Annotated in this window: 93 protein-coding genes, 5 tRNA genes, 3 rRNA genes, 2 pseudogenes and 1 riboswitch (2 of these 104 cut by a window edge); of the genes and pseudogenes, 41 read left to right on the forward strand and 62 right to left on the reverse strand. The window is 58.1% G+C overall.

Translation table 11 applies throughout. The features are described from left to right. The 6 genes from MTP37_RS12210 to MTP37_RS12230 form a co-directional block, all read left to right on the forward strand. Positions 1–137, forward strand: partial view of a hypothetical protein gene (locus MTP37_RS12210; RefSeq protein WP_249237507.1) — the 3' portion only. It extends 256 nt beyond the left edge of the window; the window shows 137 of its 393 coding nt (coding positions 257–393); its start codon lies beyond the left edge, outside the window; it ends in the stop codon at positions 135–137. Continuing rightward, positions 137–250: a CD1375 family protein gene (locus tag MTP37_RS13145; protein WP_256469107.1), complete on the forward strand. Its 114-nt coding sequence runs from the start codon at positions 137–139 to the stop codon at positions 248–250. Before MTP37_RS12210 ends, MTP37_RS13145 begins: the two co-directional genes overlap by 1 nt. After that, positions 243–653, forward strand: a complete 411-nt coding sequence (locus tag MTP37_RS12215; protein WP_249237508.1) for a YcbK family protein — start codon at positions 243–245, stop codon at positions 651–653. The genes MTP37_RS13145 and MTP37_RS12215 overlap by 8 nt, the downstream gene beginning before the upstream one ends. 13 nt (positions 654–666) lie before the next feature. Then, positions 667–894 carry a hypothetical protein gene (locus MTP37_RS12220; RefSeq protein ID WP_249237509.1) on the forward strand — a complete coding sequence of 76 codons (228 nt, stop codon included), beginning with the start codon at positions 667–669 and terminating at the stop codon, positions 892–894. Between the two features lies 1 nt (position 895). Further along, positions 896–1,147, forward strand: coding sequence for a phage holin (locus tag MTP37_RS12225; protein ID WP_249237510.1), 252 nt, complete (start codon positions 896–898; stop codon positions 1,145–1,147). A 495-nt stretch (positions 1,148–1,642) separates the two neighbouring features. After that, on the forward strand, positions 1,643–5,809 hold the full coding sequence (locus tag MTP37_RS12230) for a hypothetical protein (RefSeq protein WP_249237511.1): 4,167 nt from the start codon (positions 1,643–1,645) through the stop codon (positions 5,807–5,809). Positions 5,810–6,726: 917 nt separating this feature from the next. On the opposite strand, the gene rpsI is transcribed toward MTP37_RS12230, so the two are convergent. Together rpsI and rplM are read right to left on the reverse strand one after the other, a co-directional pair. Then, complete coding sequence (rpsI, locus tag MTP37_RS12235) at positions 6,727–7,125, reverse strand: 30S ribosomal protein S9 (protein WP_249237512.1); 399 nt, start codon at positions 7,123–7,125, stop codon at positions 6,727–6,729. A gap of 17 nt (positions 7,126–7,142) precedes the next feature. Continuing rightward, the gene (gene rplM, locus MTP37_RS12240; RefSeq protein ID WP_005938158.1) at positions 7,143–7,571 is read right to left on the reverse strand and encodes a 50S ribosomal protein L13; all 429 of its coding nucleotides are present in this window, start codon (positions 7,569–7,571) and stop codon (positions 7,143–7,145) included. 311 nt (positions 7,572–7,882) lie between these two features. Here rplM and MTP37_RS12245 point away from each other — a divergent pair, with 311 nt between their 5' ends. Genes MTP37_RS12245 through lepA form a run of 4 tightly spaced genes read left to right on the forward strand, consistent with a single transcriptional unit; the run spans position 7,883 to position 12,299 of the window. Next, positions 7,883–8,452: a hypothetical protein gene (locus MTP37_RS12245; protein ID WP_249237513.1), complete on the forward strand. Its 570-nt coding sequence runs from the start codon at positions 7,883–7,885 to the stop codon at positions 8,450–8,452. Continuing rightward, a complete protein-coding gene (locus MTP37_RS12250) occupies positions 8,449–9,228 on the forward strand; it encodes a tRNA 2-thiocytidine biosynthesis TtcA family protein (protein ID WP_249237514.1) in 780 nt (259 codons plus the stop codon). Before MTP37_RS12245 ends, MTP37_RS12250 begins: the two co-directional genes overlap by 4 nt. Positions 9,229–9,231: 3 nt before the next feature. After that, a complete protein-coding gene (alr, locus tag MTP37_RS12255) occupies positions 9,232–10,434 on the forward strand; it encodes an alanine racemase (RefSeq protein ID WP_249237515.1) in 1,203 nt (400 codons plus the stop codon). A 53-nt stretch (positions 10,435–10,487) separates the two neighbouring features. Continuing rightward, positions 10,488–12,299: a translation elongation factor 4 gene (lepA, locus tag MTP37_RS12260; RefSeq protein WP_097774375.1), complete on the forward strand. Its 1,812-nt coding sequence runs from the start codon at positions 10,488–10,490 to the stop codon at positions 12,297–12,299. A 194-nt stretch (positions 12,300–12,493) separates the two neighbouring features. Here the strand turns inward: lepA and rrf are convergent. The 5 genes from rrf to MTP37_RS12285 form a co-directional block, all read right to left on the reverse strand. Next, positions 12,494–12,610: ribosomal RNA gene (gene rrf, locus MTP37_RS12265) — 5S ribosomal RNA — on the reverse strand. Positions 12,611–12,737: 127 nt separating this feature from the next. Beyond that, positions 12,738–15,572: ribosomal RNA gene (locus MTP37_RS12270) — 23S ribosomal RNA — on the reverse strand. Positions 15,573–15,779: 207 nt separating this feature from the next. Continuing rightward, a tRNA-Ile gene (locus tag MTP37_RS12275) sits at positions 15,780–15,856 on the reverse strand. A 3-nt stretch (positions 15,857–15,859) separates the two neighbouring features. After that, positions 15,860–15,935, reverse strand: a tRNA-Ala gene (locus MTP37_RS12280). A 119-nt stretch (positions 15,936–16,054) separates the two neighbouring features. Next, positions 16,055–17,565: ribosomal RNA gene (locus tag MTP37_RS12285) — 16S ribosomal RNA — on the reverse strand. Together the 16S, 23S and 5S rRNA genes with 2 tRNA genes alongside form the textbook arrangement of a ribosomal RNA operon. A gap of 793 nt (positions 17,566–18,358) precedes the next feature. Between MTP37_RS12285 and nrdD the strand changes: the two genes are divergently transcribed. Beyond that, a complete protein-coding gene (gene nrdD / locus MTP37_RS12290) occupies positions 18,359–20,530 on the forward strand; it encodes an anaerobic ribonucleoside-triphosphate reductase (protein WP_249237516.1) in 2,172 nt (723 codons plus the stop codon). A 157-nt stretch (positions 20,531–20,687) separates the two neighbouring features. After that, positions 20,688–21,245 carry an anaerobic ribonucleoside-triphosphate reductase activating protein gene (nrdG, locus tag MTP37_RS12295; RefSeq protein ID WP_249237517.1) on the forward strand — a complete coding sequence of 186 codons (558 nt, stop codon included), beginning with the start codon at positions 20,688–20,690 and terminating at the stop codon, positions 21,243–21,245. Positions 21,246–21,322: 77 nt separating this feature from the next. On the opposite strand, the gene MTP37_RS12300 is transcribed toward nrdG, so the two are convergent. Then, positions 21,323–22,900, reverse strand: a complete 1,578-nt coding sequence (locus MTP37_RS12300; RefSeq protein WP_249237518.1) for a RecQ family ATP-dependent DNA helicase — start codon at positions 22,898–22,900, stop codon at positions 21,323–21,325. Positions 22,901–23,151: 251 nt separating this feature from the next. Between MTP37_RS12300 and MTP37_RS12305 the strand changes: the two genes are divergently transcribed. From MTP37_RS12305 to MTP37_RS12315, 3 genes are all read left to right on the forward strand, one after another. After that, the gene (locus MTP37_RS12305; protein ID WP_249237519.1) at positions 23,152–24,180 is read left to right on the forward strand and encodes a glycosyltransferase family 2 protein; all 1,029 of its coding nucleotides are present in this window, start codon (positions 23,152–23,154) and stop codon (positions 24,178–24,180) included. Between the two features lie 237 nt (positions 24,181–24,417). After that, a complete protein-coding gene (locus tag MTP37_RS12310; protein ID WP_249237520.1) occupies positions 24,418–24,669 on the forward strand; it encodes an AbrB/MazE/SpoVT family DNA-binding domain-containing protein in 252 nt (83 codons plus the stop codon). Positions 24,670–24,693: 24 nt separating this feature from the next. After that, positions 24,694–25,626, forward strand: a complete 933-nt coding sequence (locus tag MTP37_RS12315; RefSeq protein ID WP_249237521.1) for an alpha/beta fold hydrolase — start codon at positions 24,694–24,696, stop codon at positions 25,624–25,626. A gap of 54 nt (positions 25,627–25,680) precedes the next feature. Here MTP37_RS12315 and MTP37_RS12320 read toward each other — a convergent pair whose 3' ends face one another. Continuing rightward, positions 25,681–26,196 carry a hypothetical protein gene (locus MTP37_RS12320; protein ID WP_249237522.1) on the reverse strand — a complete coding sequence of 172 codons (516 nt, stop codon included), beginning with the start codon at positions 26,194–26,196 and terminating at the stop codon, positions 25,681–25,683. Positions 26,197–26,854: 658 nt separating this feature from the next. Here MTP37_RS12320 and MTP37_RS12325 point away from each other — a divergent pair. Continuing rightward, positions 26,855–30,922, forward strand: coding sequence for a right-handed parallel beta-helix repeat-containing protein (locus MTP37_RS12325; protein ID WP_249237523.1), 4,068 nt, complete (start codon positions 26,855–26,857; stop codon positions 30,920–30,922). Positions 30,923–31,028: 106 nt separating this feature from the next. On the opposite strand, the gene MTP37_RS12330 is transcribed toward MTP37_RS12325, so the two are convergent. From MTP37_RS12330 to MTP37_RS12355, 6 genes are all read right to left on the reverse strand, one after another. Next, the gene (locus MTP37_RS12330; protein WP_249237524.1) at positions 31,029–32,510 is read right to left on the reverse strand and encodes a lipopolysaccharide biosynthesis protein; all 1,482 of its coding nucleotides are present in this window, start codon (positions 32,508–32,510) and stop codon (positions 31,029–31,031) included. A 76-nt stretch (positions 32,511–32,586) separates the two neighbouring features. Beyond that, entirely contained in the window at positions 32,587–33,141 is a 555-nt protein-coding gene (locus MTP37_RS12335) for a M48 family metallopeptidase (protein WP_249237525.1), read from the reverse strand. Positions 33,142–33,144: 3 nt separating this feature from the next. Next, positions 33,145–34,065 carry a DMT family transporter gene (locus MTP37_RS12340; protein WP_249237526.1) on the reverse strand — a complete coding sequence of 307 codons (921 nt, stop codon included), beginning with the start codon at positions 34,063–34,065 and terminating at the stop codon, positions 33,145–33,147. Then, the gene (locus MTP37_RS12345) at positions 34,065–34,598 is read right to left on the reverse strand and encodes a hypothetical protein (protein ID WP_249237527.1); all 534 of its coding nucleotides are present in this window, start codon (positions 34,596–34,598) and stop codon (positions 34,065–34,067) included. Before MTP37_RS12345 ends, MTP37_RS12340 begins: the two co-directional genes overlap by 1 nt. Positions 34,599–34,745: 147 nt before the next feature. After that, a complete protein-coding gene (locus MTP37_RS12350; protein ID WP_249237528.1) occupies positions 34,746–36,038 on the reverse strand; it encodes a glycoside hydrolase family 10 protein in 1,293 nt (430 codons plus the stop codon). Next, positions 36,035–36,535: a conjugal transfer protein TraD gene (locus MTP37_RS12355; protein ID WP_249237529.1), complete on the reverse strand. Its 501-nt coding sequence runs from the start codon at positions 36,533–36,535 to the stop codon at positions 36,035–36,037. Before MTP37_RS12355 ends, MTP37_RS12350 begins: the two co-directional genes overlap by 4 nt. Before the next feature lie 123 nt (positions 36,536–36,658). Between MTP37_RS12355 and MTP37_RS12360 the strand changes: the two genes are divergently transcribed. Further along, positions 36,659–37,078, forward strand: coding sequence for a hypothetical protein (locus MTP37_RS12360; RefSeq protein ID WP_249237530.1), 420 nt, complete (start codon positions 36,659–36,661; stop codon positions 37,076–37,078). A gap of 73 nt (positions 37,079–37,151) precedes the next feature. Next, positions 37,152–37,225, forward strand: a tRNA-Ile gene (locus tag MTP37_RS12365). 56 nt (positions 37,226–37,281) lie between these two features. On the opposite strand, the gene MTP37_RS12370 is transcribed toward MTP37_RS12365, so the two are convergent. Continuing rightward, on the reverse strand, positions 37,282–37,479 hold the full coding sequence (locus tag MTP37_RS12370) for a tyrosine-type recombinase/integrase (RefSeq protein ID WP_330221218.1): 198 nt from the start codon (positions 37,477–37,479) through the stop codon (positions 37,282–37,284). 175 nt (positions 37,480–37,654) lie between these two features. Between MTP37_RS12370 and MTP37_RS12375 the strand changes: the two genes are divergently transcribed. Beyond that, on the forward strand, positions 37,655–38,524 hold the full coding sequence (locus MTP37_RS12375) for a patatin family protein (RefSeq protein WP_249237532.1): 870 nt from the start codon (positions 37,655–37,657) through the stop codon (positions 38,522–38,524). A gap of 354 nt (positions 38,525–38,878) precedes the next feature. Here MTP37_RS12375 and MTP37_RS12380 read toward each other — a convergent pair whose 3' ends face one another. The 12 genes from MTP37_RS12380 to MTP37_RS12435 form a co-directional block, all read right to left on the reverse strand. After that, positions 38,879–39,811: an ABC transporter ATP-binding protein gene (locus tag MTP37_RS12380; RefSeq protein WP_249237533.1), complete on the reverse strand. Its 933-nt coding sequence runs from the start codon at positions 39,809–39,811 to the stop codon at positions 38,879–38,881. Beyond that, positions 39,812–40,909, reverse strand: a complete 1,098-nt coding sequence (locus MTP37_RS12385) for an ABC transporter ATP-binding protein (RefSeq protein WP_154256391.1) — start codon at positions 40,907–40,909, stop codon at positions 39,812–39,814. It lies immediately after the preceding gene. 13 nt (positions 40,910–40,922) lie between these two features. After that, positions 40,923–42,026, reverse strand: coding sequence for an ABC transporter permease (locus MTP37_RS12390; protein WP_097780984.1), 1,104 nt, complete (start codon positions 42,024–42,026; stop codon positions 40,923–40,925). A 1-nt stretch (position 42,027) separates the two neighbouring features. Continuing rightward, complete coding sequence (locus MTP37_RS12395) at positions 42,028–42,963, reverse strand: ABC transporter permease (RefSeq protein WP_005936865.1); 936 nt, start codon at positions 42,961–42,963, stop codon at positions 42,028–42,030. A 165-nt stretch (positions 42,964–43,128) separates the two neighbouring features. Next, positions 43,129–44,826 (reverse strand): peptide ABC transporter substrate-binding protein, encoded by a 1,698-nt coding sequence (locus MTP37_RS12400; RefSeq protein WP_249237534.1) that lies wholly within the window; start codon positions 44,824–44,826, stop codon positions 43,129–43,131. A 431-nt stretch (positions 44,827–45,257) separates the two neighbouring features. Further along, positions 45,258–45,791, reverse strand: a complete 534-nt coding sequence (locus MTP37_RS12405; protein ID WP_249237535.1) for a hypothetical protein — start codon at positions 45,789–45,791, stop codon at positions 45,258–45,260. A 126-nt stretch (positions 45,792–45,917) separates the two neighbouring features. After that, on the reverse strand, positions 45,918–47,492 hold the full coding sequence (rny, locus tag MTP37_RS12410; RefSeq protein ID WP_249237536.1) for a ribonuclease Y: 1,575 nt from the start codon (positions 47,490–47,492) through the stop codon (positions 45,918–45,920). Between the two features lie 382 nt (positions 47,493–47,874). Next, positions 47,875–49,632: a tyrosine-protein phosphatase gene (locus tag MTP37_RS12415; protein ID WP_249237537.1), complete on the reverse strand. Its 1,758-nt coding sequence runs from the start codon at positions 49,630–49,632 to the stop codon at positions 47,875–47,877. 122 nt (positions 49,633–49,754) lie between these two features. Continuing rightward, entirely contained in the window at positions 49,755–50,483 is a 729-nt protein-coding gene (gene nagB, locus MTP37_RS12420; RefSeq protein ID WP_249237538.1) for a glucosamine-6-phosphate deaminase, read from the reverse strand. A 231-nt stretch (positions 50,484–50,714) separates the two neighbouring features. Beyond that, positions 50,715–51,596, reverse strand: coding sequence for an L-serine ammonia-lyase, iron-sulfur-dependent, subunit alpha (gene sdaAA, locus MTP37_RS12425; protein WP_437443606.1), 882 nt, complete (start codon positions 51,594–51,596; stop codon positions 50,715–50,717). 13 nt (positions 51,597–51,609) lie between these two features. Continuing rightward, entirely contained in the window at positions 51,610–52,278 is a 669-nt protein-coding gene (gene sdaAB / locus MTP37_RS12430; protein ID WP_249237539.1) for an L-serine ammonia-lyase, iron-sulfur-dependent subunit beta, read from the reverse strand. 41 nt (positions 52,279–52,319) lie between these two features. After that, positions 52,320–53,540 carry a dicarboxylate/amino acid:cation symporter gene (locus MTP37_RS12435; RefSeq protein ID WP_249237540.1) on the reverse strand — a complete coding sequence of 407 codons (1,221 nt, stop codon included), beginning with the start codon at positions 53,538–53,540 and terminating at the stop codon, positions 52,320–52,322. A 209-nt stretch (positions 53,541–53,749) separates the two neighbouring features. On the opposite strand from MTP37_RS12435, the gene MTP37_RS12440 reads away from it, so the two are divergent. Beyond that, complete coding sequence (locus MTP37_RS12440) at positions 53,750–54,643, forward strand: LysR family transcriptional regulator (protein ID WP_249237541.1); 894 nt, start codon at positions 53,750–53,752, stop codon at positions 54,641–54,643. A 123-nt stretch (positions 54,644–54,766) separates the two neighbouring features. Here the strand turns inward: MTP37_RS12440 and MTP37_RS12445 are convergent, their stop codons facing one another. From MTP37_RS12445 to MTP37_RS12460, 4 genes are all read right to left on the reverse strand, one after another. After that, positions 54,767–56,122 (reverse strand): GntP family permease, encoded by a 1,356-nt coding sequence (locus tag MTP37_RS12445; RefSeq protein WP_249237542.1) that lies wholly within the window; start codon positions 56,120–56,122, stop codon positions 54,767–54,769. 208 nt (positions 56,123–56,330) lie between these two features. Beyond that, positions 56,331–58,112, reverse strand: a complete 1,782-nt coding sequence (gene ilvD, locus MTP37_RS12450; RefSeq protein ID WP_437443610.1) for a dihydroxy-acid dehydratase — start codon at positions 58,110–58,112, stop codon at positions 56,331–56,333. 241 nt (positions 58,113–58,353) lie between these two features. Then, positions 58,354–59,124, reverse strand: a complete 771-nt coding sequence (locus MTP37_RS12455; protein WP_249237544.1) for a FadR/GntR family transcriptional regulator — start codon at positions 59,122–59,124, stop codon at positions 58,354–58,356. Positions 59,125–59,601: 477 nt separating this feature from the next. Further along, entirely contained in the window at positions 59,602–60,252 is a 651-nt protein-coding gene (locus MTP37_RS12460) for an ECF transporter S component (RefSeq protein ID WP_249237545.1), read from the reverse strand. A 345-nt stretch (positions 60,253–60,597) separates the two neighbouring features. On the opposite strand from MTP37_RS12460, the pseudogene MTP37_RS12465 reads away from it, so the two are divergent. Together MTP37_RS12465 and pdxR are read left to right on the forward strand one after the other, a co-directional pair. After that, positions 60,598–60,693 (forward strand): annotated as a pseudogene (locus MTP37_RS12465) (hypothetical protein); the annotation flags it as partial. A 55-nt stretch (positions 60,694–60,748) separates the two neighbouring features. Further along, a complete protein-coding gene (pdxR, locus tag MTP37_RS12470) occupies positions 60,749–61,951 on the forward strand; it encodes a MocR-like pyridoxine biosynthesis transcription factor PdxR (RefSeq protein WP_249237546.1) in 1,203 nt (400 codons plus the stop codon). Here the strand turns inward: pdxR and MTP37_RS12475 are convergent. Further along, complete coding sequence (locus tag MTP37_RS12475) at positions 61,858–62,772, reverse strand: hypothetical protein (protein WP_249237547.1); 915 nt, start codon at positions 62,770–62,772, stop codon at positions 61,858–61,860. The two genes, pdxR and MTP37_RS12475, sit on opposite strands and share 94 nt — an antisense overlap. Before the next feature lie 79 nt (positions 62,773–62,851). Between MTP37_RS12475 and MTP37_RS12480 the strand changes: the two genes are divergently transcribed. Together MTP37_RS12480 and MTP37_RS12485 are read left to right on the forward strand one after the other, a co-directional pair. After that, positions 62,852–63,103, forward strand: coding sequence for a hypothetical protein (locus MTP37_RS12480; RefSeq protein WP_249237548.1), 252 nt, complete (start codon positions 62,852–62,854; stop codon positions 63,101–63,103). Positions 63,104–63,265: 162 nt separating this feature from the next. Further along, a riboswitch (glycine riboswitch) is annotated at positions 63,266–63,372 on the forward strand. 132 nt (positions 63,373–63,504) lie between these two features. Beyond that, a complete protein-coding gene (locus tag MTP37_RS12485; protein WP_249237549.1) occupies positions 63,505–65,022 on the forward strand; it encodes an alanine/glycine:cation symporter family protein in 1,518 nt (505 codons plus the stop codon). Positions 65,023–65,075: 53 nt separating this feature from the next. Here the strand turns inward: MTP37_RS12485 and MTP37_RS12490 are convergent, their stop codons facing one another. The 11 genes from MTP37_RS12490 to MTP37_RS12540 all read right to left on the reverse strand — a co-directional run bounded on the left by MTP37_RS12490 (position 65,076) and on the right by MTP37_RS12540 (position 77,563). Beyond that, positions 65,076–65,924: a putative RNA methyltransferase gene (locus MTP37_RS12490; RefSeq protein ID WP_249237550.1), complete on the reverse strand. Its 849-nt coding sequence runs from the start codon at positions 65,922–65,924 to the stop codon at positions 65,076–65,078. Further along, positions 65,921–67,816, reverse strand: a complete 1,896-nt coding sequence (locus MTP37_RS12495; RefSeq protein ID WP_249237551.1) for a DEAD/DEAH box helicase — start codon at positions 67,814–67,816, stop codon at positions 65,921–65,923. Before MTP37_RS12495 ends, MTP37_RS12490 begins: the two co-directional genes overlap by 4 nt. A 178-nt stretch (positions 67,817–67,994) precedes the next feature. Continuing rightward, complete coding sequence (locus tag MTP37_RS12500) at positions 67,995–69,287, reverse strand: DUF1015 domain-containing protein (RefSeq protein WP_249237552.1); 1,293 nt, start codon at positions 69,285–69,287, stop codon at positions 67,995–67,997. A gap of 33 nt (positions 69,288–69,320) precedes the next feature. Continuing rightward, complete coding sequence (locus MTP37_RS12505) at positions 69,321–70,400, reverse strand: putative glycoside hydrolase (RefSeq protein WP_249237553.1); 1,080 nt, start codon at positions 70,398–70,400, stop codon at positions 69,321–69,323. A gap of 24 nt (positions 70,401–70,424) precedes the next feature. Continuing rightward, complete coding sequence (locus MTP37_RS12510; protein ID WP_249237554.1) at positions 70,425–71,036, reverse strand: Rnf-Nqr domain containing protein; 612 nt, start codon at positions 71,034–71,036, stop codon at positions 70,425–70,427. Next, a complete protein-coding gene (locus MTP37_RS12515; protein WP_249237555.1) occupies positions 71,033–71,755 on the reverse strand; it encodes an Rnf-Nqr domain containing protein in 723 nt (240 codons plus the stop codon). Before MTP37_RS12515 ends, MTP37_RS12510 begins: the two co-directional genes overlap by 4 nt. After that, positions 71,752–72,771: an RnfABCDGE type electron transport complex subunit D gene (locus MTP37_RS12520; protein ID WP_249237556.1), complete on the reverse strand. Its 1,020-nt coding sequence runs from the start codon at positions 72,769–72,771 to the stop codon at positions 71,752–71,754. Before MTP37_RS12520 ends, MTP37_RS12515 begins: the two co-directional genes overlap by 4 nt. Positions 72,772–72,792: 21 nt before the next feature. Continuing rightward, complete coding sequence (rpe, locus tag MTP37_RS12525; protein ID WP_249237557.1) at positions 72,793–73,443, reverse strand: ribulose-phosphate 3-epimerase; 651 nt, start codon at positions 73,441–73,443, stop codon at positions 72,793–72,795. 485 nt (positions 73,444–73,928) lie between these two features. Next, positions 73,929–75,449 (reverse strand): sensor histidine kinase, encoded by a 1,521-nt coding sequence (locus MTP37_RS12530; protein ID WP_249237558.1) that lies wholly within the window; start codon positions 75,447–75,449, stop codon positions 73,929–73,931. After that, the gene (locus MTP37_RS12535; protein WP_005938284.1) at positions 75,449–76,147 is read right to left on the reverse strand and encodes a response regulator transcription factor; all 699 of its coding nucleotides are present in this window, start codon (positions 76,145–76,147) and stop codon (positions 75,449–75,451) included. The genes MTP37_RS12530 and MTP37_RS12535 overlap by 1 nt, the downstream gene beginning before the upstream one ends. Positions 76,148–76,282: 135 nt before the next feature. Next, positions 76,283–77,563 carry an L-cysteine desulfidase family protein gene (locus MTP37_RS12540; RefSeq protein WP_249237559.1) on the reverse strand — a complete coding sequence of 427 codons (1,281 nt, stop codon included), beginning with the start codon at positions 77,561–77,563 and terminating at the stop codon, positions 76,283–76,285. Between the two features lie 176 nt (positions 77,564–77,739). On the opposite strand from MTP37_RS12540, the gene MTP37_RS12545 reads away from it, so the two are divergent. The 3 genes from MTP37_RS12545 (at position 77,740) to MTP37_RS12555 (ending at position 81,215) form a co-directional block, all read left to right on the forward strand. Next, the gene (locus tag MTP37_RS12545; RefSeq protein ID WP_249237560.1) at positions 77,740–79,056 is read left to right on the forward strand and encodes a M18 family aminopeptidase; all 1,317 of its coding nucleotides are present in this window, start codon (positions 77,740–77,742) and stop codon (positions 79,054–79,056) included. A 181-nt stretch (positions 79,057–79,237) separates the two neighbouring features. Further along, the gene (gene ychF / locus MTP37_RS12550) at positions 79,238–80,371 is read left to right on the forward strand and encodes a redox-regulated ATPase YchF (protein WP_249237561.1); all 1,134 of its coding nucleotides are present in this window, start codon (positions 79,238–79,240) and stop codon (positions 80,369–80,371) included. A gap of 160 nt (positions 80,372–80,531) precedes the next feature. Next, positions 80,532–81,215, forward strand: a complete 684-nt coding sequence (locus MTP37_RS12555) for a 5'-methylthioadenosine/adenosylhomocysteine nucleosidase (RefSeq protein ID WP_249237562.1) — start codon at positions 80,532–80,534, stop codon at positions 81,213–81,215. A 144-nt stretch (positions 81,216–81,359) separates the two neighbouring features. On the opposite strand, the gene MTP37_RS12560 is transcribed toward MTP37_RS12555, so the two are convergent. The 3 genes from MTP37_RS12560 to malQ form a co-directional block, all read right to left on the reverse strand. Next, entirely contained in the window at positions 81,360–81,800 is a 441-nt protein-coding gene (locus MTP37_RS12560; RefSeq protein WP_249237563.1) for a hypothetical protein, read from the reverse strand. Positions 81,801–81,859: 59 nt separating this feature from the next. After that, a complete protein-coding gene (locus MTP37_RS12565) occupies positions 81,860–82,648 on the reverse strand; it encodes a GGDEF domain-containing protein (protein ID WP_249237564.1) in 789 nt (262 codons plus the stop codon). A gap of 282 nt (positions 82,649–82,930) precedes the next feature. Continuing rightward, entirely contained in the window at positions 82,931–84,472 is a 1,542-nt protein-coding gene (gene malQ, locus MTP37_RS12570) for a 4-alpha-glucanotransferase (protein WP_249237565.1), read from the reverse strand. A gap of 351 nt (positions 84,473–84,823) precedes the next feature. Between malQ and MTP37_RS12575 the strand changes: the two genes are divergently transcribed. The 5 genes from MTP37_RS12575 to MTP37_RS12595 all read left to right on the forward strand — a co-directional run bounded on the left by MTP37_RS12575 (position 84,824) and on the right by MTP37_RS12595 (position 91,244). Next, the gene (locus MTP37_RS12575) at positions 84,824–86,008 is read left to right on the forward strand and encodes an alanyl-tRNA editing protein (protein ID WP_249237566.1); all 1,185 of its coding nucleotides are present in this window, start codon (positions 84,824–84,826) and stop codon (positions 86,006–86,008) included. A 268-nt stretch (positions 86,009–86,276) separates the two neighbouring features. Beyond that, positions 86,277–87,047: a tRNA (guanosine(46)-N7)-methyltransferase TrmB gene (gene trmB / locus MTP37_RS12580; RefSeq protein ID WP_249237567.1), complete on the forward strand. Its 771-nt coding sequence runs from the start codon at positions 86,277–86,279 to the stop codon at positions 87,045–87,047. Then, positions 87,040–87,219: a DUF6472 family protein gene (locus MTP37_RS12585; RefSeq protein WP_097777082.1), complete on the forward strand. Its 180-nt coding sequence runs from the start codon at positions 87,040–87,042 to the stop codon at positions 87,217–87,219. The genes trmB and MTP37_RS12585 overlap by 8 nt, the downstream gene beginning before the upstream one ends. A 36-nt stretch (positions 87,220–87,255) precedes the next feature. Then, entirely contained in the window at positions 87,256–88,359 is a 1,104-nt protein-coding gene (locus MTP37_RS12590; protein WP_249237568.1) for a putative ABC transporter permease, read from the forward strand. 191 nt (positions 88,360–88,550) lie between these two features. Next, positions 88,551–91,244, forward strand: coding sequence for a GGDEF domain-containing protein (locus MTP37_RS12595; protein ID WP_249237569.1), 2,694 nt, complete (start codon positions 88,551–88,553; stop codon positions 91,242–91,244). Positions 91,245–91,354: 110 nt separating this feature from the next. Here the strand turns inward: MTP37_RS12595 and MTP37_RS12600 are convergent, their stop codons facing one another. Further along, positions 91,355–92,275, reverse strand: coding sequence for a nucleotidyltransferase family protein (locus MTP37_RS12600; protein WP_249237570.1), 921 nt, complete (start codon positions 92,273–92,275; stop codon positions 91,355–91,357). Between the two features lie 115 nt (positions 92,276–92,390). Here MTP37_RS12600 and MTP37_RS12605 point away from each other — a divergent pair, with 115 nt between their 5' ends. Both MTP37_RS12605 and MTP37_RS12610 read left to right on the forward strand, forming a co-directional pair. Then, the gene (locus MTP37_RS12605) at positions 92,391–92,942 is read left to right on the forward strand and encodes a hypothetical protein (RefSeq protein ID WP_249237571.1); all 552 of its coding nucleotides are present in this window, start codon (positions 92,391–92,393) and stop codon (positions 92,940–92,942) included. Next, the gene (locus MTP37_RS12610; RefSeq protein WP_249237572.1) at positions 92,935–93,456 is read left to right on the forward strand and encodes a hypothetical protein; all 522 of its coding nucleotides are present in this window, start codon (positions 92,935–92,937) and stop codon (positions 93,454–93,456) included. Before MTP37_RS12605 ends, MTP37_RS12610 begins: the two co-directional genes overlap by 8 nt. 512 nt (positions 93,457–93,968) lie before the next feature. On the opposite strand, the gene thrS is transcribed toward MTP37_RS12610, so the two are convergent. The 12 genes from thrS to MTP37_RS12670 all read right to left on the reverse strand — a co-directional run bounded on the left by thrS (position 93,969) and on the right by MTP37_RS12670 (position 106,057). After that, positions 93,969–95,753 carry a threonine--tRNA ligase gene (gene thrS / locus MTP37_RS12615; protein WP_154260922.1) on the reverse strand — a complete coding sequence of 595 codons (1,785 nt, stop codon included), beginning with the start codon at positions 95,751–95,753 and terminating at the stop codon, positions 93,969–93,971. 365 nt (positions 95,754–96,118) lie between these two features. Beyond that, positions 96,119–97,387, reverse strand: coding sequence for a chloride channel protein (locus MTP37_RS12620; RefSeq protein ID WP_249237573.1), 1,269 nt, complete (start codon positions 97,385–97,387; stop codon positions 96,119–96,121). A gap of 406 nt (positions 97,388–97,793) precedes the next feature. After that, entirely contained in the window at positions 97,794–99,539 is a 1,746-nt protein-coding gene (locus tag MTP37_RS12625; RefSeq protein WP_249237574.1) for an ammonium transporter, read from the reverse strand. Positions 99,540–99,858: 319 nt separating this feature from the next. Then, the gene (locus MTP37_RS12630; protein ID WP_249237575.1) at positions 99,859–100,266 is read right to left on the reverse strand and encodes a DUF1622 domain-containing protein; all 408 of its coding nucleotides are present in this window, start codon (positions 100,264–100,266) and stop codon (positions 99,859–99,861) included. 12 nt (positions 100,267–100,278) lie between these two features. Further along, positions 100,279–100,914: an RpiB/LacA/LacB family sugar-phosphate isomerase gene (locus tag MTP37_RS12635; protein WP_097781014.1), complete on the reverse strand. Its 636-nt coding sequence runs from the start codon at positions 100,912–100,914 to the stop codon at positions 100,279–100,281. 45 nt (positions 100,915–100,959) lie between these two features. Further along, the gene (locus MTP37_RS12640; protein WP_339395980.1) at positions 100,960–101,304 is read right to left on the reverse strand and encodes a cupin domain-containing protein; all 345 of its coding nucleotides are present in this window, start codon (positions 101,302–101,304) and stop codon (positions 100,960–100,962) included. Positions 101,305–101,618: 314 nt separating this feature from the next. Then, positions 101,619–102,428: a gluconate 5-dehydrogenase gene (locus MTP37_RS12645; protein WP_097777087.1), complete on the reverse strand. Its 810-nt coding sequence runs from the start codon at positions 102,426–102,428 to the stop codon at positions 101,619–101,621. 471 nt (positions 102,429–102,899) lie between these two features. After that, positions 102,900–103,661, reverse strand: a complete 762-nt coding sequence (locus MTP37_RS12650) for an SDR family NAD(P)-dependent oxidoreductase (RefSeq protein WP_249237576.1) — start codon at positions 103,659–103,661, stop codon at positions 102,900–102,902. 155 nt (positions 103,662–103,816) lie between these two features. Beyond that, a complete protein-coding gene (trpS, locus tag MTP37_RS12655) occupies positions 103,817–104,878 on the reverse strand; it encodes a tryptophan--tRNA ligase (RefSeq protein WP_249237577.1) in 1,062 nt (353 codons plus the stop codon). A 266-nt stretch (positions 104,879–105,144) separates the two neighbouring features. After that, positions 105,145–105,221 (reverse strand) — tRNA-Asn (locus MTP37_RS12660). Between the two features lie 41 nt (positions 105,222–105,262). Further along, positions 105,263–105,337, reverse strand: a tRNA-Glu gene (locus MTP37_RS12665). A gap of 87 nt (positions 105,338–105,424) precedes the next feature. Continuing rightward, positions 105,425–106,057, reverse strand: coding sequence for a hypothetical protein (locus MTP37_RS12670; protein WP_249237578.1), 633 nt, complete (start codon positions 106,055–106,057; stop codon positions 105,425–105,427). 523 nt (positions 106,058–106,580) lie between these two features. Here MTP37_RS12670 and pckA point away from each other — a divergent pair. Beyond that, complete coding sequence (pckA, locus tag MTP37_RS12675) at positions 106,581–108,185, forward strand: phosphoenolpyruvate carboxykinase (ATP) (RefSeq protein ID WP_097774186.1); 1,605 nt, start codon at positions 106,581–106,583, stop codon at positions 108,183–108,185. 285 nt (positions 108,186–108,470) lie between these two features. Here the strand turns inward: pckA and MTP37_RS12680 are convergent, their stop codons facing one another. Continuing rightward, positions 108,471–109,988: a sodium/proline symporter gene (locus MTP37_RS12680; protein WP_249237579.1), complete on the reverse strand. Its 1,518-nt coding sequence runs from the start codon at positions 109,986–109,988 to the stop codon at positions 108,471–108,473. Positions 109,989–110,275: 287 nt separating this feature from the next. Continuing rightward, a complete protein-coding gene (locus MTP37_RS12685; RefSeq protein WP_249237580.1) occupies positions 110,276–110,491 on the reverse strand; it encodes a hypothetical protein in 216 nt (71 codons plus the stop codon). Positions 110,492–110,770: 279 nt separating this feature from the next. On the opposite strand from MTP37_RS12685, the pseudogene MTP37_RS12690 reads away from it, so the two are divergent. The 6 genes and pseudogenes from MTP37_RS12690 to MTP37_RS12715 all read left to right on the forward strand — a co-directional run. Continuing rightward, positions 110,771–111,010: pseudogene (locus MTP37_RS12690) on the forward strand (DNA primase family protein); the annotation flags it as partial. A 938-nt stretch (positions 111,011–111,948) separates the two neighbouring features. Continuing rightward, entirely contained in the window at positions 111,949–112,197 is a 249-nt protein-coding gene (locus MTP37_RS12695; RefSeq protein WP_249237581.1) for a DUF6061 family protein, read from the forward strand. Between the two features lie 202 nt (positions 112,198–112,399). Further along, positions 112,400–112,978: a GntR family transcriptional regulator gene (locus MTP37_RS12700; protein ID WP_154258460.1), complete on the forward strand. Its 579-nt coding sequence runs from the start codon at positions 112,400–112,402 to the stop codon at positions 112,976–112,978. Further along, positions 112,956–113,600 carry a GntR family transcriptional regulator gene (locus tag MTP37_RS12705; protein ID WP_249237582.1) on the forward strand — a complete coding sequence of 215 codons (645 nt, stop codon included), beginning with the start codon at positions 112,956–112,958 and terminating at the stop codon, positions 113,598–113,600. Before MTP37_RS12700 ends, MTP37_RS12705 begins: the two co-directional genes overlap by 23 nt. 19 nt (positions 113,601–113,619) lie before the next feature. Continuing rightward, positions 113,620–114,240 (forward strand): DUF1847 domain-containing protein, encoded by a 621-nt coding sequence (locus tag MTP37_RS12710; RefSeq protein ID WP_044953533.1) that lies wholly within the window; start codon positions 113,620–113,622, stop codon positions 114,238–114,240. Positions 114,241–114,666: 426 nt separating this feature from the next. Continuing rightward, positions 114,667–115,343 carry the 5' portion of an SLC13 family permease gene (locus MTP37_RS12715; RefSeq protein WP_249237583.1) on the forward strand. Its footprint extends 592 nt past the window's final position, so only the first 677 of its 1,269 coding nucleotides appear in the window; it begins with the start codon at positions 114,667–114,669; its stop codon lies beyond the right edge, outside the window.

A 115,343-nucleotide genomic window follows, 5' to 3' on the forward strand; every position in this document is an offset into this window, starting at 1 on the left:
AGCTGTCCGCGCAGGAAGAAGCGCGCAAGAAGCAGCAGGAGCGGGAAAAGCTGCCGGACACGGTGGCCGACCTGATGCAGCAGCTGACCGACCTGCAGCTTGCCCTGTGTGAACTGTACGAAAGGAGTGATGCCTGATGGCAAAGATCTATGCAGCCCTGATCCGCAAGGGGCTCAAAACGCTGGACGATGTCCCCGCCCGGCTGCGGGACGCGGTGGCAGCCCTGCTGCAGGAGGACGCCCATGCTTAACGCCTATTCCCGCCGGAAGGACGGCAATGCCCTGCTGAGCCGCAGCTTCCGGGTGCGGGAATTTGCCTGCAGGGACGGCTCCGACCCGCTTTTCGTGGACAGTGCGCTGGTACAGCTGCTGCAGAGCATCCGGGATCACTTCGGTGTGCCGGTGGTCATTACCAGCGGCTACCGCACCGCCGCCCACAACAAAGCCGTGGGCGGTGCCCCTTACAGCCAGCACTGCTACGGCAGAGCCGCCGACATCCGGCTGGCCGGTGTTCCGGTGGAGCAGCTTGCCGCCTACGCGGAAACTCTGCTGCCCGGCACCGGCGGCATTGGCCGCTACCCGGCAAAGGCAGGCCGGGCAGCGGGCTGGGTGCATGTGGACGTGCGCCCCATCAAGAGCCGGTGGACGGGCTGAGGGGGTGAGCCCAGTGGAAAGCATCCTGTCCGCCGTGATCGCCGGTGCCGTGACCCTGATCGGTGTGCTGATCGCCAACAGCCGCAGTCAGGCCGTGACCGACACCAAGCTGGAAGAACTGACCCGTGAGGTGCGCGAGCATAACAATTTTGCCCGCCGCGTACCCATCTTAGAAGAACAGATGAAGGTGGCCAACCACCGCATCGCAGACCTTGAACACAACGAGAAAGTGAGGAACTGACATGAACATCCATAAGATCTCCGCCGCAACCATCGCCCGCACCGCCTGCCTGCTGCTGGCCCTGACCAATCAGCTGCTGAGCGCCTGCGGCAAGCCCGTGCTGCCCATCGAGAGCCAGACCGTGGAGCAGCTGGTCACCGCCGGCATCACCACCGTGGCCGCGCTGGTGAGCTGGTGGAACAACAACAGCTTCACCGCCGCTGCCATTCAGGCAGACGCCGAATACGCCCGCCTGAAGCAGAAAGGCGAGTGAACCGGCACCCGAATGGTGCAAAAGTAATACTTTTTAAATTGGAAGTACTACTTTTTTAGCCATCTTTCACAGCAGCCCCGGGAGGCGCGCAGCGGCCCTTCCCGGGGCTTTTTTGCTGTCCGTTTGAGCGATTCACGCAGGTTCGAGGGCGATTCACGCAGGTTTTGATGATTTTCGCGCCCAAATCATGTATAATCCAGACAGGAACGAAAGGGAGGAATTTCTATGGTAATTCCATGCGTCTGCAACACAAACGTCACATAAACGCACACGTCTGCAACAAATCACGCCAAACGTGCAACAAGCCCTTGGAATTAGTTTCAAATCTGCAGGGTGCCGATTGATACAGAACGCAGAATTTCAACGTTACGGGATGGTTTTTCTTGACGAAAATTCTAGAAAACGCCATAACGTAAGTAGTTGTTGGAAGCAGTTTATGCAGTCCGATTTATCGGGCTATTATACACATGGCGACAGGAAAGGAGACCTGGGATCATGACGAACAAAAAGTTTAAAGTTGCTGCAATGTCTATGGCACTGACCGCATGTGTTGCGGCCCAGCCCCTGATCGCGAATGCGGCAGATGATGTGAACGCCGTCTCGAATGACGCACCCGACAGCGCGCCCCAATCGGAAGGGGAAAGCCCGGCTTCTGCACCCGTTGCTGCTGCCAGTGTGTCGTCCGATCCGGTGACCAACCAGAAGAGCGAGGGCGCTGTGGATGTGATCGGCGACCCGGATATCAGCGTGGATTATAACCACGACAACGACAAGGTCACCAAGGACGATTCTTCCACCACCACCGAGAGCACCGGCCCTGTGAACCGCGATGTGCCCAAAGAGAGTGAGCCCGGCGCACAGCAGCCCGAGACCGACCTGAACAATGAGCAGGAAGGCCCCAAGGACGGCGGCAGCGAAACAGAGAAAAAGCCCATTGGCGAAGCTGAAAAGTCCGAGACGGAGACCAAGGACACGAAGCTTGTGCTGGGCGAACCGACCACCACGACCACCACGACCACCAACCCGGACGGTTCTACCACCACCACGACTACCACCACCACCGATGCCGCGCTTGAAACCACCACCAAGGTCGAGGGTGAGGCCAGTGCCAAGACGGAGGAAGACTCTTCTGAGGACGTGAAGGGAACCCTGAAGGAGGAGCTGGACGGAGCACTGCGCTGGGACACCGAACCCAATACCAAGTTCGGTGATTACACTGTGACCGACGCCGTGGAAACGGACGGCACCAAGACCTTCACCCTGACCAAAGAAGACAAAATTGAAGGCGAGATGACCGGGCTTGACATTTCCAAGCTGATCGAAGCCGGTTACAAGGATAACGGCGATGGCACCTACACCCTGACCAAAGAGTTCACCGACTCTCAGGGCCAGAAGCAGACCACCACCGTCAAGGTGGATTCCAGCACGGCCACCAAGATCACCCGCACCACCCTGACCGTCACGATGGCAAACCAGAATCACGAGAAAACCGAAGAGCTCGGCACCAAGGAAGATACGAATTACCCCTATCCTTCCACCGATATCACTGTGCAGGATGATAAGGGCAAGGATCACACCTTCAATGTGACGGATATTCTGGGTAAAGCCCATGATAATGGGGACGGCACCTTCACCTATGAGGACAAGGAAAACAACCTGACCTATACCATCACAAAGAACGAGACCGACACGAAGCTGGACAGCCTTACTGACACCGAGCTTCGCGACCTGCTGAACCAGAATACCACCGGCAGCAAATACTCTGTGGACGCTGATGGCAAACTGTGCTATACCACCGATCAGGGCGAAGTGTGCCGCGTGACCAACGAGCAGAACACTCTGCTGCGCAGCATGCTCAAATTGGGTATCACCATCACCGACCACCACGGCAAGGAGTCCGACACCCAGAAGGTGGACGGCAGCGAAAAGACCCCGGAGCAGGCCAAGGCCGATGCCAAAGAGACGGCACAGGACGAGGCCCTGAAGGATGCACTGGCACAAGCCATCAACAAAGAGGCTGGCAAGAGCCTGACGAAGGCTGACATCGACCTGAGCAAGGCAAACGGCGGTAAGTTTGAGTGGACGGATCCCGACACCGACAAAACGTACACCTTCAGCTATACGGAAAAGGGCATCGTCAGCAGCTCTGAAAAGATCAAAGACCCCTCCACTGTTAAGCCGGACGCTTCTTCTGCCGAGAAGAACACCGAGACCGGTTCTGCCGAAGTGACTGGTTCCACCGTGATCTGGACCGAGGAAGGCAAGACCCTCATTCAGAACGATTCCAAGACGGAAACCGCCTTTGGAAAGGACTTTGACTTCCGGAGTGTTCCGGGCGGTTTTGAGCTTGACGGTGACGCTGTATACAACAATGATGGCACGTTGCAGAGCTTCAAAACCAAGGACGGAAAGACCTATGAGTTTACGTATACACCGGGTTCTGCTCCTGAAGATTTGAAGGACATCTCCCACCCCGACTTTACCACGGTTACGTGGAAGATGACCGAAAAGAAGATAGATTCCATTACCTCTCCGGATACCAGTGAGCCCACTCATATCGAGATCGAGCGGAACTTCCGGAAGAAAACCGAAGATAATGGCACCTTCACCTTTACCGAAACCAAGGAGGGCGGCAAAACCTATAGCGGCCTGAAAAAGGTTGATGGCACGGATAACGTCTACCGCAGCGAGGATGGTTCTGTCACGATCACAGTCACCACCTCGGAGCTCGGCGTTGGCGTTAATGAGATCAAGGCAGCTCTGGAAGGCAAGGGCTATACGGATGTCAAGGTCAATTCGGACGGCACCGCCAGCTATAAAGACGGCAATGTGACCTATAACGTCACCTATAACACCACCGTTGAGTCCATCACCGTCAAGACAAAAGAAGTTGTCGAGGACTCCCGTTTCACAATTTCCGTTTCTGACTCCAAGCAGCAGGATGCTGAGGACGCGCTGAAAGCAAAAATCGCAGAGCTTCAGGCCGGTCTCGAAGAGGGTGAGTACATCGAAGTGAACGGCCACCACGTCGATCAGCACACTGAAGTCGAAACGATCATCACCTACTTCAAGACTGCCATCAACTACAAAAACATGAGCGATGATGAGATCGTTGCCATGCTCAAAAAGCAGAAAGCTGATGCTGATGCAGAGGGCAAATCCTATACCGGTGCAGGCATTGGTCATGACTACTTGTTTGGCCATTACGATACCGGTGAGACGCCGAACTATATCGGCCACCTTGACCTTGCTACCGATTCCGACCTGGTTCTGGAAGATGGCTCCACCGCCGATGCGATCCTGCTGAACAAGGGCGACAAGAAGTTCAAGTTCGAGTGGAACATGGATGCTGAGGATCTTGTCAATAAGAATAAGCCGGACAAACGGGCAAAGTTCCAAGACTCCATTTCTTACGATGATGGCAAGCAGAACGGCGGCGACGGTTCCAAGGGCCATTACGAGTATGAGCGCGGAAACGGCCGCTCCAGTTGGATCGACAAGGACAATGACCAGTACCCCCATGCGAGTGCCTACTACCGCCTGACCGGCACCATCGCCTACAATTCTCTGGAAGACGGCAAAGAATACGGCACATGGAACGATGCAAACAATGCTCTGGCTGATTGGGTAAAAGATCACCCGAACGATAAAGACTATAAGCCGAACATTGTGGCACTGCAGAAAACCGAAACAGACTGGTGGGGCAACGAATATACGGTTACGGTTTATAAAGCCTACACCTACGAGTCCTCTCTGACTGCGTATGGTTATATGTCGAAAGACAGCAACACCTGCGTCAACTCCGGGTATGGCGATACCGGATATGGGCGTGCGTGGGCTGGCGGCTTTGACCTGCGCATCAGCGGCCTGACACAGGTCACCAAGACCGAATCGTCCGCACATGGCAAGAACTACTACGACTACTATGCCGATATCACCAAGTACAAGACCGTGGAACAGACTTCCAGACCTCTGACAAACCGCCTGTTGAACGTGATTCCCGGCACCAAGACCGAACCCACTGAAACCACAAATACCGATACCGGCAGCGGCCTGTTTGGCTCGTATGATCAGAACCACAACGAAACCCACAACTACGAAAAGCCTTTCACGGGTGCAGGCACTGCCGAATACACCACCTACCGGACTTGGGAGGACACCAACGCCGAGTGGGATGGCGAGTTTGAAAAGCTTACCGGCGCTTTCGGGTTCAGCTACACCTCCACGAAGGATGCCGAAGTGGTCGAAGCCTCCAAGAAGGCCTGTGTGAAAACCGACTCCTCGGTGAAGTACCACTACTCCTACGTGGAGCGTCAGGAGCTTGACCCCATTACGGAAACCAAAACCGTAACGACCCCTGCCGACGATGACGGCGACGATGACGGCGACGACGGCGACGATGGCGGCGACGAGATCATTGAGGAAAAGGTCCCCGACTCGCCCGTACTGCCCGGCACCCCCGAGCTGCCGCCTGTGCAGGACGCAAAGCCGGACGCCCCTGTTCTGCCTGCTGACCCCGCTCTGCCCGCTGTGCAGGACGCACATGCCCTGCCGCAGACCGGCGTGAACTGGCTGGCCGCCATCGGTCTGGCCCTCAGCGGCATGACCCTGATGATCACTGGCGCGTTCGCCAGCCTGACCGGCAAAAACGCAAAGCACTGAGCCGCGCTTTCCCCCCTTTCACAAACCTGCGTTTCCCTGCTTTGCACCGCCGGACAGACTGAGCCGGATCGCTCTGGCTGATATGTCCCAATCTCCTATTCCGCATACAGCCTTCCGGCTGTAAAACCTCACAAACAAAGCGCCCCCGCTCCAAAACCGGAGTGGGGGCGCTTTGTTTATTGCTGGAAAATTTATTGGGAACACGCAGATGATTTGCGTACCGTTATCGACTGTGTTATACTTATTTCGCTGCCCTCTCCATTCTGGCAACAGGAAGGAGGTGTGTCATGTGGGCGACATCTTCATCAATCTTTTTGTGGCTGTCGGAGCAAATGTGATTGCCTATTACATTTGCAAGTGGCTTGACAGCCGCGGCAAAGGACAGTAAGCACAGAAGAACCCCCTCGGAGTTGCAGCTCCGAGGGGGTTCGCTTTTGTGTGCCTGTGGTAATCTTCATCAACCTTGTGATTGCCTACTTCTATTATACGCGACTCCGTGCAAAAGTCAAGCCTCCGGCAAAAAGTTCATTTTTACGTCAAAATGTATTTTGCCGGATATACCAAAAACGGCTCTGCCGAAGCAGAGCCGCAGGAAAAGTTCCTCCGGGTTGCGGCTCCCAGCATCCACTTCGCACCTTGAGCGGTGCTCGTGTCTTGCTGGCCGCGGCCCCAACAGCTCCTCCCTGTTTCAGCCGCTGGCTGCGGTCGTCGCCGTTGCACTTGGAGAACTGAGGTGCATCGCTGGGCGTGCGCTGCACGCCACGCGATGCTTGAGCAAGGATCAATAAGCGCCTCCGGCTCGCCCCTTGCGGGGCAACCGCCGGAGATGCGCAGTCGTGCCCCCCAGTTCTCCGGAAAACAGACAGCAAAAAACGGCTCTGCCGAAGCAGAGCCGTAAAAATGCATCTGAAATATAATCAGCGCTTGGAGAACTGGGGTGCACGACGTGCAGCCTTCAGACCGTACTTCTTACGTTCCTTCATACGAGGATCGCGGGTCAGGAAGCCAGCCTTCTTCAGGACAGGACGGTTCTCCTCGTTCTGCTGCAGCAGAGCGCGGCTCAGGCCGTGGCGGATAGCGCCAGCCTGACCGGAAACACCGCCGCCGGAAACGCGGACGACGACATCGTACTTGCCCTCCAGGCCCAGCAGGACCAGCGGAGAACGGACGATCAGCTTCAGGGTCTCCAGACCAAAGTAGTTGTCGATATCACGATCGTTGATGGTGATCTTGCCAGTGCCGGTGTAAACGCGAACGCGGGCAACGGAATCCTTACGACGACCAGTGCCGTAGAAATAAGGTTTGGTTTCGTACATGTTCGATTGCCTCCTTCTTAGAACTCGATCTTCTCGGGCTTCTGAGCTGCGTGAGCGTGCTCGGCACCCTGGTAGCAGTGCAGGCGGGTCAGAGCCTTAGCACCGATGGTGTTGGAAGGGATCATGCCCTTGACAGCGTAGGTCATGGCCAGATCGCTGTGCTCAGCCATCAGCTTGCTGTACTGGACCTTCTTCAGGCCGCCGATGTACTTGCTGTGGGTGATGTGGAACTTCTGCTCGGCCTTCTTGCCGGTCAGAACAGCCTGATCGCAGTTGATGACAACAACGAAATCGCCGCAGTCCACGTTGGGGGTGTAATCGACCTTCTGCTTGCCGCGCAGCAGAACAGCGGCCTCAGCAGCGACGTGGCCCAGGCTCTTGCCGGCAGCGTCGAGCAGGTACCACTTGCGCTCGACTTCAGCGGGCTTTACGAGAGTAGTGCTCATATCTATTTCCTCCTGATAAGCTTTTTGTAACGTTTCAGGCGCCTTTGTGGGGCGCGAGTGTCAGTATACATCATAAAAAGGCACCTGTCAACAGCATTTTTTGATTTTTTCGCTGTAATTTTTTCAATCTCTCGAATGCTCTCGTTTTCTCTTGAATCCTCTCGTTTTCTAAAAACGCATTTTCTGTAAAATTTTCTGCCCGCCGCCGCACATTTTCTGCCTCTGCCCGCTACAATTTTGCCCCTTGGTGTGGTATACTATAAAGGATATGGCAGCTTTTGCTGTGCACACGGATAAGGAGAGCTTTCTACATGTCAAACGAGATCGACCGCAATGCTTCCGCCCAGCGCCGCACCTCCAAACTGCTGGCCGCCATGGGCATCTTTGTTGCCCTTGGCATCGTCGCTTACATTATATTAACGCTGCTGGTCAACCGCAGTGTGCCCGCAAACCCGGACACCCACTATACCGGCTCCAACGGCGTTTCCGTTTACTACGACAGTTCCATCTGGAAGGTATGCCAGATGACCGAGGACAACACCCTTGGCACCGTGCTGGAACTTGCCACGGCAGACAGCGCCGATGGTGAGGACTACCAAGCCGTGCTGCTGCAGCGCGGCACCGCCGACAGCTACGCGGACTTTATCGATGCGTCCGAGAAAGACCTCAAGCAGGCCTATGGCGTCATCAAGCCCCGCAAGGTGAACCTGACCGTGGACGGTGCCGAGGTGGAGGCCGTGCGCTGCGACATTCAGGCGTATTATGCGGTGCTGGCCACCATTACCTACCCCAGCGGTGACGTGGTGTATGTTTCCGGCCTGACCAAACTGGCCTCCATCAACGACATTGTGAACCTTGTGGAAAGTGTGACCCTGTCATGAGCAGTTCCCGTGCGATGCAGCGTCTGTGCGGCCTGATGCGCAAGGCTGTGCAGGACTATGAAATGATCGCCCCCGGCGATAAAGTGATGGTGGGCGTTTCCGGCGGCAAGGACAGCGTAGCGCTGACCATCGGCCTTGCCGAACTGCGCAAGTACATCGGCTTTGATTTTACGGTGCAGGCCGTCACGCTGGACCCGCAGTTCGGCGGCAAGCCCATGGATTACACCGTATTGCAGGAGCTGTTTGCCCGGTACGACATCCCCTATGAGATCCGCCGCACCGAGATCGGCCCCGTGGTGTTCGACTACCGCAAGGAGAAGAACCCCTGCGCCCTGTGCGCCAAGCTGCGGCGCGGCGCACTGCACACGGCGGCGCAGGAACTGGGCTGCAACAAGGTGGCGCTGGGCCACCATCTGGACGATGCCGTGGAGACCTTTTACATGAATCTCTGGCGGGAGGGCCGCATCGGCTGTTTCTCGCCGGTCACTTATCTTTCGCGCCGGGACCTGACCCTCATCCGGCCCATGCTGCTGGCCACCGAGCAGGAGGTCATTTCCGCAGTGCACGCTGAGGGGCTGCCCATCGTCAAGAGCGTCTGCCCTGCCGACGGCGTGACCGTGCGCGAACAGACCAAGGAGTTCGTCAAGGAGCGCTGCCGCACCGACCACGCCTTCCGGCAAAAGACCCTGCACGCCCTGCAGGAGAGCGGCATCGACGGCTGGCGTCCCGTCCACACCGGACGCGGCAGCTTTGCAATTACAAACGAGGAAGAATGAATCATGCAGACTCAACCTTTTGAAAAACACGTCTGGGCCGAGATCGATCTGGACGCCTTGCGTCATAACTTCCGGGCCGTCAAGGCCCGGGCCGGTGCCCTGCCGCTGTGCGCGGTGGTCAAGGCCGACAGCTACGGCCACGGTGCCGTGCAGTGTGCCCGCATCTTTGCCGAGGAGGGCGCGGTCTGTCTGGCCGTCAGCTGCCTGACCGAGGCCATGCAGCTGCGTCAGGACGGGCAGACTCTGCCCATCCTCATTTTGGGCCATGTGCAGTCGGAGTACGCCCAGACCCTCATCCACGAGGATATCACCGTGGCATGCTACTCCACCGAGCAGGCGCAGAACCTTTCCGCTGCTGCGGTAAAGGCAGGTGGCAGGGTAAAGATCCACCTCAAGGCCGATACCGGCATGGGCCGCATCGGCTTTGCCCTGCGCACCGATTTTGACGCCGCCATCCGCGAAATGCTGGCGGTCTGTGCGCTGCCGGGGCTGGAAATGACCGGCATGTTCCAGCACTTCTCGGTGGCCGACGACACCGCCGAAGAAAACATTGTCTATACCGCAGAGCAGCACGCGCTGTTCGTCAGAGCGTTCCATGCGCTCAAGGCGGCAGGCCATGAGCCGCAGACCGTTCATTGCGACAACTCTGCGGGCGTGATGCTGCACCCGGACTGGCCCGAGGGATTGGCCCGGGAGCGCTGCATGGCCCGGCCCGGCATCATCCTCTACGGCTACGACCCCAGCGACGAGGTGCGCTTTGGGCAGTTCCGGCCGGTGATGACCCTCAAGACCGTGGTGAGCATGGTCAAGGAAATGCAGCCCGGCCAGAGCGCCAGCTATGGCCGCCGCTTCACCGCCGAAAAGCCCACGCTGGTGGCCACCCTGTGCACCGGCTACGCTGACGGTTATCCCCGCCAGCTGAGCTGCGGCAAGGGCATCGTGGAGATCCACGGCAAGGCCTGCCCGGTGCTGGGCCGCGTGTGCATGGACCAGATGATGGTGGATGTGACCGGCATCCCGGACATCCGAGAGGGCGATGAGGCCATCCTGTGGGGCGGCAGCGTCAGTGATACGGCTGAAACCATCGCCCGCAAGACCGACACCATTTCCTACGAGGTGCTGTGCGGCGTGTCCCGCCGCGTGCCCCGCGTTTACCTTGAGCACGGAAAGATCGTGGATGTCGAGGACTGGATCCTGAAAGCATGACCGGCACCACAGGCCGCTCTATCATAGCTTCTCAATTTTTTCGGAGGAACTGAATGGCAAGAGATAATATCCGCAACTTCTGTATCATCGCACACATCGACCACGGTAAATCCACCCTGTCGGACCGTATTCTGGAGCTGACCAAGAGCGTGGACGAGCGCACCATGGAAGACCAGATCCTGGACAACATGGACATCGAGCGCGAGCGCGGCATCACCATCAAGGCCCGTGCCGTCACCATGAACTATACCGCCAAGGACGGCAAGACCTACGAGTTCAACCTTATCGATACCCCGGGCCATGTGGACTTTGCCTATGAGGTCAGCCGCAGTCTGGCTGCCTGTGAGGGTGCCATCCTTGTGGTGGACGCCACGCAGGGCGTGGAAGCCCAGACGCTGGCAAACACCTACATGGCGCTGGAGCATGATCTGGAGCTGGTGCCCATCCTGAACAAGATCGATCTGCCCAGTGCCCACCCGGACGAGGTGGCGCAGGAGGTGGAGGACGTGATCGGCCTGCCCTGTCTGGACGCGCCCCGCGTTTCTGCCAAGACCGGTCTGAATGTGGATCAGGTGCTGGAGCGTGTCGTTACTGACATTCCCGCCCCCACCGGCGACCCGGATGCCCCCCTCAAGGCCCTGATCTTTGACAGCATCTACGACAGCTACAAGGGCGTCATCGTCTATATCCGCGTGTTTGAAGGCACCGTCAAGCCCGGCGACACCATCCGCATGATGGCCACCGGTGCCGAGTTCACGCTGGTGGAAGTAGGCCACATGGGTGCTACCAACCTTTCTCCCTGTGCCCAGCTGCAGGCTGGTGAGGTCGGCTATCTGACCGCCAGCATCAAGACCGTGCAGGACACCCGCGTGGGCGATACCGTCACGCTGGCCAATAATCCCACCGCCGAAGCACTGCCCGGCTACCGTCAGGTCAAGCCCATGGTGTTCTGCGGCATCTACCCCGCCGACGGTGCCAAGTACCCCGACCTGAAGGATGCACTGGAAAAGCTGCAGCTGAACGACGCCTCCCTCACCTTTGAGCTGGAGACCAGCGCCGCGCTGGGCTTCGGTTTCCGCTGCGGCTTCCTTGGCCTGCTGCATATGGAGATCATCACCGAGCGTCTGGAACGGGAGTTTGATCTGGACATCATTACCACCACCCCCAGCGTGCGCTACCGCCTGACCCTGACCGACGGCACCGTGGAGATGATCGACAATCCTTCCAGCTATCCGGACCCCTCCAACATCGTCAAGCAGGAAGAGCCTTTTGTGGACGTGCATCTGTACACCCCCAACGATTATGTGGGCGGCCTGATGGATCTGTGCCAGAACAAGCGCGGCGTGCTGATCGACATGAAGTATCTGGACGATGTGCGGGTGGACCTGCACTATGCTCTGCCGCTGGGCGAGATCGTGTACGACTTCTTCGATGCCATCAAGAGCCGCAGCCGGGGCTACGCCAGCTACGACTATGAGTTCAAGGAGTACCGTGAGAGTGATCTGGTCAAGCTGGACTTCCTGCTCAATGGCGACCCTGTGGACGCGCTGTCCATGATCGTGTTCCGCGATAACGCCTACGCCAAGGGCCGCCGCATCTGCGAGAAGCTGCGGGACAACATCCCCCGCAACCTGTTCGAGATCCCGGTGCAGGCCGCCATCGGCGGCAAGATCATTGCCCGCGAGACGGTCAAGGCCATGCGCAAGGACGTGCTGGCCAAGTGCTACGGCGGTGATATCTCCCGCAAAAAGAAGCTGCTGGAAAAGCAGAAGGAAGGCAAAAAGAAGATGCGTCAGCTGGGCAGCGTTTCCTTGCCCAGTGAGGCCTTCACCGCTGTGCTCAAGCTGGACAGCGACGACGATTGATCCTATAAAAGCAAAGGCCCGCGTTCCGGTCATGCAACTGCGCATACCGGGACGCGGGCTTGTTTCATCTGTTTTTACTGCAGTGCAAAGGTTTCCTCTGCAGCTCTCATTTTCTATCCTTTACGACATTTTTCAAACCAGCAGTTCAGACAACAAAAAACGCCTCAGAATCTCTTCTGAAGCGTTTTTGTTCAAGTCGGCGACTACCTATTTTCACGCGCCGTTTCCAGCGAACTATCTTCGGCACAAGTGAGCTTAACTTCTGTGTTCGGAATGGGAACAGGTGGAACCTCACCGTCATCGACACCGACCGATCTGACTGGCCTAGTATAACATATCTGTTGTACTTTGTCCAGTATTTGTAGAAGGACGTGCCTTCAAAACTGAATAATCACTGCTTACATTTTTTCGTTGACTCTTGAGAGTCTCAAGCGAATTGTGGTCAAGCCCTCGACCTATTAGTACACGCTTGCTGAATGGATCGCTCCACTTACACATCGTGCCTATCAACCTTGTAGTCTTCAAGGGGTCTTACTTGTTTGAAACAATGGGATATCTTATCTTTGGGTCGGCTTCACGCTTAGATGCTTTCAGCGTTTATCCGATCCGTACATAGTTGCCCAGCTATGCTCTTGGCAGAACAACTGGTGCGCCAGAGGTACGTCCGCTCCGGTCCTCTCGTACTAGGAACAGCTCCCATCAAATATCCTGCGCCCACGACAGATAGGGACCGAACTGTCTCACGACGTTCTGAACCCAGCTCGCGTACCGCTTTAATTGGCGAACAGCCAAACCCTTGGGACCGAATACAGCCCCAGGATGCGATGAGCCGACATCGAGGTGCCAAACCTCCCCGTCGATGTGGACTCTTGGGGGAGATCAGCCTGTTATCCCCAGGGTAACTTTTATCCGTTGAGCGATGGCATTTCCACTCACATACCACCGGATCACTAACTCCAACTTTCGTTACTGCTCGACCCGTCAGTCTCGCAGTTAGGCTCGCTTCTGCGTTTGCACTCTTTTGCTTGATTTCCGTTCAAGCTGAGCGAACCTTTGAACGCCTCCGTTACTCTTTAGGAGGCGACCGCCCCAGTCAAACTGCCCACCTAACAATGTCCCCCGCCTTGATTCAAAGGCGCAGGTTAGAATTCCAATATCGCAAGGATGGTATCCCAACGGCCACTCCACAAGCGCCAAAGCACCTGCTTCCCAGTGTCCCATCTATCCTGTGCATGCAACATCGAAACCCAATATTAGGCTACAGTAAAGCTCCATGGGGTCTTTCCGTCTTGTCGCGGGTAACCGGCATCTTCACCGGTACTACAATTTCGCCGGGCGGGCTGTTGAGACAGTGCCCAAATCATTACGCCTTTCATGCGGGTCAGAACTTACCTGACAAGGAATTTCGCTACCTTAGGACCGTTATAGTTACGGCCGCCGTTCACTGGGGCTTCGATTCAATGCTTGCACATCTCCTCTTAACCTTCCAGCACCGGGCAGGCGTCAGCTCGTATACGTCATCTTTCGATTTAGCACAAACCTGTGTTTTTGGTAAACAGTTGCTTGGGCCGATTCTCTGCGGCTGCATTGCTGCAGCACCCCTTCTCCCGAAGTTACGGGGTCAATTTGCCGAGTTCCTTAACAACCCTTCTCCCGTTGGCCTTAGAATCTTCTTCCTACCTACCTGTGTCGGTTTGCGGTACGGGCACCGCAGAAATACACACAGCTTTTCTCGCCATCTTCCATCCCGGACTTCGGTACTAACTTCCCTCGATCGCTACCGGAACCAACACCCGGCTCCGAGACTTCATATGTGTCCCTGTGCTTAACTCTTTTGGTGGTGACGGAATCTCTACCGTCTGTGCATCGGCTACGCCGTTAGGCCTCACCTTAGCTCCCGACTAACCTGGAGCGGACGAACCTTCCTCCAGAAACCTGAGGCTTTCGGCCATGCAGATTCTCACTGCATTCGCGCTACTCATTCCGGCATTCTCACTTCTATACACTCCACAGCCGCTTACGCTACTGTTTCACCGCGTATACAACGCTCCCCTACCCAATACATTGCTGTATTGCCTAAGCTTCGGTGTCAGGTTTAGCCCCGTTAAATTCTCCGCGCAAAGACGCTCGACCAGTGAGCTATTACGCACTCTTTGAATGAGTGGCTGCTTCTGAGCCAACATCCTGGTTGTCTGCGTATCTTCACATCGTTTTCCACTTAACCTGACTTTGGGACCTTAGCTGTAGATCTGGGCTGTTTCCCTTTTGACAATGACATTTATCTGACACTGTCTGACTCCCAAGCATCAATACTCTGGCATTCTGAGTTTGATAAGCTTCGCTAACCTCTCGGCCGCTAGGCTATTCAGTGCTTTACCTCCAGGTATCTAACTTGAGGCTAGTCCTAAAACTATTTCGGGGAGAACCAGCTATCTCCGGGTTCGATTGGAATTTCTCCGCTACCCACAGTTCATCCGCCGCCTTTTCAACGGAGGTCGGTTCGGTCCTCCATGGAATTTTACTTCCACTTCAACCTGACCATGGGTAGGTCACCCGGTTTCGGGCCCATTATATGCAACTTAACGCCCTTTTCAAACTCGCTTTCGCTTCGGCTCCAGACCTTAAGTCCTTAACCTTGCTGCATACAATCGCTCGCCGGACCGTTCTACAAAAAGTACCCTATCACGCTTTGACGCGCTCTAGGTGCTTGTAGGCACAGGGTTTCAGGTTCTTTTTCACTCCCCTCCCGGGGTGCTTTTCACCTTTCCTTCACAGTACTATACGCTATCGGTCACTGGGTAGTATTTAGGGTTGGAGGGTGGTCCCCCCGTATTCCGACCAGGTTTCACGTGTCTGGCCGTACTCTGGAATTCGCTCGGCTCTTGTCGTTTTCACCTACGTGGTTTTCACACTCTCTGACCGGCCTTCCCATGCCGTTCGGTTAACAACTTAAGTCCTAAATGCGCTCCGTACCCCGAAAGTATTTCTACTCTCGGTTTGCCCTCTTCCGCGTTCGCTCGCCACTACTTACGGAATCTCGTTTGATGTCTCTTCCTCGCCCTACTTAGATGTTTCAGTTCAGGCGGTTCCCTCGATATACCTATTTTGAAGTTCAGTATAACGTACCTGAGTATGAACCCAGGTGAGTTTCCTCATTCAGAAATCTCCGGATCAATGCTTATTTGCAGCTCCCCGAAGCTTATCGCAGCTTATCACGTCTTTCATCGGCTCCCAGTGCCAAGGCATTCGCCCTGCGCCCTTGTTCGCTTGACCTTTCAAACGTTCTTTCAAGAACATTTGGTATCCTCTTGATTCTCTCTTGCCAACGAAGATTATTGTTACCCTTCCTTTTGAAATTGTAATATTTCTTAAAAAAGAACTTACTATAATCTTTGTTTCGCAGTTATTATTCAGTTTTCAAGGTACGTCTTGGTGATGTTGCTCAAAGCCCGGTCTCCCGGTACTTTGATTTCCATCACATGGTGGGCCAAAATGGACTCGAACCATCGACCTCACGATTATCAGTCGTGTGCTCTAGCCAGCTGAGCTATTGGCCCATGTGGTGGAGATTAAGGGAATCGAACCCTTGACCCCCTGCTTGCAAAGCAGGTGCTCTCCCAGCTGAGCTAAACCCCCACATTAGGAATTGAGTTCCCTTTTCAGGGCCCTCAAAATCGAACAATATCTACTCTACTCGTTCAAACCTGTCCGAAAGATCGTCATCTTTGATGTCGCTCTTTCGCCTGACTCCTTAGAAAGGAGGTGATCCAGCCGCAGGTTCTCCTACGGCTACCTTGTTACGACTTCACCCCAATCACCAGTTTTACCTTCGGCGGCGTCCTCCTTGCGGTTAGACTACCGACTTCGGGTCCCCCCGGCTCTCATGGTGTGACGGGCGGTGTGTACAAGGCCCGGGAACGTATTCACCGTGGCATGCTGATCCACGATTACTAGCAATTCCGACTTCGTGCAGGCGAGTTGCAGCCTGCAGTCCGAACTGGGACGTTGTTTCTGAGTTTTGCTCCACCTCGCGGTCTTGCTTCTCTTTGTTTAACGCCATTGTAGTACGTGTGTAGCCCAAGTCATAAAGGGCATGATGATTTGACGTCATCCCCACCTTCCTCCGTTTTGTCAACGGCAGTCTGGCCAGAGTCCTCTTGCGTAGTAACTGACCATAAGGGTTGCGCTCGTTGCGGGACTTAACCCAACATCTCACGACACGAGCTGACGACAACCATGCACCACCTGTCTCCTTGCTCCGAAGAGAAATACTGTTTCCAGCATCGTCAAGGGATGTCAAGACTTGGTAAGGTTCTTCGCGTTGCGTCGAATTAAACCACATACTCCACTGCTTGTGCGGGCCCCCGTCAATTCCTTTGAGTTTCAACCTTGCGGTCGTACTCCCCAGGTGGATTACTTATTGTGTTAACTGCGGCACTGAAGGGGTCAATCCTCCAACACCTAGTAATCATCGTTTACGGTGTGGACTACCAGGGTATCTAATCCTGTTTGCTACCCACACTTTCGAGCCTCAGCGTCAGTTGGTGCCCAGTAGGCCGCCTTCGCCACTGGTGTTCCTCCCGATATCTACGCATTCCACCGCTACACCGGGAATTCCGCCTACCTCTGCACTACTCAAGAAAAACAGTTTTGAAAGCAGTTTATGGGTTGAGCCCATAGATTTCACTTCCAACTTGTCTTCCCGCCTGCGCTCCCTTTACACCCAGTAATTCCGGACAACGCTTGTGACCTACGTTTTACCGCGGCTGCTGGCACGTAGTTAGCCGTCACTTCCTTGTTGGGTACCGTCATTATCTTCCCCAACAACAGGAGTTTACAATCCGAAGACCTTCTTCCTCCACGCGGCGTCGCTGCATCAGGGTTTCCCCCATTGTGCAATATTCCCCACTGCTGCCTCCCGTAGGAGTCTGGGCCGTGTCTCAGTCCCAATGTGGCCGTTCAACCTCTCAGTCCGGCTACCGATCGTCGCCTTGGTGGGCCGTTACCTCACCAACTAGCTAATCGGACGCGAGGCCATCTCAAAGCGGATTACTCCTTTTCCCTCTGCTCGATGCCGAGCCGTGGGCTTATGCGGTATTAGCAGTCGTTTCCAACTGTTGTCCCCCTCTTTGAGGCAGGTTCCTCACGCGTTACTCACCCGTTCGCCACTCGCTCGAGAAAGCAAGCTCTCTCTCGCTCGTTCGACTTGCATGTGTTAGGCGCGCCGCCAGCGTTCGTCCTGAGCCAGGATCAAACTCTTTATAAATGATATTTATCACTTAAAAGTGTTAAATCTTGTTCGCTCAGCACGCAATCGCTTGCGTCCTGTGTGAATTACTTTTGGAATTGTTTTAAGTGTTTTTCCAAACACATAAAGGTTCCTTACAAGTTTTTCGATATTGTTCAATTTTCAAGGTCCTGTGCGCCTCAGCCTTGCGGCTGACGACCTGTTTATTGTACCACCGAAGTGGTTTTTTGTCAAGCCTTATTTTTTAGAAGCTTTTGAACTTTCTGAACTTGGACGCTCAAGAAGTTTCTCAGAACAAACTGGAACTTTTTTCAGCGTCTATTGGTTCTTTTCAAGGGCTTCCTGCTGTGGCTTCGGAAGTCATTCTTTTGCCTCAGCGCTTGGCGCTCAAGTATAATACCACACCCCCGCCTCCTTGTCAACACTTTTTGACAGATTTTTTCCATTCTTTTTTGCGTTCACCCCAAAACAGCAGCAAACCGCAGGAAAAACTGCGCCGCAGCTCAGTGCCCTTTTTATTTATATAATGTATTATAAAGCTTTCTCCGTATAATATTTTGCGATATTACACCATGGAAATGGGTGTGCGTTGTCAAGAGGTCTTGGCTCAGATTTTATCCTGAAAATTATCCATGAATTTTGGCTAAAACTCCAAAACGCAAAATGTAGTGGTATTTTTCTTGACTTGCCACTAGATAGTGATAGAATAGAGCTACATTCAGTTTGTTGGATATCGTGCGCGCAGACGGGTATCTCTTATTGTAAGAGGTACCCGTTCACACTGTGCTTTTATTTACAAGGAGGAGAGCCGATGAAGATCATCAAACGCAACGGTGCAGAGGTCCCCTTTGATATCACCAAGATCATCACCGCTGTTACCAAGGCCAGCGATTCGGTCGGCGGCCAGAGCCGTCTGACCAAGGATCAGATTACCCAGATCGCGGCAGATGTGACTGACCAGTGTCAGGCACTGAACCGTGCCGTCAGCGTGGAAGAGGTTCAGGATATGGTGGAGAACCAGCTCATGGACATCAAAGCCCACGACATCGCCCGTCACTATATCACCTACCGCTATATCCAGAGCCTGAAGCGTCAGACCAACACCACCGATGAGCGCATTCTGAGCCTGATCGAGTGCCAGAACGAAGAGGTCAAGCAGGAGAACGCCAATAAGAACCCCACCGTGAACAGCGTGCAGCGCGACTATATGGCCGGTGAGATCTCCAAAGATCTGACCGCCCGTCTGCTGCTGGACCCGGAGATCGTCAAGGCCCATCAGGAGGGTCTGATCCACTTCCACGATTCTGACTACTTTGCCCAGCACATGCACAACTGCGATCTGGTGAATCTGGAGGACATGCTGCAGAACGGCACCGTCATTTCCGGCACCTATATTGAAAAGCCCCACAGCTTCTCCACCGCTTGCAACATCGCCACCCAGATCATTGCACAGGTGGCATCTAACCAGTATGGCGGCCAGAGCATCAGCCTGACCCACCTCGCCCCCTTTGTGGACGTCTCCCGCAAGAAGATCGCCGCTGAGGTAGAAGTGGAAATGGCCGGTCTGGACGTTTCTGCCGAGCGCAAGAAGGAGATCGTGGAGCGCCGCCTGCGCAACGAGATCAACCGCGGTGTGCAGACCATCCAGTATCAGGTGGTCACGCTGATGACCACCAATGGTCAGGCCCCCTTTATCACCGTGTTCATGTATCTGGGTGAGGCGCGCAATCCGCAGGAGAAGGCAGACCTTGCCATCATCATCGAGGAGACCATCCGCCAGCGCTATCAGGGCGTGAAGAACGAGGCCGGTGTGTGGATCACCCCCGCTTTCCCCAAGCTGATCTATGTGCTGGAAGAGGACAACATCCGTCCCGGCACTCCTTATTACTACCTGACCGAGCTGGCCGCCAAGTGCACCGCAAAACGCATGGTGCCCGACTATATCTCCGAGAAGAAGATGCTGGAGCTCAAGGTGGACAAAAACGGCGAAGGCCACTGCTACACCTGCATGGGCTGCCGCAGCTTCCTGACCCCCTATGTGGACCCCGAGACCGGCAAGCCCAAGTACTACGGCCGGTTCAATCAGGGTGTTGTCACCATCAATCTGGTGGACGTGGCGCTCTCCTCCAAGGGCAACTTTGAGAAGTTCTGGAAGATCTTCGACGAGCGTCTGGCCCTGTGCCACCGCGCACTGCAGGCACGGCACAAGCGGCTGCTGGGCACCCCCAGCGATGCCGCACCCATCCTGTGGCAGTACGGCGCACTGGCCCGACTGAAGAAGGGCGAAAAGATCGACAAGCTGCTGTTCGGCGGCTACTCCACCATCAGTCTGGGCTATGCCGGTCTGTATGAGTGCGTGAAGTATATGACCGGCAAGAGCCACACCGATGCCGGTGCAAAGCCCTTTGCTCTGAGCGTAATGCAGCACATGAACGACAAGTGCAACGCCTGGAAAAAGGCCGAGAACATCGACTACTCCCTCTATGGTACCCCGCTGGAATCCACCACCTACAAGTTCGCCAAGTGCCTGCAGAAGCGCTTTGGCATCGTGCCCGGCATTACCGACAAGAACTATATCACCAACAGCTACCATGTGCATGTGTCGGAACAGATCGATGCCTTCACCAAGCTGAAGTTCGAGAGCGACTTCCAGCGCCTGTCTCCGGGCGGTGCCATCAGCTATGTGGAAGTGCCCAACATGCAGGACAATCTGGAAGCCGTCATAAGTGTGCTGCAGTTCATCTACGACAACATCATGTATGCGGAGCTGAACACCAAGTCGGATTACTGTCAGGTCTGCGGCTATGACGGCGAGATCAAGATCGTGGAGGATGACGGCAAGCTGGTGTGGGAGTGCCCCAAGTGCGGCAACCGCGACCAGAACAAGCTGAACGTTGCCCGCCGCACCTGCGGCTATATCGGCACCCAGTTCTGGAATCAGGGCCGCACGCAGGAGATCAAGGACCGCGTGCTGCATCTGTAATTACGATTCAATGCCCTCCACTTCGTTCTGGGCATAACAGCGGAAAATTTTTTCTATTTCACGTTTGGAGCGGCCTGCGGGCCGCTCCAAACGTATTTTCACCGGAAGGGCCGCAGCGGCAGGCTTCCATTTCTTTGTAAAGTACAGGAATCATATTATGAACTACGCAACCATCAAATACTATGACATCGCCAACGGCCCGGGGGTGCGCACCAGCGTGTTCGTGTCCGGCTGCCGCCACCACTGCCCCGGCTGCTTCAATGCCGTGGCGTGGGACTTTGACTACGGTCAGCCCTTCGACAAACCCACCCGCAATGAGGTGTTTGCATCCTGCCAGCCGGACTATATCGCGGGCCTTTCCCTGCTGGGCGGCGAACCCATGGAGCCGGAAAATCAGCGGGAGCTGCTGCCCTTTGTGCGCAACTTCAAGGCCTTGTACCCCAACAAAACGGTGTGGTGCTATTCCGGCTACACATGGGAGCAGCTGACCGGCAAAGAGCCAAGCCTTGCCCGGTGCGAAGCCACCGACGAGCTGTTGAGCCTGATGGATGTGCTGGTGGACGGCGAATTTGTTGAAGCCAAGCACGATATCTCCCTGCGGTTCCGGGGCAGCAGCAACCAGCGTCTGCTGGATGTGAAAAAGACCCTTGCCGCCGGGGAGCCCGTGTGGTGGGAGGACGAAAAGGTATTCGCCACCCATACCATGGAAAAATGATCAAAACAAAAAGAGCGTTCTGTTTTCCACAAGTTCGGTTTCAAGTGTGGAAAAGCAGAGCGCTCTTATTTTATGTTTTATTCCCGGCTGCCAACTTCGCGGATAATCACCCGCAGAAAGTCCTTGCCGTACATCATCGCCGGGTGCTCACCAACACCGTTGATTCGGATCAATTCATCCATATCACGCGGCTTTTTCTCCACCATCTCCCGCAGGGTGGCATCACTGAACACCATAAAGGCCGGGATATTCTGCTTTCCGGCCAGCCGCTTGCGCTGGGCATACAGCGCGTTCAATAGCTTCTGGTCGAACTCGCTCAGCTCTCCAGCGGTCGTTCTGGCACGACGCGGCTTCTCGCTCAGCCGTCTTGCATTGTCTGCCGCACGGCGGCGGGAATACTCCACCTGCAGCTGGGCTTCCTGCTCTGCAGCCAGACAGCAGGAGCAGTTGCCGCATTTTTTGGGTGCCGCTTCGCCGAAATAGTGCAGCAGAAAGCCACGCAGGCAGTCCTGCGTGGTGGAATAGAAGGTCATATACTTGAGCCGCTCTTCCGCCTTGCGGGCCGCTTCGGCCTTTACATCGGCGGGCAGGCCGTTGTCTGCCTCCATTTCCTTCTCGATGAAGAACCGGATGGTGCGCACATCGGTGCCGGAATAGAGCAGCGTGCACCGGGCGGGCTGTCCATCGCGGCCTGCACGCCCGGCCTCCTGATAATAGCTTTCCAGATCCTTGGGCATATTATAGTGGATCACGAACCGCACGTTGGGCTTGTCGATGCCCATGCCGAAGGCATTGGTGGCCACCATGACCTGCACCCGGTCGTAGAGGAAATCGTCCTGATTCTTTCGCCGGATATCCGCGTCCAGCTTGGCGTGGTAAGCCGCAGCCCGGATGCCCCTGCTCTGCAGAAGACGGGCGGTCTCATCCACCTGCCGGGTGGTGCTGCAGTAGACGATGCCCGCGTTGCTGCCCTCTTTCAGCACAAGATCCAGCAACTCCTTCGGCTTCTGGCTGGGCAGGGCCCGCCGGGTCTCAAAATAGAGGTTCGGACGGTCAAAGCTGGTGGTCACCTCATAGGGTTTCTGCAAGGCCAGCTGTTCCCGGATGTCGTCCCGCACATGGGCGGTAGCCGTTGCCGTGAATGCACCCACCACCGGACGGCTGGGCAGGCTGTCCACAAAGGCTTTGATGCGCAGGTAGCTGGGGCGGAAGTCCTGTCCCCACTGGCTGATGCAGTGGGCCTCGTCCACCGTCACCATACTGATGGTCCGTTCCTGCGCAAACCGCTGGAAGCCCGGCATTTCCAGCCGCTCCGGCGCCACATAGATGATCTTGTACCAGCCCTCCCGGGCGCGGCGCAGCATCAGGGCCTTCTGGTTGTCGGTGAGGCTGTTGTTCAGGAAAGCCGCCGCCACACCGGCCTGCACCAGCGCCCCCACCTGATCCTTCATCAGGCTGACCAGCGGCGACACCACGATGGTGATTCCCGGCAGAAGCAGCGCCGGCACCTGATAGCAGATGGATTTGCCCGCACCGGTGGGCATCACCGCCAGTACATCCTGCCCGGCAAGCAGGCGGCTGACGATTTCCTCCTGCCCGGGGCGGAAGCTGTCGTAGCCAAAAACTTTTTTCAAGATGCTGTGCGGGTTTTCCATGGGTCCCTCCGTTGTATCTGATGGGCAGTTCTCTGCGCCGTGCTTTTCAAAACTCTATCAGTATACCATAAAAGCCGGGCTTTTGCGCGGGCACAGAACCCGTTTTTCAGCAAAAAGCACGAAATGTCAAAAGTAATTTTTTTGCAAATGATAGCTTTTCAGGCGCGAAAATGATATAATAGGAGCACATAACTCCATGTCCGGCGGTTTTTTGTGCGCCGACTGTTGATAGAAAAAGGAGCAATCATCTTATGCAGCAGAAACTCATCACCTTTGCCGTTCCGTGCTACAACTCGGCGGCATATATGCGCCATTGCATCGAGACCCTGCTTTCTGCCGGAGAGCAGGCCGAGATCATCCTTGTGGACGACGGTTCCGTGAAGGACGATACCCCCGCCATCTGCGACGAGTACGCCGCCAAATATCCCACCATCGTCAAAGCCATCCATCAGGAAAATGGCGGCCACGGTGAGGGCGTCAATCAGGGCATCCGCAACGCCACCGGCCTGTACTATAAGGTAGTGGACAGCGACGACTGGCTGGACACTGACGCCCTGAAAAAGGTTCTGGCCCGCCTGACCACTCTGGTGGCCCGCGGCACCGCGCCGGACATGATGATCTGCAACTACGTGTACGAGCATGTGGAGGACAACACCACCCTGACCGTGCGCTACACCAATGTGTTCCCCCAGAACCGCCTGTTCAACTGGACCCATGTGGGCCACTTCCGCCCGGACCAGAACATCCTGATGCACTCGGTGATGTACCGCACCGAGGTGCTGCGCAAGTGCGGCATGGTGCTGCCCAAGCACACCTTCTATGTGGACAACATCTTTGTCTACCAGCCCCTGCCCTACGTCAAAAGCATGTACTACATGGATCTGGATCTGTACCGCTACTTCATCGGCCGTGCCGACCAGAGCGTGAACGAGAGCATCATGGTCAAGCGGGTGGATCAGCAGCTGCGGGTCACCCGGCACATGATCGACTGTCAGGATCTGGACGCACTGAAGAATCAGAGACGTCTGCATGCCTACATGGTGCACTATCTGTCCGTGATGATGGCCGTGAGCGACATCTTCCTGCTGCTGGACGGCAGCGACGAGGCAAAGGCCAAGCGCACCGGGCTGTGGCAGTACCTCAAGGACCACGTAAGCACCGGCGTTTACCGCGCCGTGCGCTACAATCTGGGCGGTCTGACCGACCTGAAGTTCCCCGGCGGCGACAAGCTCACGCTGGGCGTCTACCGCCAGCTGCGCAAGATCTTCAAATTCAACTGATCGATCCGATCCAAGGCTGTCGTGCACAATGCATGACAGCCTTTTCTTTTGTCTGCCCGGCCTTATTTTCTCTACTTTTCTGCGTAAAAGGTTATTTTTTGTCGAAATAGCACGTAATCATTGACGAACGCTGTTCTTTTTTGTATACTGAGCATAGCGCCACTGGAACAATTTTCCTATTGTGTCACAGATTGGCTATCACAGGAAAAGGAAAAGGATAAAGGAGAATAGAATACTATGAAAAGTACCGGAATTGTCCGCGGCATCGATGCGCTGGGCCGCATCGTTCTGCCCAAGGAGCTGCGCACCAGTATGCATCTGGACACCGACACCAAGCTCGAGATCTTTGTGGATGGGGATTCCATCGTGCTCAAAAAGCACCGTCCCGCCGGCAGCTGCGATTTCTGCGGCGAGGTGGACGAAGCCTCGGTGCAGTTTGCAGGCTACTGCATCTGCCCGGCCTGCCGCCGCAAGATCAGCGCCCTGTAAAAAACGCAAAAAGGAGGCTCTGCCATGAGCCAGATGATCGATTTCACCGTCCCGTCCACCGTGCCGGGGCGGTCGCTGCACGCCTTCCGCTGCGTGCCGGACGGCGAGGTGAAAGCCATTCTGCAGCTGTCCCACGGCATGGTGGAGTTCATCGACCGGTATAAGCCGCTGGCAGAATATCTTGCCGGGCGGGGCATTCTGGTCACCGGCCACGACCATCTGGGTCATGGCGGCTCCATCCGCACCAGGGACGATTACGGCTATTTTGCCGAGCCGGACGGCAACCGCGCCGTGCTGGCCGACCTGCACGCCATGACGGTGCGCACCAAAGAGCTTTACCCGGGAGTACCCTATTTTTTGCTGGGCCACAGCATGGGTTCCTTTTATGCCCGGCAGTATTTGTGCGAATACGGCCATGAGCTGGATGGAGCCATCATCATGGGCACCGGCTTCCAGCCCAAAGCGCTGGTGCAGTTTGCCAAGACCCTCTGCCGGGTGCTGGCGGTCTTTCATGGCTGGCACTACCGCAGCAATTTTGTGGCGCACACCTCATTTCTGGGCTACAACAAGGGGCTGGAGGGCCGCACCACCCACGACTGGCTCAACCGCGACCCCGCCGAGGTGGACAAATATCTGGCGGACGAGCGCTGCACCTTTACCTTCACGCTGAACGCCTACTACAGCATGTTCAGCGGCATCCTGCGCCTGCACGACCCGGCCTTCCTTGCAAAAATGCCCAAAGACCTGCCGCTGCTCTTCCTTGCCGGTGACGCCGACCCGGTGGGCGAACAGGGCAAGGGCGTGCGCCGCGCCATCCAGAGCCTGAAAGACGCCGGAGTGCAGAACATTGAATGCAAGCTGTACCCCGGTGCCCGGCACGAGCTGCTGGTGGAAACGAACAAGCAGGAAGTGTTTGCGGACATCGGTAACTGGCTGGACAAACAATTACAGCACTGAAAAAAATTCCCCCATCAAGTGGCCGGAAAAGCCACTTGACGGGGGATCTTTGTTTTACGAACCTCCTTCAAAAACCTCGCCCTCGACGGTCACGGCGCTGACGCGCTTTCCATTATGCTGGAATGTTGCCTGCATTTTAAATTCTTTTATAATTTCATTTAATTGCTCATTGGTTTTGATATCGGCATTATAGCCATAGACGAGAAAGTCTTTATCTCCCGTGAACTGGATCTCGTTCGGCACATTATTCCCGTACTGAACATTTAAAGCATAATCTTTCAGTTCCGTTCCGTTGACCACTATCGTAAAATCATCTTTTTTCAATGTAATGGTCTGCGCGGCGTCTTTTGCTTTTATTTTGACCGTGCAGCCGAACGCTGTACCATCTTCGGGGACTTGGATATAAAACGCTCTGGAAAATCTTATCCGCAGATCGCCCATGTCGATCCACTCGCCAAATAAGGTCGGGTATTCTCTGCAGCAGCCGGTCATCATCCCGGCAGAAGTCAGCAGCAGCGCTCCGGCACCGGTCAGTTCCATAAATTTTCGGCGGGAAATTTCTTGCAGCATGGTGTTTCCTCCTTTGGTCGTAAAGCGTTTCTCTTTTTTTCAGTATAACAGCTCTTTTCTTTTTGCACAACGGACGTTCACGCCGTTTTCAGGGCCATTCACGCAGGGATGCCAAACTTTCAAGCCTTTCTTTGTACAGTTTCGCCAAAGCAAAAACATCCACAGCCTGAAAGACGCCGGCGTGCAGAACATTGAATGCAAACTGTACCCCACATCCCGAAACCGCTGCGCAGCGTTTTGTGCGGCGGTTTCTTTTTTCGCCGGTTTCCGGGCGCTCCGCACTTTTTCACAAATGTTTCACATTTTGTTCTTCCGGCGGTTCTGCAACAGCACCGTCTCAAGCCGTCACAGCAGCATCACAGTACCGTCTCAGCACTGTTTCATTACCGTTTCAAAAGCGTTTCAAACCGTTCCGTTCAAATTTCCATATTCTACCATTTTCCCGTCTTTTTGTGTCATTTGTTAGAATTATACCTGTACTTTTTAGGCACTCTGTCTAATTTTCAGCGTTTTTTCAAGCACTCTCCCCCTTGTTGACAGGCTCCCAAAAGTGTGATATACCCAAATCACAAGCATAAACTCCGGGATCGGTCAATGAGGGCCGGTACGGTTTATGTCCCTTTTATAACATGTGAAGATCTGGAAGGAGAGAGTGATCATGACGAACAAAAAATTCAAGCTAGCGGCAATGTCTCTGGCTTTGACCGCCTGTGTTGCGGCAAGCCCTCTGGCAGCAAATGCAGAATCTGCGGGCACTGAGGCAACCAGCTCTGCTCCTGCGGTGGAAACACCTGCCCCTGCGGCTGAGCCTTCCGCTGAGAACGCTCCTGCTACCAACGAAACCAAGCAGGAGTCCACTAATGAGACCAAGCAGGAGTCCACTGACGAGTCCAAGCAGGAATCCACTGACGAGTCCAAGCAGGAATCCACTGACGAGTCCAAGCAGGAATCCACTGACGAGTCCAAGCAGGAGTCCACTGACGAGTCCAAGCAGGAATCCACTGACGAGTCCAAGCAGGAATCCACTAACGAGTCCAAGCAGGAGTCCACTAACGAGTCCAAGCAGGAGTCCACTGACGAGTCCAAGCAGGAGTCCACTAACGAGTCCAAGCAGGAGTCCACTAACGAGTCCAAGCAGGAGTCCACTAACGAGTCCAAGCAGGAGTCCACTGACGAGTCCAAGCAGGAGTCCACTGACGAGTCCAAGCAGGAGTCCACTAACGAGTCCAAGCAGGAGTCCACTAACGAGTCCAAGCAGGAGTCCACTGACGAAGCCAAGCAGGAGTCCACTGACGAGTCCAAGCAGAATCCTGCTGACGAGTCCAAGCAGGAAGTTGCCGTTGAGAATAAAGTCCTTGCAGAAGCGCCTGCAGCAAAGGCTCCGGTGCTGATGACTGCCGCGCTGGCAGCAGCTCCGGCTGCGCCCACTGCTCCTGCGGAAGACGACACTGTTGCCACCATTAACGGTCAGGGCTATAAGAGCTTTGACGAAGCCGTCAAAGCAGCCCAGAGCGGCGATATCATTAAAGTGACCAAAGACACCGAGACCGATGGAATGAACATAAGTAAAAAACTGACCATCCAGGGTGTCACAACCACGACCACCAAAACAAAGGATGACGGCACTGTAGAAGAGACCACCGTCAAGCCCAAGCTCACCTTTAAAAAGGATGGCATCGCTCTGTGGGGCACAGACCTGACCTTCAAGGATATGCAGGTTGAGATGAAGGGTGTCGGCAGCACACCGTATACTGCCGAATGGAACTGGATGACCATTAGCGCCAGCAAGAATGCTACCCTCACGCTGGACAACACCGTCATGACGATGGACGGCACAGGTACTGCCGATAATACCCATGCCATCTATTTCGGTTCCAACAATAAGCTGAACGTTCAGAACGGTTCCAACCTGACGATCCAGAACTATAAGCAGGATGCTTTGGAATGGGACGGCGGTGACGGCGGTTACAACTGCAATATTACCGGCGGTTCCACCTTCACCTCCGACAATAACCGTTCCGGCTTTACCGGCACCTTCTATGTAACGGTAGATGACAGTGATGTAAAGGTCATCAACAGCACCGGCAGCGGTTCCAACGGCTCTTACTTCACGATTCAAAACGATTCTAATGTCCTGTTTGACAACAACAGTTATTGGGGCATCTCGGCATGGCGTATCGACATGAGCGATGACTCTACCCTGACAGCTACCAATAACGGCTATAGCGGCGTCTGGACCCGCGTGCTCAATGTGGACAAGACCTGCACGCTGGATGTTGAGAGCAACGGCAAAAAAGCCGGCAGTGCCGCCACCAACCCCGGTATCTTCTTCCAGGGCAACGGCAAAATCAAGAGTACCATTGAAGAGGGTGCTAAGGTTACCATCAAGGACAACGCCGGTTCCGGCATCTACACCAAACAGACGGTCTGTGACCTGACCATCGGTTCTGCCACTATCACCAACAATGGCTCCGGCTCTGTGAATGAGAAGGGCATCGGTGCCGAAAATGGCGGCGGCATCTACAACATCGGCACCCTCAAACTGGGCAAGGGTGTAACCATCACCGGCAACACCGCCAAAAATGGCGGCGGCGTATATACTAAGAGCGTTAAGACTAAGGGCGGCAAGGTCACTATCGACAACAGCACCATCACAGAAAACAAAGCCACGGGCAACGGCGGCGGCATTTGTGCCGAGGACAACAGCACTGTTACCGTAGTTGGCGGTGAAATCAGCAGCAACACATCTACAGGCGTTGAGCAGACGATTTCTGGCGGCGGCGGTTTGTATACCAATAATTCTACCGTAACGCTGGACAAGGTCACAATTACCGGCAATAAGGCTATCAACGCCCCCTCCAACGACGGTGGTGGCATCCTTGCTGCCGGCAGTGACCTGACCATCACAGGATCCACCATTACAGAGAACACCGCACCCGACTGCGGCGGCGGACTGTTTTTGTCTCACACGAATGCCAATATCACCGGTTCCACCATTGAGGGCAATCAGTCAAAGCATGGTGCAGGCGTCTATTTGAATGATTCCTCTGACGTGGCCGAGGCCGATTGCACTGGCAGCCACACTCATAACATCACCGACACAAAGATCAATCATAACACTGCCAGTTCTATTGGCGGCGGCATGTATGTGGGCACCAAGAGCAATGTGACCCTTACCGGTTCCACTCTGGACGGCAATGTTTCCACCGATAAGACTAACGGTCAGGGCGGCGCGATCGTTGCATACGGTGCGGGTGATATCACGCTGGATAGCACCACCATCACGAACAACGATGCTGCAGTCGGCGGCGGTCTCTTCTCTTTGGGCGTCGCAGCCAGTGATACCCACATCACCCTGCGCAACAACACCAAATTCATCGGCAATACGGCTGCTTCCGGTGCTGGCATTTATCTCATGCGTTCCTCCGGCAACAACATTTTGCTTGAACTGACGGATTCCGCTATTGATAACAACACCGCTTCCAACTTGGGCGGCGGCATCTTTGCCTACGATGGCGCACAGATCAATGCCAACAAGGCATCCTTCAACGGAAACAAAGCTGCAAATGGTGCTGGTATGTACCTCTATGGCCTAAACAACAAGGTTATGGCTGAACTGACGGATTCCTTTATTGACAACAACATCGCTTCCGACTGGGGCGGCGGTATCTTTGCCTATAATGGAGCAGAAGTCAAGGCCAACAATACCTCTATTTCCAACAACAAGGGCGGCAATGCAGGCGGCCTGCTGGTGTGGAACAACAGCTCTGCTGAGCTGAGCAACGGCAGCAAGGTCTGCGGCAATACCGCCACAAACGGAAACGGCGGCGGCGTATATGCTATCAACGGCACCGTGACCGCGACCGACTGCGACATCAGCGACAATGATGCAGGCCAGTACAACGGCGGCGGCATCTGTGCACAGAACAGCGCTCTGACTCTGGAGAAGAACACCCTCAACCGCAACAAGAGCAAGAGCGGCGGTGCGATCTGGATGAATGCCTCCGATGCAGAGCTCTCGGGCAATACCATCACCCACAATACCGCAACGGGCAACGGCGGCGGCATCTACAGCGAACAGAGATCGACCATTGATCTGCGCACCGGTGCCCTGTACAATAACCACGCAGGCACTGCCGGTGACGACATGTACCTGAACAACACGACCCTGATTCTGCGCCCCGTGGGCGATGACTGGATTCTGGACGACTGCGGCCACCCCATTGATGGCTGGTACCTTGACGGCAAGGATGCCCGCTGGGATGCGGACAGCCAAAAGAAGTTCGTCACCAATCTGGACGCCCTGCTGGAAGGCACGGACTACATGATTGAAAAGGGCGAAGACGGCTGCTATATCATCACCATCGACAGCAATGCTCTTGCCCTCAAGGCTGCGCATAACGCGCCGTCTGAGCCGAAACCCGACCCGGATGGTCCCGACACTCCCAACCCGAACCCCAACCCGAAACCGGAACCGAAGCCCGGCCCGGATACCTCCATCACCCCGGAAGACCCGCAGCTGCCTCCTGTACAGGACGCACGGGCCGATACGCCGGACTCCCCTGTTCTGCCCGCCAACACCACTAATCCCGCTGTGCAGGACGCTCACGCCCTGCCGCAGACCGGCACCAGCCTGTTTGCCGCGCTGGCAATGGCTCTCAGCGGCTTTGCACTGACGATTGCCGGTGCATGGGCAAGCCTGCTGGGCAAGAACAGCAGACACTGAGCCTTTAGCTCCCTGTAATACCGCTATCCGCTTCATCCGTATCGCACATTTATAAAAGGCGAAAGGCCCCGGGACGCTGCGTCCCGGGGCCTTTCGTTTGCACATTTTACCGTTTCAGCCAGCCATCCACAGCCGACACCAGCGCCTTGCCGCGGCGGCCCAGCAGGCGGGGCAGCAGGATGCGGGCCATGGCCCACACACCTGCAAAGTTGTACAGGATAACAGCCGCCGTGATCAGGCCGGTCCACAGGCCGTAGAGCGGCGTCTCAGCCAGCAGCACAAAGGCTTCTGCCACCAGTGCGGCCGCATTCACCAGCACGCGGCCCGGATGCACCTGCATCCCGATCATCCTGTGGGCATCGATGGCGCGCAGGGCGAACACCAGCGCAAGGCCAAGGAAGGAGGCATAGGTCGCACCCACCGGGCCCCACCACTTGATGAAGAAATAGTTCATGATGCAGTTGCTCACAGCGCCCGCCATCATGGTGATCATGCTGCGGGTGGATTTTTTATTCACCACGTACACGCTGTTCATGAACTGGTTGAAGCAGCTGCAGGTGGACGCCATGACAAGGAAGGGCACAAAGTGCCACGCATAGTAGTAGTTGGACTTCATCACGTGCATCACCGGACGGCACAGCCAGATGATGCCGGCGGCACAGCAGAACAGCACGCTGGAATAGGTGCGGAAGATCTGGGTAAAGAACTTTGCGCGCCCCTCCTCCTCGGTCACAGCGGAAAGCTGCCATGCATCGTAGAAGATCAGGCCCAGCGTGGTCAGGATGGTGGGCAGGAAGTAGCCGGTGGAAAGCAGGCCGCTCCATGCGTCGCCGCTGTGGCCGTCCAGACCGCTGCACATTTCGCGCACAAAGAACAGGTCGGATGCGTTGATGATCCAGAAGCTGATCTGTGCCGGGATCATGGGCAGCGAGAAGCGCAGCATCTGCTTCCAAAGGTTTTTGTTGACGCCCTTCAGCTCCACATAGTTCCACAGCTTTCCGGTAACGGAGAGGAACAGCACACTGACAAGGTCACCGCTGATGATGGCCAGCAGGTAGCCGTTGGCACCCCACTTGAAGCCCACCAGATACAGCACGTAGAAGGCCATGGTGGCCACGGTGCACAGCACGCCATCCACGGCCACCAGCTTGTTCCACTGGCGGCTGCGCACGAACTGGGTGCACAGGGTACGCAGGCAGCTCATGAGCACGTAGATGTAGATGAGCAGGCCGTACTGTGCCATATCGGGCAGAAACTGCGCAATGGGCCAGCACAGCACCAGAAGGCCAAAGCCGCCCAGAATGGTCAGCAGGCCGTTGGTGAACACCTGTTTTTCGCTGTTGCCCTTGTCCAGACCAAAGCGGATGATGGCGTTGGACATGCCCATGGACACGAACGGGATGAGCAGGTTCGCGTACTGGCTCAGGATCTTGGAAAGGCCCAGATCGGAAATTTCCGCCATTGCATAGGTCAGGAACGGCTGCACGATCAGGGTGAGCAGCTTTGACGAAAAGCTGGAAATGGCAAAGATCAATGTGTTGCCGGCAAGCTTTGAATATTTATCGCCGGACTTTTTTTCGTTTTCCAAGGGTACTCCCCTCCTGTTTTACAATTCGGATGCGGGCCGGTCTGTGACCGCCCGCATCCGCTTTCCCACTATTTAGTCACTTTAAAAGCGCCCGCCGGGCTTTCCAGTCCGGCAGCAGCTTTGCCACCTCGGCCCAGAAGGCCGGGCTGTGGTTGGGCTGCAAAAAGTGGCAGTACTCATGCACTACCACATAGATCTGCGCCGCCGGGGGCATATGATACAGCTGCAAAGCAAAGGTGATCTGCCGCTTTGCCATAAAGCACACGCCCCACCGGCTGGTCATGCTGCGCACCTTGATGACGGGCTTGTGCCCGCCCAGCACTTCGGCAAAGGCCGGGTAGACCTCATCGCTCATGGCCGTAAAGTACGCCAGCGCGGTCTCCCTGTCCGGCAGGGGCTGTGCGTCCCGGGCGGCACGCCGCCGGGCACGTTCCCGGGCCTCCTGCACCCATTGGGCGCGCTCGGCCACAAAGCGGTCCGCAGCTTCTGCGCTCGTGCGCAGCGGCACGCTCACCGCCACGGTACCGTCCTCCCGCACACGGATGTTCAGGTTCTTCACCTTTTTGCGGGTCAGCTCGTACCGGATGCCGCCTGCCGTGCGCAGCTGCGGCCCCGGCTGTTTTTCTGCCATGGGTCAGGACGCCTTTTTGACCCGGCGCAGCATTTCCAGCGGCAGCTGGGCCAGCACCACGGCAGCAAAGATCAGCACGCAGCCAAAGACCTCCCGGGCAGAAAGGTTCTGGTGCAGCAGCATCCAGCCGCCCAGCGCACTGAACACGCTTTCCAGACACATGATCAGGCTGGCAATGGCGGGGTTCAGGTCCCGCTGGCCCAAGATCTGCAGGGTGTAGGCCACGCCGCTGGACATGATACCGCAGTAGAGGATCGGCAGCGCATTCTCCGCGAACTGCGCCGCGGAAGGTGCCTCGAACAGCAGAGCCGCAGCAGTGCTTTCCACCGACACCACCAGAAATTCGGCAAGGCTCAGCCGCACGCCGTCCACCTGCGGGGAAAAGTGGTCCACCGCAATGATCTGGAAGCTGAACAGCACTGCGCAGCTCAGCAGGAGCCAGTCGCTGGATTCGATGCTGCCAAAGCCGTTTTTCATGCACAGCAGATACAGGCCCAGCACGGCTACCACCATGCTGACCCACAGCTGCGCACTGCCCTTCCGGCCCAGAAACAGGCCGAACACCGGCACCAGCACCACATACATGGCGGTCAGGAAGCCGGCCTTTGCGGTGGACGGATTGATGGTAATGCCAATCTGCTGTGCAGCGGATGCAGCAAACAGAAGGGTGCCGCACACAAAGCCTGCCGCCAGCAGCTTTTTCTTTTCGGCAGCGGTCTTTGGCTTTGCATCCGTGCCGTTTTTGCGGCGGATGGCGTCAAATACCAGCACCGTGGGGATCAGCACCAGCACAGCCAGCCAGCTGCGCCCTGCCAGAAAACTGTAGGCACCCATCCCGGAGCCTGCGCTCTGGGCTACAAAGGCCGTGCCCCAGATAAAGGAGCACAGCAGCAGGAGCAGAGAGTTTTTAGTCTGTGTATTCATCAGCCGACGCCCTCCACCTTCATCAGGCCGTACAGGTAGTAGCGGCTGGAATCATAGGAGATGGTCACACGGTACTGTGCCGCCGGGTCCAGCCCGGAAACAGTGCAGCGGTAGTTGGTGCCGTCGGTATGGATATAGTAGGTGCTGTCCGGCACATACTCCGCGCCGCCATCCACCTTTTTCCACAGTGCCACCTTGAATTTCTGGGTGCCCTCGGCGGTGCCGCAGGCCATGATGCTCAGGTTGCCGGACGGCGCAGTGAAATAGTCGGTACTGCGGCTCCAGATGCCGTTGAACACGGCGTACAGGCAGCCGTCTGCCGTGGCCGCGGCAAACTTGGCAGAGGAGTCTGCGATCCCCTGAATGATCAGCGGGTCGGCGGTCGCATCTGCCCAGCGGGTGGTGTCCTCCTCCTGCACCTCGTCCGAGGTGCCCGTCACCTTGTGCACGATGCCCTTCAGGACATCCTTGCAGCTGGTCAGCCCCACTGCCAGCAGGACCGCCAGCAGCAGCGCAATGATCCTTTTTTTCATCTTCATACGTTTCCTCACGAAGCAACGCGCTTCTCTTTGCTATTCATCCTTCTGCCCATTTTTCGGACAGATACAATTATAGTATACCGCATTTCGCCGCACTGCACAAGACAGACGGCTTTGTTTTGTGCGGTTTGCCGCCCGATTTTACCCTTCTTTGCCGGTCAGCGCCCGCAGCGCAGCGCATTCGGCAGTGGCCTGCTCCGGTGCGCCCGCACCGAACAGACTGCCATACCGGTACAGCGCCCAGCCGCTCGCGTTCTGACCGCGCAGGTCCTGCACCTGCCGGGCCAGCGCATCGCCGGTGCTCCAGCCGCTCACGCTGTCCGGGTTCGCGCCGCCGTCACCCACGCCGATACGGTACGCACCCAAGCCAAAATAGAGCGCCACGCCCTCTGCGCGCGGGTACGCCAGCCACGCGGGTACGATGTTCTCAAAGGCAAAGCGGGTGCTGCCGCTCTGCAACGTGTAGCCATAGCCCCAGTAGACCTGCGGACAGAGGTAGTCCACCACCTGCTCTTCGCCGCCTGCGGCCAGCCACGCGGTCACAGCGCTGTACTGGCTGTTGAGATCGTTGTCCGGATTACCCTGCGGACTGATGCCGAACCGCAAAGTCGGGTCTGCGGCTTTTACCGTGTCGTGCACCGCCTTTACCAGTGCAGTCACATTCTGCTGCCGCCACGCGGCAAGGTCCACCGCACCGCTGGCCGCAAACTGCACCGCGTCGATGCTTTCCTCGGTGGTGGGGTAAAAGTAATCGTCAAAGTGGATGCCATCCACCGCATAGTTCTGCAAAAGTTCCGCCACGCCCTGCACCACATAATCCGCAGCGGCAGGCTCTGCCGGGTTCAGGTACAGCCCGTCGCCCACCGCACACACCCACTCCGGATGGGTGTTGGCAAGGTTATTCTCCGCAAGGCTGGGCGGCATGGCGGCAGAGGACCGCAGCCGGTAGGGATTCAGCCATGCTTCCACCGAGAGTCCCCGCCCGTGGGCCTCCTGCAGGAGGATGTCCAGCGGGTCAAAGCCGGGGTCTGCCCCCTGCACCCCGGTGCACAGGTGGCTCCATGGGAACAGACTGCTGCGGTACAACGCGTCCCCGAAGGGCCGCACCTGCGCCAGCACCGTGTTCAGCCCAAGGCCCGCACAATCGTCCAGCATCTGTGCGCACCCGGCGCGGAAGGTGTCTGCCGTGGAGAAATCCAGCAGCGCCCATTCCAGATAGCTGATCCACACAGCCCGCCACTCGCCTGCAGGCAGGGCCGGGTTGTTAACGTTTTGTTGTTGTTTTCCTGTTTTATCCTGTTCGGAAAGCTCTTTGCGGCGCAGACACAGCCCCGCGCCCACGCAGGCGGCGGCACCGGCCCCCAGCAAAAAGCTGCGCCGACCAAAGCGGCGCGGCTCCACTTCCGTTTTTTTCGACCTGCGCCGCTGGGTCACAGGGTCTCCTCCTGAGTCTTATACAGGGTCAGCGCCGCCCAGCCCCGGGCACAGGCCAGCAGCACGAACATGATGTTCGTCCAGAAGGCAAGGCCGCTCATGCCCGCATAGCGGGTCAGCAGCCAGAACAAAAGCCGCAGCGCCTCCGAAATGCATACCAGCTGCAGCGGGCGCTGGATGGGCTTTCCGTGGCTGTACTCAATGGCAAGGAGGCCGGGCCACACCAGCGCCGAGCACAGGTCGCCCGCCCAGCCGCCTGCCGCCAGCTTGCTGAGCATCAGCAGCACGAACACCAGCGTGTAATTGCGCTTATCCTTGGCCGGTGCCCCTTTCTGCGCCGCCAGGAACAGTACTGCGATACCGGTGATGCAGAACACGATCAGTTCCAGCCCCGAAAAATCCATGCCGCTCAGCACGGCAAAGCCGCCCAGCATGGACACTGCCGCTGCCGCCAGCAGGAAAAAGTACCAGGTCTTGCGTGTGAATTTGAGCTTCATTGCGTTCCTCCCGCCCGCAGCAGAGTGCAGGCTCCTGACAAAATTTTCAAAGAATTAAAAATATTATAGCACAAATGGATGCGAGTTGTGTTACAATAAGAAAAACTCTTTGGGAGGATCTTCATGAACACTGCTGTTTCCATCGTCCTGCTTGCCGCCGTGCTGGGCGTGATCGTTTTTCTGCTCTCCCGGCGCGAGAACGGCCGCCGCAGCCAGTATGGGCCCTCCGGTCTGTCGGAGTTCCGCACCGACCTGCCCCTTGACGAATGCTTTGACCGTCTGGACGAGCACCCGGACACGGACGAGTTTTTGTATGAGTGCCGCCGGGAAAAGGACGGAGGGTTCCTTTTGCACCTGACATTGCACCAGCCCACCCAGCAGCCGCTGGATACCCTGTACTCCCTGCGGCTGGACCCGGGCCGTCAGACTGTTGTGACCCTGATCTTCATTCGCGAGGCCTTTGGCTACAAGGAGCCGCTGTTCCCGCAGGAGATGCTGGACAAATTCATGCAGCAAAAGCTGGCAGCCCACCGCACAAAATAAACTTTTGCGGCAAAACGCTTTTCATTTTGCGCTGAATTTGGTATACTGGTATACGCCGCAGCGCAGAATATGCGGGCTAGTAGCTCAGTTGGTCAGAGCTGGCGGCTCATAACCGCTTGGTCCCGGGTTCAAGTCCTGGCTGGCCCATAGAAAAAAGCACGAGATTTTGCTCTCGTGCTTTTCTTTTTGCATGAATAGGCGCTTTACTTGTACAATTCTTTGCTCATCTGTTTGCGAATCTCTTTGCGCCGCGTGTCATAAACCTGCGTGTAAATTGCAAGGGTCGTACTGGGCTGTGCGTGTCCGGCTTCTGCGGCCACCGTTGCCACACCGATATTGGGATTGGACAGCAGGATGCTCACGAAGGTGTGCCGGAACATATGCGGATGGATTTTCTCGATTAGGGGTACATATCACAGAGCACATGATACGCTGGCCATTTTTGTTTGCCCCCATTGCGGCAGATCCTGCTTTCTGCCGCAAATTGCATCAGATCCCGCCGTTTGCTCAATGAGTATTTCCCGCCGTCCCGTTATACTGGGAGGGAAATGGAATTAAACGATGGAGGAACAGACCATGAAATACGGTGTCATCGATGTGGGTGGCGGCCTGCGGGGCATTTACGGCGCTGGCGTGCTGGACCGCTGCCTGGAGGAGGACCTCCGCTTCGATCTCTGCATCGGCGTTTCGGCGGGCAGCGCCAATATGACGTCCTATCTGGCAGGCCAGCATGGGCGGAACAAGCCCTTTTACGATGAATACTCCTTCCGCAGGGAGTACATGAGCGTGCACAACCTCATCCGCAAGCACTCCTATCTCGATCTGGGCTATGTCTACGGCACCCTCAGCAATGCAGGCGGCGAGAATCCGCTGGATTACGCGGCGCTTGCCCGCAGCCCGGCAGAGCTCTACGTGGTGGCCGCTAATGCACAGAACGGCGAGGCGCAGTATTTCACCAAGGCAGACCTCCACCCGGACGACTACCGCATCCTCATGGCGTCCTGCTGCATCCCGGTCATCGACCAGCCCTGCGTCATCGACGGCGTGCCTTATTTTGATGGCGGCCTGGCCGACCCCGTCCCGCTGGAATGGGCCTTTGCCCACGGCTGCGACCGGGTGGCTCTCATCCTGACCAAGCCCATCGGGCTGGTGAGTAGTAATGCCCGGGACGAGCATCTGGCACACCTGCTGCAGTCGCATTACCCCGCTGCAGCCGAGGGGCTGCGCCGCCGGGCATGGCGGTACAACACGGCTGTCCAGCGGGCGCGGGAGCTGGAGCGACAGGGCCTTGTCTGCATCATCGCCCCGGACAGCACCGAGGGAATGTCCACCCTGACCAAGAACCGCGCCGGCCTTGAAAAAATGTACGCCAAAGGCAAACAGGACGCCGAAGCGCTGGTGTGGTGGATGCAAAACACCAAACAAGATGAATCGGTGGGCACCTAGAGATGAAACCCGTTCACTTCTCTTGACAATATCCGCCCCGGACATAATATCCGCCCCGGACATTATAATATGATATGTACATACAGACAAAGGAACCTGGAGCGGTATCGCTCTGGGCTTTTTTGCATTTTGTTGTTCTGCTGCGGACAGATAGAGGGGGTCCGCAGCAGAGGATAGGAAACATCAGTCGGCCCGCCGCAGCGGAAACGTGTCCGCCGGGCAGGGTAAAAATGGAAAAGGGGCGTTTCAGTAGGAATGTCAAAAAGTGTCGGATGCAGTTCATGACAAACAAAAGGCATCTGCAGCGGTTTCGGTCAACGAAACAGCGCCGCAGATGCCTTTCTCATTTTGTTCTTATCTGCACCACTTGGCAAACTCTTCGTCGGTGCACTTGACATAGTGGCTGCCGCTCACAAGGTGATCGGTGCCCTTATTGTAGTCGATGCCGGAAGATGCGTAGTCGTAGGTCTCAGCCACGCGGCGTTTTTCCACCACCGGGTTCGGCAGCGGGATGGCCGACAGCAGGCTGCGGGTGTAGGGATGGATGGGGTTCTCGAAGATTTCTTCAGTGGTACCCGTCTCCAGCAGGTGACCCAGATGCAGCACGCCGATGCGGTCCGAAATGTACTTGACCATGGAAAGGTCATGCGCGATGAACAGGTAGGCCGTGCCGGTCTCCTGCTGGATATCCTTCATCAGGTTGACCACCTGTGCCTGAATGGACACATCCAGCGCCGAGATGCACTCATCTGCGATGATGAGCTTGGGGTTCATGATGAGGGCACGGGCAATGCCCACGCGCTGGCGCTGGCCGCCGGAGAACTGGTGGGGATAGCGCTCAGCATGTTCAGGCGCAAGGCCCACCTTGGCCAGAATTTTCTCCACCTTTTCGCGGCGCTCTTCGCGGGTCTTGTACATGTGGTGGATGTCCAGACCCTCGCCGATGATATCCTCCACCTTTTTGCGGGGGTTCAGGGACGCCATGGGGTCCTGAAAGATCATCTGCATCTGGGTGCGCAGGGTGTTGTTCTGGCTGTGGTTCAGCCTGCCGCTGATATCCTGCCCCTCAAAGGTGATCTTGCCGGCAGTGGGGTCATACAGGCGGATGACGCTGCGGCCGATGGTGGACTTGCCGGAACCGGACTCGCCCACCAGACCATAGGTCTCGCCGGGATAGATCTCAAAGCTGACATTGTCCACAGCCTTGACGGTATAGCTCTTGCTCACGCGGAAATACTGCTTCAGGCCCTCGACCTTCAGCAGCGGAGCAGCATTCTGTCCTGCCATTTATTCCGCCTCCTTGATCTTTTCTGCCTCGGCACGCATGCGGGCGATGCGCTGAGCAAGCTCAGGCGGCATGTCCACCTTGGGTGCGCGGGGGTCCAGCAGCCATGTAGCTGCATAGTGGGTGTCGCTGATCTTGAACATGGGCGGGTCCACTTCGTCGTCGATGTTCAGGGCATAATGGTTGCGCGGCGCAAAGGCATCGCCCTGCTTCTCATGCAGCAGGTTCGGCGGCGAACCCGGAATGGTGTACAGACGGTCGTCTGCGGTGTCCAGATCGGGCATGGCGGAAAGCAGACCCCATGTGTAGGGGTGGCGCGGCTCGTAGAAGATCTCGTCGATGGTGCCGGTCTCTACGATCTTGCCCGCGTACATCACGTCCACATAATCGGCCACCTTTGCCACAACGCCCAGATCGTGGGTGATGTAAATGACCGAGATGCCGCGCTCACGCTGGATGCTGCGGATCAGCTCCAGAATTTTGGCCTGAATGGTCACATCCAGTGCCGTGGTGGGCTCGTCACAGATCAGCAGATCGGGGTCGCAGGCCAGTGCAATGGCAATGACCACGCGCTGGCGCATACCGCCGGACAGCTGGTGCGGGTAGCTCTTCATGCGCTTTTCGGCATCGGTGATGCCCACCTCTTCCAGCAGCTGCACAGCCTTTTTGTAGGCGGCATCCTTGGGCATCTTGTAGTGCCACAGCATGCCCTCCATGATCTGCTTGCCGATGGGCATGGTGGGGTCAAGGCTGGTCATGGGGTCCTGAAACACCATGGCGATGCGCTTGCCGTTGATGTGGCGGCGGATCCACTTTTTGTCCTTCTGCAGCAGGTCCACCGTCTCGGGGCTGCCGTCGGCGTGATGGTAGCTGAACTGGATGGAGCCGCTGTTCACAATGGCGTTCTGTGCCAGAATGCCCATGGCGGCCTTCATGGTGACGGACTTGCCGGAGCCGGATTCGCCCACCAGCGCCACCGTTTCACCCTTGTACAGGTCGATGTTCACGCCGCGGATGGCGTGCACCGGGCCTGCGGTGGTCTTAAAGGTGATATCAAGGTCTCGCACCGACAAGACCTGTTCTTTTTTCTTTTCAGGCATGGGGTGTTCCTCCTTACATACTCTTCATCTTGGGGTCCAGAGCCTCGCGCAGGCCGTCGGCCACGAGGTTGAAGCTCATCATCAGCAGACTCATGACCACCATCGGCGGGATGATCTGATAAGGATGGGTGGTAAAGCTGTTGTACAGCTCGCTGATCAGAGAACCCAGCGAGCACTGCGGCACCGGGATGCCCAGACCCACAAAGGACAGGAATGCCTCGGTGAAAATTGCGGTGGGGATACTGAACATGACCTGCGTGATGATGGGTCCGATGATGTTGGGCAGCACTTCCTTGAAGATGATAAAGAAGCTGCCTGCGCCCAGCGTGCGGGAAGCCAGCACGAACTCCTGATCCTTCAGCTTGAGCATCTCAGCGCGGGCAATGCGGCTCATGCCCACCCACTCGGTGAGCATCAGGGCAAAGATAATGGTGATCATGCCGGGCTTGAGCACCAGCAGAAGCAGCGTGACGATCACCAGACGGGGGATGCCGTTGGCAACTTCCAGAAAACGCTGCATCATCATATCCACTTTGCCGCCAAAGTAGCCGGAGATCAGGCCGTAGCTCATGCCGATGACCATATCGATGATGGCAGCGGCAACCGCGATGATCAGGGACACGCGGGCACCCTCCCAGGTACGGGTCCAGATATCGCGGCCATAGGTGTCGCTGCCGAACCAGTAGTAGACATCCTCCTTGCCCTTTTCCACATAGGCATTGACCGTCTTGGAACCGGTGGTGGTGCTCATTTTCTCGTCACCGTTGAAGATGCCGAAGTTTTCCAGCACCTGCACGCGGGGCGCAAAGTTTTTCTGGCTCAGCTCCTGACCGGAGTAGGTATACTCGTTCATGCCGGGGCCAAATGCCGCCAGCAGCACGATAAAGACAACGAGGATCAGGCCGAGCACCGCGCTCTTTTTGCGGAAGAAGCGCACCCGCACATCCTTCCAGAAGCTCTGTGCGGCAAAGTTCGAGTCCATTGCGATCTCTGCGTCGTTATGCTTGAGCGCAAAGTCCTTCTCGTTGAAGGTATGCTCGGAATACATGGTATCCACTGCGCTGACGATGGCATCAGCCGTGGCTTCACCGCCCAGGTGAATCGCTTTTTCTGCCATATCAGTCGTCCCCCTTTGCCAAGCGGATGCGCGGGTCGATGATGCCGTACAGCAGGTCAACGACCAGCATGATGCCAATGTACATGGCGCTGTAGATGAAGCTCAGGCTGATGACCACATTGTAGTCGTTGGACTGGATGGCCGTCACCAGCAGGCTGCCCACACCGGGAATGGCGAAGATCTTCTCCACCACCAGCGAGCCGGTCATCAGGTCCACGATCAGCGGGGCCAGCACGGTGATAATGGGGATCAGCGCGTTGCGCAGCGCGTGGCGGAAGATCAGCGCCGGGCCGGAAATGCCCTTGCTCTCGGCCAGCAGCATATAATCGGAGTCCAGAACTTCGATCATTTCACTGCGGGTAAAGCGGGCAATGGAAGCCATGGTGAACATGGACAGCGAGATGCTGGGCAGCACACTGGAGCCGAACACATCCTTGGCGGAGAACAGCATGGGGAACCACTTGAGCTTGAAGCCAAAGGTATAGCTCAGGGCCAGTGCGATCACGTAAGACGGCACCGACACGCCGATGACCGAGATGATGGTGGCCAGAGTGTCGAAGATGGTGTCCCGCTTGAGGGCTGCAATGATGCCGAGCACAAGGCCCACAATGGCACCCAGTGTGACAGCCATGCCGCCCACACGGATGGAAATGGGCAGACGGGACTGGATCAGCTGGGAGATGGGCGTGTTCTTGGAGATATTGTAGCTGACGCCGAAGTCACCGCGCAGCATGTTGGTCACATAGCGGAAGAACTGTACATAGATGGGCTGATCCAGACCGTACTTTGCGTACAGGGATGCGCGCATTTCCGGCGTCAGCTTTTCATCGTTGAAGGGCGAACCGGGCATCAGCTGCATGAGGATGAACAACACCAGCAGGATGGCCAGCAGCGTAAACAACGAAGTGATGATACGCTTGAGCGTGTATTTTTTCACGTTGGGTAGACCCCCTTAAAGTTTCTCTTCTCCGCCCCGCACGGGGCAGAACTGCTCCCGCCTGCCGCAGTCAGCCGTGCGCCGCACGCGGACAGTGCAAAAGCCAAAAAGTCGCACAGCGGCAATCACGCTGCCACTGTGCGGCATTTCAGTTCTCGATCAGGATCAGACGCTCTTCTTTGCGTCCTTGTAGACGCGGTTCAGAGCAACCGGGTGGAAGTCCACGCCGGTCACGGCAGAAGAGATCATCTCGGCGTTGCACTGACCATACAGCGGGAAGATGGCGGCCTGCTCCAGCACGATGGACTCAGCGTCATACATGGCTTCCCAGCGGCCCTCGGGATCGGTGCACAGATCACCGGTGGTGCACTCTGCGATGATGGCATCGTAGTCAGCGTCGCTCCACAGACCGTAGTTGTTGGAGTTGCCGGTGACCCACATGCCCAGATAGGTCATGGGATCGGCGTAGTCGGGGCCCCAGCGGGTCAGGCCGATCTCAAAGTTGCCGTCCTGCATATCCTGCACGCGCTGCTTCTTGGGCTCTACCTTCAGCTCCAGAGTGAAGCCGGGCAGAGTGGTCTGCAGCTGCTCCTGAACGACCTGAGCGACCTTCTGAGGAGCATCGTCGGCATCGACGACCATGGTGAAGGAGAAGGAATCCTTGCCCAGCTCAGCCTTGGCCTGCTCGTAGTACTCTGCAGCCTTGTCGGGATCGTATGCGCAGAACTCTGCAAACTTGGTCTGGTCGGCGCTGAAATCGCTGCCATCCGGGCCGGTGGCGAACTGTGCGGGCACTGCGGTGTAGGCGGGAGAAGAGCCGTCCTTCAGCACGTCATTGGTGATGGAATCACGATCCAGTGCAAAGGTGATGGCACGGCGCAGGTTCAGGTTTGCCAGCTCCGGCACAGCGTCCATGTTGGGGCTGATGTACCACAGGTAGCCGGCGCCCACGCTGGTGAACTCGGGGTCTTCCTTGACCTGCTCGACCTGCTCACCATTCAGCAGGGTGATATCCAGATCGCCGTTCTGATAGCTCATCAGAGCCTGCTGGCTGTCCTTGATGACCTGATAGTTCAGGCCGTCCAGAGCAATGCGGTCAGCATCGTAGTAGTCGGCGTTCTTCACCAGCTCAAAAGCGGTGGCGGCCGGCTCATAGCTGGTCAGCACGAATGCACCGTTGGACAGCACGGTGTCTGCGCTGGTGCCGTAGGTATCGCCGCAGCTCTCAAAGAACTTCTGGTTCATGGGGTAGAAGGTGGGGAAGTACATCAGGCTCAGGAAGTAGCTGACCGGAACGTTCAGCTCCACCTTCAGGGTCTTGTCGTCCACTGCGGTGACGCCCAGATCGGTGACGGGCTTGCTGCCTGCAATGATGTCGGCGGCGTTGACCACCTGACCGATATCGCTCAGCATGTAGGCATACTCGGATGCGTTTGCGGGGTCAACAGCACGCTGCCAGCCAAACACGAAGTCGGCTGCGGTAACGGCATCGCCATTGGACCACTTTGCATCCTTCAGGTGGAAGGTGTAGGTCTTGCCGTCCTCGCTCAGCTCATAGCTCTCTGCCAGAGCCTCCACGGCTGCACCGTTCGCATCCATCTGCATCAGGCCGTCGGTGTAGTTGGCGATGACCTCAAAGGAGGTGCCGTCGGTAGCCAGCTGGGGGTCCAGAGACTGGACTTCGGTCTCCAGCATGACGTTCAGCACACCGCCCTCAGCAGAGGCGGCTGCACCAGAAGCAGCGGTGGAGCCGGAAGCAGCGGTGCTGGAAGAGCCGCCGCAGGCAGTCAGAGCCAGTGCAGCAGCCGATACGCCTGCAGCAGCCAGGAAGCTGCGGCGAGAAATACGACGATCGAATTTCATATTTTTTCCCTCTCTCTTACCTCAATGCTTTATTGAGGTAAAGCATTGAATGGTGAAAAATGCACAAAGGTTTTTTGCTCCTCCTCCGGAGCGCTGCACACCTTTGTGCGATATCCGCATTATACGCTGTTCCGCCTAAAAAAGAAAGGCTTCCGGCTGTTTTTCTGTGCTTTGACCAATGGTCAGTGAAAAATATGTTTTTATTTTTGTGCAGATTTGAAGATGTTGTGTATTTCTAGAAAATACAGTTTCATGAAAACATGAGTTTTTTGTGTTTTTCGGGAAAACAGATGAAGAGATTTCACCTGCGTATTTTCATTTTTCGTGCATAAGTCGTACTTTCAACCTGTTTTTTTGTGCACATACCAGACACAAAAAATCCCTGCTGAAAACGCACCGTTCTCAGCAGGGAAACACCGTTTTTTCGGTTTTTAGGCAAACAGCGCCACCACATAGGTCTCGCCGCCGTACTGGATGAACACGGCGCCCATCCGGCTGCAGCCTGCCGCGCAGCGGCTCAGGCTCCGGGCAGCCTGACCGGCAGCCGGTGCATACAGGTAGCCGGTAAAGGCCCGGCTCTGGTTATCCAGCACAAGACCGATGGTCACGCTGCTGGGGATATTGACCCAGATGTTGGAGGATATGCTGGAATGATCGATAAAATCATTCAGGTTCGTATCCGTCATGTTGCCGGAGTCCGCTGTCAGCTCCACCTTGCGGGCAAGCAGCCCGGACTGGGTGCCCAGCTGTCCGGGTTCTTCCACCAGCCATTCTGCCAGACGGCTGGCCGCAGCTTCCAGCTCTGTGCTGTAGGCAAGACCGGTGTCGATCTCCTTCATCAGGGCCGCAGCCTGTTCCGTATCCTCGTGCACCGTACCGGCCAGCACGCTGCTGCACCCGGCCAGCACAGCCAGCGCCAGTGCCGCCGCCATCAGTGCCGTCAGGATCATCCTTGTGTGTTTCATGCGGTGGTCTCCCCTTTCGAGCTGTTTTTCTCCATGATACCCTTTTTGCAGCCGGATCGCAAGTGCTTTCCGCAGCAAAAAGGGCCGCTGCACCCAATCGTACAGCGGCCCTCTGATCCCAAATCTTTATTTTGCGTATTCCACAGCGCGGCTCTCGCGGATGACGTTGACCTTGATCTGGCCGGGGTAATCCAGCGTATCCTCGATCTTCTTGGCAATGGAGCGTGCCAGCAGGATCACCTGATCGTCACTGATGACGTCAGGCTTTACCATGATGCGCACTTCGCGGCCTGCCTGCACGGCAAAAGCCTGCTCCACGCCCTCAAAGCTGGAAGAGATCTCCTCCAGATTTTCCAGACGCTTGACGTAGCTTTCCACATTCTCGCGGCGGGCACCCGGGCGTGCAGCGCTGATGGCGTCGGCAGCCTGAATGATGAAGGCCAGCGGGGTCTTGGGCTCCACGTCGCCGTGGTGGGCCTCAATGGCATGGATGATCTGGGTATTTTCCTTGTACTTGCGGCAGATATCCACACCGATCTGCACATGGCTGCCCTCGATTTCGTGGTCCAGTGCCTTGCCGATATCATGCAGCAGACCGGCACGGCGTGCCATGGTCACGTTCACACCCATTTCGCCTGCCAGCAGACCGGCCACCCATGCCACCTCCATGCTGTGGGTCAGGGCGTTCTGGCCAAAGCTGGTGCGGTACTTCAGTCGGCCGATCAGCTTGATGAGGTCGGGGTGCAGGCCATGGATGCCCAGCTCCATCACGGCACGCTCGCCCTCGCGCTTCATCTGCAGCTCCAGATCGTGGCGGCACTTTTCCACCGTCTCCTCGATGCGGGCGGGGTGGATGCGGCCATCGCCGATCAGTCGTTCCAGCGTCATGCGGGCGACCTCGCGGCGGGTCTGGTCGAAGGAGGACAGGGTGATGGCCTCCGGGGTATCGTCGATGATCAGGTCCACACCGGTAGCCGTTTCCAGCGCACGGATGTTGCGGCCCTCGCGGCCGATGATGCGGCCCTTCATTTCGTCGCTGGGCAGCGGCACCACGCTGACGGTGGTCTCGCTGCAGTGGTCGGCAGCGCAGCGGCTGACGGCCTGACCGATCAGATTGCGTGCAATATTGTCGCAGTTCTCCTTCAGGTCGGTCTCATAGGCGGCAACGCGCACTGCCTTTTCATGGGTCAGCTCCTCGTCCACCTTGTGCAGCAGCACTTCGCGGGCATCCTCCTGGCTCAGACCGGCCAGCGTTTCCAGCCGCTCCATCTCCTTGGCACGCAGGGCGTCGATCTCCGCCAGACGCTCTTCGGCCTCAGCGGAACGCTTTTTCAGCTCTTCTTCCTTGCGTTCCAGCGCCTCGGTCTTGCGGTCAAGGGCGGTCTCCTTCTGGTCGATGCGGTTCTCCTGACGGCTGATCTCCGCACGGCGCTGCTTGATCTCCTTATCGGCTTCTGCCTTCTGGGCATCCACCTCGGCCTTCAGCTTGAAGGCCTCGTCCTTTGCTTCCAGAACCGCTTCCTTGCGCTTCTGTTCTGCGGTCTTGATCGCTTCGTTCACCAGACGGGTGGCCTCGGCTTCCGCGCTGCCGATCTGGGCTTCAGCGGTCTTTTTACGGTTGTTGTAACCAATAAAATAGCCTGCACCGATGCCCGCAGCAAGCGCGACGATCAAGATCACGATCCAGATGATCGTGGACATCGCATTTCACTCTCCTTTGTTAAAATTCAAAATTCTGAATCATAAGCAGGAGACGCTGTAGGGCAGGTGTAGGCTGCAAACATTTTTTATAAGTGAGCTTTCAATGCAAAAAGTGGCAACAAGACCACACGCACGGCAAATGCCGCACGGACAGGCTGCAAGCTTTTCTATCTACGGTTCTATCTTATATAAAAACAGGCAGGCTCTGCCTGTAAGGGACACGGGTCACGGGAACGACCTGCACACAGCGTCTTTTATTCCATACTACTATTTATATTACGAAACAATCGTGCGATTGTCAAGGGAGAAAGGCCTCCTGCAGCATCATTTTATGCAAAAAAACAGGGCGGCATCCGCTGCGGAGCACCGTCCCTGTTCTATTTTATTCCAGATACATCCTGCGCAGGCGCATCAGGCGCGCCGGGGTCAGGCCGTACTCTGCCTCCAGATAGTTCTCCGCGCTGCCAAACTGGCTGCGGATCGTATCCAGCACAAAGGGGGCTGCTTCCGGGCTGACGCCCGCCATCCTGTAGTAATGATTTCTGCAGGATGGGTCTGCCGCGATCTCATCGGCATGCTCCTGCATCACAGCTTCGATCTCTGCCCTGCGGCAGACATTGGTCTGCGCGTAATCGGCACAAATGGTCTCATCGGACGCGCCCAGTGCCAGCAGGATGAGCATGGCCGCCACGCCGGTGCGGTCCTTTCCTGCCGAGCAGTGGAACAGGATGGGGGTCTCACCCGCTTCCAGTGCGCGGAACAGCTCCTTGAACGCCTTGTTGCCGGTCAGCATCCGGCGGTACATTACCCGCGGCACATTGTACCCTTCCGGAGCCGAAGCCATCAGCCTGTCGATGTCGCCGGGGGCAAAGGCGATCTCGTGCCCGTCTTCTGCGCACAGGCCGCAGATCTGCACAAGTCTTGCGCCGTCCGGCACATAGTCCGGTTCTTTTTTTGCCTCTTCGACGCTGCGCAGGTCAAGGATCAGCCGCAGGCCCAGCGCATCCAGCTTCGCGCGGTCGGCCTCCCCGGTGAGCTTGCAGGTAGGGATGCCGCGCCAGATCTGGCCCCACTTCACATGCTTGCCCTCGTCGGCTTCATAGCCGCCCAGCTCCCGGAAGTTGGTGCCGCCGGCAAAGTCCAGCTGGGTGCCGGGCACCGGGTGGGCCGGTGCAGCCTTTGCCGCAGCGCTGGACAGCACCGGGAAGTTGTAGAACGGCTTTGCGGGCCGTCCGCGGCGGGGCGGCAGGCTGGCCGAACCACCCAGCATCTCCATCAGGTAGCCGCGCAGCAGGTCGATGTAGGCAGAGGAATGATCCCGCCGCTGCACCAGAGAGACGCACAGCGGGGGCAGGTCTTCCAGCAGCACATCCCGCACGCGGTCCAGCTCTCGCCGGGCACCCGGCTCGTAGCGGGTCAGACAGGTGCACAGCTGCTCCTGCACAAGGTAATAGGCCTGATAGAAGCTGGGGCCGATCTCCGCATTCGGCGCAAAGCCCGCCCGGGCGCAGGCCGACCACAGCGGGCTGAACAGATCCTGCCGCAGGCTGGGCAGCAGCACCCGCTGACCCCGCAGCTCTGTCAGCGGGATGCTCTCCTTATCCCAGAACGCGTGCCCCCGGGGCACCAGCAGGCAGGCAGGGTCTGCCCGCAGGGTGGTGCGGGCCAGCACCGGCGCAGCGCAGCCCAGATCGATGACCAGACCTGCGTCCAGCTCCCCCTGCTCCACATCGTCCGCCACCGCATCGTTGTCCATCATGCGGAAGCGCATCTCCACATGGGGGTACTGCTGGCGGAACTTGTCCAGCTGGGTCTCCAGCCCGGGCAGGTAGTCCGGCACCAGCGACACGCTGATGCCGATGCGCACCGGCTGTGCCGACTGGATCTCGGCCCGCAGGGATGCCTGCATCTGCTGGAACTGCTCCACCACCGGCGCGGCATGGCGCTGCAGGCTCATGCCGCGGTCGGTAAGGGTAAGCTTGTGGTGGGCGCTGAGGAACAGCGGCCCGCACAGCTCGGCTTCCAGCGCAGAGATGCTCTGCCGCAGTGCCTGCCGTGACAAAAACAGCCGCTGTGCCGCGCGGCTGTAATTCATTTCATCGCACAATACCAGAAAGTAGTGCAGCTGGCGGATATCCATGGTTTCCTCCCTGAGAAAAGTATCGTATAAAGAATACCGCCTTTTTACGCGATTGTAAAGCCGTTGGCAGCAAAAAACTGCCGCACGGCATTGCACCGTGCGGCAGTCAGAGCGCGGAACGATCAGATCAGGCTCAGAGCTTCCTCATCGCCCACCAGCGTAAAGTCCGGATGCATCTGCAGGATGCTTGCGGGCACCTCCGGAGTGACGGGGCCAAAGAATGCCTTCTTGATGATCTCGGCCTTGCCCTTGCCGTTGGCCACCATGAGCACCTTGCGTGCCTGCATGATGGTCTTGATGCCCATGGTATATGCCTGCTTGGGCACCAGATTCACATTGCCGTCAAAGAAGCGCTTGTTGGCCTCGATGGTCTCGGCGGTCAGGTCCACACAGTGGGTCTCCAGCTCAAAGGCTTCGCCCGGCTCGTTGAAGCCGATGTGGCCGTCGTGGCCGATGCCCAGCAGCTGCAGGTCGATGCCGCCCACAGCGTGGATGATCTGGTTGTACTTTGCGCAGGCATCCTCTGCATCGGGGTTGGTGCCGTCCGGCAGGTTGATCTTTGCAGGGTCGATGTTCACCTTATCGAACAGATTCTTGTGCATGAAGCTCCAGTAGCTTTCCGGGTGCTCCTTGGGCAGGCCGCGGTACTCGTCCAGATTGACGGTGGTCACCTCAGAAAAATCGATGTCGCCCTTGTTGTACCAGTCCACCAGCTGTGCATACGCGCCCACGGGGGTGCCGCCGGTCGCCAGACCCAGCACGCAGTTGGGCTTCATAATGACCTGTGCCGAAATGATATTGGCTGCCTTGCGGGACATATCCGCATAATCCTTTGCACGAATGATCTTCATCACAAACGACCTCACTTATCATCTTTTTTTCCGCTCTGCACGGGCTGCGCAGAGCACTTCTGCGTTTAGTTTATCACATTTCACAGACAAGCGCCAGTCATCCCGGCCATCTTTTCGGCGTGTTTGCACAAAAAGATGCAAAGTTCCACCCTTCGGGCCGGCATTTCCGGTCACGAACGTGCAAAAACGCCGCCGGACGTTTCCACACCGGCGGCGCTGCATGTTGAAAGATCAGTTTCCGCTGCACAGGCCGCAGGCGGCACAGGCGGCGGGGGTGGCGGCACAGCCGCCAAGGGCGGTCTCGCGCAGCTCGGCAGGCAGGCGCTTGCCCACGGCGTACATGGCGTCCAGCATCTGGTCGAAGGGGATCAGCTGGCGGATGCCGCTCAGGGACAGTTCCGCTGCAATGAGGGCGTTGGCCACACCGGCAGCGTTGCGGTTCTGGCAGGGGTACTCCACCAGCCCGCCTACGGGGTCGCACACAAGGCCCAGCATGTTCATCAGCACGGTGGAAGCCGCGTCCAGACACTGCTGCGGGTCGCCGCCCATCAGCTCCACGGCGGCAGAAGCTGCCATTGCGGACGCAATGCCCACCTCGGCCTGACAGCCGCCCACGGCACCGGCCACGGTGGCGTTGCGCATGGCAAGATAGCCCACGGCACCGGCGTTGAACAGGGCATCCACGATGCGCTGGTCGGAGATGCGGTAGCACTCCTGCAGCGCCAGCATCATGCCCGGCACCACGCCTGCAGAGCCTGCGGTGGGTGCAGCCACGATCAGGCCCATGGAAGCGTTCACTTCCAGCACGGCCATGGCGTAGGTCATGGCCTTCTGCAGCACATCGCCGCAGATGTTTTTCTTCTTATTATAATGTGTTTCCAGCTTTTTGGCCTCGCCGCCAATGAGCCCGCCCATGGATTTGATGGGCTTTTTCAGCGGCTGGGTGGCAGAAGCGCGCATGATCTCCCATGCCTTTGCCATGCGGTGATCCACAGCATCCCGGGGTACTTCGCCCAGAATGCATTCCCGCTGGCGCATCACTTCCGAAATGGGCAGTTGGTTTTCCTCGCACAGGTCCAGCAGCTCCTTGGCGGACTTGAAATCCATGTTCATCGCTCGTCCCTCCTTACGGCTGCACGACCATTACATCGTTGATGTTCGGGTTTGCCAGCAGCAGCTGATCCACACCCTCGGGCAGGCGCTCATCCGACTCCACGATGGTGTAAGCCGTATGTCCCTTTCCCTCGCGGAACAGGCGCATGAATGCGATATTCACGCCGCGGTCGCTGAGGATCTTTGAGATATGCGCCACCACGCCGGGCTTGTCCTTCTGCACCACGATGAGGGCATTGTACTCGCCGGTAAAGTCCACCTCCACGCCGTTGATCCGCACGATGCGCACCTTGCCGCCGCCCAGCGATTCACCGCGCACGGTCATGACCTGACCGGCCGCATTCTCCATGCGGATATCCACGGTGTTGGGGTGGATATCGGTCTCCGCCTCATTGGGGGTGAAGCTGTAGCCAAGGCCGCGGTCGGTGGCAATGGCAAAGGAATCCCGGATGCGGGTATCATCGGCCGAAAAGCCCATGATGCCGCCCAGCAGGGCGCGGTCGGTGCCGTGGCCGTGGTAGGTCTTGGCAAAGGAACCGTAGAGGGTAAAGTCCGCCCGCTTCAGCGGCGGGGCGATCATCTTCTGGGCCAGAAAGGCAATGATCTCCGCGCCTGCGGTGTGGGAGCTGGAAGGGCCGATCATGTTCGGGCCCAGAACATCAAAAACACTGATAAATGCCATGGGGTGTCACTCCTGTCAGGTCAAGAACCGCGCGCCGCGCATCAGACGCTTGCGCTGCTCTTGTTGATGAACTTCTGGTAGATGGTCTCCACGATGACGCCGATGGCGTTGTCGCCGGAGACGTTGCAGGCAGTGCCGAAGGAATCCTGCGTGATGTACAGAGCCACCATGATGGCGCAGATGGGGCCATTGGGGTCACCGGCCTCAGCGCCAAAGATCATGTACAGGAAGGGCAGAGCGGTCATGATGGAGCCGCCGGGAGCACCGGGAGAAGCCACCATGGCAACGCCCAGCGTCATGATGAAGGGCACCACGGTAGCAAGGCTGATGGGCAGCTGGTTCATCAGGCAGACGGCAGTTGCGCAGGCAGTAATGGTGATCATGGAGCCTGCCATGTGGATGTTGGCGCACAGAGGCACCACGAAGTTGCGGATCTGCTCGCTCACGCCGTCAGCCGCAGCGCACTGCAGGTTGACCGGGATGGTGGCTGCAGAGGACTGAGTGCCCAGAGCGGTGGTGTAGCCGGGGATCTGGTTGCGGATCATCTTGAAGGGGCTCTTGTGGCTCACAGCGCCTGCAATGCAGAACTGCAGGAAGATGCAGACCAGATGCATGATGATGACCACCAGGAACACCTTCCACAGGATGCCCAGAATGGCGTAGGTCTTGCCGGACTTGGTCATGTCGATGAAGGTACCGCAGACGTACAGGGGCAGCAGCGGGATGATGACGCTGTGCAGCACCTGATCGATGATGCCGGAGAAGTCCTTCATGCTATTATAAAGTGTATCACCGATGGTCTTGCCGCGCAAGGTGGACATGCACAGGCCCAGCACGAAGGCCAGCACCACGGCAGACAGGGTGTCCAGCAGCGGAGGGATGGAGATGGAGATGTAGCTGACCAGAGAGTTGTCAGCCGTGGCGGCGATCTGTTCCAGAGCGCCTTCGCTCATGAAGCTGGGGAACAGGCTTGCGGACACCAGATAGGATGCCGAGCCTGCGATCAGGGTGGAGCCGTAGGCCAGAGCCACCGTGATGAGCAACAGCTTGCCTGCGCCGCTCTTCAGGTCGGCAATGCCCATGGTGACGTAGGCCACGATCATCAGCGGGATGATGAACTTCAGGAACGAGCTGAAGATGCTGGATGCCGTGACGACGACCCGGCAGAACCACACCGGGAAGAACTGGCCGATGATGATGCCCAGCACGATGGCGATGAGCAGCTTCGGCAGCAGTCCGAGCTTGAATTTTTTCTTTTCCATAAGAATAAAATCCTCCTTTTCCTATTCTGACCTTTGTGCGGCACCTGACAGCGCTCTCTCCGCCGCAGCCCGCACGGCCAGCCTTTCACGAAACGTCAAATTTTTACTTGACGTGTTGACACATTTAGTTTAACATAGACATATGCATGATTCAAATTCATAAAAATAAAGTTATAGTTTAAAAATCTTAATAGGAAAGGAGCTTTGCCATGGAAGTGCGCCAGCTGAACACCCTGATCCGTGCCGCCCAGTTCCAGAGCTTTTCCAAGGCAGCGGAAAGTCTGGGCTATTCCCAGTCTGCCGTTACCGTGCAGATCAAGGCGCTGGAAGAAGAGCTGGGCGTGCGCCTGTTCGACCGCATGGGCAAGCGGGTGATCCTGACCGCACAGGGCCAGTGCTTTCTGGAATACGCCAACAGCATTCTGGACACCATCCACAACGCCCGCCGCGCCCTGAGCGAGGACGCCGAGCTGGAGGGCTGCCTGCACATCGGCACGCTGGAATCTCTCTGCTTTTTCCGTCTGCCCGGCCTGATGCATCAGTTCCGGCTGGAGCACCCCAAGGTCAGCCTGCGGGTCACTACCGGCTCCCCGGAGGAGCTCATTGAAAAAATGGAGCGCGGTCAGGTGGACCTGATCTGCATTCTGGACGAGCCCCGCTACTCCAACAGCTGGCACAAATGCAACGAGATCCCGGAAGAGGTGGTGTTTGCGGCATCGCCGGACATCGATCTGGGCCACCCCGGGCCCTACCGGGTGGCAGAGCTTCTGGACAAGCCCTTTTTCCTCACCGAACGCAATGCCAACTACCGCCGCACCTTTGACCGGTTTCTGGCTTCCCGCCAGATCGAGCTGACCCCCAGCCTTGAGATCAGCGATACCTCCTTTATCATCAAGATGCTGGAGCGCTCCTCCGGCATTTCCCTGCTGCCGCGCTTCGCTGTGGCCGAGCCTGCGTCCAGAGGAGATCTGCGCATTCTGGAGGTGTCGGACTTCCGGCTGACCATGTACCGCCAGATGTTCTACCACAAGGATAAATGCTGCACCCGGGAAATGGACGCCTTTATCCAGCTGGCCTCCGGGCCGGACCTGCCTCTTTTATAATACAGAAAGCAGCAGACCCCCGGGCGGTTCACCGCCCGGGGGTCTGCTGTGCTGAGGAGATTTCAGGAATTTGCAAAGCATTGCGCAGACTGTGTGCAGGCACAGCCCCGCAGATGAGGATGATTAAGCAAAGAAGGAGATGACCAGTGCCACCAGGAAGCCGACGACGCCCACCAGAGTTTCCATGATGGTCCAGGTCTTGAGGGTGGTCTTTTCATCCATGCCCACCAGGCTCTTCACCAGCCAGAAGCCGGAGTCGTTGAAGTGAGAGCAGACGGTGGAGCCGCCTGCAATGGCAGCGGTGACGCAGGCCAGATACAGCGGGCTCAGCTCGCTGAGGCCGGGCATGGCGGAGATGATACCGGCTGCCATGGTCATAGCCACGGTAGCGGAACCCACCGAGATACGCACCAGAGCAGCCACGATGAAGGCCACCAGCACCAGCGGCAGGCTGGCGTTTGCCACGGCGTTGCCGATGACATCGCCCAGACCGGAGTTCTGCAGCATATAGCGCAGCACGCCGCCGCAGGCAGTGACCAGCAGGATCATACCGGTGGGCTCAAGGGACTTGGTCATGATCTTTTCCAGCTGGGCATTGTTATAGCCGTGACGGGTGCCCAGCAGATACATAGCAGCGATGGTAGCCAGCAGCAGCGCCATGAAGGGCTCGCCGAGGAAGGCCAGAACGGGCTGGATGCCTGCCAGTGCGGGCACTACCTTTGCCACGGAGTTTGCGATGATGAGCAGCAGCGGGATCATGATGATGCCCACGATGGTGCCGAACTTGGGCAGCTTGCTCTCGTCAATGTCTGCCTGCTGTGCAACGTGCTCAGGCACCGCGATCATATACTTCTTGCCGCAGATGGAGCCCCAGATGGGACCGGCAGCGATCATGGCGAAGATGCCGCAGAAGATGCCGATGAGGATGACCCAGCCAAGGTCAACGCCCAGCATGGTAGCCACCAGAACGGGGCCCGGCGTGGGCGGGATGTAGGCGTGGCCGACCGCCAGACCGGCCAGCAGGGGGATAACATAGTACAGGACCGAGCGCTTGGTGCGCTTTGCCAGCGAGAAGGCCAGCGGGATCAGGATGATCAGACCGGCGTCAAAGAACACCGGCATGGCCACCACCAGACCCGTGATGCCCAGCGCCCATGCGGCTTTTTCGTCGCCGAACTTGCGCACCATGGTCACGGCCAGCGTCTGTGCGCCGCCGGATTCTTCCAGAATGGCGCCGAACATGGAGCCAAGGCCCACCAGAAGGGCGATACCCTTTAAGGTGTTGCCGATGCCTTCGTTGACCGAGCCGATGATGTCAGACAGGGGCATACCGGCCATCAGGCCGATGCCCACCGCACCGATCAGGATGGAGATCATGGCATGCACTTTGAACTTGATGATAAGGATGAGCAAAAGGATCAGGCCCGCCACTGCGGCGAACACGAGCCGCGCGGCGTCCGGGGTTGCAACAGCTGTCATAAACATATCCTCCATTTTTGATGTTATGTTTGCTTTGGGTCTTATTTCAGCGCCGTCCCCGCAGACGGACGCCGGATTCCGATGGATTTTTATAGACGAAGCAATATCCGCTTTTTTATTTTTGGCGTAACTTTCACCAGACCGTTCAGCAAAGCATCGCTGAGCAGTTGATTTTTGAGTTTGTGTCCAGCCTCCGCAGGAGCGTCTCTTACTCCATGTAGGCGCCCTTCATGGGGCTGACGGCGTGCTGAGAGTAGAGCTTCAGCAGGCCCTTGGTGTACTTGGGAGCCTTGGGCTTCCAGTTGGCACGGCGCTGGGCAAGGATGGCCTCCATCTCTTCGGGGGTCTTTTCTTCACCGTTCACGCCCACGATGGCCAGCTGACGGTTCGGCACATCGATGCGGATGAGGTCGCCCTCTTCCACCAGAGCGATGGGGCCGCCCACTGCAGCCTCCGGGCTGACATGGCCGATGACCGGGCCGCGGCTTGCGCCGGAGAAGCGGCCGTCGGTGATGAGGGCTACGCTGGAAGCCAGCTTGGGGTCGGCGCAGATGGCCTCGCCGGTGTAGAACATCTCGGGCATGCCGCTGCCGCGGGGACCTTCGTAGCGGATGAAGATGGCGTCGCCGGGCTGGACCTGCTTGTTCAGAACAGCGCTGATGCACTCTTCCTCGCTGTCAAAGGGCTTTGCGCGCAGGGTGGCGTGGAACATGTTCCTGGGGCAGGCAGTGTGCTTGATGACGCTGCCCTCCGGGGCCAGATTGCCCTTCAGGATAGCGATGCTGCCGTCGGTGCCCTTGGCGTTGTCAAAGCTGTGGATGATGTCCTCGCGGGTGACCTTGATGCCCAGACCCTTGGTCTTTTCCTGCAGGATCTCGTCGCAGTGCTCGTAGAAGCCGTTCTTCTTCAGCTCTTCCAGATTTTCACCCAGCGTCTTGCCGGTGACGGTCATCACGTCCAGATGCAGCATGGACTTGATCTCTTCCATCACGCGGGGCACGCCGCCTGCATAGTAGAAGTACTGTGCGGGCCAGTCGCCGGAGGGACGGATGTTCAGCAGATAGTGTGCGCCGCGGTGCATCCGGTCAAAGGTGTCGGCGTCGATCTCAAAGCCGAACTCGTGGGCAATGGCGGGCAGGTGCATGGTGGCATTGGTGGAGCCGGAGATGGCGGCGTGCACCATGATGGCGTTTTCAAAACTCTTCATGGTAACGATGTCCTTGGCCTTGATGCCCTCGGCCACCAGCTTCATCACCTGAACGCCGGCGTCATAGGCGGCCTGCTTCAGCTCCGGGGCGGTGGCAGGCATCAGGGCGGTGCCCGGCAGCATCAGGCCCAGTGCCTCGGCCATGATCTGCATGGTGGAAGCGGTGCCCATAAAGGAGCAGGCACCGCAGCTGGGGCAGGCGTTGTGCTTGTAGTAGTCCAGCTGTTCGTTGGGGATGACGCCGGTCTTTTCCCATGCGTCGAACTTGCCGATCTGTTCCAGCGTCAGCAGGTCGTTGATGGCGCAGGCGGGGTCGTTGACCACGTACTTCTTGGGCAGGGTGTGGGCTTCCATCACGCCGCCGGTGACCACGATGGCGCTCATATCCTTCAGGCGACCAATGCTCATCAGCATGGCCGGCATGGACTTATCGCAGCTGGCGATGAACACACCGCCGTCGTACACGGTGGCGTTAGCCTGAGCCTCCACCAGATTCACGATGGCGTCGCGGTGGGGCAGCGAGTAGTTGATGCCGTCGTGGCCCTGTGCGATGCCATCGCACATATCGGTTGCAAAATAACGTGCAGCCTTGCCGCCGTGGGTGTTGACTGCCTGTACAGCCTCCTTCACGAACTGATCCAGATGGGCGCTGCCGGGGTGGCTGTCGCCAAAGGTGCTCTCCACCATGATCTGGGGCTTGGAAAGGTCGTCCACCTTCCAGCCCATGCCGATCTTCAGCGGATCGTTTTCCGGTGCCAGTTTACGCACTGCCTGAGAACGCAGTTCCATGATCATACCTCCAAAATGCTCTTTTTTCTGCTTTGCAAATCGTCCTTTTGACTGTCGAACATCTTACATGTTCATTCTAATCGAATCCCGCCTCGTTTGCAAGTTGTCGCAGTCAGAACCCACTTTATGACAATAACCGGCCCAGTTTTTCGTGCATACTGCTCTGAAATCTTGGATACATCATACAATCCGAACCATTTTCCAACTTTTCCGTGTCATTCGTCCTAAAAAGTCATCAGACAACTTCAGACATAAAAAGTCCCCGCACAGCCCTTGCGCTGTGCGGGGACGTAAAATGCAGCGGCGTCAGGTTTCCCATTCGCCGTCGTAAAGCTTTCTTGCGGTTGAAATTCAGGTGCATCACCATGGCAGACCGGGCACCAATGGGGTCATGCCGGGCAATGGCTTCGGTGATCATGCGGTGGGTCAGGATGGTCTCCTCCGTCAGCTTTTTGTGGGTGACGTTCACGAACATCATGACCGCCGTATCGATAATGGGGATCAGCTGTTCCACCACCATGTTCTTGCTGCTCTCTGCGATGCAGGTATGGAATGCGATGTCGTCCTCAATGTACAGATCACCGCTGTGGATCTTGCTCTCCACCCGGTCGCACAGGCGCTGGATGCGCTCGATATCCTCGTCGGAAGCGTTCAGCGCTGCCATCTCGGCCATGCCCGGCTCCAGCAGCAGGCGCACGTTCACCAGATCCAGCGCCAGCGCGTTCTTGTCCTGCACGCTGCGCAGGTTCAGTGGGTCCGAAAGGCCCTTGGCGGTCGTGACCACATAGGTGCCAGAGCCCCGCCGCACCTCCACGATGCCCTTGCTGGACAGCAGCTTCACCGCTTCGCGCACGGTGCTGCGGCCCACGCCAAACTTTTCGCCCAGTTCAAATTCGTTGGGCAGCTTGGTGCCCGGTTCCAGCGGCGTGTCCAGAATATAATGGTAGATCTCATCCTCCACCTGCTCGGCCAGAAGCTTGTTTTTCAGATGGGAAAATTCGCTCATGGGTGCTCCCTCCCCTTTTTTGAGCTTATTATAAGGCAGCCGTGCAGGCAAAAGCAAGGGCCGTCCGCTTTTTTCAGGGGAATCAACTTTCCGCATGAAGACTTCCCCCGGAAGGAACCAATGAGAGCGCAGGCGGACAGCCGCGATTGGTGAAACCCTCTCAGTCAAAACCTGACAGTTTTGCCAGCTCCCCCGAGGGGGGAGCTTTTTGCCATCTTCCGGTCAGCACAGATAAAGCTCCCCCTTTCGGGGGAGCTGGCATCGAGCAAAGCGAGATGACTGAGAGGGTCAGTCCTCCCCGGGAAGCTGGCGCGGCGTTTTTAGCTCCGGGTCAAATTGCAAAAATTGATTTCCGTAGCTTTTTTGTTCCTGCGCAGCAGACCCGGCAGGCAGAAACACCACTGCCCCCGCCCGCCGGGGGATAGGAGAAGTCCGGCAGACGAGGGCAGCAGTGCTGTATCAGGATAGAGAGATCGCTTAGTTTTTGCCCTTGGGCAGCAGACCGGCGCGTTCCAGAGCCGGACGCAGGGCAAGGTACAGGATCACCACGCACACGGTGGAAGCCACACTGTTCACAAAGGTGACACCGCCTGCGATTTTGGTCAGCGCCTGTGCCACAGTGTATTCCTGACCAAAGATGTACACATTGCGGAAGTAGCCAAGGAAGGGGTCGGTCAGCACGTTCAGCAGCAGGCCGGAACCGGCAGAGACGATCACCTTTGCCAGATAGCCGGAGCTGCGCCTGTCCAGCTCGCGCAGCTTGAAGACCTTGTGCGCCACAGCACCGCAGGTGATGCCGATGATGAACTTCAGCACAAAGGTGGTGACGGCGTAGCCCGGGTCACCGGCCAGGATATCGGCCAGCGCCAGACCAATGGCACCGGCCAGACCGCCGGATACACCGTCCAGCAGCAGTGCGGTCAGGGCGGTGAAGGTGTTGCCCAGATGGAACGACGAACCGCCGTAGAACGGCACACGGAAGAACAGATAGGCCACAAGGCTCAAAGCGGCCATGACGCCGGTGAGGGCCAGTTCCTTGGTGGTGAAGGTGCGCTTGTACAGCACACTGCCAATGACGATGGCGATGACAACGACTGCCAGCAGCAGCCACATTGCAGTAGTAGACATGATTTACTTTCCCTCCAATTTTCCGTTCCCGCGGAGCCAAAGCCCTAAAACCTACATGGAAATCAACTTTTGCAGTTTAACCCAGAGCGAAAGCCTTCACCCCTTGGGGACAGATTTCCCCGTAAAACCTACAATCCTACTTGACATTTGGGTGTCCAGCGGGTATGCTCCTATTATACGCAGAACTGACACCATGAAAATACCCAGAACAAAGTTTTTTTATGGTATCAGTTTGGTGCAATACCCAAACAGGAGGGATGATTTATGGTCCATCTGACCACAGCGCTGGACCCGTCTTCCAGCGTGCCGCTGTACGAACAGCTGTACCACAGCCTTGCCGGAGAGATGCGCAGCGGTACGCTTTCGGCAGGCGTCCGGATGCCCGGCAAGCGGCGTCTGGCGGCAGAGCTGTCCGTCTCGGTGAACACGGTGGACGCCGCCTATCAGATGCTGGCGGCGGAAGGATATCTGGAGTCCCGGGAGCGCAGCGGCTTTTATGTACAGGAGTATCTGGCCCTGCCCTCCCGCCCGGCCGGTCTGCCCCAGCCGCCGGCGCCGCCGGTGCCGCCCCCCCCCGCCGCCGGTGCGATACGACCTTTCCACCCGGGGCGTGGACCCGGGGCTGTTCCCCTTCCGCACATGGGCGCGGCTGCAGAAGGAGCTGCTGTACTCTTCGCCGGAGCTGCTCACCCACGGCGATGCGCAGGGCGACCCGGCCCTGCGGCGGGCACTGGCCGAATATCTTTCCGAATACCGGGGCGTGCAGTGCGGGCCGCATCAGATCGTGGTGGGAGCCGGTCTGGAATACCTGCTGAGCCTGCTGGCCCCGCTGCTGCCGGGCATGGCCGCAGTGGAAACGCCGGGCTACCCCCGCGCAAAACAGGTGCTGGAGAACAGCGGCGTGCACTGCTGCTGCCTGCCGGTGGACGGCGACGGCCTCTCGGTGGAGGCGCTGAACCGGTCGGATGCGGCGGTGTGCTACGTCACGCCCAGCCACCAGTTCCCCACCGGCGTCACCATGCCGGCGGGCCGCAGAGCCGAGCTTCTGCACTGGGCGGCCCGCAGGCCGGGCGGGCGGTACATCATAGAGGACGACTACGACTCCGAGTTCCGTTTTGACACCCGTCCCCTGCCCAGCCTGCAGGGCATGGCGGGTGCAGACGGCCCGGTGGTGTACCTCTCCACCTGCTCCCGCAGTCTGGCCCCCAGCATCCGCATTGCCTATATGGTGCTGCCGGAGCACCTTCTGCCCGCATGGAGAGAAAAGTACCGGCTCTATTCCGGCACCGTGAGCCGCTTTGAGCAGCAGACGCTGGCCCGGTTCATCACAGAAGGCTATTTTACCCGGCATCTGGCCCGGGAGCGGGTGGCCTACAAGGCCCGGCGGGACGCACTGGCTGCAGCGCTGACGGCAGCCTTCGGGCCGGAGGAGCTGACCCTTGCGGGCCTGCACACCGGTCTGCATCTGCTGGCAAAGCTCAGGGACCCGCCGCCGGACGACGCCCTGCGCCGCGCCGCCGAAGCCGAAGGCGTGCAGCTGGGCCTGCTGAGCGACTATGACCTGACCGGCGAAGCCCCCTCGGCGGCGGGCACGCTGGTGCTGGGCTACGGCTCCTTGAAGGACGAGGCCTGTGCCTCGGTGGGCGAAACGTTGAAAAAGGTCTGCACGGCGGCGTGGGAAGCGTCCGTGACCGTGTAGGTGCCGCTGGCGGCATCCCACCGGCCGGGCAGAGCCTGCGCTTCCACGGCGGCGCCGTTGTTGGCCAGAAATTCCAGCGTGCGGCCCAGCGCGTCGTAGTCCAGCGCGGTCAGGTCGGTAAGCAGCAAAGAGCTGACGCCCCGCAGCGCGTCCGGCAGGGTGGTGGGCAGCAGCTCTGCATTCTGCCGGAAAAAGGCGTCCCATGCGGCTGCACGGGCCGCCGCAGTGCGCTGGGGCGAAAGCGCAGTGTCCGCCTGCAGCTGGCACAGAAACGCATGGGCGTCCCCGGCAGAAATGCCCTGCACCGCCCGGCTGCGGCCATAGCGGGCAAGCTCGTCTTCGGTCAGTGCACCGGAAAAGCCGATCCGGACCGGTCCGTAGCGGCTGGCAATGCGCTCCAGCACATCGGGAGAGAAGGCCAGATACCGGGTATCCTCCGGCAGGGCAAGCACCTGCATCAGTGCTTCCCGGCAGCGGGCCGGGCCTGCAGCGGCATAGCACTGCGCAAGGGCCGCCTGCTCATCGGCAAAGGGCACTGTGAGCACGGCGGGCACGCTGAGCAGATGCACACAGTTCTGGCTGGCGTTCAGGTAGGCCAGCACGAAGCCGGGCTGATCGCCAGAGACGCACAGCAGCACCGTGAGCTGATCGGTCGTCCGGGGCAGCTGAACGGGCACGCCGCTCTCGCTGCGGGCCGCCTGCCGCAGCTGGGCACGCAGCTGCTGGCGGGACAGCAGCACCGTGCCGCCCACCAGCGGGACCAGAACCAGCAGCGACGCCAGCAGCGATGTCCAGAAAGGTCTCCAACCTCCACTGCGCATGGTACATACCGCCTTTCGATTTTTGCATAAAGCTTTGGCCCGCAGGCAAGACTTTATGCAGAAAAGGAGGCGTTTGCAGATGAAAAACAACAAAGAGACCACACCGATCACAGAGAAAGAGCGGGAGGACTTCTGGCTGGAGATCGGCCCGGCCAGTGCCTATTACGGCACAGATTCCTATGAAACAGCCAGAGAAAACGGCGATGCCAGCCCGGACGGGAAGCGTCTTGGCTTTGACGGCGCAGAGCCAGGCACCGGCCCCCGTGGAACTGCGCCGGATAGCCCCGCACTGGAACCTTGGGATGATCTGCCGCCCATCGACCGGCCCTGAAAAGTCACACCAAAATAAAATTCATCTGTCTGCATAACAGATGAAAAAGCAGCATATGATATATAAAATGTCTTGCTTACAAGGACAGAATATGGTATAGTCTTTCTATCGCGCACAGCTGTGCGCCGAAAGAACTGAAAAAGACGTGTACGGCAGGCAGTGTCCGTGCACTCTGGAGAAGCCCGCGTTTCAGAGCGGCGGGTGCCGAAGGTGTAAGGCCGCAGGGAAAGGCGGCTGTATCTCTCAGGCAAAAGGACAGAGCCATCGTCTTTGCGCAATGGGGCGCAGCCGGGAATGCGGCGCGCCCCGGCTGCGGAAAATGAGAGCGCTCCGAATTTTGCGGGCAGAGCCTTTGGCGGGTTCTGTCCGCTTTTGTTTTGTGTATAGGGGGAAAAGAAAGAATGGTCGAGATGATCACACAGGTGAACAACGCCGTCAACGGTGTGGTGTGGGGGCCCTTTGGTCTGGCGCTGCTGTTCTGCACCGGCTTCTGGATGAGCGCCCGCACGGGCTTTTTCCAGTTCCGTAAAATGGGCTACTGGCTCCGGCACACCATCGGTGCGATCTTCACCAACAAGGACATCACCGCGCACACCAGCAAGGAGGATATGGCCATCAGCCAGTTCCAGAGCATGTGCACGGCGCTGGCGGGCACCATCGGCACCGGCAACATCGTGGGTGTGGCAACGGCCATCGTCTCCGGCGGCCCGGGTGCCATCTTCTGGATGTGGGTCATGGCATTGCTTGGCATGATGACCAGCTTTTCCGAGAATGTTCTGGGCGTCTACTACCGCCGCAAAAACGAAAAGGGCGAGTGGTCGGGCGGTGCCATGTACTACCTCACCGACGGTCTGGGCGCAAAAAAAGGCTGTCGGCAGATCGGCAGAGTGCTGGCGGTGCTGTTTGCCTGCTTCTGCATCCTTGCATCCTTCGGCATCGGCAACATGAGCCAGATCAATTCCATTGCCGGCAATATGAACGCCGCCTTCGGCGTGCCGACCCTCGTCACCGGCCTGTGCCTGATGGCGGTCACAGCCCTCATCGTCATTGGCGGACTGAAGCGGGTGGCCGCTGTCACCGAAAAGCTGGTGCCGCTGATGGCACTGTTCTACATTGCAGGCGCACTTATGATCGTGGTGCTCCATGCAGGCAATATCCCGGCAGCATTTGCCGCCATCTTCAAGGGTGCCTTCAACCTGAACGCCGCAGGCGGCGGTGCGCTGGGCTACGGCATCAGCCAGACCATCACATGGGGCTTCAAGCGCGGTGCCTTCTCCAACGAAGCTGGTCTCGGCTCTGCCGTCATGGTCAACTCGGCCTCCAACGTCAAGGAGCCGGTGCATCAGGGCATGTGGGGCGTGTTTGAGGTGTTTGCGGATACCATCGTGGTCTGCACGCTCACCGCGCTGGTCATTCTGACCACCGGCGTTGTGGATCTGCAGAGCGGTGCGGTGCTGGTCGGCGTGCAGGACAACGCGCTGGTGGGTCAGGCGTTCACCGCAGCCTTTGGCAGCTTCGGCCCCAAGTTCATTGCCATCTCCATCCTGCTGTTCGCCTACTCCACCACGCTGGGCTGGAGCCACTACGGCACCAAGGCTGTGGAGTACCTGTTCGGCGCCACCGGAAGCCGCATCTACAAGGTGGTGTTCGTGTGCATGACCGTGGTGGGCGCTACCATGAAGCTGGGTCTTGCGTGGGACCTCTCCGATACCTTCAACGGCCTGATGATGATCCCGAACCTCATCGGTGTGCTGGCCCTGTCCGGCACCGTGGTGGCCATTACCAGAAACTACTTTGACCGCAGGGTGAAGGGCAAGGACATCGAGCCCATGTGGTCGGCCTTCCCCGAATACCAGAAACAGGAAGAAGCGGAAGCCGCTGCAGAGGAAGCCGAGCTGGAAAAGGCCGCGAACAAATAAAAAAGAGACGCAGGGGCCGTCCACGATTTGTGGACGGCCCCTGCGTTTTAGCATCATTCTTTTTCCAGCAGCAGGAACCGGAACGAGATCTCAGTCTCCAGCTCCGGCAGGGCGGCAAGACGTTCTGCACCGCCGCGGGGCGTTTTCCAGTAGTAAGGCGTCATGGCGAACAGGGCTTCCAGCTGGTCCTGCGGCACCGTGATGCGGCCCGACACCTCCCGCTCTCCAATGGCCCGGAAGCCTGCGTAGGCGATCTGCTGCACCGGGTTTTTATACGGCTTTTCGTAAAGCACCGCTTTCATCTGATAGAGGTGCTCCGCACCGGGCACCACGTAAATCATCCGCCCGCCCGGGCGCAGCACCCGCAGGAATTCCTCCTGCGCAAAGGGCGAAAAGCAGTTCAGCAGCAGGTCGGCCCAGCCGGTGCGCACCGGCTGGCTGAAGCTGGACGCCACCGCATACTGTGCCGTGGGCAGGGCCTTTGCAGCCAGACGCACCGCAGGCTTTGCGATATCAAAGCCCGCCAGCTGCACCCGGCTGCCCTTTTCGGCAAAGGCCTGTGCGATGCAGCGGTCGTACCAGCCCTCGCCGCAGCCCGCATCCAGCAGGTGCAGCGGCGCATCCGGCGCGGCAGGCAGGCCGTATTCCAGACACAGCTCTCCCAGCGCCCTGCCGAAGATGCCGTAGTATCCGGCATTCAGAAACGCGCGGCGGGCCGCCACCATCTCTTTGCTGTCGCCAGGGGCCTTGGTGCGCATGCTCTGCACCGGCAGCAGGTGCCAGTAGCCCTCCTTTGCACGGTCGAAGCAGTGGCCCTTTGTGCATTTCAGGGTGCTGTCGCCGGTCAGTTTTTCCCCGCACAGCGGGCACTGCCATGGGGCAAACGGTTCATTTTTGCTCATACTTCGTCGCTGTGGTCCTCAATGGGGGCAGTTGCGCCGCCGTGGGCATTCATATATTCCTCAAAGTTGGTGAACTTCTGCTGCGGCGGCCGGCGGCTGATGAGCACCAGACCCGGGTCATCGTCCCGTACAGCGGCACGGCTGCGGCGGCCGGACTCCGTTTTGGGTGCGCGGGCCGCTGCGGGCTGGGCGCTGCGGGGGCCGTTCTGACGGCTGCGGGGGCCGTTGTTTGCGCTGCGGCCCTGCTCCGCGTTCTGGTTCTGGGCGGCAGGCTGACCGTTCTGGCGTGCCGGGCGTTCATTGCGGCGGCCGCGTGGACCCTGACTGCCGCCGGACTGCTGTGCAGGCTGCGCGGCGGTGCGGATGGCCGGGGCGGCAGGTGCAGCCGGGGCCTTCTTGGCCGGGCGCAGCGGCGTGGCCTCCGGCGCACTGACAAAGTGCGGGTCAAACTTGGGCTGTGCATTGCTGCCGCGGGCAGGAGCATTCTGTTCCCGGCGCGGGCGGCTGCCAGTATTGGAACGGCGGTCGCTGCTGCGTCCGCCGGAAGTGCGCTTGGTATCATCCATGAGTGGTTCCTCTTTTTCGATTTTTACAGGCTTCGCCTGCACTTTGGGTGCGGGTGCGGCCTTTTTTTCAGGCTTTGCTTCGCTCTTTGCAGGCTTTGCCTGTTTTGCGGCCTGCTTTTCTGCCGGTTCGGCGGCAGCGGCCTTGGGCTTTTTGCCGCGCACGGGCGGCTCCGGGCGCACCGGCGCGGGCACGCCGTCCCATGGGTGGCCGCTCACCACAGGGATCTTGCGGCGGTTCAGCTTTTCGATGCCTGCCAGATACTCCTGTTCCTCGGGTGCGCAGAAGCTGACCGCCGTACCGTCGGCACCGGCACGGGCCGTGCGGCCGATGCGGTGCACATAGGTCTCCGGCACCTCGGGCAGGTCGTAGTTGAACACGTGGGACAGCTCGCTGATATCGATGCCGCGGGCGGCGATATCGGTGGCTACCAGCACCTTGGTCTTGCCGGCCTTGAAGTTTTCCAGTGCGGCGACGCGGGCGGTCTGGCTCTTGTTGCCATGGATCGCCGCAGCCGGGATGCCCTGCTTGGTGAGGTCTTTTGCGATCTTATCCGCGCCGTGCTTGGTGCGGCTGAACACCAGCGCATTCACCACCGGGGGCTGCAGGTTCTTGATGAGCCAGGGCAGCAGGAATTTCTTGTTGCCCTTTTCCACATGATACAGGCTCTGCTGGATGCGGTCCACGGTGCTGGACACCGGGTCCACCTTCACAAAGGCGGGCTTGCGCAGGATGCCGGCCGCCAGCTGCTCGATCTCGGTGGGCATGGTGGCGCTGAACATCAGGTTCTGGCGCTCCCCGGGCAGCTTTGCGATCACCTTCTTCACGTCGTGCACAAAGCCCATATCCAGCATCCGGTCGGCTTCGTCCAGCACAAAGATCTCAAGGTCCGACAGGTCGATGAAGCCCTGTCCGATCAGGTCGTTGAGCCGTCCCGGGCAGGCAATGAGGATGTCTACCCCCTTTTTGAGCGCTTCCACCTGCGGTGCCTGCCCTACGCCGCCAAAAATGACGGTGCTGCGCAGCTTGAGATACTTGCCGTAGGCGTCAAAGCTCTCGCCGATCTGCAGGGCAAGCTCACGGGTGGGGGTCAGGATCAGGGCGCGGATGGCCCCCTTTCTGCGGGGCGCATTGGCCGTGAGCCGGTCCAGCATGGGCAGCGCAAAAGCAGCCGTCTTGCCGGTACCGGTCTGGGCACAGCCCATCAGATCCCGGCCGGACAGCACCGGCGGGATCGCCGCCGCCTGAATGGGCGACGGGGTCTCATAGCCTGCTTCCTGCACAGCGCGCAGGAGCGGGGCGGACAGATTCAATTCTTTAAAAGTCATGGTTCTCCTAATTATTTCTCATGTGATTCGTTCGGCACACAAACCCTCTCCGGCTCGCGTTCGCTCGCCAGCTCCCCCGAAGGGGGAGCTTTTACAAGAAGGATCACTTTTGTGCACATCCCGAAGAGCTCCCCCCTTTGAAGGAGCTGGCAAAACCGTCAGGTTTTGACTGAGAGGCTTATTCCGTAATTTTCCGGCACTCCACGTAGTACCGCTTTTCTTCGGCGTGGCCCATGCTGAAGGTCTTGCGGGGCAGCACGCCGCCCATCACAACGCCCTTGAACAGGTCGCTCTTGGCAAACGGCGGCATCAGAAAGGCCACAGCGCCCTTTTTGCACAGGGCGCGGACGGCAGGCTCATCGTGGACGTAATCCACCCGTGCCTCCGTGTGGCGTTCCATATAGTCCGCAATAAAATCGTCGATGGTGCCCACGGTCAGCGGCTCGGTGGGGTTCTCGAAGCTGAGCACGTTGGACATGTGCGGCCCTGCCAGCGTGAAGGGCTGCTGCTTGCCGCCGCCGAAGCAGCAGCCGACCATATTGGAGTCGCTCCACGTGATCAGGCTCAGCAGCACCGTGGCGCAGTCCACATTGAACAGCACCCGGTGGATGGGCTCGATCTCGATGGCGGGCGAGTGCACATTGCACACCTCGGCCAGACACCAGCGGGCGGGATGCACCGCGGCCTGCTCCGGCGTCAGGGTCTTTTTCAGCTCCTCCCAGCAGGCCTTTGCGGTGGCCAGCGAATGGTTGCCGTCGCCCACGGCCAGCGTCAGCGGGTCGCGGCGGGTGGCATCCGGGTACTTTTTGTCAAACTCTTCCTGACTGCCCAGCACGGCCAGTGCATCCTCGATCTGCGCGATGAGGGCAGGGTCTTCCACGGCCCAGCCCGCAATGTGGCCGCCGTTCAGCATCAATTCGCCCTCGTATACCTTGGGCAGCTCCTGCTTGTGCGCTGCCACCGGCTCGATGAGGGTGCAGCCCGGGTCATCGGCCAGCATCATGATGTGAGGCGTTTCCAGGCTGGCGCCGGTGCGCACCTTCATGCGAGGTGGGATGCGGCTTTCCACGGTGCTCTCGCTGGGGCGCACCGTGCATTTCTCGCCCCGGCGGTAGCTGTAGGCTTCCAGATCCACCATGCCCACAAGGCCCTGCCGCACCTTGCCGCTCTGCTCGGTGCGCTCTACGTAGATAAAGCCGTCCACCGCGCGGGTAAGCACATTCTGTGCGTAATCGTCCATGGCGGCGTGAATCTTTTCAATGCGGGCGTCCGCATCGCCGTCCTCCAGATAGACCTCCGGCAGGATCAGGTTCAGGGTGCTGGGACTGCCCGCTGCAGCGGCCTCGGCCTTCTGCCAGTAATCCCGGTCACTGGTGAACTGGTCGCAGGCGATGCAGCCCCACTTTTCCAGCGGGATCTGTGCCGAAGGCAGAAGGATATGGGCCGGTGCAAAGCAGGATTTGGTATTCATAGCAGATTCCTCCCTCTTATAAAACCAGAGACGTTACTGGAAGATGTCGGCGCTGTGCAGCACCAGATGCTGCACGCCCTGTCCGGCGGCAGACTGCTCCAGTGCGGTGCGGCTGTCGGCGTCCACCGCCTTGTCTGCCGTCACCAGCAGGTTGTCCATGCCCAGCGTCACAGCAGGCACATCCAGCGACACGCTGTTGGTATTGCACTGATCCAGCGTGTAGCTGAACCACAGGGTCATGCTGCCCGCAAAGCGGCTCTGCAGGGCGGCGATATCCGCCTTGAGCTGATCCGCGCGGGAAACGCCGCTGGTCTCGCCGTAGTCCTGTTTGCGGCTGAGCTTCGGGAACTGGACATTGGTCAGGACCACCTGCTCAAAGCCCATGCCCTGCACCTCGGCCACAAGGTCGCCTACATATTCCACTGCCGCAGCGGAGTAGGGGTTCAGCCATGCATTGCCGTCCTTCTGGGCGTCCAGCCACAGGCCGTCGCCGTAGTGGATAGCCATGCTGCGGTCGGTGCGGGAGGAGATGGGGTCCTTGAAGGCTGCAAGCTGGGCCACAGGGATCACGCCCTCTTCCCGGAAGATAGCCGCGATGCGGGCCGGGTCCACGGTGGTACCGGCAATGCTCTGGGCGGCAGCCGGCACCTGCGAAGCGTAGCAGATGCTGCCATCCGGTGTTTTCAGGGTCACAAGGCCGTAGTCTGCCCCCTGTGCCTTGAGCTGCTGTGCCGCCGCACGGATGGATGCGTCATCGGCAAGGGCACTTACGTCCACCGCCGCCCAGCTGCCGCCGGTGACGGCCCTGCCGTCCAGCCCCTTGGGCTGTTCCGGCTCCGGCTGGGACGAGGCCGCTTCCTCTGCCGCCGCAGATGCAGCCGCTTCGGAGGAAGCCGCTGCGCGGGATGCAGATTCCGCTTCCAGATCCCGGTTCTTCACCACGGTGTACCATGTGTGCGTGGCCCAGTCCAGCACATGGGGTGCCGCCAGCCATGCCGCGCCCAGCACCACCAGCACCAGCACCAGGATGCCAACGCCGCGCTTGATGCGGGCGCCCCGGCTGTAGAAGCTGCGGTGGTAGCGCTTGACCTTCTGCCGTTTATACTTTGCCATTGTCGATCCTCCTCCCTGCAAAAATCACAGGATCACAGAATGTCCGGTAAAACCATAGATCGCCAGTGCCAGCACACCGATGTACACCAGCGTGATGGGCAGGCCGCGGAAGGCTTCCGGGATGGCCTTGCTGCGCAGGCGGTGGCGGGCTTCCGTTACCAGCAGCACCGCCAGCACATAGCCAAGGCCGCTGCCCAGACCAAACCCGAGGGACTGGCCCAGCGTAAAGCTCTGGGTGCGCTCCACCAGCACGGTGCCCAGCACACAGCTGTTCAGGCCCGCCAGCGGCACGATGCGCAGCAGTGCACTGCGGTGCGGCAGGCCCTTTGCCAGCCACAGCACCGCGTGTTCCAGCAGGCACACCACGGCGATGCTGGCAATATAGACCAGCGGGCGCAGCTGGGCACGGTTTGCCAGCGGCGCGATCCGGCTGCCGGCATACCATGCAAAGGGCGTTACCAAAATCTGGGTGATGCACAGCTGCATGCCGAACAGCCAGCTGCTGATGCGGTCATCGCCCACCAGCTGCACCAGACGGGACACGCCCAGCGCACGGGTAAAGACGGCGTTCTGTGCGAACACCGCCAGCAGTGCATAGTTGAAGAACACTGCACTGGTCGTAACAACATCTTTCATCCTTCGCGGTCCGCCTCCTTCTGGGAATGCACATCCACAAGGTTGCCCGCCTCTTTGGTGAGATATGCCCTGCGCCTTGCGGCCAGCGCACGCCATACCGCGCAAAGCACGCCCAGCACGATAAAGCCGCCCGCCGGCATCCCGGCCATGGGCAGCACCGGGCGGCTGACTGCCACGCCGAACACAGTGCCTGCGGCCAGCCATTCACGGATGCAGCCCAGCAGCACCAGCAGCAAAGCATAGCCCACGGTGATGCGCAGGCCCTTGGAAACGGCCTTGCGCACCGTCTCCTGTACGCGGCCGAAACGGTAGGTCAGCAGCGGCTCCACCGTGAGCATGGGCAGATAGATGCCAAGGCTCAGCAGGCCGGTGCCGAACAGCATGTTCAGGATGGGGTACACCGCCAGATACACCACAGCAGTGCTGAAGCCGTACACCAGTGCACGGGGCAGCAGCTTTTTCTGCAGCGTTTCCGGGGCAGGGTCCTCGTCGTACAGGGGCACAAGGCGGCTCAGCAGGCAGGCCAGCACGCGGGAGGGCACCAGCAGCAGCGCCACCGCCGCCGCCAGCATCACCGCATTCTGGCCGCTGGTGGCAAGCACCACCAGCGGGGCCAGACCCATGCCCTGCATGACCACCGGGTTATTCAGGAACACCCGGTCATGGTGGGCAAATTTGCCGGAGTCTTTTACGATCAGTTCAGCCGTTGCGCGTCTCATTGTGCTGCCCCCTTTCCGGCATCTGCCTGCAGATGGGTCAGGTGATACAGCTTTGCCTCGGTGCGGTCGATCCATGCCGACACACTGTTGACCACCAGCAGCGCAAAGCATACACCGGTCTCATACACGCCGTAGTAGCGGAAGCCCATGCTCACAACACCCACCAGCACACCGTACAGGATGCGGCCCATGCGGTGATGCACACAGGTATAGGGTTCGTTGAGCAGGAACACTGCACTGAACAGGATCGCGCCGGTGAGCAGCTCGTCCCGCACGCACCGCAGGCGGGGCAGCACATTTGCCAGCACGGCACTGTCGGCCAGACCCGCCTGCCGCGGGAAGAGGAAGGCGATCAGCGCACAGGTGAGCAGAAAGCTGACCGAGGCAGACATGTGGGCGTCCTTCTGGGTCCACAGAAACAGGCCGCAGGCCAGGATCACCAGCGCCGCGCCGGTGCCCATGGGGGCGGCATACTCGCCCAGACTCAGCACCAGCGAACGGATGTTCAGCATACCGCCGCTGCGCAGGGTGTCCTCAATGGTGCTGGACACCGGCACCATGGAAGCGTCCCACAGGGGGATGCTGGTGTAGGGCTGGGGGTAGCGGAACACCTGCTCCGGCCATGACACCGCCGCCACCACATAGCCCACAGCGGCGGGGTTGAAGGGGTAGCTGCCGTAGCCGCCGAAGATCTCCTTGCCGATGAGCACACCGGCAAGCACCGCGGCGATCAGAACATAGATATCCACCGTTACCGGCATCAGCAGGGCAATGACGAGTGCAAAGCTCTCGTTGGAAAAGTCACCGGCCTGATACACGCGGCGGCGCAGCAGCGAAACAAGACGGTCGCACAGATTTCCGGTGAGCACCGCGATGCCGCACAGCAGCAGAGGACGCACACCGTACAGGAAGCAGGCCATCCACAGCACCGGCACCGCCATAAAGCAGATATGCTTATAGTAGCGGCCGGTCTTCTGGAGCTGCGCTTCCTGTTCCCGGATCAAAGATTCATCCATAAATGGTTTTCCTTTCAAGGGTCAAAGGCTGGCGAGGTGCTGCACCGCTGCAGCAGGGTCTGCTGCACCGAACACCGCACTGCCCGCCACCAGAATATCGGCACCCGCTTCCACGCACTGGGGCGCGGTGGTGCTGTCCACACCGCCATCCACTTCCAGCAGGTAGTGTGCGCCGCGTGCCGCGCGCTCCGCCTTGAGCCAGCGCAGCTTGTCCAGCGCCGAGGGCATGAACTTCTGCCCGCCGAAGCCGGGCTCCACGCTCATCACCAGCACAAGGTCCAGCTGGTCAAGATAGGGTGCCAGCGCCTGCGGGTCGGTGCCGGGCTTGATGGTCAGGCCCACCTTGCAGCCCAGCGCCCTGACCGCATCGATGGTGGCCTGAATATCGTCCTCACACTCAAGGTGGAAGTTGTACAGGGTGGCACCGGCCTTGATGAAGGCTTCCGCATACTGCAGCGGGTGGCTGATCATCAGGTGCACATCATAAAAGGCATCCGGCAGGTTTTTGTGCAGGCTCTTGAGCACCGGCACGCCAAAGCTGATGTTGGGCACAAAGTGGCCGTCCATCACATCATAATGCAGCATCTGTGCACCGGCGTCCAGCACCATGCGGCAGTCTGCACCCAGTTTGCCAAAATCAGCAGAAAGAATCGAAGGACTTACGATCGCCATATTCTATCTTTACGCTCCGTTATTTTATAGTTTATTATTCCCCATTGTCCCACCATTGTGCCGGTTCACGGCCTTTGAAACAGCATGGACATGGTTATCTTTTAGTTTACATGAAAACGCCCAAAAAATCAAACCCGCCAACGGCTTTTTCACCGAAATGACGTATTTGGAAAGATCTGTCCATTTGCGAAGTAAACTCCCTCAGTCGCCGGGAAAACCCTCTCAGTCATCGCTGCGCGATGCCAGCTCCCCCGAAGGAGGAGCTTTTACGCATCTCACGGTCAGCACGAATAAAGCTCCCCCTGAGAGGAAAGACTTCCCCCGGCCGGGGGAAGATGTCGCGCAGCGACAAAAGGGGGAATCTGACAAAGCCATCAGGCTTTGACTGAGAGGGTTCGTCCCGCGCAAGGCACCCCCAGCGGCAAAGGTTCCCCACGCCAAAACAGCCAGACCACCCCGCTCCATGGGACAGTCTGGCTGGAAGTTCATTCTACGGGCTTCATGCTGGCGGGGTCTTCCACAACGGGCTCTCCGCCGGCCTCATCCGGCAGGCGCTTCATGCCGCCGGGGTTCGGTGCCACGGTGGGCAGGGTGAACACGAACCGGCACCACTCGCCCTGCTGGCTCTCCACCCGGATCTGCCCGCCGGAAAGGTTCACCAGCACCTTGCAGATGTTCAGGCCCAGACCCGCGCCCCGGGCATGCAGGCCGCGGGAGCGGTCCTCCTTGTAGAACCGCTGGAACACGTAGGGCAGCGCCTCCGGGCTGATGCCCTGACCGGAGTTCCAGATGGAGATCTCGGCTTCCGGGCCCAGCTTTTCCACCCTGAAGCGGATGGTGCCCCCTGCCGGGGTGAACTTGATGGCGTTGTCCAGCAGGTTATACACCACCTGATGGATCAGGTCGGGGTCGGCGTAGACCAGCACCTTTTCGTCCATGGTCAGGCCATCGATGTCGATCATGCCGTCGTTGATGCGCTGCTCTGCCGACAGCGCCACGCCGGTGATGGTCTCCCAGATGTTGAACATCCGGGCGTTCACCTGATATTCGCCGCTTTCCAGCTTGGAGAGATCCAGCATATTCTGGATGAGCCGTGCCAGACGGCCCGTTTCCTCGCTGACCAGCTGCAGGTAGTGGTTCTGCATATCCGGCGGGATGGTGCCATCCAGAATGCCGTCCACAAAGCCCTTGATGGTGGTCATAGGGGTGCGCAGCTCGTGGGCGATGTTGCCCATGAACTGGCCCCGGGAGTTGTCGTTCATCTGGATGTTGTCCGCCATGCGGTTGAAGGTGCGGGCAAGGTCTGCCACCTCGCCTTCGCCCTCCACGCCTTCCACGCGGACCGAAAGATCCCCGCCGCCAAAGCGCTGGGCGGCGTCCGTCACCTTCTGCAGCGGGTCGGTGAGCTGGCGCATCAGGATCTTGGTCAGGATGCTGGCGCACAGCAGCATCACGCAGGCCGACAGCAGGAAGTTGGACCAGAACTGCTGCTTGAACTGGGTCAGCTGCTCGCCGGAAGAGCACAGGAACAGGTAGCCGCTGGGCTGGCCGTGCTCATTGCGCATTTCGCTGACCGTGATGTAGCTTTTCCCGTCCAGCATACCGTCCAGCGTGCCGAACACATGGTAGTAGTCCGCATCGGCAGTGCCGATCTTCTCCATCATTTCTTTCGGCACGGTCAGGCTCTCCAGCTTGTCCGGGCTGGAGGCGATCATCACCCGGCCGTCGTTGTCGGTAAAGAACAGATAGGCCTCTGCGCTCTCGCCGATGATCTCCAGCTTGGTGCTCAGTGCGTCCAGCTCATCGCCTTCCGGCAGCTCCGCCTGCTGGACCAGATACTGGGCCGTGCGCTGGGTGACGCCCACCACCTGATCCAATGTTTCGTAGCGGTCCTTGGCGAAGTAGTTTTTGAACAGCACCCACTCCGAAGCTCCCATCAGCACGATGCCCAGCACCATCAGGGTGGACACCAGCGAGAAGAACGCCACCGAGATACTTTTGCGCATTACTGACGCACCTCGAACTTATAGCCAACGCCCCATACGGTCTTCAGCTCCCATTTATCGGAAGCACCGGCCAGCTTCTCGCGCAGGCGCTTGACATGCACATCAATGGTGCGGCTGTCGCCGTAATACTCAAAGCCCCACACCTCGTCCAGCAGCTGGTCGCGGGTGTAGACACGGTTCGGATGGGAGGCCAGGCAGTTCAGCAGTTCCAGCTCCTTGGGGGGAGCCTCCACCACCTTGCCCTTGACCCGCAGCTCATAGCTGTTCATGTCCAGACGCAGGTTGTCGAATTCGATCACGCCCTCGGTGCTCTCGGCAGCGGCAGTGGTGGTCTGGCAGCGGCGCAGCACCGCCTTGATGCGGGCCACCACTTCCTTGGCGTCAAAGGGCTTCACCATGTAATCGTCTGCACCCAGTTCCAGCCCCAGCACCTTATCAAAGGTCTCGCCCTTGGCCGTGAGCATCATCACCGGGGTGTTGCCCGCCTTGCGGATGCGGCGGCAGACCTCCAGACCATCCATCTTGGGCATCATCACATCCAGCAGCACCATATCGGGCTTGACCTGATTGAACTTTTCCAGACCTTCTTCGCCATCGTTTGCCACCGTGACCTGATAGCCCTCCTTGGTCAGGTACAGCCGCAGCAGCTCGCAGATATTGGTATCGTCGTCCACAACGAGGATCTTTTCGTTGGCCATAATGATTTCCTCCCATTTTATCGGATGCCCGCCGGGACGGGCAGAGCAGCAAAGTATTCCACTTCTTATTATACGGAAGAGTTATGACAAAATAAAGAAGGATTTGTATGATTTTTTCACGATTCCGGCCCGGCCTTACTCGATCATCAGCCGGATGATCTCCTCATTGGTCTCCTTCATGCCGTCCTTGCCCAGACGCCCGATGCCCTTGATGGTGGTCTCGATGTCCTTCATCACGATGCCGTCGCCGCCCTTGAACTCCTGATGGCACTTGTACATGTTATAGCCCAGCAGCGCCGCGTCCACCGAGGATGCGATCTTTGCCGCGCAGGAGGCCTTTGCGCCGTCGCACACGATGCCGGACACGATGGCCAGCGCATTGACCACCGTGTGGATGGCGGCCTGATAGCCGTCGCCGCACAGATATACGATGCCCGCGCCTGCGCCCGCACCGGCGCTGACTGCGCCGCAGTAGGCGGACAGGGTGCCGATGCCGGTCTTTTCGTGGATGGCCACCAGATTGGAAATGATAAGGGCACGGTAAAGCTTTTCCTTGCCGCTGTGCAGCTCCTTGGCGTATTCAATAAGCGGCACCGAGCAGGTGATGCCCTGATTGCCGCTGCCGGAGTTGATGATGACCGGCAGCTCGCAGCCGTTCATGCGGGCGTCCGAACCGGCGGCCGCCTTGGCCTTGGCCCGGATGGACACATCATTGCCGTAAGTAGAAAGCAGCACCCGGCCGATGTTCGCGCCATAGTCGCCCAGAAGGCCCTCCTCTGCAATGGCGTTGTTGTAGCGGATCTGGCGTTCCAGCAGGTCCGCCACATCCTGCAGGTCGGCGGTCTCGGCAAAGTCCCAGATGTCCTTCATGTTCAGCAGGCTGCGGTCCGCCCGGCTGTCCCGCCGGGCCTCCTCGTTCAGCAGCGGCTTTTCGTAGAGCACCCGGCCGTTCTTTTCGATCAGGCAGATGTTGGTGTGAAAATCCGCAATGCGCACCTTTGCGTAGGAATCCCCGCTGCGCTCGGTAACGATGATATCGAACACATGCCCCTGCTCGATGTGCTGGATGGAAATGGGCACCGTCTGCAGATAGTCCCGGATGGCAGCCTTCTTGTCCTCGCTGACCTCCGAGATCACTTCCAGCTCCTTTTCTGCCGAGCCGGCGATGATTCCCGCCGCCACAGCGGCTTCCATGCCTTTCAGGTGGCCGGTGTTGGGCACGATGACGCTCTTCACGTTTTTGATGATGCTGCCGCTCACCTGCAGCTGCACGCTCTCGGGCAGTGCGCCCAGCACCTCGCGTGCCCGGGCCGCAGCATAAGCCAGTGCAATGGGCTCTGTGCAGCCCATTGCCGGGATGAGCTCTTCTTTTAATATTTCTACATACGCCTGATAGCGCGGATCACTGCGTTCCATGACGGTTCCCTGCCTTTCCTGTCGATTCGATATTTACCAACAGGAGTAGTATACTATAGAACCCGCGCAATGTAAAACAAATTCTTCCCCGCCCGCAGGACCGGCTATTGCAAAGCGCAGACCGCAGAAGTAGAATAGGAGCATCCAAACCGATAAATCCACGGAGGTTCTTCCAAATGATCGAAAAAGAAGTACAGGAACTGCTGTCCTTCATTGACGGCAATCCTACCGCATACCACACCACTGCATCCGTCCGGAACATTCTGCTGAAGGAAGGCTTTTCCGAGCTGCTGGAGAGCCGCCGGTGGCAGCTGGAGCCCGGCAGGAGCTATTTCGTCTGCCGCAACGGCTCCAGCATCCTTGCGTTCCGCATGGGAGAGCAGCTGGAAAACTACAGCTTCAACGTGGCTGCTGCCCACACGGACTCCCCCTGCTTCCGCATCAAGGAAAACGCCGAGATCCACATGGGCCGGAAGTACACCAAGCTGAACACCGAGGGCTACGGCGGCATGATCTGCTCCACATGGATGGACAGGCCGCTGTCGGTGGCAGGCCGCGTGCTGATAAAGGAGAACAATGCCATCACTTCCCGCCTGCTCACGCTGGACCGCGACCTGCTGATGATCCCCAGCGTAGCTATCCACATGGATCGCGAAGTCAACGACAAGGCTTCCTACAACAAGCAGGTGGATATGCTGCCTTTGCTGGGCGGTGCCGCCGAGGAAGGCGTGCTGAAAAAGCTGATCGCCGCCGAGCTGCAGGTCGCAGAAGAGCAGATCCTTGGCAGCGACCTGTTCCTCTGCATCCGCGAAAAGGCCGCCGTCTGGGGCTGCAATGAGGAGTTCATCTCCTCCGGCCGTCTGGACGACCAGCAGTGTGTGTTCGGCATCCTGAAAGGCTTTCTGAACGCGCACTGCGCCCGCTCCATCAATGTTGCCGCCTTCTTCGACAACGAAGAAGTGGGTTCCGGCACCAAGCAGGGCGCAGCTTCCACCTTCCTGTACGATGTACTGCACCGCATCGCGCAGAACGTCTGCCCCGGCGATGAGGACTTCCACCGTGCGGTGGCGTCCAGCTTCATGTTCAGCGCCGACAACGCCCACGCCGTGCACCCCAACCACCCGGAATACACCGATGTGAACAACTGCACCTACATGAACGAGGGCGTTGTGGTCAAGGTCCACGCCGGCCAGAAGTACACCAGCGACGGCATGAGCATGGCCGTGGCAAAGGAGCTTGCCGCCCGCGCCGGTGTCCCGCTACAGTACTTTGCCAACCGTTCTGATAAGGTCGGCGGCAGCACGCTGGGCAACCTTGCCATGGCGCAGGTATCCATGAACTGCGTGGACATCGGCCTGCCGCAGCTGGCCATGCACTCCTGCTACGAGACCGCCGGTGCCCGGGACACCGTTTCTCTCATCCGGCTGATGGAGGAATTCTACGCCAGCCACTTTGAAGAGACCGCATCCGGCACTCTTACCATCAGCAAGTAAGGCCCGTACAACTCAAATTATAAGGACCGCTCTTGGAAAAGCAGCACTGCTCTTCCGCGGGCGGCTTTTCGTTTCCACTTAAGTGAGTATTGAGAAAAAACGTCCATTGTGCTACAATTATCCTGTTATAATATCGCTTTTTACCGCAGCGTAAAATCTTTTTCGCAAGGAGTATAATAAAATGAAATTAGGTATCGTCGGCCTGCCGAATGTCGGCAAGTCCACTCTGTTCAATGCCATCACCTCCACCAAGAATGCAGAAGCTGCAAACTATCCCTTCTGCACCATCGAGCCGAACAGCGGCATCGTGGCCGTGCCGGACAAGCGTCTGGACAAGCTGGCCGAGATCTGGCAGACCAATAAAAAGACCCCTGCCATCGTGGAATTCGTGGATATCGCAGGTCTTGTGAAGGGTGCCAGTCAGGGCGCGGGTCTGGGCAACAAGTTCCTGGGCCACATCCGCGAGTGCGACGCCATTGTGCATGTGGTGCGCTGCTTTGACGATGATAACATCATCCATGTGGTGGAGGATGTTTCCAAGGCCGAGGCCGTGGACCCCATTGCCGACATCGACGCCATCGACTACGAGCTGATCCTGTCCGACCTTGAGGTGGTGCAGAACCGCGCAGGCCGCATGGCAAAGGCTGCCAAGAGCGGCAACAACAAGGGTGCTGCCGCCGAAGCCGCATGGCTGCAGCAGCTGGCCGATCACCTGAGCGCAGGCAAGCCTGCCCGCAGCTTTGATTTTGACGAGAGCGATGCCGAGCAGCAGACCGTACTGCATGAGATGGGTCTGCTGAGCGCTAAGCCGGTGCTGTACGCCTGCAACGTGGGCGAGGATGACCTGATGGAGGGCATCGAAAACAACAAGTATGTCCCGCTGGTGGCCGCACGCGCCAAGGAAGAGGGCGCACGCTACATTCCCATCTGCGCCAAGACCGAGGAGGATATCGCCGACTATTCCCCCGAGGAAAAGAAAGCTTTTCTGGCTGAAATGGGCATTGAAGCCAGCGGTCTGGACAACCTCATCACCGCCAGCTACGACCTGCTGGGCCTGATCTCCTTCCTGACCGACGGCAAGAAGGAGTGCCGCGCATGGACCATCCGCAAGGGCACCAAGGCACCGCAGGCTGCCGGCAAGATCCACAGCGATTTCGAGCGCGGCTTCATCCGTGCCAGCGTCATTGGCTACAGCGATCTGGAAGCCAACAACTTCGATTATGCCGCCGTCAAGGCCAAGGGCCTGCAGCGCACCGAGGGCAAGGAGTACGTTGTCAACGACGGCGATGTGATCGAGTTCCTGTTCAACGTCTGATTTTCGGCAAAGATGCCGCTTCCGGTTTCGCCCCTTCCCGTGAAAAAGTAAGTTCCAAAAGCCCACAGGCTTTTGGAACTTACAAAATCAAAAATAAATTTCCGCTATATATGGCCAGAGCGCACGCGTCGGCCATTTAAAATCGTAAAAGAGGTTTCCTATGATTTTCGGTATTATGGGCGCAATGCCCGATGAAGTCGATCAGCTGTGTGCAAAGCTGGAAAACGTCACCGTGGAGCCCTACGGCGGCGTGGATTACCACAAGGGCACGCTGGCCGGTAAACAGGTGGTGGTGTGCTGTGCCGGCATGGGCAAGGCCAATGCCGCCGCCACCACGCAGGTGCTCATCACAAAATTCGGCGCGGAGAAGATCATCTTTTCCGGCATCGCAGGCAATATGACCTCGAAGATCGGCATTGGTGATGTGGTCATCGGCAAGACCGTGCTGTACCATGACGCCCAGCTGGACATGATCTGCCAGAACCCGCCGTTCCTCAAGGAATACACCGGCGACCCGGAGCTGATCGCCGCCGCCGAAAAAGCCTGCGCCGAAGCAGGTGTGAAGGCTCTGGTGGGCAAGATCGCCACCGGTGACCTGTTTGTGGGCGACAGCGAGACCAAGGCTGCCATTGAAGCCAAATGCGCCCCCGACTGCGTGGAGATGGAGGGTGCCGCTGTGAGCCAGATCGCTGCCAAGAACGGTGTGCCCTGCGTCATCCTGCGCGCCATGAGCGACAACGCCGACGAGGACGGCCACGAGGTGCTGGTGGTGAAAAAGTTCAGCATTGCGGAATATGTAGCCACCGCCACCAGGATCGTGGCAGCAATGGTGGAAGCACTGTAAAAAAGAACCCTCTCAGTCAATGCTTCGCATTGCCAGCTCCCCCAAAAGGGGGAGCTTTTGACATTCCGGAAACGTTTTCCGTTTTGCCAATGGCTCGCCCTTCGGGAGAGCTGGCGAACAAAGTGAGCCTGAGAGGGTTTTCTTTTACAAGAACTGCTCCAGCTTTACCCGGCTGTCCTCCTGAAACTCCTGCAGCCTTTGAGCAAGACGCTTTGCGCCGGGCGCGGCATTGGGGTAATCCTTCTGGGCCTTTACGCAGTCCACCACCCCCATGCCGCTGCCCTGCGTGAGCATTTCGGCCAGATTGCGGGTGGATTTGTCCGTCAGGGTCTTGATGCCAATGCCCATTTTCGTGTTCAGCTTTGCCATGGCGCTCTGCCCCTGCGCGGTGCCGCCGCAGGCCTCGATGGCGGTGTGTGCTTCCTGATTGAGCTGGTGGTACACATTGCGCTGGCGCAGCAGCTCGGCCTTGAACTGCACATCATCGGTCATCGGCACGATCTGTTCCAACGTATTCTTGCCCATCTCCGTGTTCTGCACCACGGCTTCCAGCAGGTTCAGGTTGTCGTTCTTCTGGTTTTCCATACAAAAAATCCCCCTTCTGGCCTTAGTCTGCGCCAAAAGGGGGATTTTATACACTGGTTTTATTCTGCACGCATCTGATCGCCGCCGGCGTTCTGTGCCTCCCGCAGGCGTGCATCGCACAGCTCGTACAGCGCCTGCCAGTTCTTTGCGGAGACATCCTCCAGCCCGGCTGCGCCGCAGCTCAGGGTAAAGGGCACCCGGCGCATCATGCCGGTGGTGGTGATGCATTCCCGGGGCATCTGCTGATACAGGTTCCGCATCTCCTCTGCCAGCTGTTTGCCGTCGGTGTCCAGACAGCCCACCGCAAAGATGCTGCCGGTCAGGCGGCAGACTACGCGGGTCTCAGGGGTATCAAAGCTCTTTTTCCACTGGTTGCCCACAAAGCAGTGCAGCTGGTCCATCACAGGCTGGCCGTAGGTGTCCCGCAGCTTCTGGCCGTTGTCGATGCTCACCAGCGCCACAGCCGCCTTGCGGCCCTGCGCTGCACACTGTTCCAGCTTTTGGGCAAACACCGTTTCCAGATAGCGGCGGTTGTACACGCCGGTAAGGAAATCGTGGCTCATATCCTCGCGGCACAGCTCCCGCTCCCGGGGCGTCATGCGCTCTTCCGGCAGCACATTGCCTGCCAGCGGTGCGCACATTTCCAGCTCCCAGCATTTGCCGTCCGCTTCCACTCTGCGGTGCAGCACACAGTCCACACGGCCATTGCGCAGCTCATAGTCCACCCGCAGGCCATCGTCCTGCCAGCCGTCACAACGCGGCGCTTCGGTCAGGGTCACTGCCTCAAATACGGCCTGCGCTGAGCGCGCAAGTTCCCGCAGATCCTGCTCGGTACATTCTTTCTTCATGTAATTTTCCCCATCATCTGCGCACGCGGCGCTCCCGTATCCCGCGTGCAGTCGCCTGTTCCCCATATGTTCAGGAACCATCTGCCGCATTATGCATCCCGCGCCCGCCGCTCTGTTTCCGGGAATCCCGGGAACGCATCAGGTAAAGAAAAATGGTATAATGCCGCTTTAGCAACATTATACCATTCAGCTTCCGATTTTACCAGCAAAACGCACAATTTTCTGCCGGAGTTTTTACATTTTCGTCAAATTGCTAAGCGCCCACCGCTCTGTGCCTTCTGTTTATACGCGGCAGTACACACTGCACTCGTCGTGGATGGTCTTGGCCAGTGCCTTGGCGGCAAAGCCGCCGGCGGCGCGCCATGCCCAGTTTCCGCCCAGCTTGCCGGGCGTGTTCAGGTGTGCTTCCGCGCCCAGACCCAGCCAGTCGTACATGGGGATGATAGCCCGGTCGGCCACCGACCCCAGCGCTGCGCGCAGCAGAGCGATGCGGACATCATCGGTCCGGATGGCCGCCAGCTCCTTTGCGGTGGGCTTTACGCCGGTCAGGTGCAGGTAAGCGGCAGCGGCAGCCTTTTCCTTTTCGGAAGCGCCGTTCTCCCACCAGTCGGTCAGGGTGGTGTTATCGTGGGTGCCGGGATACACCACGCTGTTCTTGACGTGGTTGTGGGGCAGATACTCGCTGTCCCCACCGCTGAAGGCGAACTGCAGCACCTTCATGCCCGGGAAGGTGCTGTCGGCCAGCAGCTTTCGCACGCTGGGGAACAGTTCGCCCAAGTCCTCGGCAATGATGGGCAGCTTGCCAAGGGCAGCTTCCAGCGCATCGAACAGCTCCATGCCGGGGCCGTTCTCCCACTTGCCGGTGCGGGCGGTGGTGCTGTCCGCCGGGATGGCCCAGTAGGTATCGAAGCCGCGGAAGTGGTCGATGCGCAGCAGGTCGTAGATGCCCAGTGCGTGGCGCACCCGGCGCACCCACCACGCGTAGCCGGTCTTTTTGTGGTAGGCCCAGTTGTACAGCGGGTTGCCCCACAGCTGACCGTCTGCAGAGAAGTAATCCGGCGGGCAGCCCGCTACACGGGCAAAGCCGCCGTCGGCATCCAGCTCAAACAGCGCGCCGCCCACCCATGCATCCACCGAGTCGGCAGAGACGTAGATGGGGATGTCGCCCAGGATCTGCACGTCCTTTTTGTTGGCGTAGGTCTTCACCGCCTGCCACTGGGCCGCAAACTTGTACTGCACGAACTTCCAGAAGCCGATCTCGTCCTCGTTTTCGGCGGCAAAGGCGGCAAGGGCCTTCTTGTCGCGCAGACGGTAGGGCTTGTCCCACTCCACCCAGTTCTTCATGCCGTTGGCTGCCTTCAGGGCCATGTACAGGGCGTAGTCGTCCAGCCACTCCTCGTTGGCAAGGGTAAAGGCATAATAATCATCCGGGAAGTAATATGCACAGCCATGCAGCCCGGCGCACTGCTTGCGCCATGCGGCGTAAGCGGTGCGCAAAACCTTAAAGCGGCTCACGTACAGGGTGCCGTAGTCCACCTCTTTGGGGTTCGTGCCCCATTTTTCGGCCTTGAGCTGGGCGGCGGTGAGCAGCCCCTCTTCCTTCAGGGTGTCAAGGTCGATGAAATAGGGGTTGCCCGCAAAGGCCGAGCAGCTCTGATAGGGGCTGTCGCCGTATCCGGTGGGGCTCAGGGGCAGGATCTGCCAGATCTTCTGGCCCGCTTGTGCCAGAAAATCCACGAACTCGAAGGCTTCCTTGCCAAAACAGCCGATACCGTAAGGGCCGGGCAGGCTGGACACCGGCATCAGGATTCCACTTTCACGCATGCTATTACCTTCCTCATTTTTAACATTTTATGGGAATATCGTTGTTTCTTATCATAACATATCCGCAGACTATTTTCCACAGGCAAAAAACGTGGTATACTTAATTTTACGGGATAACCGTCCTTGCCCTCTCCGTCACGGCTTGCGCGGGAGCGCCTGAGAGGGCGAGGACGCTAAAGGTTGCAGCGGCTGTTTCCCTTTACGACCCCACCCGTGAAAATGGGATTCAGGAAAGTCCGCAGACTTTCCTGAATCCCGAAATAAAAATAAATTTTCCGCTGAATATGGCCAGAGCCTGCGGCGGCCATTTTAAATCGTCAAACTGCACCCTGAACAGGAGGTACCCGCGCCATGCAGCGCACAGAAAAATACTTTGAACCGGACGCCTTCCGCACCCAGTGCGAGAGCGTCATCCTTGCCGCAGAGCCGGACGAAAAGACCGGCGGCGGGCGCATTGCGCTGGACGGCACAGTGTTTTACCCGGAGGGCGGCGGTCAGCCTGCCGACCGGGGCACCCTGACCCTGCCGGACGGCACCACGCTGAATGTGACCGATGTGCACGAGCGCGACGGCATCCTCTGGCACAGCGTGGACGCCCTGCCGGAAAGCGCTGTTCCCGGCACTGCCGTTTCCGGCTGCATCGACTGGGAATGGCGCTTTGACAAAATGCAGCAGCACACCGGTGAGCACATCCTCTCCGGCATCCTGCACCAGATGTTCGGGGCCGAGAATGTGGGCTTCCACATCGGTTCCGAGGCCGTGCGCATGGACACCAGCGTGCCCATTTCTGCCGAGGGCCTGCGGGCAGCCGAGCTTGCCGCCAACCGCATCGTGTGGCAGGATGTGCCGGTGCTGGTCAGCTACCCCACCCGGGAGGAGCTTGCCGCCCTTGTCTACCGCTCCAAAAAGGAGATCGAAGGGCAGGTGCGCATCGTGACCATCCCGGGTGCGGACGTCTGCGCCTGCTGCGGCACCCACACCCGCACCACCGGTCAGGTGGGACAGATCAAAATTCTGGCATCTGAGAACTACAAGGGCGGCGTGCGGCTGAGCGTGGTGTGCGGAGCCCGTGCGCTGGAAGCGGCACAGGCCATGCGTGCCCGTCAGGCCGACATCGGGGCGCTGCTCTCCGCCAAGGCCGACCAGACCGCTGTGGCGGTGCATCGCGTCTACGACGAGTATACTGCGCTCAAGTTTACACACTTTGGCGTATGTTCTCAGCTGTTCGATGCACTTGCCCAGCTGGCAGGCCCCGGTGAGGACGCCATCCGCACAGTGCCCGGCCTTGACCCGGACGGACTGCACCGACTGGCGGTGCGCCTGACCGAAGCCACCACCGGTCTCTGCGCCGCCCTGACCCCCACCGAAAAGGGCACCGGCTACTGCATCGCGCAGGCAGACGGCGATGTGCGCGCCCTGACCAAAGCCCTGAACGCCGCCCTGAACGGACGCGGCGGCGGCAAGCCCGGCATCTGTCAGGGCAGCTGCGCCGCCGCACCGGAACAGGTGGAGGAATTTTTGCGGGAGCAGGAATAACCCTCTCAGTCAACGCCTGATGGCGTTGCCAGATTCCCCCTTTTGTCGCTGCGCGACATCTGTTCCTCTCTTTGTCACCTGCAGTGACATTTCTCCCCGGCGCGGGGAGAATCTGTCCCGACCGGGGGAAGTCTTTCCTCTCAGGGGGGCTTCTATTGCAAAATCGAATAGCTTTCCCTCTTATGGTCAAAAAGCTTCCCCTTTCGGGGAGGCTGCCGAGCGAATGCGAGGCTGAGAGGGTTCACAACATCAAGGAGAACAACAAACTATGAGAATGCGTTTCAAACCCTATGCCCACGACGAGCTGATGGCAGCCGACTTCCATGTGCATGAGCCGCTGATCTGGGGCGGCAAGTGGCACGGTCAGTACGCCCGCCCGGAGCAGCCCTTTGTGCTGGAACTGGGCTGCGGCAAGGGCGGCTTCATCTCCCAGCTGGCCTGCGCCCACCCGGAGAACAACTATCTGGGCATCGATATCACCGATAAGGTGCTCATCCTCGCCAAGCGCAAGATCGAAGCCGCCTATCAGGCTGCGGGCCGCCCCATCGACAACGTGAAGATCATGAGCACCGACATCGAGCGCATCAAGGGGGTCATTACCGCCGAGGATACGGTCAGCCGCATCTACATCAACTTCTGCAACCCGTGGAGCAAGAACGGCTCTTCCCACAAGCACCGCCTCACCTACCCGCGCCAGCTCATCAACTACCGCGAGTTCCTCAAGGACGGCGGCGAGATCTACTTCAAGACCGACGACGATGATCTGTTCCGCGACAGTCTGGAATACTTCCCCGCTTCCGGCTACGACATCGAGTGGATGACCTACGACCTCCACGAGAACGAGCCGGAGTGGAACATCCGCACCGAGCACGAGGGCATGTTCACCGAAATGGGCATCAAGATCAAGGCCCTGATCGCCCGCAAGAACCCGGACCCCGCCAGCGTGACCTGGATCGAGCCCAAGGTCCTCAAGCGTCAGGCCCGCGAAGCCGCCGAGGCCGAAGCCCGGGCTGCACAGGAAGGCGAAGGCAATGAATGACCCCTGCGAGATCTGCCTGAACAATGTGCAGGACGAGTATGGCAGCTGGTACTGTGCTCAGGGCGGTTGTCTGGACGAGGACGAGATGGCCCGCTATCTTTCCCGCAGCACGGCCGCCTGCCCGTTCTTTGAGCCGGGCGACGAATACAAGATCGTACAAAAGCAGAACTGACCTGCGCAGCAGCATGATTCTCACAGGAGGTGTTTTATGCTCAACTTTCTCACGACCACCACAGTGTGCGGCTTTTCGCTGTACCATGTGCTGGCCTTCTTCCTCATTTACTCCTGCACTGGCTGGTGTCTGGAGGTCATCTTTGCCGCCGCCACCACCGGTCAGCTGGTGAACCGCGGCTTTCTCAACGGCCCGGTGTGCCCCATTTACGGCTTTGGCATGATCATCGTGCTGTTCGCCCTGACCCCTCTGCAGGACAGCGTCCTGCTGCTGTACATCGGCGGCGTCATCCTGCCCAGTGCGCTGGAGCTGGTGGGCGGCTGGGCACTGTATAAGCTCTATCACACCCGCTGGTGGGACTACAGCGACTTTCCCTTCAACATCGGCGGCTATATCTGCCTGCAATTCAGCCTGCTGTGGGGCGTGGGCACGCTGGTGGTCATGCGCATCGTCCACCCGGTCGTCGCCGGTCTTGTGGACATGGTCCCGCCCTTTATTGGCCTTGTCGTCATGTGTGTGCTCTATGCGGTCTACGCGGCAGACGTGGTCGTTACGGCCTTTGCCGCCTCCGGTCTGGCCCAGACACTGGACGCCATGGAACAGCTGGCCGACAGCATCCATGCCGTTAGCGATGCCATGACCCAGCTGCTGGGCACCACCGCCCTGAACGCCGACCAGAAGCTGGACGAGCAGCGCCTGCAGCTCAAGCTTGCTGCCGCCGAGGCCCGTGAGGCCGCACCGGAAAAGCGCGCCCTGCGTGAAACGCTGGCTGCCGTCCGCGCCAAGACCGATGAGGCCCGCGAGGCCGCAAAGCGTGCTTCCGAGATCGCCAAGCTCAACACGGCCGAAGCCGCCAAAGCCGCACAGCTGGCCGCCAAGGGCACGGTGGAGCGTGCTGCCGAGCTGCTGCGTCTGGAACAGCTGGCCGAGGAGCTGCAGGCCCGCAGCGACGAAATGCAGGCCCAGCTGCTGCGCACCCCCCGCATCGTGGGCCCGCGCCGCATGCTGCGCGCCTTTCCCGGCCTGAAGCACGGCGTGAAAAAGACCACCCTCAAGGCCCTGCGCCTTGGTCTTGCCCGCCGGGAAACCCCCAAAGAAGAACCGAAGAACGACGGCTCCGACACCCGCAGGGACGCCTGAGACCGCCGCCCAAAAGACCGCTGCATCCCGTGCAGCGGTCTTTTTATGCCCTGTCTTCCGGACCAGACCGGCGTTCCGTTCTCTTTTGTTATAAAGTTTTAAATATCTATTTCCAAAGGTTTAAAATCGTGTTATACTGTTCTGCAGAATGACACATTTTGTCGAAAACGTCTAACAGCGAGGGGTTTACAATGTCCGAAGAACTAAAGTTGAATAAAAATGTCAGCGCACCGCAGCCCGATGCGCTTGCACAGATCGCTCGCAAAGACGACTTCCTGCAGCAGCTGCAGGAGTTTCTGGCGCAGCACAAAGGCGAGAACTGGTGTGTTGCCGCCATCGATCTCGAGCATTTTAAACTGTATACCGAGCTGTACGGTGCTCCGCAGGCGCGCAACCTGATGCTGTCCCTTGCCGCCCTTCTGCTGGAGCACAGCAAGGTGACCGGTTCTCCGGTGGGCTACTTTGGCAGTGACGATTTTGTGCTCTGCCTGCCGGACGACAAGGAGCAGCAGCTGGCCATCATCAGCCAGCTGCAGACCTGCGTGAACAACCACAGGCAGGACGTCACCTCCTTCCTGTCTTTTGGTGTGTGCCCTGTGGCCGAACATCCGGACGCAGACGCACAGACCCTGTGCAGCTATGCGCAGATCGCGTCGGTAGACCCCTGCCCGGCCGTGGGCGGTGTGCACCGCTTTACGCCGACCATGCTCAGCCGGATCAAGGAGCAGCGCCAGCTGCTGAGCGAGCTGGAACACGGCCTGAAAAATCACGAGTTCTGTTTCTTTCTGCAGCCCAAGTGCAACAGCATGACCCGCGCCATCGTGGGCATGGAAGCACTGGTGCGCTGGAACCACCCCACCCGCGGCTGCGTGCCCCCGTCTGAGTTCATGCCCCTGCTGGAAAGCACCGGCCTTGTGACCCAGCTGGACCAGTACATCTGGGAATCTGTCTGCAAGACCCTGCGCAAGTGGCAGGAGAGCGACAGCAATCTTGTGCCGGTATCCGTGAACGTTTCCGTGGTGGATATCGTCAATCTGGATGTGCCGCAGATCTTCTCCGACCTTGTGGAAAAGTATCAGCTGGAGCCCAAGCTCCTGCTGGCCGAGATTACCGAGACCATGCTGGCCGAAAATGCTTCTCTGGTGGAAAACGCCATTCAGGGCCTGCACCGCAAGGGCTTCTCTGTGATGATGGACGACTTCGGCAGCGGCTATTCTTCGCTGAACATGCTCAAGGACACCAATGTGGACGCCATCAAGCTGGACATGAAGCTCATCGACATGAACCAGCAGAACCGCAGCAAGGGCGTGCAGATCGTGGAATCGGTGGTGGATATGGCCCACCGCCTGAACCTGCCCATCATCGCCGAGGGCGTGGAAACGCCGGAGCAGGTCTCCATGCTGCAGGCCGCCGACTGCCTGTATACGCAGGGCTATTATTTCTACAAGCCCATGCCGGTGGAGAACGCCGAGGCCCTGCTGGCCCAGCCCAACAGCGAGGATTACTGGGATATGCGCCGCGACCTGCTGCGCCGTGACCGCCGGGTCCCCGTCTCCGACAGTGAGCAGACCGCACTGGCACTGCAGGCCTACCAGATCTTTGCGGATAATGTGCTGGAGCTTTCCCTGCTAAATCTTTCCACCGGCGAATACCGGGTCATCAAGCGGGATCCGCGCCTGCCCGGTGCGGGTTCGGACGCCGAGGAGGACTTTGCCGCCTACTGTGAGCGCATGGTGACGAACAAGGTGATCCACCCGGACGACGCGGAGATGTTCACCGACCAGACCGATCTGGAGGCCCTGCGCTCCGCTGTTTTCAGCACCCAGCAGCCGGAGGCCTACCGCTTCCGCAAAAACGTGTCCGGCCAGTTCGTGTGGATCACCATGGAGTTCCTGCCCTGCCGCAACTGCTGCGCCCAGAACCCCTGGGCCACCGTGGTGGTGCGTGAGGATGCACAGGCCGACCAGCTCAGCGAGGAGCTGGACTTCTCCTACAGCCACGACACCCTGACCGGCCTGCTGAACCGCAGCCTCTTTGAGACCGATCTGCGGACGCTGCAGTCCAGCGAATACGACTCCATGGTGTGCACCTACATCGACGTGGTGGGCCTGCACGAGATCAACAACCATCTGGGCCACCGCAGCGGCGACTCCATGCTCTGCTTCATTGCCAATGCGGCCCGCAAGTTCTTTGCTTCCAGCCGCATCTACCGCATCGGCGGTGACGAATTTGTGATCCTCACCCCGAACCAGCCCCCCTACAGTGTGTGGGTGTCTGTGGACAGAATGCGTGCTTTCCTGCGCGAGAAGGAGTATGAGATCTCGGTGGGCATCCAGAACACCAATGACCTGCACCGGCTGGACGACGCCATAAATCAGGCTGAAGCTGCCATGCGGCAGGACAAGCAGGCCTATTACGCCCGCAACGGTCAGGAGCGCCAGCTGCGCGGCCTGAACGAGAAGCTGGAGCAGACCCTGACCGAAAAGCGGGATGCCGAGCACTTCCTGCGGGTCCTTGCCCCCAAGTTCAAGAGCGTGTTCGTTGTGGACCTGAAGACCGACCGTATGCGCGGTGTGATCGTCCCGGACTATTTCCAGAAAATTCTGGGCACCTCCGGCGGCTCTTTCCTCGCCGTTCTGCAGCAGTACCGTGATACGCAGGTGCAGCCCGCCTACCGCGAGAGTCTGGCAGACCTGCTGGACTACAACTATATCCGCAGCAAGGTCCTGACCGGCGATATCGTGGAGCACACCTATAAAAAGATCGACAACACCACCTTCCGCGTCAAGGTGACACCCTACTCCAGGAGCGGCTCTCATATCGATGAAACGCTCTGGATCTTCTCGGATGAAGGGGCATCCCTTACCCCCCCCCAGTCAAAATAAATGATTAAACGTTAAAAAAAATCGGAAACGACCGCGGTCGTTTCCGATTTTTGTTTTTACAGAAAAGTTGTGCCGGGTGCCCAGAGCAAAGCGGAGGGCATTTTAAATGGTCAGACCCACAGATTTTCCGGGTACTGGCCCTCTGCCGTTTTGCGGGCGATGGCTTCCACCACCAGCGGCTTGTCCTCGCGATAGGTGACGCCGTACCATTTATCGGTGCTGCGCAGCACCTGGATCTTCGCTTTGCCCTCTTCGATGAGCTCTGTGACGACCAGCGGCAGGAAATACTCGCACTTGAGCGGGTTTTTGGGCAGATTCTCGGTCAGCCAGCCTGCAAAGCGCTGCTCGGCCTCATCCAGAAAGCTTTTGCCGAAGCCCCACAGGTTCATGCTCACCGGGGTATCGCCGGGCAGGTCGGTCCAGCTCTCGCCGCCGTCCTCGGTAAAGTGCACGCCGTTCTCGTACGTTTCAATGCGGGTGCGCTCGGTCACGCTGTGCAGGGTGCCGTCAGGGTCGGTCACGCACACGCCGCGGGCCACGCTGCCGTTCTCGGAGACGGTGTTCCGGAGCAGATAGCTTACCATGCAGTAGTCGTAATAGCTGCCGTCCTCGTGGGTGGACAGGTAATCATACATCACCCGGAAGGCCTCCGGGCCGTAATAATCATCGGCATTGATGACCGCAAACGGGCCGTCGATGAGGTCCTTTGCAGCCAGAACGGCGTGGCAGGTGCCCCAGGGCTTGACGCGGCCCTCCGGCACGGCAAAGCCTGCGGGCAGCTCGTCCAGCTGCTGGAAGGCGTATTTCACCTGCATCGCCTTGGACACCCGCTCGCCGATGGCCGCTTTGAAGGCGTCCTCGATCTCATGCTTGATGACAAAGATCACCGTCTCAAAGCCTGCGCGGCGGGCATCGTAAAGGGAATAGTCCACGATGACCTGACCATTGGGGCCCACCGGGTCGATCTGCTTCATGCCGCCGTAACGGCTGCCCATGCCAGCCGCCATGACCACCAGTACCGGTTTCTTCATATAAAGTTCCTCCCGTATCTGAGCCGCAGCCGCGGCAGAATATTCATGGCTCCATTATACTCCATTTTGGACAGAAAAACAATTTGAAATAGCTCCGCTTCAGGGAAATCAATTTTTGCAGCTTGACCCGGATCAAAAGCGCCGTGCCAGCTCTCGGGTGACTGCCCTCTCAGTCATCTCGCTTTGTTCGATGCCAGCTCCCCCTGAGAGGAAAGACTTCCCCCGGCCGGGACAGATTCTCCCCGCGCCGGGGAGAAATGTCACTGCAGGTGACAAAGAGAGGAACAGATGTCGCGCAGCGACAAAAGGGGGAATCTGGCAAAACCGTCAGGTTTTGCCTGAGAGGGTTCCACCAATCGCGGCTATCCGTTTGAGCCTCTGTGTGAAAATGAGTTTGTCGCGGCCCGCAGGCCGCGACAAACTCAAAAATACAAAATTCATTCCGCTGATAATGGCAGAGCGAAGCGGAGCCATTTTTCAATGGTCTCTTCGTTCCGCAAGCCAAAATTTCCAAAATATGCAATTTATACTTGCAAAGTATTGTTTTTACGATGTAAATATTGTATATTGGTATCATTCACCGCAGGTTTTGCCTGTCAAAATGCGTCTCAAAAAGAAAGCACTGCTTTCCAATCCAACCAAGAAAGAGGTATTTTATTATGAATGAAGCCGTTACCAAGCGCTTTCTGCTGTATTTCCGCCTGATGCTACTGGTGTGGATCCTGATCGCCAACGCCATCATCCATGTGACCGGCATGGAGTACAGCTGGCTGATCTTCCTGAGCAATATCATGATGTTCACGCTGGAGGGCGATGTAAAAGATCGCTTCGTCACCGTTGAGCTGGGTGGTCTCGTGGGCCTGATCCTCACTGTGATCGCCCTGCTTTCCATCACGGCCCTGACCCCGGTGCTGGGCGGCTTCTTCGGCTTCCTCATCCCGCTGGCCGTGGTGCTGTTCATCCTCATCATCCTGCACCCCTACGCACCCAAGGTGCTGAACAACGTGGGCTTTGCCTACCTGACCGTGGCCTGCATCGACACCACCGCTCTGGCCACCCACCTGCCCCAGTTCTTCATCACCTTCATCGTGGGTTCGGTCCTCTTCAACGGCGTGTGCGTGCTGCTGATGAAGCCCGCCAAGGCTCTGGCCGTCAAGAGCGTCCAGAAGGAAAACGCGTAACTCTCTTTACGGAGTATATACATAAGCGAAGGCCCCGTTCCCATCGGAACAGGGCCTTCGCCGTTTATGTGTTGTTATTTGCCGAAAATTGCACACTGTCGATTTTTGTGCTATACTGGTCACGCTGCCCTTCCCATTCTGGCATCAGAAGGGGGTGAGGACCGATGAACTCAATTTTAGTCAACTTTCTCGTGGCTGTCGCAGCGCAGGTAACGGCAAACTATCTGTGCACGTGGCTTGATAGTCACCGCAAGGGCAAGTAAGCACAAGAACCCCCTTGGAGCGGCAACTCCGAGGGGGTTCACTTTTGTGTGAGACCGATGCAATTCTCAATCTCTATCAACTTTCTCTACCCTTATTATATGCATCCTTGCAAAAAAGTCAAGGCAGCGGTATTTTTTATTTTTTCAGTTTGCGGCATCCATACAGATTCTTACATTCGTTGTTGCCATGCAAAAAAGCGCCGCTCTCCCTTGCCGGGAAAGCGGCGCTTTGTGTTTTGCAGTGTCTGCTTACAGGCTGCGGTTGCGGATCTCGGCAGTCACCTTTGCGATGAATGCATCCAGTTCCATCGTGGTGGTCTCGCCCTTGCGGTCACGCACCGAGATGTTGCCTGCCTCGGCTTCCTTGGCACCCAGAACCAGCATATAAGGCACACGGTCCACCTGCTGTGCCTCGCGGATCTTGTAGCCGATCTTCTGGTTGTCGTCGTCCAGCACAACACGGACACCGGCTTCCACCAGCTTTTCGGTCACGCCCTCGGCGTAGTCCAGCGTCTTTTCGGAGACGGGCAGCACCTTGACCTGCGTGGGAGCCAGCCAGGTGGGGAACTTGCCCTTGGTCTCTTCGATCAGGTAGGCCATGAAGCGGTCCAGAGAGCCCAGAATGGCGCGGTGCAGCACCACAGGGGTCTTTTCGGTGCCGTCCTTGTCCACGTAGGTCAGATGGAACTTGGCGGGCAGGCAGAAGTCCAGCTGGCAGGTAGACAGGGTGTACTCGGCACCCACGGCGGGCTTGACGTTCACATCCAGCTTCGGGCCGTAGAAGGCAGCCTCGCCGATCTCCTCGGTGAAGTGGATGCCCAGCTCGGTCAGCACTTCGCGCAGGGCCTGCTCTGCATGGTTCCACATGGCATCATCGTCGTGGTACTTCTTCTTATCGGCGGGATCACGCAGGCTCAGCACGCAGCGGTAATCGGTAATGTTGAAGTCCTTGTACACCTCAAAGATCAGGTCGCACACGTTTGCGACCTCGCTCTTGATCTGCTCCGGGGTGCAGAACAGGTGAGCATCGTTCTGGCAGAAGTGACGGCCGCGCTCGATGCCCTTCAGGGTGCCGGAGGACTCGTAACGGAAATCGTGGGCGATCTCACCGATGCGCATGGGCAGGTCACGGTAAGAATGGGGACGATTTGCGTAGATCATCATGTGGTGGGGGCAGTTCATCGGGCGCAGAACATAGCTCTCGCCCTCCATCTCCATGGCGGGGAACATGTTCTCACGGTAGTGATCCCAGTGACCGGAGGTCTTATACAGGTTCACAGTGCCGATGCAGGGAGTCATAACGTGCAGGTAGCCGCGTGCACGCTCCTTCTCCTTGATATAGTTCTCCAGCTCCTGCCAGACAGTGTAGCCTGCGGGCAGGAACATGGGCAGGCCGCGGCCAACCAGATCGTCGGTCATGAACAGGCCCATTTCCTTGCCGATCTTGCGGTGATCGCGCTCACGGGCCTCCTGCTGCTCCTTCTCCCATGCGTCCAGCTCTTCCTGATTGCGGAAGGCCACGCCATTGATGCGGGTGAGCATCTTGTTTTCCTTGTCGTTCTTCCAGTATGCGCCGGACTGCTGGGTGATCTTGAAGGCCTTCAGCGCCTTGGTGTAGGTCAGGTGGGGTCCGATGCACATATCCACGTACTCGCCCTGCTGGAAGAAGCTGAACTCGGTCTCCTCGGCCAGATCCGCCATGTGCTCGATCTTGTAGTTCTCCTTGCGCTCTTCCATCAGCTTCACGGCCTCGGCGCGGGGCAGGATGAAGGGCTTGATGGGCAGGTTCTCCTTGACGATCTTGCGCATCTCTTTTTCGATGTTTGCCAGATCCTCGTCGCTGAGCTTCTGGTCGCCCAGATCAACGTCGTAGTAGAAGCCGTTCTCGGTGGCAGGGCCGAAGGCAAAGTCAGCCTGCGGATACAGGCGCTTGATGGCCTGCGCCATGATGTGGGCTGCGGTGTGGCGGATAACGTGCAGCTCCTGGTCCTGCGGGCACTCGTCCACATGGCCGTCCTTATAGATGATCTTCATAATGCTTGCTCCTTTGACAGATAAAGTAAAACAAAAAAGCGCTTCATCCCGCACACTTACTCACGGGATGAAGCGCCTGAAAAAATCAGAAACGTTCCACGGTTCCACCCGAATTGCACGCCTCTGCGTGCCACTCGCTGTGCTGTAACGGGCGCACCCGGCAGAGGTTCTCCTCTGCGCTCTGCGGTGGTAGAGCTCCGGCACATGGCAGGCTGCTTGCAGCACCCTTGCGGGGCAGCCCTCTCTGGGTCATGGAGAAACGGGAACTCAGTTTGTCCGCATCATCGCTTTTACAGGATGAAACTACGCTGATTGTAGCACGTCCCGCTGAAAAAATCAAGAGACGCAGCCATGAAATTTTTTCTTCATTTTTCTTCCTTCGGCTGCAGAAATTCCGAAAAAAGCTTGCTGGTGCGGAATCCCTGACTGGAATACAGGCTGTGATAGCCGGAGAACATATAGCTCAGGCCGCAGGCCAGCGCCATCAGCTCAAACCCGGCACCGCTGAACAGCTCAGCCGCCAGCACAATGGAAGCCACCAGCGTATTGGTCGCCCCGCAGAACACGCACACCAGACCCACTGCAGCAGAAAAGCCCGCCGGGAGCCCCAGCAGCGGTCCCACCACGCAGCCAAACGTTGCGCCGATGTAAAAGCTCGGCACCACTTCGCCGCCCTTGAAGCCCACGCTCAGGGTCAGCACCGTAAGCACCATTTTGCACACAAAGTCCCACGGCAGAGCCTGCTCCAGCTCAACGGCATCCATAATGACATCCATGCCGGCACCGTTATAGCGGCCCACCCCCATCAGGTAGGACAGCGCCACCACAGCCGCACCGCCTGCAGCAGCCCGCACCCACGGGTTCGGCAGCAGTTTGGGGATTTTATGCTCAAAAAAGTGCAGCATCTGGCAGAAAATCACCGCCACCACCGCACAGCACATGGCCAGCACGGCGGTGCGCACCACCGTCCGGGCATCCAGCGGCGGTGCTTCCATCACAAACCGTGTGGGCGCAATGCCGGCCTTCAGCGAGATGCTGTATGCAATGAGCGCCGCCAGAAAGCCCGGCACGAACGCCACGGTCAGCATCAGACCCACATCCACCACCATCATCGCAAACAGGGTCGCGGTCAGCGGCGTACCGAACAGCGCCGAAAAAAATGCCGCCATACCGCACACGGTAGCCGTGCGGCAGTCATGATTGTTGAAGTGCAGCACCCGGCCGATGTTCCAGCCGATGCTGCCGCCCATCTGCAGCGCTGCGCCCTCGCGGCCGGCCGAGCCGCCGCACAGATGGGTGAGCACAGTGCCCAGAAAGATGGCCGGGACCAGCCACGGCGTCACCGAGCTGCCGTCCTGCACGGCCCGCAGCACATCGTTGGTGCCCTTGCCGACACAGCCCGTCGCCTTATACAGAGCCGTGATGGCGATGCCTGCCGCAGGCAGAAGCCATAGCAGCCAGACATGCTCTGCGCGCTGCTCGGTCACCCATTCCACTGCCAGATGGAACAGCGTTCCGATACCGCCGCACAGCACGCCGGTGCACACAGCCAGAAGCGTCCACCGGAACAGCGCCAGAAGCGAGACCCGGATCGCTTCCTTATAATGCAGGAACCATTCCTTTATTTTCCACATGTTTCTTCCCCACACCTCTCTTAATTTCGATCTGATTTTGTCTATACGCGCCAAAACATAACATGTTTTTCTATCAATGTCAACCAAAGAACGGCAAAGGATCTTATACAACTTTCACATGCCCGGTAAAACAAATGCCAAAGGCCCCGCTTCTTTGTGCGCAGAAGCAGGGCCTTTGATCTGGTTGCCGTTTAAGATTTTGGATCAGAAAAAGGAAAAAGGAGAACAACGGGCGCTTGTCGGGGCGAGGCCCCTCCATCTGCTTTCGCAGACCGTTTGGTCACTCGAAAGCCCCACCGGGGCTTTCGCTGCTGACGCAAACGCGATCATCACGCTGCTGCGCAGGGGCCGGTGTCGTGCCGGTGCGCCTGCACCGCAGCGGGACAGCTGTTAGAATCCGGGAGTTTTACTCCACATCCTGCAGGGCGGCAAAGTCCTCTTCGCCGGTGCGGATCTTGACCACGCGGGTCACGTTGTACACAAAGATCTTGCCGTCGCCGATATGGCCGGTGTACAGTGCCTTCTTGGCTGCCTCCACCACAGCGTCCACGCTGATGCGGGAGACGATGACCTCCACCTTGATCTTGGGCAGCAGGGTGGTATCCACGGGGACGCCGCGGTATTTCTCGCTGGTGCCCTTCTGGATGCCGCAGCCCATCACCTGCGTGACCGTCATGCCGGTGACGCCCAGATCGTTGAGGGCGGTCTTGAGCTGGTCGAACTTGGAAAGCTTTGCAATGATGGACACCTTGTGCATACCGGTGTCGTACACGCCATCGTGGATCACGGGAGAAGCTTCCCGCACCACAGGAACGGCAGCGCTGATCTGCTTGTCGGTTGCCTTGGTCACATCGTCCTCGCCGAGGTCGGTGTTCTCGTTGGGCACCATGACAGCAGAGTTTGCATCGGAGATGGAGAAACCGGCGTAGGCAGATGCCAGACCATGCTCGTGGATGTCCAGACCGTCGATCTCCACCTCTGCGGGAACGCGCAGGCCGATGAACTTATCGATGAGCTTGAAGACAACGAACATCACCACCACCACATAGATGTCAACGGTCACGAGACCCAGCAGCTGGGTGCCCAGCTGTGCTAGACCGCCGCCGTAGAACAGACCGGCGTGCTCGGTGTTGGCACCGGTGGAGAACAGGCCCACCGCAATGGTGCCCCATACGCCGTTTGCAAAGTGGACGGAAACTGCACCAACAGGGTCATCCACCTTGGCGATGTTATCGAAGAACTCAACGCTCAGAACAACGAGCAAGCCGGCCACAAAGCCGATGAAGAATGCGCCGAAGGGAGAAACGGTATCGCAGCCTGCGGTGATCGCCACCAGACCGGCCAGAGAACCGTTCAGGGTCATGGAGACATCGGGCTTGCCGTAACGCAGCCAGGTGAAGATCATGGTCACACAGGTGGCAACGGCTGCGGCAAGGTTGGTGTTGAAGCAGACCAGACCGGTCATGGTCATGGCCTCGTCGGTGGCAAGGCTCAGAGAGGAGCCGCCGTTGAAGCCGAACCAGCAGAACCACAGGATGAACACGCCCAGAGCACCGGCGGTCAGGTTGTGGCCGGGAATGGCGTGAGGCTTGCCGTCCTTGTCGTACTTGCCGATGCGGGGACCCAGCATCCATGCGCCCAGCAGAGCGATGACACCGCCCACGTTGTGGACTGCTGCGGAGCCTGCAAAGTCATGGAAGCCCATGCTCTGCAGCCAGCCGCCGCCCCACATCCAGTGGCCGCAGATGGGGTAGACCACCAGCGAGATCGCAGCAGAGTAAACGCAGTAAGCCTTGAAGTTGGTGCGCTCGGCCATGGAGCCGGAGACGATGGTGGCAGCCGTTGCGCAGAACACGGTCTGGAACACGATGTAGACCCACAGCGGGATATCCAGACCCAGATGGCTGTAATCGCCCTGAATGAACGGATCGAAGCCGCCGATCAGTGCGCCGGTGCCGCCGAACATCAGGCCAAAGCCGATGATCCAGTAGCACGGGGTGCCGATGCAGAAGTCCATCATATTCTTCATCAGAATATTACCGGTGTTCTTGGCACGGGTGAAACCGGCTTCACACAAGGCGAAGCCCGCCTGCATAAAGTAGACGAGGAACGCTCCCACGAGCGTCCAACAGGTGTTGATGGAGCTGAACATAACTTTTCATACCTCCCACGAATGTGATGCCGCAAGGCCACCAGAACCTTTTGGCGTGTGCGGTGTTCCCCGTGCCGATCGCACGTAGGAACGCTTCATTTGCACTCAGGAGACCCTCTATCTTCCCCCGAGCGGCAATATCCCCGAAAACACAAAAGGCGCTGGCGGAATCAATTCCGTCAGCGCCTTTGCTTTCGATGGCAAGAGTATAGTCCCTTTGTGCAAAAGTGTCAAGGGCTCATGTCAAGGTTTTACGTTTTTCACAACACGAAGAAAGGGAATGCGGCAAAAGTTTGGCAAAACTTTGTTTTCCGATACACTAGTCATTCTTTTCCGCTTCTGTGTCGTTTTCTGCTTTTTTGTGACCGGAGCGGTGTCCGCCCTGCATTTCCCAGTGCAGCATCAGGCTCATCATGGCGCGCAGCGCAAAGGTGGCAGCCAGCGGCACCACCGACTCCAGATTCTGCAAAAGGAAGGTCTTGGCGATCTCCGCCGACATCAGGAACTCCAGCGCCGTGGTCAGGCCGCTGCTCATCTCGTGGTGGAAATCATGATGATCGTTGAAGAATATCGTCCGGATATAGTGGTAGGTCGCCTTGGCCAGACTGGTAATGATGATGAACAGTCCGATCACTTCGGCCAGACCCGCGATCATGGGCACTGCCGTCACCAGAAATCCTTCCAGAACTTCCGTGACAACGGTGTTCAGATGATAAAGCCATCCCATAGCGGCATCCCCTTACAGCAGGGTCTTCACGTATGCTGCCAGCTCCTCATCCTTGCAGGAGGCGAAGAACAGCTCGCTGAACTTTGCACCGGCGACAGCGCCCTTCAGCAGGTCCTGATCGATGCTCTTCAGGCACTCGATCAGCGGCTTGAAGGTGGCGGCACGCACGCCGTCCAGGATCTTCTTGTTGCGCTGCTCAGGCTCCACGCGCTCCTTGGGGTAGCCCTGACCGTGGCCGAAGCCGAACAGCTTCTCGAAGCAGTACTCGAGGTTCAGCTCACCGCCCCAGCCGAAGCCCTTGGCAAACGGCATAGCAACGGCGTTGCCGTCGTTGACGTGGGCAAAGGTGTAGGCGTCCACGGGGTCCTCCACATGGCCGCAGATAACACCGGGGAAGCTGTTCAGGGCCAGCATGGCACCCTCGCCGGTGCCGCAGCCGGTGATAACGTAGTCGGCAGCGCCGCTGTTCAGCAGGATGGCGGCCAGAATGCCGCACTGCACATAGGTCAGCTGTGCAGCGTCATCGGCGGCGTACATGCCGTAGTTGACCACCTCGTGGCCCATGGGCTCCACCACCTTTTTCAGGGCGGCTTCAATGATGCCATTCTTGGCTGCCTGACTGTTCTCGTTGATGAGTGCGATCTTCATAGTAGTTTCTTCTCCTTTTATGATCTTCTCCTGCAGGTGCAGGTGTTATACAAAGTCCTCCCGCATGGGGGTAAAGAAGTCCAGCAGGATGCCGGCTTCCAGACAGACGCAGCCGTGCATCACGCCGTCCTGCTTGAGCAGGGTGTCGCCGGGGCCCACCTCCCGGGTCTCGTCCCCGATGGTAAAGCGGAAGCGGCCCGACACCACATAGGTGATCTGGGTGTGGGGGTGGCAGTGCATGGCACCCACGCCGCCGGTCTCAAAGGTGTTTTCCACACACATGGCGTCCCTGCCGTAGGCCAGGATGCGGCGCTGCACCCCGGGGCCGCAGGGTTCCGGGGCAATGTCGGCGTGGGGCACCCATGGCATGTCCTGATGGTTTTTCTCCATTCTATTATATTCCTTCCCTGTGAAAAAGCAAAAAACTATCCGCAATATTTCCTCCGTATTGGAAAACCTCGAAGAAAAACATAGCAGATAGTTTTATTTACAGCGTGCTCGCCCTCTCCGTCAGCGCTCACGCGCTGCCACCTTGTTCCCCTTTCTGTCGCTCACGCGACATCTTCCCCCGGCCGGGGGACGTCTATCATAGTGAGAGGCCTTGGCAGTCTACGTAAAGTTACCGGTTTCGCCAGAGGCTCTCCCTTTGGGAGAGCTGTTGAGCGAATGCGAAACTGAGAGGGCGAGGATGCTATCCTTCTGAATTACTGGGGCTGCTTGCCGATGTAGGCCAGAATGCCGCCATCGACGTACAGGATCAGGCCATTGACAAAGTCAGAAGCCTCGGAAGCCAGGAAGACAGCGGGTCCGCCCAGATCCTCTGCCTCGCCCCAGCGGCCTGCGGGGGTCTTGGCAACGATAAACTGGTCGAAGGGATGACGGCTGCCGTCGGGCTGGATCTCGCGCAGGGGTGCGGTCTGCGGGGTAGCGATGTAGCCGGGTCCGATGCCGTTGCACTGGATGTTGTAGGCGCCGTACTCAGAAGCGATGTTCTTGGTGAGCATCTTCAGGCCGCCCTTGGCAGCAGCGTAGGCGGAGACGGTCTCACGGCCCAGCTCGCTCATCATGGAGCAGATGTTGATGATCTTGCCGCCGCCCTGTGCGATCATGTCGGGGATGATGGCCTTTGCCACGATGAAGGGAGCGTTCAGGTCAACATCGATGACCTGACGGAACTGAGCAGCGCTCATTTCGGTCATGGGGATGCGCTTGATGATGCCGGCGTTGTTGACCAGAATGTTGATGTGGCCCACTTCCTCGGTGATCTTTGCCACCATGGCGTTGACGGCGTCCTCATCGGTAACGTCGCAGACATAGCCGTGAGCCTTGATGCCTGCTTCTTCGTAAGCAGCGATGCCCTTATCCACCAGCTCCTGCTTGATGTCGTTGAACACGATGGTTGCACCGTTGGCTGCCATTGCCTTTGCAATCGCCATGCCGATGCCATAAGATGCGCCGGTGATCAGCGCGACCTTGCCGGTCAGATCAAAAGATTTGGGAGTGCACTGTGCCATAATAGAGTCCTCCAATCAAATTGTTCCTTTGCGGGGAAGCCCCGTTCTTGCCTTGCAGGATGCCCAAAGCCGAACCTCGGTTTTAGCATCCTTCTTGTATACAGGGTAGCATTCTTTTTGGGCTCTGTCAAGGCATTTTCTTCCGCATTTTTGCTGTATTTTTATTTTTCCGGGAAAATTTTTCGTGAAAAGTCGTGCAAAGCCGCAAAATCCCGGTTTTATCTTGTATACACGGTTTCAGTCATTAGCGGTGCGCACAATTTCGGCGGAAAAATTTGGGCTTGTTGACAAGAGCCATCTTAAGTCATCCAGACAAGGTTGCACCTTTTCTGCTGCGCGAACGCTCCCACAGGGAGCCAGCGCAGGCAGATGCCGTTTATCGTTACGACCTTCTCCGTGAAGAAGCAAATCTGGAAAATCCGCAGATTTTCCAGATTTGCAAATATAAAAATAATTTTTCCGCTGAATATATTACCCCAGCTTCTTTTTCTGCTGCCGTGCCACAATGGGCATCAGCAGGGAGGCGGGCAGCAGCTTCTGCGCCGTGGTGCACGCCCGCATAAAGGCCGAGGGCACGATGATGGTCCTGCGGTGCATCATGCCGTGCATGGCTTCCTGTACGCAGAACTCCGGCGTGATGCCCCGGAGGGCAAACACCACCCCTGCCCGGTCGTTGAACTCGGTATCCACCGGCCCCGGGCAGAGCGCACACACATAGACCGGGCTGTGCAGCTCCTGCAGCTCCCGGGCAACACCCCGGGTCAGGCTGACCACATAGGCCTTGCTGGCATAGTAGCCCGCCATATAGGGCCCGCCGGGCAGCAGCCCCGCCGAGGACGCCACGTTCAGGATGGTGCCGCCGCCTGCCGCGTGCATCCTGCGCACCGCAAAGCGGAACAGCCGCGCCATGGCTTCCACATTCACCCGGATCATTTCCTCTTCCCGGGCGTCGTCGGTCTCCAGATAGCTGCCGCACACGCCAAAGCCCGCGTTGTTGATAAAGATATCAATGGTCTCCCCCTCCAGCTCCTTGAAAAGACGCTGGCAGTCCTCTTCCCGGGCAAGGTCTGCGGGCAGGATGCGGCAGGGCGTGCCCAGTTTTGCGGCCAGTGCTTCCAGCCGGTCGGTGCGGCGGGCGGTCAGGATGAGCCGGCAGCCCAGCTTTGCATAGCGGCGTGCAAACTCCTGCCCGATGCCGGAGCTTGCGCCGGTGATCCATACAGTCTTTGACATATCTTTTCTCCTTCTGAACCCTCTCAATCAATGCCTTTCGGCATTGCCTGCTCCCCCGAAGGGGAAGCTTTTGTACAGCAGGCCTTCTCGGTTTGAAAATGTAAAAGAAAAGAGTGTCCGAAACGGCTGCGGTGTTTCGGACGCTCTCATAGATTTTATTTCAGCAGGTTGTCGTTCTCGAAGTAATCGATCCGCATGGACTTGCGCACCTCGGCCAGCGTGGCGGCGGCAGTCTTTTCCGCGTAGGCGCTGCCCTCTTTCAGGATCTCCACCACCTCGGGCAGGCGCTGCTCCCACTCTTTGCGGCGGGTGCGGATGGGCTCCAGCTCGGCCTGCATGACGCTGTTCAGGAACTTTTTCACCTTCACGTCGCCCAGACCGCCGCGCTGGTAGTGCGCCTTCACCTCGTCGAGGTTCTGGTATTCCGGCCAGAACTCTGCAAAGTGCTCCGGGCGGCAGAAGGCGTCCAGATAGATGAACACCGGGTTGCCCTCCACCTTGCCGGGGTCCTGCACCCGCAGGTGGTTGGGGTCGGTGTACATGGACATGACCTTCTTTTTGATGTCCTCCGGTTCCTCGGACAGGTAGATGCAGTTGCCGAGGCTCTTGCTCATCTTGGCCTTGCCGTCGATGCCGGGCAGGCGCAGGCAGGCGGCGTTCTGGGGCAGCACGATCTCCGGCTCGGTCAGGGTATCGCCGTAAACGGCGTTGAATTTGCGCACGATCTCGCAGCACTGCTCGATCATGGGCTTCTGGTCCTCACCGGCAGGCACGGTGGTGGCGTGGAAAGCGGTGATGTCCGCAGCCTGACTGATGGGGTAGCAGAAGAAGCCCACCGGGATGCTGGTCTCAAAGTTGCGCATATGGATCTCGCTCTTGACGGTGGGGTTGCGCTGCAGGCGGCTCACGGTGACGAGGTTCATATAGTAGAAGCTCAGCTCAGTCAATTCCGGCACCATGGACTGGATGAAAATATGGGTCTTGGCGGGGTCGATGCCGCAGGCCAGATAATCCAGCGCCACCTGCAGGATGTTCTGGCGCACCTTTTCCGGGTTGTCGGCGTTATCGGTCAGGGCCTGTGCATCGGCGATCATAACATAGATCTCATCGTACTCGCCGGAGTTCTGCAGGCGCACCCGCTCCTTCAGGGAACCGACATAGTGGCCCACATGCAGGCGGCCGGTGGGACGGTCGCCGGTCAGAATGATTTTTTTCATGATGTTCTCCTTTTTTAAAGGGCAAACTCCCCCAGTCACGGCTTACGCCGTGCCAGCCCCCTCGGAGATGGGGCCTTTGGCGGTGCGGCAAAGTTTCCGGTTTTGCCAAAGCCTCCCTCATAGAGAAAGGTGGCATTGCCGCAGGCAATGACGGAAGGAGTTTTCTCTTGTTTCGCTTATTATTTTAAGTATATCCCGCCCTGCATTTTCTGTCAACAAAAGCAGCGGAAAAAGAAAAAAGCGATGGAAAACTTCCATCGCTTTGCTGGCGCCTCTTGCCTGACTCGAACAGGCGACACCCTGATTAACAGTCAGGTGCTCTAACCGACTGAGCTAAAGAGGCATCTATATAAAACGGCACATGACCGTTTTACTACTATAAAATGGTGACCCGTACCGGAATCGAACCGATGTTAAAGGCGTGAGAGGCCTCTGTCTTAACCGCTTGACCAACGGGCCATACGTCCATTTTGCATCGGGCGTTCGCTCCCGACTCGATTATTTTAGCATAGCGCAGCCGCTTTGTCAACACAAAATTTCATTTTTTTAAAAAATCGCCCGCACCCGGGCCGCGCCGGTGTGGAACAGGCCCAGCGCCAGCCCCAGATATACGCCGATCACCGTATCGTTCTGGTCAAATTCCATCTGCTGGCGCTGCGGCAGACCGGCCAGTGTGCCCCTGTATACGCACCGCAGCTCTTCCAGCCGGGTGTAGTCGTTGGGGTGCATCAGGGTGCTGTGCTTGGGCAGCTCCATGGCACCGCTCTTTTCCAGTACCTCGCTGACGAACTGGGAGCAGAAATAGTGCCGGCGGCGCTTCCAGCGGATATGCATCCCGCAGAGCGCAAGGCCGATGACGTTGAACCGGTAAAGGCTGCCGTGGGCCATCATGTGCTCGGCACGGCGGCGGGCACGGACATAGGCTTCATCGCTCACATCCAGCGCATACAGCGCGCAGGGCACATTCTCCCGCAGACGGAACACACCCCGGTTCAGGTATTCCCTGCTGGGCCCCGCTGGGAACATGGTATAGCCGTTTTTGCGGGTAGAGCTGTACAGGCAGCTCAGGTCTTCGTCAAAAGCCAGCGAAGCGTGGGTATAATTCGCACCGGTAGCAGCGTAAACAAGGTTTGAAAGCAGGGTACCCGACCGGGTGAGCAGGATGTAGATGGTCTTCATGATCTTTTTCCTTTTTATATGTAGCACACAGAAAGCGCGGGGCTGTCCTTTTATCAGATACAGTATACCACAGGCAAAGCTTCTTTGCCATGAAAATCGTCAAAATCTCGTAAATTTTGCACAAATCGGGCTGTGGATCCTGTTCCGCTCTTCCCCGCCGCGCCGTTTTGCGGGAAGGGCCGTTTTTGTGCGCGGTTTTTTATGCATCCCGCCATGCATCCCGGCTCGTCAAAATTTTATCAAAAAATTGTTTTCCCGCCGTTCCACCTTATTTTTTCAGGTCTCGCCCCCTGCTTTTGTTTCCTGAAATTGTTTCAGGCAGATAAATTTCTTAATGAAATTTGTTTCTTTTCTGCAAATAGTACGGTTTATTTATTGATTTTGCAAGGCTTTTATGTATAATGATATACAGGAGAATTTGCATTTACAAACTGCAAGCCTTCTGCGCAGCGCCCGGCCCGCCGGGAAACGCTGTGCCCTATACAGGACGTATGGATCAAACGAAAGTAGAGGTATAGCGAATATGGCAAAGTTGGATCTTACCAAGTATGGCATTACCGGCACGACTGAGATCGTGTACAACCCCTCCTACGAGCAGCTGTTCGAGGAAGAGACCAAGCCCGGTCTGGAAGGCTACGAAAAGGGCCAGGTCAGCGAGCTGGGTGCTGTGAACGTTATGACCGGCATCTACACCGGCCGTTCTCCCAAGGACAAGTTCATCGTTATGGACGAGAACTCCAAGGACACCGTGTGGTGGACTTCTGACGAGTACAAGAACGACAACCACCCCGCTTCTCAGGAAGCATGGGCTGCTGTAAAGGCTATTGCTCAGAAGGAGCTGTCCAACAAGCGCCTGTACGTGGTGGATGCATTCTGCGGTGCCAACAAGGATACCCGCATGGCCATCCGCTTTGTCATGGAAGTTGCATGGCAGGCACACTTCGTCACCAACATGTTCATCAAGCCCACCGCTGAGGAGCTGGAGAACTTTGAGCCCGATTTCGTTGTCTACAACGCATCCAAGGCCAAGGTTGAGAACTACAAGGAGCTGGGCCTGAACTCTGAGACTGCTGTTGTGTTCAACATCACCAGCAAGGAGCAGGTCATCGTGAACACCTGGTACGGCGGCGAGATGAAGAAGGGCATGTTCTCCATGATGAACTACTTCCTGCCGCTGAAGGGCATGGCTTCCATGCACTGCTCTGCCAACACCGACCTGAACGGCGAGAACACCGCTATCTTCTTCGGTCTGTCCGGCACCGGCAAGACCACCCTGTCCACCGATCCCAAGCGTCTGCTGATCGGCGATGACGAGCACGGCTGGGACGACAACGGCGTGTTCAACTTCGAGGGCGGCTGCTACGCAAAGGTCATCAACCTGGATAAGGACTCCGAGCCCGATATCTACAACGCCATCAAGCGCAACGCTCTGCTGGAGAACGTCACTCTGGATGCTGAGGGCCACATCGATTTCGCTGATAAGAGCGTTACCGAGAACACCCGTGTGTCCTACCCCATCAACCACATCAAGAACATCGTCCGCCCCATTTCTTCTGCACCCGCTGCAAAGAATGTCATCTTCCTGTCTGCTGACGCATTCGGCGTTCTGCCCCCGGTCTCCATCCTGAGCCCTGAGCAGACCCAGTACTACTTCCTGTCCGGCTTCACTGCAAAGCTGGCAGGCACCGAGCGCGGCATCACCGAGCCCACCCCCACCTTCTCTGCATGCTTCGGCCAGGCCTTCCTGGAGCTGCACCCCACCAAGTATGCTGAGGAGCTGGTCAAGAAGATGCAGAAGAGCGGCGCCAAGGCTTATCTGGTCAACACCGGCTGGAACGGCACCGGCAAGCGCATCTCCATCAAGGATACCCGCGGCATCATCGACGCCATCCTGAACGGCGACATCAACAATGTGCCCACCAAGAAGATCCCCTACTTCGACTTCGAGGTTCCCACCGTGCTGAACGGCGTGGACACCGGCATTCTGGATCCTCGCGACACCTATGCTGACGCTTCCCAGTGGGAAGAGAAGGCCAAGGATCTGGCAAGCCGCTTCATCAAGAACTTCAAGAAGTACGAGGGCAACGAGCACGGCAAGGCTCTGGTCTCTGCCGGCCCCCAGCTGTAAGCTGATCTCTGCCTGATACTGAAGCGATAAAAAAGGACGTGTTCCCGCAAGGGAGCACGTCCTTTTTGTTTTGTAAACCGGAAGGTAAACGTTCCGTCGGTTGTGTTTTCCACATTTCTGTGTTATCCCGTGGAAAAGGATGTGAGCAGAATGCAGTTTTCCTCTGCGACCTCATCCGTGAAAAAGCAAAAGAGCAAAGCCCGCCGGCTTTGCTCTTTTGCATAAGGATCAATCATTTTTCCGCTGCTATGCCCAGAGCACAGCGGAGGGCATTCCCAATCGTTTTTACTTGGCAGCATCGAACTCTGCCTCGATCTCTGCCGAGGGTGCCGGGGTAACAAGGCTCACCACAACGCAGACCACCAGAGACATCAGGAAGGCAGGCAGCAGCTCGTAGATGCCAAACACGCCGCCCAGCGGGCTGATGATGTACTTCCATACAAAGACCATCAGGCCGCCGGAGAGCATACCGGCCAGAGCACCCTGCCAGTTGCAGCGCTTCCAGAACAGGGAGCACAGCACCACTGCGCCAAAGGAGCCGCCAAAGCCGGCCCATGCAAAGCTGACGATGCCGAACACGCTGGAGTTGGGGTCGCGGGCCAGCACCACGCCCACCACGCTGATGCAGATGATGGTCAGGCGGGCAGCGAACAGGCTCTGCTTCTCGGTCAGCTTCATGTGGCCGAACTCCTGCAGGATGTTCTGGGATACGCTGGAGGCCGCTGCCAGCATCTGGCTGTCGGCGGTGGACATGGTAGCGGCAAGGATGCCGGCAAGGATCAGACCTGCCAGAATGGCTGCCAGCACGCCGTGCTGGGCGATCAGGCTGGCCACCCGCACGATCAGGGTCTCGCTGGAAGAACCGCTCAGGAACTCCAGTGCGCCCGCCTTGGTCATGCCCAGACCCACCATGCCGATGACGATGGAAGCGGTCATGGCAATGACCACCCACACGCTTGCAATGCGGCGGCTGAGCACCAGCTTCTTTTCGTCCTCAATGGCCATGAAGCGCAGCAGGATGTGGGGCATGCCGAAGTAGCCCAGACCCCATGCCAGCGTGGACGCGATGTCCAGCAGACTGTAGGAGGTGGCGGTGTTGTCTGCCGCATTGTGGCTTGCAGCCATGGTCAGGTAGCCGGGCAGGCTGCGGGCGTTGTCCAGAACCACGTCCCAGCCGCCTGCCACATTGACGCCATACACCAGCACCGCAATCAGCGCCATGCTCATGACAACGGACTGGATCAGGTCGGTGGTAGACACAGCGCGGAAGCCGCCCATGATGGTGTAGCCCACGATGACCACAGCGGACAGGACCATGGCCGCCATGTAATCCACGCCAAACAGGCTGTTGAACAGCTTGCCGCAGGCGGCAAAGCCGGAAGCGGTGTACGGGATGAAGAATACGATGATGATGACCGCGCCCAGCGCGTTGAGCAGGTTGCGCTGGTCATGGAACCGCAGGGAAAGGAACTGCGGCACCGTGATGGCATCCAAATTGGCCGAGTAGCGGCGCAGGCGGCGGGCCACGATGAGCCAGTTGAGCCATGTGCCCACAGCAAGGCCGATGGCCGTCCAGCCCGGCGACGCGATGCCGGTGAGATATGCAAGGCCCGGCATACCCATCAGCAGCCAGCTGGACATATCGCTGGCTTCGGCGCTCATAGCCGTGACCAGCGGGCCCATCGTACGGCCGCCGAGGTAGAAATCGCTGCTGTCCTCGTTGGACTTGCTGTAGACAAAGCCAACCAACAGCATTCCCACCAGATAAATCACAATGGTGGCAATGATGCAGATATTGATCATTTGATTACCCCTCTCTTTCTTCCCCTCAACGGGAACACATCTTAAATATTACCACAAAAACCTGCATTCCTGCAAGCTTTTCGGGCAATTCAAGGGCACAAACTGCTGTTTTTCCGGTTTTTGAACAGAAAAAGCAGCATTTCTGATGCAAAATCCATCAGAAACACTGCCGGCTTGGGCTTACTCTGTCGGTTGTTCTGTGGCTTCATGCCCCAGAACACGGCGTTCAGCGGATGGAGCATGGTGCGGCCATCCAAATTTGCAACTATTCTGATAAACGCTAAAAATCAAAAGGAGATTCCGCCATGAAAATCGCAGTTCCGTACAAAAACGGTCAGGTATTTCAGAACTTTGGTCACTCCGCACAGTTCAAGATCCAGGATACAGAAAACGGCAAGATTCTGAGCAGTGAGATCGTTTCCACCAATGCAGCAAGCGCCACATTCCGAAACCAAATCGACATCTGGAAACTCATGCTGTTCCATATGCAACGAGCGGGTCATTTCTACGGACTCCCAGTGCAGTGGTCTCATACAAAATCCGCCCCGCAAATCTTGCACGGACCTCGCAGCTCTGCGTCCCATCGGAGCTTTTCCACCTGCCCAGCAGTGCATCCTTTAATACTTCCTGCCCCGCACAGCAGCCACGCTTCCAGCGGTGCACCGCCGGGAACAGGCAGTTTCACCTGCCGTTTTTCACCGGGAGCGATTTCAGAGCCGCACAGTGTCATGCCGATTCCTCCGTATCAAAGACGACAATGGATTCCAGCAGCTTACGGGCATGTGCTGAAACTGGCGGCACAGGTGGAAGACTTTCCGCCCGTCACCGACCGTATCGCACTGGCAAACGGCACCCTGTATCTGGACGGCACTTTTCAGGAGGGTAAGCTGGAGATCGTCCGCAACCGGCTCCCGGTCAAATACGACCCGAAAGCTCCACAGCCCTCCCATTGGCTGCGGTTCCTGTCCAACCTGCTCTACCCGGAAGACATCCCCACGGTGCAGGAGTTCATCGGGTACTGCCGTAAGAAGTTCCTGAAATGGCAGGATGCACACCCGGAATTTCCGCGTATCGTATTTCACGGTCTGCAGCATTCCAGTGCCACCTATCAGCTGATGATCTCCGGCGGCGATGTGAAGGCCGTTCAAGGCACCACAGGACACGCTACGGCAGATATGCTGGTGAACACCTACGCCCATATCCAGCAGTCCTCTCGTGTAGAACTGGGCAGGAAGTTCGAGGAAGGGTTCTATGCTAAACAGGAAAGCCCCAGCCCGCAGGCTGTACCCGCCGCAGGCGAACCGACCATCTCTATGACTGCTCTGCTGGAACTGCTGAAGAATGCAGACCCCGAAGTAAAGGCTCAGCTCCGTCTGGCTCTGTTGACTTGATGCAAAATTTACCACGCATTTCAAAGCAATTCCAGCCTATGCAGAGGATTCCTATGAAAAAGCCAACCGTGCAAAAACCGTGCATTGACCGTGCAGATCCCGATTTTTCGGGGTTACATAACAAAAAAGAACGCCAAATCTTACGATTTGACGTTCAATATCTGGTGCACCTCCAGGGACTCGAACCCTGGGCCCACTGATTAAGAGAAACCAACGTGCAACAATCGTCAATTTCCAGAATTGCGTAAAATCGCTATTTTTATCGTTTCACCGTAAATTTGCATTTTGCATCTGCTGCATTCTTTGCACCTGTTATCCCCTCTTGCATCCGTTATCCAGCCGTTCCGGTGTGCAAAAAGTGTGCAAAAATGTGCAGAGCCAAAATCAGCACCTTAAAACAGGTATCGGATTTTTATGCAATGGGGTGAAAACAGGTCTGTTTCATCCGGCGAAAGGCACACTCTATATCACCAATTTATACCACACATCAAATGTACATCAACAATTTGATTCTTGGCAGGGATATGGACAATCGAACTGACACCACCTTATATAAAAGGAGTTTTCCCATGAACAAACTGCTTTCCTGCCGCTACAACATGGACACTAACCGGGTAGAAGCCCGGTTCGAGGGTGGCACTACCCTTGCCATCGACTGCATCGCCGTGGAGGACGAATACGGCAACACCCCGGCACAGCGGGCAGAACTGGACTGGCTGCTGTACCATAAGCCTTTGGAGTATGCACAGCTTGTGCTGGGTGGGGAGATTGAGCATTATCTCTCGCTTGGTTGCGACCATGGAAGAATGGAAGATTGATTGACAAGGTTACATAACAGTTAACACAGCTTGCATTTGCCCTGCAATTTTTCAGAATGGAACGCCCCAAGGGCATCCGGTCTATATCCGGCAGATTTTTCATAAAGAATCTGCCGGGTATTTTTGTTTGTCATAAAGGAAGTCTTGCTTTTTATTGTAAAATTGGATACAATATAAAAAAGACATTTACACGGAGGGCTCTATGGAATATATCGGCATCCAGAAGAAAAACGGCGGTGTGGTGGAAGCCCTGCAGCAGGCCATTTTATCTGGGCAGATCCCGGCGGGCACTGAAATGACCCAGAACGAACTGGCAGAGAGTCTCGGTGTCTCTCGGATGCCGGTGCGGGAGGCCTTGATGATCCTTGAATATCAGGGTCTTATCATCCGCCTGCCCAACAATCGGATAAAAGCGGCAGATTTGACCGAAGAGACACTGCGCCAAATTCTGGCATTGGGGGCTCAGTTGGAACGGCAGGCTATGCGTGCGCTGCCGCAGGATGCGATGTTGGCAGGCGGCGAGATGCTGCAGCACCGTACCCTGCGGACCGTCCTGCCATATCCGCTGCATCGCAAGCTGCTGGAGAGCATCCAGGAGACCTACATTGCCTTTGCCGTGAGCGCACGTCCTACGCCGGTGAACGACCGGCTTGCCCGCCTGCTGATGCTGGACCGTCAGGGCTCCCCTGATGTGCCGGATGCATGGAACGCCTATGAAGAAGAACTGTTGCATCTGATTTTAACGATAAGGAGTCAATATGCTGGGACTGAAACCCATTAAGCTGCTGCCTGCCCGCGAGCGGGTAGCTTCCGCTTTGCGGAAAGCCATTATCTCAAAAAGCATCCCGGAGGGCGCAGAACTCACGCTGGAAAACACCGCACAGGAACTGGGCGTGTCGGTCACGCCGGTGCGGGAGGCCTTTCAGATCCTTGCCCGTGACGGTCTGCTGGAAGTCAAGCAAAACAAGTGCGCCATTGTGTTGGGCGTAACGGAAAAAACGATTCGGGAGCACTACCAGCTGCGCGCTGCCTTGGAAGGAACGGCATGTATGCTCTGCTGCCAGAACAACGCTGACCTGTCCAAGATCAAAAACTGCGTGGATACTGCAGAGGAGGCTCTTTCTCTTCAGCAGGCCGGAAATTATACTGACTACAACCAGTCCTTCCATTTTGAGATCTGGGAAGCTTCCGGCAATGAAAAAATGCGCAATCTTCTCTCGGAGCTGTGGAACGGCCTGTCCATTGGCGTGGAAATGAGCGAGTTGGACTATGCCCTCAACTCCCAGAGCGAGCATAAAAAGATCTATGCAGCGCTGGAAGCACGGGATGCGCTGGCCGCACGGGCTGAAATGGAAAAGCACATCTACCGCAGTATGGACGATGCGCTGACCTATTATTTATAAGATCAGGGAGGACAAGACAGTGTATACCTGTGCGAACTGTACGGTTCTGGCCTGCGCCAACAACGAGCCGGAAAAGATGCCCAAAAACTGCCCTATGCGGAATGCTTCGGTGATGGAGGCCGCCCGCGCCGGCTACGATCTGCCTGAGAATCACGATTTCTACGTCAACTGTTCGGCCATTGAGGGACTTGGCTACTGTCAATGGCCCCGCCTGAAGGAGACGGTGGAGTTCTGCAAGCGGATGGGCTACCACAAGCTGGGTCTTGCATTCTGCAAAGGTCTGCGGAAGGAAGCCCGCATCGTGGCCGACCTGCTCCGTGCGCAGGGGTTTGAGGTGGTGTCGGTCATCTGCAAGACCGGCGGCATCTCCAAAGAAGAAGTGGGCATCCCGGAAGAGGTCAAGATCCACCCCGGCGAATTTGAGGCCATGTGCAACCCCATCGCACAGGCAAAGTTGCTGAACGAACAGCACACCGATTTCAACATTGAGGTCGGACTTTGTGTGGGCCACGACTCGATGTTTTATAAGTATTCGGATGCCATGGTCACAACGCTGGTGGCCAAGGATCGCGTTCTGGCGCATAATCCCTGTGGTGCCATTTACTGTGCCGAGGGGTATTTCAAAAAGCGGCTGGAATAAAAGAAGGATAAAACGTGCGTTCTCCAAAGCAGATGGAGAACGCACGTTTTTTTGCAGAAAGCGGTAGCGTGAGGTCTTCTTGTGTCCTACTGTTTGTCTGGCGTGCACAAAAATTGGTGCATAATCCGTGCAATGCGACAAAACTCGAAAAAAGGGATTGACAATTCTCTGTTTTGGGTGTATTCTCGTGTCGTCAAGTGGATACATTATCACAGATTAGATATAAAAATTAAAAAAGACGCTGCCGAGATGCCCGGAATTCTAAGGTTCCGGGCAGATCCTTCCAGAACAAAGAAGGGCTGTGAGGGCACAGCACGGCGGCAAAGACTCTGCACAACGAGGTGCAGCTGGGGTGTTCCGAAAGTCAGGGCTGTTATGCTCTGATGAAATGGATACATTATATTTCATTAAAGGAGGACCCCCGGTATGTCAGCAGCAACTATCACCCTACTCTTTCTTCTCTTCGCGGTTGTCATGTTCGTGTTTGAGAAGATCCCCCTCGGCGTAACGTCCATGATCGTCTGTATCGGTCTGGTCGTCACCGGCGTGCTGGACATCAAGACTGCTTTTGCAGGCTTCATCGACAGCAACGTCATCCTCTTTGTCGCCATGTTCATTGTCGGCGGTGCACTGTTTGAAACAGGCATGGCCAACAAGATCGGCGGCATTGTTACCCACTTTGCCAGATCCGAGCGCAGCCTCATCGTGGCCATCATGGTCATCGTTGGCCTGATGAGCGGCGTGCTCTCCAACACCGGCACCGCCGCCGTCCTGATCCCCGTGGTCATCGGCATTGCGGCAAAGTCCGGCTATGCCCGCTCCAAGCTGCTGATGCCGCTGGTATTTGCAGCGGCCATGGGCGGCAACCTTTCCCTCATCGGCGCACCGGGCAACCTTATCGCCCAGAGCGCTCTGGGTGAGATCGGGATGTCCTTCGGCTTCTTCGAGTACGCCATCGTGGGCCTGCCCATCCTCGCCGTCGGCATCCTCTTCTACGCCACCCTTGGCATGAAGCTGCTGCCCAACCATCCCGTCTCCGATGATGACTCCTTCGGCGGCGAGCAGGACTTCAGCAATGTTCCCAAGTGGAAACAGGTGCTCTC

The sequence above is a fragment of the Faecalibacterium sp. HTF-F genome (genome assembly GCF_023347535.1).
Lineage (GTDB): Bacteria > Bacillota > Clostridia > Oscillospirales > Ruminococcaceae > Faecalibacterium > Faecalibacterium wellingii.

Bases quoted from the DNA above. Each gene is read 5' to 3' on its own strand.
- MTP37_RS12475 (WP_249237547.1), bottom strand. From the start codon at position 62,772: ATGCGCAGTGGAGGTTGGAGACCTTTCTGGACATCGCTGCTGGCGTCG.
- nrdD (WP_249237516.1), top strand. From the start codon at position 18,359: ATGAAGATCATCAAACGCAACGGTGCAGAGGTCCCCTTTGATATCACC.
- MTP37_RS12645 (WP_097777087.1), bottom strand. From the start codon at position 102,428: ATGGCACAGTGCACTCCCAAATCTTTTGATCTGACCGGCAAGGTCGCG.
- MTP37_RS12610 (WP_249237572.1), top strand. From the start codon at position 92,935: ATGAATGAAGCCGTTACCAAGCGCTTTCTGCTGTATTTCCGCCTGATG.
- MTP37_RS12245 (WP_249237513.1), top strand. From the start codon at position 7,883: ATGTCAAACGAGATCGACCGCAATGCTTCCGCCCAGCGCCGCACCTCC.
- MTP37_RS12535 (WP_005938284.1), bottom strand. From the start codon at position 76,147: ATGGCCAACGAAAAGATCCTCGTTGTGGACGACGATACCAATATCTGC.
- MTP37_RS12650 (WP_249237576.1), bottom strand. From the start codon at position 103,661: ATGTCAAAGACTGTATGGATCACCGGCGCAAGCTCCGGCATCGGGCAG.
- MTP37_RS12575 (WP_249237566.1), top strand. From the start codon at position 84,824: ATGCAGCGCACAGAAAAATACTTTGAACCGGACGCCTTCCGCACCCAG.
- rpe (WP_249237557.1), bottom strand. From the start codon at position 73,443: ATGGCGATCGTAAGTCCTTCGATTCTTTCTGCTGATTTTGGCAAACTG.
- MTP37_RS12695 (WP_249237581.1), top strand. From the start codon at position 111,949: ATGAACAAACTGCTTTCCTGCCGCTACAACATGGACACTAACCGGGTA.
- MTP37_RS12360 (WP_249237530.1), top strand. From the start codon at position 36,659: ATGAACACTGCTGTTTCCATCGTCCTGCTTGCCGCCGTGCTGGGCGTG.
- rplM (WP_005938158.1), bottom strand. From the start codon at position 7,571: ATGAGCACTACTCTCGTAAAGCCCGCTGAAGTCGAGCGCAAGTGGTAC.
- MTP37_RS12560 (WP_249237563.1), bottom strand. From the start codon at position 81,800: ATGGAAAACCAGAAGAACGACAACCTGAACCTGCTGGAAGCCGTGGTG.
- MTP37_RS12520 (WP_249237556.1), bottom strand. From the start codon at position 72,771: ATGGATGAATCTTTGATCCGGGAACAGGAAGCGCAGCTCCAGAAGACC.
- MTP37_RS12225 (WP_249237510.1), top strand. From the start codon at position 896: ATGAACATCCATAAGATCTCCGCCGCAACCATCGCCCGCACCGCCTGC.
- MTP37_RS12565 (WP_249237564.1), bottom strand. From the start codon at position 82,648: ATGAAGAAAGAATGTACCGAGCAGGATCTGCGGGAACTTGCGCGCTCA.
- alr (WP_249237515.1), top strand. From the start codon at position 9,232: ATGCAGACTCAACCTTTTGAAAAACACGTCTGGGCCGAGATCGATCTG.
- sdaAB (WP_249237539.1), bottom strand. From the start codon at position 52,278: ATGGCATTTATCAGTGTTTTTGATGTTCTGGGCCCGAACATGATCGGC.
- MTP37_RS12300 (WP_249237518.1), bottom strand. From the start codon at position 22,900: ATGGAAAACCCGCACAGCATCTTGAAAAAAGTTTTTGGCTACGACAGC.
- MTP37_RS12390 (WP_097780984.1), bottom strand. From the start codon at position 42,026: ATGGCAGAAAAAGCGATTCACCTGGGCGGTGAAGCCACGGCTGATGCC.
- MTP37_RS12500 (WP_249237552.1), bottom strand. From the start codon at position 69,287: ATGAATACCAAATCCTGCTTTGCACCGGCCCATATCCTTCTGCCTTCG.
- pdxR (WP_249237546.1), top strand. From the start codon at position 60,749: ATGTACAGGAGTATCTGGCCCTGCCCTCCCGCCCGGCCGGTCTGCCCC.
- MTP37_RS12380 (WP_249237533.1), bottom strand. From the start codon at position 39,811: ATGGCAGGACAGAATGCTGCTCCGCTGCTGAAGGTCGAGGGCCTGAAG.
- sdaAA (WP_437443606.1), bottom strand. From the start codon at position 51,596: ATGAACATGGATTTCAAGTCCGCCAAGGAGCTGCTGGACCTGTGCGAG.
- rny (WP_249237536.1), bottom strand. From the start codon at position 47,492: ATGTCCACGATCATCTGGATCGTGATCTTGATCGTCGCGCTTGCTGCG.
- MTP37_RS12600 (WP_249237570.1), bottom strand. From the start codon at position 92,275: ATGAAGAAACCGGTACTGGTGGTCATGGCGGCTGGCATGGGCAGCCGT.
- MTP37_RS12700 (WP_154258460.1), top strand. From the start codon at position 112,400: ATGGAATATATCGGCATCCAGAAGAAAAACGGCGGTGTGGTGGAAGCC.
- MTP37_RS12310 (WP_249237520.1), top strand. From the start codon at position 24,418: ATGAAAAGTACCGGAATTGTCCGCGGCATCGATGCGCTGGGCCGCATC.
- MTP37_RS12415 (WP_249237537.1), bottom strand. From the start codon at position 49,632: ATGGATATCCGCCAGCTGCACTACTTTCTGGTATTGTGCGATGAAATG.
- MTP37_RS12335 (WP_249237525.1), bottom strand. From the start codon at position 33,141: ATGGCAGAAAAACAGCCGGGGCCGCAGCTGCGCACGGCAGGCGGCATC.
- MTP37_RS12345 (WP_249237527.1), bottom strand. From the start codon at position 34,598: ATGAAAAAAAGGATCATTGCGCTGCTGCTGGCGGTCCTGCTGGCAGTG.
- rpsI (WP_249237512.1), bottom strand. From the start codon at position 7,125: ATGTACGAAACCAAACCTTATTTCTACGGCACTGGTCGTCGTAAGGAT.
- MTP37_RS12680 (WP_249237579.1), bottom strand. From the start codon at position 109,988: ATGATCAATATCTGCATCATTGCCACCATTGTGATTTATCTGGTGGGA.
- lepA (WP_097774375.1), top strand. From the start codon at position 10,488: ATGGCAAGAGATAATATCCGCAACTTCTGTATCATCGCACACATCGAC.
- MTP37_RS12640 (WP_339395980.1), bottom strand. From the start codon at position 101,304: ATGGAGAAAAACCATCAGGACATGCCATGGGTGCCCCACGCCGACATT.
- MTP37_RS12540 (WP_249237559.1), bottom strand. From the start codon at position 77,563: ATGGAACGCAGTGATCCGCGCTATCAGGCGTATGTAGAAATATTAAAA.
- MTP37_RS12445 (WP_249237542.1), bottom strand. From the start codon at position 56,122: ATGACAGCTGTTGCAACCCCGGACGCCGCGCGGCTCGTGTTCGCCGCA.
- MTP37_RS12340 (WP_249237526.1), bottom strand. From the start codon at position 34,065: ATGAATACACAGACTAAAAACTCTCTGCTCCTGCTGCTGTGCTCCTTT.
- MTP37_RS12545 (WP_249237560.1), top strand. From the start codon at position 77,740: ATGATCGAAAAAGAAGTACAGGAACTGCTGTCCTTCATTGACGGCAAT.
- MTP37_RS12685 (WP_249237580.1), bottom strand. From the start codon at position 110,491: ATGACCCGCTCGTTGCATATGGAACAGCATGAGTTTCCAGATGTCGAT.
- MTP37_RS13145 (WP_256469107.1), top strand. From the start codon at position 137: ATGGCAAAGATCTATGCAGCCCTGATCCGCAAGGGGCTCAAAACGCTG.
- MTP37_RS12495 (WP_249237551.1), bottom strand. From the start codon at position 67,816: ATGACTTTTAAAGAATTGAATCTGTCCGCCCCGCTCCTGCGCGCTGTG.
- thrS (WP_154260922.1), bottom strand. From the start codon at position 95,753: ATGAAGATCATCTATAAGGACGGCCATGTGGACGAGTGCCCGCAGGAC.
- MTP37_RS12315 (WP_249237521.1), top strand. From the start codon at position 24,694: ATGAGCCAGATGATCGATTTCACCGTCCCGTCCACCGTGCCGGGGCGG.
- MTP37_RS12490 (WP_249237550.1), bottom strand. From the start codon at position 65,924: ATGAGCAAAAATGAACCGTTTGCCCCATGGCAGTGCCCGCTGTGCGGG.
- pckA (WP_097774186.1), top strand. From the start codon at position 106,581: ATGGCAAAGTTGGATCTTACCAAGTATGGCATTACCGGCACGACTGAG.
- MTP37_RS12625 (WP_249237574.1), bottom strand. From the start codon at position 99,539: ATGTTCAGCTCCATCAACACCTGTTGGACGCTCGTGGGAGCGTTCCTC.
- MTP37_RS12355 (WP_249237529.1), bottom strand. From the start codon at position 36,535: ATGAAGCTCAAATTCACACGCAAGACCTGGTACTTTTTCCTGCTGGCG.
- MTP37_RS12250 (WP_249237514.1), top strand. From the start codon at position 8,449: ATGAGCAGTTCCCGTGCGATGCAGCGTCTGTGCGGCCTGATGCGCAAG.
- MTP37_RS12305 (WP_249237519.1), top strand. From the start codon at position 23,152: ATGCAGCAGAAACTCATCACCTTTGCCGTTCCGTGCTACAACTCGGCG.
- malQ (WP_249237565.1), bottom strand. From the start codon at position 84,472: ATGCGTGAAAGTGGAATCCTGATGCCGGTGTCCAGCCTGCCCGGCCCT.
- MTP37_RS12585 (WP_097777082.1), top strand. From the start codon at position 87,040: ATGAATGACCCCTGCGAGATCTGCCTGAACAATGTGCAGGACGAGTAT.
- MTP37_RS12630 (WP_249237575.1), bottom strand. From the start codon at position 100,266: ATGGGATGGCTTTATCATCTGAACACCGTTGTCACGGAAGTTCTGGAA.
- MTP37_RS12230 (WP_249237511.1), top strand. From the start codon at position 1,643: ATGACGAACAAAAAGTTTAAAGTTGCTGCAATGTCTATGGCACTGACC.
- MTP37_RS12595 (WP_249237569.1), top strand. From the start codon at position 88,551: ATGTCCGAAGAACTAAAGTTGAATAAAAATGTCAGCGCACCGCAGCCC.
- MTP37_RS12505 (WP_249237553.1), bottom strand. From the start codon at position 70,400: ATGGCAAAGTATAAACGGCAGAAGGTCAAGCGCTACCACCGCAGCTTC.
- MTP37_RS12485 (WP_249237549.1), top strand. From the start codon at position 63,505: ATGGTCGAGATGATCACACAGGTGAACAACGCCGTCAACGGTGTGGTG.
- MTP37_RS12620 (WP_249237573.1), bottom strand. From the start codon at position 97,387: ATGTGGAAAATAAAGGAATGGTTCCTGCATTATAAGGAAGCGATCCGG.
- MTP37_RS12405 (WP_249237535.1), bottom strand. From the start codon at position 45,791: ATGAAACACACAAGGATGATCCTGACGGCACTGATGGCGGCGGCACTG.
- MTP37_RS12515 (WP_249237555.1), bottom strand. From the start codon at position 71,755: ATGAGACGCGCAACGGCTGAACTGATCGTAAAAGACTCCGGCAAATTT.
- MTP37_RS12435 (WP_249237540.1), bottom strand. From the start codon at position 53,540: ATGGAAAAGAAAAAATTCAAGCTCGGACTGCTGCCGAAGCTGCTCATC.
- MTP37_RS12555 (WP_249237562.1), top strand. From the start codon at position 80,532: ATGATTTTCGGTATTATGGGCGCAATGCCCGATGAAGTCGATCAGCTG.
- MTP37_RS12530 (WP_249237558.1), bottom strand. From the start codon at position 75,449: ATGCGCAAAAGTATCTCGGTGGCGTTCTTCTCGCTGGTGTCCACCCTG.
- trmB (WP_249237567.1), top strand. From the start codon at position 86,277: ATGAGAATGCGTTTCAAACCCTATGCCCACGACGAGCTGATGGCAGCC.
- MTP37_RS12215 (WP_249237508.1), top strand. From the start codon at position 243: ATGCTTAACGCCTATTCCCGCCGGAAGGACGGCAATGCCCTGCTGAGC.
- MTP37_RS12460 (WP_249237545.1), bottom strand. From the start codon at position 60,252: ATGTCTACTACTGCAATGTGGCTGCTGCTGGCAGTCGTTGTCATCGCC.
- ychF (WP_249237561.1), top strand. From the start codon at position 79,238: ATGAAATTAGGTATCGTCGGCCTGCCGAATGTCGGCAAGTCCACTCTG.
- MTP37_RS12705 (WP_249237582.1), top strand. From the start codon at position 112,956: ATGCTGGGACTGAAACCCATTAAGCTGCTGCCTGCCCGCGAGCGGGTA.
- MTP37_RS12455 (WP_249237544.1), bottom strand. From the start codon at position 59,124: ATGAGCGAATTTTCCCATCTGAAAAACAAGCTTCTGGCCGAGCAGGTG.
- MTP37_RS12590 (WP_249237568.1), top strand. From the start codon at position 87,256: ATGCTCAACTTTCTCACGACCACCACAGTGTGCGGCTTTTCGCTGTAC.
- MTP37_RS12440 (WP_249237541.1), top strand. From the start codon at position 53,750: ATGGAAGTGCGCCAGCTGAACACCCTGATCCGTGCCGCCCAGTTCCAG.
- MTP37_RS12480 (WP_249237548.1), top strand. From the start codon at position 62,852: ATGAAAAACAACAAAGAGACCACACCGATCACAGAGAAAGAGCGGGAG.
- nrdG (WP_249237517.1), top strand. From the start codon at position 20,688: ATGAACTACGCAACCATCAAATACTATGACATCGCCAACGGCCCGGGG.
- MTP37_RS12320 (WP_249237522.1), bottom strand. From the start codon at position 26,196: ATGCTGCAAGAAATTTCCCGCCGAAAATTTATGGAACTGACCGGTGCC.
- MTP37_RS12385 (WP_154256391.1), bottom strand. From the start codon at position 40,909: ATGCCTGAAAAGAAAAAAGAACAGGTCTTGTCGGTGCGAGACCTTGAT.
- MTP37_RS12670 (WP_249237578.1), bottom strand. From the start codon at position 106,057: ATGAAGACCATCTACATCCTGCTCACCCGGTCGGGTACCCTGCTTTCA.
- MTP37_RS12375 (WP_249237532.1), top strand. From the start codon at position 37,655: ATGAAATACGGTGTCATCGATGTGGGTGGCGGCCTGCGGGGCATTTAC.
- MTP37_RS12325 (WP_249237523.1), top strand. From the start codon at position 26,855: ATGACGAACAAAAAATTCAAGCTAGCGGCAATGTCTCTGGCTTTGACC.
- trpS (WP_249237577.1), bottom strand. From the start codon at position 104,878: ATGAAAAAAATCATTCTGACCGGCGACCGTCCCACCGGCCGCCTGCAT.
- MTP37_RS12635 (WP_097781014.1), bottom strand. From the start codon at position 100,914: ATGAAGATCGCACTCATCAACGAGAACAGTCAGGCAGCCAAGAATGGC.
- nagB (WP_249237538.1), bottom strand. From the start codon at position 50,483: ATGAAGATCATTCGTGCAAAGGATTATGCGGATATGTCCCGCAAGGCA.
- MTP37_RS12510 (WP_249237554.1), bottom strand. From the start codon at position 71,036: ATGAAAGATGTTGTTACGACCAGTGCAGTGTTCTTCAACTATGCACTG.
- MTP37_RS12400 (WP_249237534.1), bottom strand. From the start codon at position 44,826: ATGAAATTCGATCGTCGTATTTCTCGCCGCAGCTTCCTGGCTGCTGCA.